Origin of the sequence: Pseudomonas anguilliseptica, assembly GCF_900105355.1 — a bacterium.
Classification (GTDB): Bacteria; Pseudomonadota; Gammaproteobacteria; order Pseudomonadales; family Pseudomonadaceae; genus Aquipseudomonas; species Aquipseudomonas anguilliseptica.
Genome location: NZ_FNSC01000001.1, coordinates 2222566 through 2335962 on the forward strand (window position 1 = coordinate 2222566; position 113397 = coordinate 2335962).

Genomic DNA, 113397 nt, shown 5'->3' on the forward strand with positions numbered 1-113397 from the left:
CCCGCAGGAGAGGGGGCAGGGCGGGTTACTTCAACAGCCACTCGTTGAATTTTTCACCGAGGGATTCGCCGTAGTCAGCCCAGAAGTCCGAACCGGCCTGGATGCCTTTGCTCAGGTGAGCAGTCGGCAGGTGCGGTGCGGCGCTCTGGTCAGCCAGTGGCATGGAGGATTTGCGGGTTGGGCCGTAGGCCACGTCCGGCATACCGGCCAGTGGAGTGGAGCCGGTGGCGTAGGCAATAAATTTCAGTGCCAGGTCCTTTTTCGGCGAGCCTTTGACGATGGCCCAGGCATCGAGATCGTAGACGTGGCCGTCCCAGACGATGACGAAGGGTTTTTTCTCCTGGCGGATGGCGTCATAGAAACGGCCATTGGCCGACTGCACCAGCACCGCGCCGCCATCGTTGAGCAGTTGTGGCGCCTGCGACCAGGAGTCGAACCAGACGATGTCCTGCTTGATGGTGTCCAGCTTGGCAAAGGCACGGGCCTGGCCTTCCGGGGTCGACCGCTCGTCATAGACTTCGCCCGGCGGCACGCCGTCAGCCAGCAAAGCCCATTCCATGTTCACCTGCGGACGTTTGCGCATGGCGCGCTTGCCGGGGATTTTGCTGGTGTCGAAGAAGTCAGCGATGCTCGCGGCTTTGGTGCCACCGATGGTTTTCTCGTTGTAGGCGAAGACCACCGACCAGACGATATTGCCGACTGCGCACTCGCTGGCTAGGGCTTCGGGAATAAAGTCTTTAGCGGCCGGAACGCCGTCGATACCGGCCGGCAGGATGTCGCGCGGGATGCTTTCCAGCAGACCTTCGGAGCAGGCGCGCTCAAGGTCGATCACCTCGAAGTCGACCACGTCCCACTGGATATTGCCAGACTCGACCTGGGCTTTGATCTCGGCCACACCGCCGGTGTAATCCTCGAACAGGACCTTGTTGCCGGTGTCTTTCATAAACGGGTCGATCACGTGTTTCTGCTGGGCTGCGCCGTAGGCACCGCCCCATGACACGACTGTCAGGGTTTCCTCGGCGCTGGCGGCGAAACTTGCTGTGCCTAGCGCGGCGGCGAGGGCGAAGGTGGAAAAGCGGGTGGTCAGTGTTCTAGCCATTGCTGTGCTCCATTGCTTCTGCTTCTAGTTATCAGGGTCAGGTTGGTGTGGCGACTGGGCGATCCAGTGCCTGGCTGTCTTGCGGCAGCCAGGCAAGGGCTACTTCTTCCTTGGCACTGAGTTGCGGGGCGCTGCTGTCATTCATGTTCTTCACCACCAGCTCGGTGCCGTCAGCGGTCTCGAAGTGGTAACGGATGTATTCGCCGACGTAATGCCGGGTGACGAAGCGCGCCATCACCTGATTGCCGGTGCTGCCAAGACGCTCGGTAAAACTGAGCTTTTCCGGGCGAATGGACACGGTGGTGGGCTGGCCGATCTCGGTGCAGTTGGCTTTCAGGGTGCTGACCAGGCCGCCATCCTCCAGGCGCACCTGCACGTTGTCCGCGCCAACGCTTTCGATCACGCCCTTGAGCTTGTTGCTCTCGCCGATAAAGTCGGCGACGAACAGGTTGGCCGGGCGCTCGTAGAGCACATGGGGCGGCGCGCATTGCTGGACGATGCCGTTGTTGAATACGGCGATGCGGTCGCTCATGGTCAGCGCTTCGGTCTGGTCGTGGGTCACGTAGATCACGGTAAAGCCGAGCTGCTCGTGCAGGCGCTTGATCTCGAACTGCATCTGCTCGCGCAGCTTCTTGTCGAGGGCGCCGAGGGGTTCATCCATCAGTACGATGTCGGGGGCGAAGATCAGCGCGCTGGCCAGGGAAGCGGTTGCCGAAATCCAGTAGCTCGACCAGTGACAGGTATTCGTCGACCTTGGCGCGAATCACCTCTTTGGGCTGTTTGCGGATCTTCAGCGGGTAGGCCAGGTTTTCGCGCAGGGTCATGTGCGGGAACAGCGCGTACTGCTGGAATACCATGCCGATATTGCGCTGGTAGGGGGCGATGCTGGTGACTGAGCGGCCGTTGATCAGGATCTCGCCGCTGGTCACGTCCTCGAACCCGGCGAGCATCATCAGGCAGGTGGTTTTACCCGAGCCGGACGGGCCGAGCAGGGTGATAAATTCGCCCTTGGCCACATCCAGGTTGAAATCCTTGACCACCAGATTCTTGTGGTCGTAAGTCTTCTTGACGTTGGTGAATTGCAGGAACGGTTTGTCCCCAGCCAGGTCAGCCATACCCCTCCCCAAATGTGCTCTGAACAGACAGCAGCTTGTGGCCGTTATCTGAATACTTGAATTCACGCGCCCGCTTCTATGCTGTAACGGGTACTTGTTTGAATGTTCAAGTTACGCAAGCACTGTGCCAGTCCGCTGTGGCTCATCGCGGGCGCGGCAGTGCTGGGGGTAAGCCTAGCCCAGGCGCGGGGTTGCGCCAGGCGGGTGTGGGGAGTGGTAACAGCGCGGGAGAGAAAGAAGCACCTGCCGACACGCACTCGGCAGGTGCAGGTGCTCAACTGTTGGGCAGCAAACGCACGGTCAGACTCTTGATATAGCGGGTTTCATTGATGGCCGGGTGTACTGGATGGTCCGGGCCCTGGGCCCCACGCTCGAGCATCTGAATATTGCGATCCAGATGGCGTGCGCTGGTCAACAGGATGTTCTGCAAGTTGTCTTCTTCCAGGTGCATGGAGCAACTGGCGCTGATCAGGATGCCGTCCTTGTTGAGCAGGCGCATGGCCTGCTCATTTAGGCGGCGGTAGGCACCTTCACCGTTTTTCAGGTCTTTCTTGCGTTTGATAAAGGCGGGAGGGTCGGCGACGATCACGTCGAAGCGTTCTTCGGCGGATTTCAGCTGTTTCAGCGCCTCGAACACATCACCTTCGACACAGGCCACCTTGTCGGTCAGGCCATTGAGGGCCGCGTTGCGCTCTACGCCGTCGAGGGCAAAGCCGGAAGCGTCCACGCACATCACGTCACTGGCGCCGAAGGCCGCAGCCTGCACACCCCAACCGCCGATGTAGCTGAACAGATCGAGTACGCGCTTGCCCTTGACGTAAGGCGCCAGGCGCGCACGGTTCATGCGGTGGTCGTAGAACCAGCCGGTTTTCTGGCCTTCGATCACCGGGGCTTCGAACTTCACCCCGTTTTCTTCCAGGGCGACCCACTCCGGCACCACGCCAAACGGGGTTTCCACATAACGTGCCAGGCCTTCGGCATCGCGGGCGGCGGAGTCGTTCTTGAGCAGGATGCCGCTGGGCTTGCACACCTGGATCAGCGCAGCGAGCACGTCATCCTTGTGCCGTTCCATGGTGGCGGAGGCCAGCTGCACCACCAGAATGTCGAAGAAACGGTCGACCACCAGCCCCGGCAGCAGGTCGGAATCGCCGTACACCAGGCGGTAGCAGGGCTTGTCGAACAGCCGCTCGCGCAGGCTCAGGGCGACGTTGAGCCGGTGTACCAGCAGCGACTTGTCCAGCACATGTTTGACGTCGCGCGACAGCAGGCGCGCGCAGATCAGGTTGTTCGGGCTCATCGCGACGACACCCAGCGGTTTGCCGCCGGCAGCTTCGAGCACCGCTTGATCGCCGGCAGCAAAACCACTCAACGGTGTGGCGGCCACGTCGATTTCGTTGCTGTAGACCCACAGGTGGCCGGCGCGCAAGCGTCGATCGGCATTGGCTTTCAGGCGCAGGCTGGGCAGGGACATGCTGGGGACTCCGAAAAAAGAGCGGAATTATAGCGGGTTCGCTGGCCTTGCGGCGGTTACAAAAGTCGCCTGTGGAAGTGCTGGTGGTTTAGCTAGACTGTGCATCACTTCTCACACCGGTTGTTCCCCTCATGTCCCAAGAGCTTTCCGCCGAATATATCCAGCAAGTGTTGCAGGGCATTAGCGTGCCGCCGCAGCCGCAGATCATGGTGGATTTGCAGATGGAACAGGTGATGCCGAACCCGGATCTGCGCGCCATCGCCAAGCTGATCGGTCAGGATCCTGGCCTGTCCGGCGCGCTGCTGAAACTGGTGAACTCCCCGTTCTTCGGCCTGACCAATCGCATCGCCTCGATCCAGCAGGCGGTCAACCTGTTGGGCTGCAATACGGTGATCAACCTGATCAATGCGCAGTCGATCCGCGGCGAGCTGACTGATGAGGCCATCGTCACCCTCAACCGCTTCTGGGACACCGCTCAGGATGTGGCGATGACCTGTCTGACCCTGGCCAAACGCATCGGTTATCACTCGCCGGACGAGGCCTACACCCTCGGTCTGTTCCACAATTGCGGCATTCCGCTGATGCTCAAGCGTTTCCCCAATTACATGACCGTGCTGGAAGAGGCCTACGCCAGCGCCACCGGCGAGCGCCGCGTGGTGGATACCGAGAATCGCCTGCTCAATACCAATCACGCGGTGGTCGGCTACTTCACTGCCAAGTCGTGGAATCTGCCGCTGCACCTGTGCGAAGCCATTGCCAGTCACCACAACGCCCTGGCGATTTTCACCGAGGACGCCAGCCGCGATGCACAGCTGAAAACCCTGCTGGCAATTCTGAAGATGGCCGAGCATATCTGTGAAAGTCATCTGGTGCTGGGTAATCAGCCGGACGACTATGAGTGGCAGAGCATCGAGCAGCTGGTGCTGGAGTATGTCGGGCTATCGGAGTATGACTTCGAAAACCTGCGCGAAAGCATCCGCGATATGGGGGCGAATTAGCAGCCTGCTGGCCTGTCTCGTCGCTCCGGGGGCATTCCTGCTAAGGTAGGCGCCCGCTCGGATTGCTCAGCTGATCACTTGCTATGCCAGAACTTCCTGAAGTAGAAACCACTCGCCGCGGCATCGCGCCATTTCTTGAAGGCCAGCGCGTCAGCCGGGTGATCGTGCGCGAACGCCGCCTGCGCTGGCCGATCCCCGAAGGCCTGGATATTCAGCTGTCCGGGCAGCGTATCGAATGTGTTGAACGGCGCGCCAAATACCTGCTGATCAAAGCCGAAACCGGAAGTCTGATCAGCCACCTGGGTATGTCCGGCAGTCTGCGACTGGTCGAAACGGGTTTGCCGGCGGCCAAGCATGAGCATGTGGATATCGAGCTGGAATCGGGGCTGGCCCTGCGCTACACCGATCCGCGGCGCTTCGGCGCGCTGCTGTGGAGCAGTGATCCGCTGAGCCATGTGTTGCTCAGCAAGCTGGGGCCGGAACCGTTGACCGATCTGTTTGACGGCGAGAGGCTGTTTCAACTGTCCCGTGGCCGGGCCATGGCGATCAAGCCCTTTATCATGGACAACGCCGTGGTGGTCGGTGTCGGTAATATCTACGCCAGCGAGGCGCTGTTTGCTGCAGGCATCGACCCGCGCCGTGAGGCCGGCTCGGTGTCGCGGGCGCGTTATCTGACTCTGGCGGATGAGATCAAGCGTATCCTCGCCCATGCCATCGAGCGTGGCGGCACCACCCTGCGTGACTTTGTCGGTGGCGATGGCCAGCCGGGTTATTTCCAGCAGGAACTGTTTGTCTATGGGCGCGGCGGTGAATTTTGCAAGCACTGTGGAAGCACCCTGCGTGAGGTCAAACTAGGCCAGCGCGCCAGCGTGTATTGTCCGCGCTGCCAACGCTAAGGATTTGTCGTCGGGCTAGATTTGCCCGTCATACGCTGATGACTGAACCGTTTACACAATAATAAGAACGACCGAGGTATTGATGTCCGGTAACTATCTGCCCCGCAATCCTCTGGCCGAGTGGGTTGGCCGCGTGGCGCTGAAACTGATGGGGTGGCGTATCGAGGGCGAGCTGCCGAAGCTCGACAAGTTCGTGGTAATCGGCGCGCACCACACGTCTAACTGGGACTTCGTAATCTTTATCGCAGTGAAGTTTGTACTGCGTCTGAATGCCCGTTGGTTTGGCAAGCACACGGTATTCAATTGGCCGTTTGGCGGACTGATGCGACTGTGGGGCGGCATTCCTATATACCGCGAGCGTCAGGGCAATACGGTTGAGCAGGCGGTGCAGGCCTTTAGGGATGGTCTGAAGTAGCCCTGTATTTCCGGTCAACTTCAGCCTCCGCTGATTTTGAAAGCGGAAAACTGATCAAAAACGATCAAGTCATCCGCTCATTTCGGTGTTTCTGGCCGCCGCGAGCACCTCGCAGCGGTCATTTCCCACATTACAGGCGCACCTCTCCTGCATTCGTCAGCAAATGTCGACGGGCCATCCACAGGTTCGACAGGGCGAACAGCGTTACCAGTTGTGCGGTGTTTTTGGCCAGGCCACGGAAGCGCGTCTTCACATAGCCGAACTGCCGCTTGATCACCCGAAACGGGTGCTCGACCTTGGCGCGCACCTGGGCTTTGGCCTTCTCGATCTTGCGCTTGGCTTTGTATAGCGCGCTGCGCTTACTCAACGTGTTGTACGTACTGCGGCGGGCTGCGATCTGCCAGATCACTTCACGGCCTTCATGTTCTGGCCGCTTCTCTACGCCGGTGTAACCCGCGTCGGCACCCACCATGTTTTCTTTGCCGTGTAGCAGCTTGTCGACCTGAGTAACGTCTGCAACATTGGCTGCCGTGCCGACCACGCTATGCACTAAACCCGACTCGTCATCGACGCCGATGTGCGCCTTCATGCCGAAGTAATACTGGTTTCCCTTCTTGGTCTGGTGCATTTCCGGGTCACGCTTACCGTCCTTGTTCTTGGTCGAACTCGGCGCATTGATCAGCGTGGCATCGACGATGGTGCCTTGGCGCAATGACAAACCGCGGTCACCCAAATAGCCATTGATGACGGCCAAGATGCCCGCAGCCAGTTCGTGTTTCTCCAGCAATCGGCGGAAGTTGAGGATGGTGGTTTCGTCGGGAATGCGCTCCAGGCTCAGACCCGCAAACTGGCGCAGGATGGTGGTCTCGTACAGAGCCTCCTCCATCGCCGGGTCGCTGTAGCCGAACCAGTTCTGCATCAAATGAACCCGTAACATCGCCATCAGCGGATAGGCTGGACGTCCGCCTTCACCCTTGGGGTAATGCGGTTCGATCAAGGCAATCAAACCCTTCCACGGCACAACCTGATCCATCTCGATCAGGAACAGCTCTTTGCGGGTTTGCTTGCGCTTGCCGGCGTACTCGGCGTCGGCGAAGGTCATCTGCTTCATCGGAAAACTCGGCGGGTGGAGTTCAGGTATTTTGCCAAATTCAGGAAGTCTTCTTCAGGGTTTCCCTAACGTGCGTATATGGACTCTCCCCACAAGTAGTGAGCAAAGCTTTGCTTTTGCACCTGTCGTCAGCGCGGTTGCATTCGTATATCCGGCCTGTTTTGGGCTCACCGCCCTGGCCACTCTGTAGTTCGCGCAGCGGGGGGCAAGCGTTCAATCGATCACGCGGATCATGATTGTTATCGGCCTTATTCCGCTGCAGGACTCGCCTGTTCCGACAGTGCTGCTGCTCACCACAACCACAAGAAAACCATCTCTCCCTTCTGATTACCCCGCCGTCAGGCGGGCTTTAGGGAAACTCTGAATAAGACTTCCTGATTTTGGCAAAATGCCCGGACGCCACCCGCCGAGTTTTCCGATGAAGCAAATGACCTTCGCCGATGCCGAGTACGCCGGCAAACGCAAGCAGACCCGCAAAGAGTTGTTCCTGATCGAGATGGATCGGGTGGTGCCGTGGAAGGGTTTGATCGCACTGATCGAACCGTATTACCCCAAGGGTGAAGGCGGTCGGCCGGCCTATCCGCTGATGGCGATGCTACGTGTGCACCTGATGCAGAACTGGTTCGGCTACAGCGACCCAGCGATGGAAGAAGCGCTGTACGAGACCACCATCCTGCGGCAGTTCGCCGGGCTGAGTCTGGAACGTATCCCCGACGAAACCACCATCCTCAACTTCCGTCGTCTGCTGGAGAAACATGAGTTGGCTGCCGGCATCCTGGCCGTCATCAATGGCTATCTTGGCGACCGTGGCCTGTCGTTGCGCCAAGGCACCATCGTCGATGCCACGCTGATCAATGCGCCGAGTTCGACCAAGAACAAGGACGGCAAACGCGACCCAGAGATGCACCAGGCCAAGAAGGGCAACCAATACTACTTCGGCATGAAGGCGCACATTGGCGTGGATGACGAGTCGGGGCTGGTACACAGCGTGGTAGGCACGGCGGCCAACGTGGCGGATGTCACTCAGGTCGACAAGTTGCTGCACGGCGAGGAAAACGTGGTGTGCGCCGATGCGGGTTATACCGGCGTCGAAAAGCGCCCCGAACATGATGGGCGCGAGGTGATCTGGCAGGTTGCTGCCCGCCGCAGCACCTATAAGAAGCTGGGTAAGAGCAGCCCGCTGTACAAAGCCAAACGCAAGATCGAGAAGGCCAAGGCCCAGGTGCGCGCCAAGGTTGAGCACCCGTTCCGGGTGATCAAGCGTCAGTTCAGTTATGTAAAGACACGCTTCCGTGGCTTGGCCAAGAACACGGCGCAACTGGTGACGCTGTTCGCGCTGTCGAACCTGTGGATGGCACGCCGACATTTACTGACCAATGCAGGAGAGGTGCGCCTGTAATGCGGGAAATGGCTGCCGCGAGCTACTCGCGGCGGCTAAAAACACAGAAATGAATGGGTAATCTGATCGTTTTTGATCGATTTGCCGCTTTCAAAATCGGCGGGGCTGAAGTCAGCCAGAAATACATGGCTACTTCAGACCATCCTTAGCGAACATCAGCAATTTATGCTGATCCTCTCGCCGGAAGGCACGCGCAAAAAGGTCGAACGTTGGAAAATGGGCTTCTATCACATCGCCCTCGGTGCAAACGTGCCGATTGTTCTGGGTGCGTTGGATTATCAGAACAAGCGGGTTTTTATCGGCCCGACCTTTATGCCTAGCGGGGATGAAACAGCCGATCTCAAGGAGATTCTGGCTTTTTATCGGCCCTTTATTCCGAAAAAACCTCAATACGCCTTTTATGGCGATTGACGGCCGTCACGCTGACAATTACCAATGCGCTGTTATAGTTAGTCTCACCGCCTCCTAATAGCTGAAGGATCGCCCCATGAAACTGTTCCGCTCAACCGCTGCTGCTCTGGCGCTGACCACTGGCCTGCTGGCACTGCCGGCTTATGCTGACGTAGCGCAGCAGAACACTAGCGGCGACCCTCTTTACACGGCTAACGCACCCAAAGCGTTTTCGATGATTGGCGATCTGCTGATTGCCCGGCCATTGCTGATTGGCGCAACTGCCATTGGTGCTGTGGCTTTCGTGGTGAGCCTGCCGTTCACGGCCGCCGGTGGCAATATTGGCGAAGCGGGCCATGCACTGGTCGTTGAGCCAGGCAAGGAAGCTTTTGTGCGCTGCTTGGGCTGCACCACCAGCGGCTATAAGCAGAACTGATTGTTTTATCTACTTCCGGGCTGCCGCGGTGTTTGCTTTGGCAGCCCTGAGAAGTTCTCGTCTGGCGCATCGGTGATCAGCATCATTGCGGTGCGACTGGTGTGACCACCGCAGTACCGATCCCGCGCGGATCGCTTGCCGCTTCAACTTTCCCGCCCTGCTTGTCCCACCGCAGCACCTGCTGATTGCCGTATTGCCTGCCTGTCGATTTCAATTTATGCCCGAGCGCTTCGAGCGTCGCGACTTCTGCTGGGCTCAATGTGTCCGGCTCATGCTCGATCAGATCCGGGCGGAACTGGTGGTGGTAGCGGCCGACGCTGGGCCAGCGCTCGATGGGCTGTTGATCCAGGTACTCCAGCATCGACAGCAGCACCATGCTGGGAATCCGGCTGCCGCCCGGCGTGCCGAAGCTGGCGAAGCCTTTAGCGCTTTCTATAAAGCTTGGGCTCATGCTCGATAGAGGCCGTTTGCCGGCGGCGATGCTATTGGCCTGGCTGCCGCTCAGGCCGTAGGCATTACTGCCATGTATGTCGGCGGCAAAGTCATCCATTTCATTGTTCAGCAGCACCCCGGTGCCGGGCGCAGTAAAGGCTGCACCGAACGGCAGGTTGACTGACAGGGTGGCTGCCACCGCATTGCCCTCGGTGTCGAGCACCGAGAAATGGGTGGTGTGGTCGCCTTCCTGCCAGGTTTTACTGGGCGGCAGACTGTCACTCGGCGTGGCGCGCTGCGGGTCGATACTGCCGGCCAGCTGTTTCAGGTAAGCGGGGGCCAGTAGTCGTTGCGCTGGATTGCGAACAAAGTCCGGGTCGCCTAATAGGCCGCGATCCCGGTAGGCGCGCCGCAAGGTTTCGACGACAAAATGAGTGCGCTGCACTCGGTTTGCTTGCTGCCAGGGCAGTTGCTGCAGGATCAGCAGGCTCTGCCCCAGGGCGATACCACCTGCGGATGGCGGGGGCGCGCTGATTAGTTCACGGTCCTGTTCCAGTGGCACGCGCAATGGCTGGCGTTCAACGATGCGGTAGTCGGCCAGATCCTTTAGGGTCCAGATGCCGCCTGCATCACGCACCGCCTTGACCAGTTGTTCGGCCACCGTTCCGGCGTAGAAGCCCTGGAGGCCCTTTGTGCCTAGTTGCTCCAGAGTGCGGGCCAGCTCCGGCTGGCGCAGCAGGCCAAACTCCTCGGATATTTCGCCTTTATCGAGGAAGATCCGTGCGGTTTCCGGGTCGTCGCGCATGGCCGCTAAGCGCCAACCCGCGCGTTCGCGGTAGACCCGGTCGATGCTCACGCCGCTGCTGGCCAGGCGGATTGCCGGAGCCAGTGAGTCGCGCAATGGCAGGCGGCCAAAGCGCTCGGCCAGCTCGACCAGCGCGGCCGGGAGGCCGGGAATGGCGGCGGCCAGCGCGCCATTCAGCGAAAGGTCTTTGCTGATGTCGCCGTCTACCCGGTACAGGTCGGCATGGGCGGCTTGCGGGGCGCGTTCGCGGGCATCGAGAAAGCGATAGGTCGGTGAGTCGCCGGCTTCGCGCAGCAGAAAGAAACCGCCACCGCCCAGGCCCGAGCCGTAAGGCTCGACCACCGCCAGCGCAGCACTGATGGCCACGGCCGCATCAAAGGCGTTGCCGCCCAGGGCCAGAGTTTCCTGCCCGGCTACGGTGGCGGCAGGGTGTGCGCTGGCAATGGCAATGCGTTCAGGTTGGACTGCGGCCTGCAGCTCAAGGGCACAGAGCAGGGCAAGCGCTCCGAGCAGGGGGCGCCAGAGGCGACGGCCGCGGATCAGGCGGCCGGTCTTCATGCTTTACCGGTAATGATCAGGTACTTCTGCATCAACTCATCCTTGCTCTCGACATTGTTTTCGTCGAGTGGAATGCAATCCACCGGGCAGACCTGCTGGCACTGCGGCTCGTCATAGTGGCCGACGCATTCGGTGCACAGGTTGGGGTCGATTTCGTAAATTTCTTCGCCCTGGGAAATCGCAGCATTAGGGCATTCGGGTTCGCAGACGTCGCAGTTGATGCAATCGTCAGTGATGATCAGGGACATGACAGAACCACTCCTGCTGCGACCCGCAGGTGCAGCCTAGATGTGTACATAAAGAACGCTAGGGCAAATTGTGCCGCATCAGGGCCGCGCATGCACGCGGCCCTGGTGAATGGCTTAGCGTTTGAAACGTTCGGTCAGCGCGGCGGCCACGGCTGGGTGCACGAAATTGGAGATGTCACCGCCCAGTGCGGCGATTTCGCGCACCAGCGTCGACGAGATAAATGAGTACTTCTCTGACGGGGTCAGGAACAGGCTTTCCACATCGGGAGCCAGCTGGCGGTTCATATTGGCCAGTTGGAATTCGTATTCAAAGTCGGAAACCGCGCGCAGACCACGCAGGAAGACATTGGCGCCCTGTTCCTTGGCGAAGTGTGCCAGCAGAGTAGAAAACCCTACGACCTCGACGTTCGGCAGGTGCTTGGTGACTTCACGGGCCAGCTCGACGCGTTGCTCCAGGCTGAACAGCGGGTTCTTCTTCGGGCTGGCAGCCACCGCAATGATCACGCTGTCGAACAGCCGTGCGGCGCGCTCGACCAGGTCGCCGTGCCCCTTGGTGATGGGGTCGAAGGTGCCTGGGTATAACACTCGATTCATCGTGACGTCCTGGCGGATCCGTTGGGGAGTCGGATGGTAGCGCAGCAAGGCACTGCGGCCAAGTCGGTGCGCTTGGCCTCAGGTTCTGTTGCGGGCCAGAAAAACCAGCAAGGCAGCGATCACCAGGCAGGTCAGCGCCACCCAGTCGGCGATTACTACCCGGCGTAGCGCCTCGTTGTAGCCGGGTGTACTCCCGGCCAAGTAAAGAAAGCTCAGCACGCTAAGCAGTCCGCCGATCAGGGCGATGGGCTGCAGTGCCGGGCGGAACGCAGCGTAGACCAGCAAGGCGCCGAGCAGGCCGAACAGTAAGGCGTGACTGCGCATCAGTAAAAGCAGGTTGGGCTCCTGGAAGGTCAGCCCGTAGAGTTGCGTCAGGCGTTCAGCTCCTAAGACGCCGCTGAGCGGCAGCAAGTGAATGATGCCGGCGATGATCAGCAGCACGGAAACCACTTTCTGCAGCATGGACAGGCTCCTGGGTGGTCTAGGCGTGCAGCCGCTCAGCCAATTGGCTGGCCAGCTTGGCCGTCAGCCCATAGATCGACAGCTGCGGGTTGGCGCCGATGCTGGTGGGGAACAGCGAGCCGTCATGGATCGACAGGTTGCTCAACTGGTGATGGCGGCCCAGGCTGTCGGTAACGGCCTGCTGCGGGTTTTCACCCATGGCGCAACCGCCCATGACGTGAGCACTGCCTAGGCGGGTGCGGTACAGCTCTAGGCTGAGGTTGTCGATCAGACTCTTGGCTTCAGCCAGGGTTTTCACATAACCGGCATCGGCATGCAGCGGCAGCACCGCCTTAGCCCCGGCGGCAAACTGAATCTCGGCCATGGTATGGAAGGCGCGGCGCACGCCGTCCCAGGTGTAGTCGGTCATCTGGTAGTCGAGCACCGGGCTGCCGTCGCTGCGCAGTTCCACCGTGCCTTCGGCGCTGTCCGGGTGGAAGCCGTCACGCAGCAGGGCGAGCATTACGTTGGTATTGGGCAGGTGCTCCATGCGCATGGCGTTGTCGATGCCGAAGCGGCCGAGCAGGGTGGCGGTCAGCGCCGGCTGCAGCGGCGGGACTTCGAGCTTGTAGGACAGGCGCCCAGCGGTGCCGTCATCCCACTGGAAATGGTCGGAGTAGATCGACTGCGGCGCGCCGTAGAAGGGGTTGATCACCTGATCGAACAAGGCCGCCGAGAAGTTCACCAGGTGCAAGAAGGTGCGCTTGCCGGTGCGCTGGTGCGGGTCCGGTGCATTCGAGCGCAGGAGAATTCCCGGTGTGTTGATGCCACCACCGGACAGTACGTAATGCTTGGCCTTGACCGTGATCTTGCGGCCATTGGGGGCGACGCTACGCTCATCCATGCCGAGGCATTCGATGCCCGTGACCTTGTCACCGTCGATTAACAGGCGTTCGGCGCGGGCCAGGTAGAGCAGCTCGCCGCCTTTATCCAGGGTGGCCGGGATTGTGGTGACCAGCATCGACTGCTTGGCGTTGGTCGGGCAGCCCATGCCGCAGTAACCGAGGTTCCAGCAGCCGCGCACGTTGCGCGGAATCGTCTGCCACTCGTAACCGAGCTTGTCGCAGCCGCGGCTGATTACCGCGTTATTGGCATTCGGCGGCACAACCCAAGGCGCGACGCCCAGGCGCTGTTCCATCTGTTCGAACCAGGGCGCCATTTCGTCAGGGCTGTTGCCTTTTACGCCATGCTCCTTGGCCCAGTGCTCCAGGGTTGGAGCAGGTGTGCGAAAGCTGGACGTCCAGTTGATCAGCGTGGTGCCGCCGACCGCGCGGCCCTGCATGATGGTGATCGCGCCATCCTTGCTCATGCGGCCGATGCCTTCCTGATAGAGGCTGGCGTAGGCCTTGTCTTCGAGCATCTTGAAATCGTCGCTGGTCTTCAGCGGGCCTTCCTCGATCAGCAGCACCTTGAAGCCGGCCGCGCTGAGGATTTCGGCGGTGGTGCCGCCGCCGGCGCCGCTGCCGACGATGGCCACGTCGGCTTCCAGCGTCAGGTCGCTGTCCAGTCGTGAGCTGTTGTAAGTCTTCCAGCCACGGGCCAGGCCTTCTTTGAAGCTGTCGGGTACAGGCATTTAAGGTGCTCTCAGGCGAATTCTTATTAGAGTTCAGTGGTTCCGCTAATTGACGATCTCGCGAGCTAGAGCTAGAGCTAGAGCTAGAGCTAGAGCTAGAGCTAGAGCTAGAGCCAGGCAAGGCAAAAATGTCCGAGGAGGCGGAATGTACTTTTGTACATGAGCACTACTCGTTTAACTCGCCCTTGCGGGCCGCCCTTCGGGCGTTCGGTGACAAGTCACCGTCCGAGGCCATTTTTAACGCGGCATGGCCGACGCGCAGCAGATCGTGGTCAAACAGTCGGAGGGCCGGGGTAGCCGCAATGCACCCAGGACTCTGCTCGGCTGTACCAGCTCATCATCACCAGTTGCAGCAGCGAGGCGTGGCCCATCTTCAGCAGGCCGATGGAGCTGTCTTGCCAGCGGTCGAGAAACGCCTGTACATCGGCGCTCGAAGCGTTTTCCCAGCTGCCCCAGACGCCAGTCAGCGGGCCTCGGGTGATTGGCATGGCCAACACGTCGAACAGCTGCACGGTCAGCTTGAGCAGCTCCGGTGACAGGTGGCTAAGGCTGTAATCGAGGTTGGCGAGGGTGCCCGCCACGGCTTGTGGCATCTTCTCGGCCGTGACCGCGCCAGCCAGCATCACCGGGATCAGGACATTGAGAAAGGCCAGGTCGGACTTGCGGATCACCGCAAAGCCGGCTTTCGGTGTGCTCGCCGAGCAGCCGCTGAGGCTGGCCGTCAGCCCGGCGGTGGCGAGAAATGCCGAGCCCATCAGGCCGATCTTGAGCAGGCCGCGCCGCGACAGGCCGGGGGCTGCGAGAGTGCTGTCGTGCATTGTTGTTATCACTCAAACAGGCTGATGCAGGAGCGGGTTAGCCCGCTCCTGCAGAGGAAGGGTTAGCGAACGAAGAGTTTGTACACCAGCTTCTGGATCGACTTGCCGTATGGCGGGTAGATCAGCTTGGCGGCGTTCAGGCGCTGCTTGATAAACACGCCCTTGGCCTTGCTGAAGGTCAGGAAGCCTTCGTGGCCATGGTAATGGCCCATGCCGGATGGGCCGACGCCGCCGAATGGCATGTCGTCCTGGGCCACGTGCAGCAGGGTGTCGTTAAGGCACACGCCGCCCGAATGAGTCTCGTGCAGCACGCGCTGCTGCTCACTCTTGTCGTAGCCGAAGTAATACAACGCCAGTGGCCGGTCGCGCTCGTTGATAAAGGCGAAGGCGTCTTCCAGCTTGTCGTAGGGGATGATCGGCAACAGCGGGCCGAAGATCTCGTCCTGCATCACCTTCATCTCATCCGTCACGTTCAGCAGCACGGCCTGCGGTATGCGCCGGCCTTGGGCTTCGGGGTACAGCGGAATGATGGTCGCGCCCTTGCTTTCGGCGTCCTGCAGGTAGCCAGTGAGGCGTTGCTGCTGACGCTCGTTGATGATCGCGGTGTAATCCGGATTGTCCTTGAGTTGCGGGTAGAAGCTCTGCACCGCGTTGCGATAAGCCTCGACAAAGCCCTCTACGCGGTCTTTCGGCACCAGCACGTAATCCGGTGCGACGCAGGTCTGGCCGGCGTTCATGGTCTTGCCGAAGGCAATGCGCTCGGCGGCGTCGCTCAGCGGTACGTCGGCACTGACAATGGCCGGCGACTTGCCGCCCAGCTCCAGGGTCACCGGGGTCAGGTTGTCGGCGGCGGCGCGCATCACGTGTTTGCCAATGCTGGTGGCGCCGGTGAACAGCAGGTGGTCGAACGGCAGTTTGGAGAAGGCCATGCCGACTTCCGCCTCGCCCAGCACCACGGTTACCAGATCCTCGGGGAAGACCTTGGCCAGCAGATCCTTGACCAGCTGTGAGGTGGCCGGGGTCGATTCGCTCATCTTGATCATCACCCGGTTGCCGGCAGACAGCGCGCCGACCAGCGGACCGATGGCGAGGAACAGCGGGTAGTTCCACGGCACGATCACCCCGACCACGCCCAGCGGCTGGTAGATCACCTTGGCCGAGGCTGGCATAAACTGCATGCCAACGCTGCGCCGCGAAGGTTTCATCCATTTCTTGATGCGTTTGCTCGCGTAATGGATGCCATGCAGGCTGGGCATCAGCTCGGCGAGCAGGGTTTCGTCGGCGCTGCGGTTGCTGAAATCCTGGGAGATCGCTTGGATCAGCTGCTCTTGAGAGTCGGTGAGTAGCTGGGTAAGTACTTTCAGCCACTGAATGCGCTGTTCCGCCGAAGGCATCGGGTTGGCCTTGAATGCCTGGCGCTGCCGGGCAAAGCTGCTCTCCAGCTGGCTGAGCTGCTGTTGGCTGCGTTGCAGGCTTTGTTCTAGGTAAGCGACGTCGGCGACCATGGTGTAACTCCTCGGCATTCCAGCAATGCAGTGCGTCAGCTGAGCTGAGGTCGCTGCAGAAAAGGTGTGCTGGATTTTTAGGGCAATTGCTCTAATCTGTCAAATAGCATGACGCTGTCAGCCGACGGATGCAGCCCAACGAAAAGTTAGCGCATGTTTCCGCGGCTTTTTCCGGTAACACTTCTGATCGTTCTGCCTGTACCTTTGCCGGGCTTTTGAGCCGAGATCGAGTTGCTATGTCAGCCCCACTGAAAACCCGCGAACGTATTATTCAGGAGAGCCTGGCGCTGTTTAACGCTCAGGGTGAGCGCAGTGTCACGACCAACCATATCGCCGCGCACCTGGGGATTTCACCGGGCAACCTGTACTACCACTTCCGTAACAAGCAGGCGATCATCGCCGAGCTGTTTAGCCTCTACGAAAGCCAGGTAGACACTTTTCTGCGTCGCCCCGAAGGCCGCGCGCTGACGGTGCAGGACAAGACCTTCTATCTGGAAGCGCTGCTCGCTGCCATGTGGCACTACCGCTTTCTGCACCGCGATCTGGAGCACCTGCTCGATAGCGACGCCGAGCTGGCTGAGCGCTACAAGCTGTTCTCGCAGCGCTGCCTACAGCGCGCGCAGGGCATTTATCAGGGCTTTGTCGAGGCCGGCATCCTGCTGATGAATGCGCCGCAGATCGAGGCGCTGACCCTCAACAGCTGGATCATCATGACCTCCTGGGTGCGCTTTCTCTGCACCACCCGCGGCAACCCCGGCGACCTCAGCCAAGAGATGCTGCGCCGTGGCATCTACCAGGTGCTGACGCTGGAGGGCGGCTATATCGCCCCGCAAGCGCGCGAGGCTGTAGAGGCGCTGTACGCCAAGCTGCATGTGCCGCTAGAGCAGGTGATCTGAGTCTAGAGGGGGTTGCCCGCCTGCTCGGCTAGCCACTGCGGAATGCGCCGCTCCAGGTAATAACCCGGTTTGCTCAGGCTGCCTTCGACAAAGCCGACATGGCCGCCGTGGGCGTGCAGCTCGAATTCGATGCTGGGTGATAGCTCGCTGGCTTCAGGCAGGCTGTGGGTAAAGACGAAGGGATCGTCGGCGGCCTGGATAATCAGCGTCGGCGTCTCGATCTGGCCGAGGAAGTAGCGGCTGGAGGCGCGCCGGTAGTAGTCATCGGCATCGGCGTAACCGTGCAGCGGCGCCGTGATGCGCCCGTCGAAATCCCAGAAGGTGCGCATATTGTCCAGCGGGCCGAGTTTCTCCAGGGTGGACAGCCGGTCTGCCATGCCCTGGTGAGCGAACAGGCGCTGCTTGTCTTTCACGTAAGCCACCATCTCGCGCATAAAGTGGCTCTGGTAGACCCTGGAAAAGCCCATGCCGATGCGGTCGGCGCACTGATCCAGACGAAACGGCACCGACACCGCCACCGCCCCCTGCAGCTGGCTGTCTGCGCCCGTCTCGCCGAGGTACTTGAGCAGCACATTGCCGCCGAGCGAATAGCCCGCGGCATACAGCGGCGCCATCGGTCGCTGAGCGCGCAGGTGGCGCACAGTTTCCGCCAGATCCTCGCTGGCCCCTGAGTGGTAACCGCGGGCGAGCAGGTTGGGCTCGCCGGAGCAGCCGCGCCAGTTCAGCGCCACGCTGGCCCAGCCCTGGGTTGCCAGTTGTTGCTGCAAACCCAGCACATACAGCGAGTTGGATGAGCCGGTCAGGCCGTGCAGCACCAACACCAGCGGGGTGCTGGCGTCATGCGGGCCGTGCCAGTCCAGATCAAGAAAGTCGCCATCTTCCAGCCACAACCGTTCGCGCGTGCGCTCAAGCTTCGCCGGCTGGCGACACATTGGGTTCCACAGGGTTTGCAGGTGCGGGCCGGGCAGCCACCAGGCGGGTTTGAAGGGCGTGGTCATGGACAGGTATCGCTTGGGAAAGCGCTCAGGCTAGGGCCTTGAGCGGTGAAACGGAAGCTATATGAGTGGGGCGAATAACAGAACCTGACCGAGGTTGGGCTTCACAGGGTGAAGCCCAAGGTTCCCCCTCAGGCTACGGCTGTGCGCTGCCACAGCGCGTAATGCACCTGTCCCGCCTTCTGCTCGCGGTGCAGGCGCCAGTTGCCGGGCAGGCCCAGGCTGGACGGTGAATTTTCGCTTTCGGTGTAGACCCAGGCATCGGCCGCCAGCCAGCCGTTGTTTTCTAAGGACTGGCAGGCTGGGAGTAATAGGTTCTGGTTGAACGGTGGGTCGAGAAACACCAGATCAAACGGCGTCGCCGCCGAGTTCTGCAGGTAGAGCAAGGCGTCGGTCTGCTGCAGCTGGCCGTTGTCGCAGTTCAGCGTTTGCAGGTGGCCGCGCAGGCTGGCGATGGCGGCAGGATTGAGGTCCAGGGCCAGGGCGCTGCCGGCACCGCGCGACAGTGCTTCAAGAAACAGCGCACCACTGCCAGCGAACAGGTCGAGCACTTTGGCGCCTTCGACGTAGGGCGCCAGCCAGTTGAACAGGGTTTCCCGTACGCGGTTTGGCGTTGGCCGCAAGCCGGCGGCCATGGGGAAGTTGAACTGGCGTGAGCGCCATTGCCCGCCGATGATCCGCAGCTGGCCATCGCCACTATGGGCGGGATTGGCTTTCGGCGGCTTGGGTCGCTTGCTCATCAGTGCTCCGGGACGCCAGAAGGTTGTTCGGCGGGGCGGTCGGTGGGTGGCGGCAGTTCTTTTTGCGCCACGCTCGGACCGGCGGTGACAATCACTAAGGCGTCGGGGTTGAGGTGCTTGGCCATGGCGGCCTTGACCTGTTCCACGCTCAGCGCTTCGACGTCACGCATAAAATCTTCCAGATAGCTCAGCGGCAGGTCATAGAAGCCCATGGAGCCGAGCTGTCCGACGATCGCGGCGTTGCTCGCGGTGGACAGCGGGAAGCTGCCGGCCAGCTCGCGCTTGGCGTTGTTCAGCTCATCACTAGTCGGGCCATCCTTGATGAAGTCCGCGAGCATGCTCTTGACCAGTTGCAGGGTGCCGTCACTGAGCTCCGCGCGGGTCTGCAGGTTGATCATAAAGGGGCCGCGCGCCTGCATGGCGCTGAAGCCGGAGTAGACGCCATAGGTCAGGCCGCGCTTCTCGCGTACTTCAGTCATCAGGCGGGTGCCGAAACCGCCGCCGCCGAATACCTGGTTGCCCAGGTAGAGTGCGGCATAGTCCGGGTCGCGGCGATCGATGCCGAGCTGGGCGATCATCAGGTGGGTCTGGTTCGACGGAAACTCGATGTGTTGCAGGCCGGGTTCGGGTGTTTCCGGCTGGGCGATGCGCGGCAGTGCCGGGCCTTGCGGCAGGGCAGCGGACGCCTGGTTGGCCAGCGCTTCGGCATCGCTGCGCGAGAGGTCGCCGACCAGGGCGATGATCGCATTGCTGGCGGTGTAGGCCTTGGCGTGGAAAGCCTGCAATTGCTCACGGGTGATTGCCGGAATCGACTCGGCATTGCCGTCGCTCGGGTGGGCGTACGGGTGCGTGCCGTACAGGCGCTCGAACAGCGCCAGGCTGGCCAGCTTGCCGGGGTTCTGCTTCTGGTACTCGAGGCCGGCCAGCAGCTGGTTCTTGATTCGCGCCAGGGCGTCTTCGGGGAAGGTCGGCTGGCCGAGCACCTGATTGAACAGCTGCAGAGCCGGCTCGCGTTTGTCCGCCGCACTGAGGCTGCGCAGGCTGGCGATGGCCATGTCGCGGTAGGCGCCGTTGCCGAAGTTGGCGCCGAGGTTTTCGAAGCCGGCGGCAATTGCACCGACATCCTTGCCCGGCACGCCTTCGTTGAGCATGGCGTTGGTCAGCATGGCCAAGCCGGCGGTGCCGTCGTCATGGCTGCTGCCGGCGGCAAAGGTCAGTTGCAGGTCGAACATCGGCAGTTCGCGGGCTTCGACGAACAGCACCTTGGCGCCTTCGGCGGTTTGCCAGGTCTGGATATTCAGGTCACGGCGACTCGGTGGCTGATCGCCAAGGGCCGCTAGGGATTCGATGCTGGTCGACTCGGCGGGAGTCGGGGTTGGGCTGCTAGTCGAGCGGTTGATCACCAGGGCCAGCAGCGCCAGCAATATCAGTAGCGCCAGGCCGAGCAGGCCGTAGCGCAGGCCATTGCGCTCACTCATTGCGCTTCTCCTCAGGCAGAACATGGGCGACGCTCAGGCGGTCGCGGGTAAAGAAGGTGCTGGCGGCTTGTTGGATATCGGCCGGGGTCACGGCCTCCAGTTCGGCCAGTTCCTGATCGATCAGCTTCCACGACAGACCGACGGTTTCCAGTTGGCCAATGGCGGTAGCCTGGCTGGTGATCGAATCACGCTCGTAGACCAGGCCGGCGATCACTTGCGCACGCACACGGGCCAGCTCTTCGGCGCTCGGCGGGGTGTTCTTCAAATCCTCCAGTTCGCGCCACAGGCCGGCTTCGACCTGCTCCAGGGTCTTGCCGGTCTGCACGTTGGGCGTGGCGGACAGGATAAACAGGCTGTCGCCACGGGAGAAGCCGTCGTACCAGGCAGATGCGCCGGACACCAGTTCCTCGCCACGTTCCAGGCGGGTCGGCAGGCGGGCGCTGTAGCCGCCATCGAGCAAGGCGGCTGCAAGGCGCAGCGCGTGCACCTGGCGCGGTTGTTCGGCGGTGGCCAGGCCTGGCACGTTGAAGCCCATCATCAGGCTTGGCAGCTGGGTTTTCAGGTGCAGGGTGATGCGTCGTTCGCCCGGTGCGGCCAGCTCACGCGGCGCTTTTGCCGTCGGTACCGTACGCTTGGGGATGGCGCCGAAGTAGCGCTCGGCGAGGATCTTCACCTCGGCGACGCTGACGTCGCCGACTACCACCAGGGTGGCGTTGTTCGGCGCGTACCAAGCCTCATACCAGGCGCGCAACTCCTCGACGGTCATGCGCTTAAGGTCGGCCATCCAGCCGATGGTCGGCGTGTGGTAACCGCTGGCGGGGTAGGCCATGGCCTTGAAGCGCTCGTAGGCCAGGCTCGACGGCTTGTCGTCGGTGCGCAGGCGGCGCTCTTCCTTGATCACCTCGATTTCCTTGGCGAACTCGTCGGCCGGAAGTTTGAGGCTGGCCAGACGGTCGGCTTCCAGTTCCAGGGCGGTGGCCAGGCGGTCACGGGCCAGCACCTGGTAGTAGGCGGTGTAATCGTCGCTGGTAAAGGCGTTTTCCTCGGCGCCCAACTCACGCAGGATGCGCGAGGCTTCGCCGGGGCCGAGCTTGCGGCTGCCCTTGAACATCATGTGTTCGAGGGCATGGGACAGGCCGGTCTGACCAGGCGTCTCGTAGCTGGAGCCGACCTTGTACCAGAGCTGGCTGACTACCACTGGCGCGCGGTGGTCTTCACGCACGATCACCTTGAGGCCATTGTCCAGGCTGAATTCGTGGGTCGGTTGGGTTTCCGCGGCCAGGGCCAGCAGCGGTGTAAAGAGCACGCCGAAACATAGGGCGGCGACACGATGGGCAAGCGTTGGCATGGGAATCTGTTCACCGTAAATGACATGTTGCCGTGGCGCGGAGGGCGACTCGGCACGCTGTGGAGCGCAGGTATGAGGTGTTGGGCAAACCTGCGGCAGAGTATGGCGTGTTGCGGCAGTCAATCCATAGAACCTGTTTCTGATCTGCATCGCCTCGGCTTTCGGGCGGCTCAGGCCAGGGGCGGATTCTAACGGCAAGCGGCGTGCAACAGAACTGTGAGACCTTGCCGCTGTGGGCCGGTTCCGCCTGCGCCGTAGCAATTGTTCAGGTATCGGTGGCGGGGTTGAGGCCCAACCCGCGGGCGTCGAGAAACGCTGCCAGGTAATCGATAAAGGCCTGCACCTTGCGCGTGGCGCGCCGATGGCTGGGGTATACGGCGAGGATCAGCGGGCCGAAGGCATCCGGGTCGAAGTCATATTCGCTCATCACTTGCACCAGTTGGCCGCTGTCCAGATAGGGCCGCACGCTCCAGGTCGGGCAGCCGTACAGGCCGGCGCCGCTGAGGGTGTTGGCTAACAATAAGTCGTAGTTGTCGCTTTCCAGGCGGGCATTCGGTACTGGGACGCGCAGGCGCACACCCTTTTGCGCCAGCCACCAGAAGTGCTGATCCAGCGATGGGTGGCGATAGAGCAGCCATTGGTGCTGGGCGAAGTGCTGCGGGTGCAATGGCGCTGGGGTGGCGGCCAGGTAGGCCGGGCTGGCGCACAGCACGATACGGTTGTGCCCCAGGGGTTTGGCGATCAGCCCCGGCAGGTCGCTGCGGCCCTCGCGCAGGGCCAGGTCATAACCGCCTTCGACCAGATCGACAAAGGCGTCGCACAAATCCACCCGCAGGCGAATCTGCGGGTTGGCGACGAGAAAGCCACCACACGCCTCATCGAGAAACGCCCGGCCAAAGCCCAGCGGCGCAGTCAGGCGCAGGTTGCCGTGCAGGCCGTGCTTGAGCTGGCCGATCTCCTCACCGGCATCGTGTAGGCGCTGCAGCACCTGGCGCGCGGTATCCAGGTAGAGCCGTCCGGCCTCGGTCAGTGCGGTACGGCGGGTGCTGCGCTCGAACAGCTGCGCGCCCAGCTCGGCTTCCAGATGGCTGATCGCCTTGGTCAGGGCCGAGGGGGTTTTACCCAACTGCTCGGCCGCGCGGCTAAAACTGCCGTGCTCGGCGGTGGCGACAAACATGCTCAGGGCGCTGAGCTTGTCCATGGATTTTTTCCTGTTTGGCAAAAGCTTTTTGCTTGGCGCTGCGGTTCTGTACCGCTGCGTCAGGCGCTAGTCTCGCGGCGAAACTAATAAGAACAAGAGGCTAAGGCAATGCAACGATTTATTCCAAGCCTGTTGGTCGCCGCCATGGCTTTTTCCTCGATGGAAGCCATGGCGGCCGCCGACCTGCTGCTATTTAACGGCAAGGTGTACACCGCAGAACCCGGCCAACCCCTGGCGCAGGCCGTCGCGGTGGCGGATGGCAAGATTCTCAAGGTAGGCACTGATGCCGAGATCAAGGCCCTGGCCGATGCCGATACGCAGCTGATCGACCTGGCGGGCAAGGTGCTTATGCCGGGCATGATCGACACCCACAGCCATCCGGTGGCGGCGGCCTACGACAGCATGGGCGCCAACCTGTATGACGAAGTCAAACCGCTGGTCGAGCTGGAGCAGTGGATCATCGCCCAGGGTCAGGCCGGAGTGGCGCGGGTGGGCGATATCATCGTCATCTCCGGCGCCAGCTCGGGCTATTGGGAGCAGAGCGCGGAGCAGCCGGTGGTGCTGAATGGCATCGACGGGCATACCGGCTGGGCCAACAACGCCATGCTCGCGCGGGTGAAGATCGATGCGGCGCTGGTGCAAAGCCTGCCGGAGAAGGAACGCAACTATATCGGCCATGGCGCCGACTTCACGCCCAGCGGCTACCTGGCGGAAAACGGCTGGGATCGGGTGCGCAGCCAACTGCCCGCGCCCACTGAAGAGGTGATGCTCAATGCTGCGCGTGAGGCGGTGAAGGTCAATAACCAGGTCGGCGTTACCGCCTGGATGGACGCCGCGGCCAATGCCGGCAGTGGCGATTCACTGTTCGAGCTGCGCCCCACCGAGCAGGATGTCGGCGTGCTGCCGCTGTACCGCAAGCTGGCTGAGAACGGCGAACTCAGCGCCCACGTTGCGGCGCTGCTGATTACTCACCCGCAGAGCAAACCGGCTGATCTCGAGGTGCTGGACAAGGTTATGCAGCAGTTTCAGGGCGTGCCGAACCTGACGTTCCCCGGGATCAAGATCTTCGCCGATGGCGTGATGGAGTTCCCAGGGCAGACCGCTGCGCTGCTCGACCCCTTCAAGAACAGCCTCAAGCGCGGAGAGCTGCTGATCGACCCGAAGAACTTCGGCCAATTGGCCGTGGCGGCGGAGCAGCGCGGCTGGATCATGCATGTGCATGCGGTCGGCGACCGCGCGGTGCGTGAAGCGCTAACGGCTTCGAGTACGCCCGCTCGCTCAAGCCGGCAGCGGTGCCGCACAGCATCAGCCACCTGCAGCTGGTCAATCCCAAGGAGTTTGCGCGGTTCAAGCAGCTCGGTGTGATCGCCTCGATGCAGTTGCTCTGGGCCACCGCCGAGACCTACACCGAGGAACTGGTCAAGCCCTACGTCAGCGCCGCCGCCTATCAGTACCAGTACCCGGCGCGTTCGCTGCACCAGGCCGGTGCGACCATTGCCGGGGCCAGCGATTGGCCGGTTTCCAGCCCCAACCCGTGGAATGCCATCGCCCAGGCCAGCACTCGCAAGGGGCCAATGGGCGTGCTGAATGCCAAGGAAAGTATCGACCGGCAGACCATGTTCCAGGCCTACACCCTGAATGCCGCCAAGGCCCTGCGCCTGGACAGCCAGATCGGCTCCCTGGTACCTGGCAAGCAGGCTGACCTGATCGTCCTCGACCGCGATGTGTTCAAGGTCAGCGATGAAGAGCTGTTCGACACCCAGGTGCTGCGCACCTTCTTCGCCGGCAAGCAGGTTTACGCCCCGGCTTCCTGACCCAGACTCCGCCCGCTCCGCCTTATCGGCACTGCTCCCCGCATGGGGCAGGGCGGGCGGAGCCTTGTCCAGCAGGCGTCACAGACCCATAACAATAAGGAAAAGCCAATGCGCGTATTAGCCATCCTCACCCTTACCAGCCTGGCGCTGCAGCCCCTCTGCAGCCAGGTAGTAGAACTGAATGATCAGTTTGCCCTGCTGATCACCCCCAAAGTGGTCAGCGACTACCGCTCCGACGGCGTCTCGCAAACCCTCGGAGACCCAGCCGCACAGCTCGATGTGATGCTCAGCCATGTCAGCGGTGCTTACCTTGGGGGCTGGACTAGCCATGTCAACTTTGGCTACGACTGGGAAAATGACGATAACTACGGCACCCGCCAGGAAGTCGACTACTACGCCGGCTACTACTGGCAGATCAACGACAACATCAGCCTGGATACGATGTAAAGCAAGTACACCTACCCAGGCGAAAGCCAGTTCAACAGCAGCGACATCATCGTCACCCTGGAGGCCTACGGCGCCTATGTAGGCGGCAAGTATTCGGTCGATACCGATGACGACAAGCTCAACGCGTATATCGGCTATCGCACCCTGTTGCCGTTGGACGTAGCCCTGGATGCCCGCTACGGCAACGTCGACTACAAGGACGATGTGCTCTGGAACGAAGACTTCAGCAAGTCGCGGCAGCGCTATGACTACTGGCAGGTCGACCTGACTCGCGATCTGATCGGCGTGACCTGGGGGCTGAGCTACATCGATACCGACCAGTCGAAAGCCGAGTGTTTGAACTTCAGCGGCTACGACGACCTGTGCGGGCCGACCGTCGTCGCCAGCGCCAGTAAGACCTTCTAGGGAGCAACACATGCCGTCGGACGCGCCCGCTTGGCCTTAGCGCCAGCGGGCGCGGAGGTGCTAGGATACGCATCCGTTTTACTGGCGGCCGTGTCTGCTGGGGCATCCGGGTATTACTGCGCACACTCTTCAACTCTGTTGCGCTGCGTGGGTAATACTTTCTGAGCCTTGTACCGGCGTGTCGCACCTTTCGAGATAGCCGTCCTCCATGTTTGGTTCCAACGACGACAAGAACACCCCCGCGCCTGCTGCGCCGCCCTCTGCCGAGAAGCCCGCAGAGAAGAAAGACCTGTTCGGCTGGCTGCGCAAGAAGCCGCAGGCGCCGAGCAGCCCTGAACCGCAGCCGGCGCCCGTCAGCGAGCAGCCTGCTGCTCCGGCTGTTGCCGAGACCGCACCTGCACCCGTTGCGCCGGTAAGCGAAGTCGCTGCGCCAGTTGAGTCGCTAGTCATTCCCGCAGAAGTCGTTGTCGAGCCACAGCCTACGTCAGTGGTCCCCGTTCCGGTTGAGCCGACTGTCGCTCCCGCGCTGCCTGAAGCCAGCGAAGCCAACCCACAGCCACGGCCGTCGCGTTTCCGTATCAATGCCGGCAGCGAAGTGCTGCATGCCCATATTGAACAGCCTGCGCTGGTTGAGCCGGTCGTCGCGCCGCCAGTGATCGAGCCTGCAGTCGTGCAACCTGTTGCCGCTCCGGCCAAAAACGCCGAAGAAACCCGCGCCGGCTTTCTCGAGCGCCTCAAGCAGGGGCTGTCGAAAACCAGCGCCAGCCTGGGCGAGGGTATGGCCAGCCTGTTTCTCGGCAAGAAAGCCATCGACGATGAGCTGCTCGAAGACCTGGAAACCCGCCTGCTGACCGCCGACGTTGGCGTCGAGGCCACCACTGCGATCATCGGCAACCTGACCAAGCGCGTGGCACGCAAGGAGCTGGCCGACAGCGGCGCGCTGTACAAGGCCCTGCAGGACGAGCTGACCGCGCTGCTCAAGCCGGTCGAGCAGCCGCTGAAAATCGACAGTAGCAAACAGCCCTATGTGATTCTGGTGGTCGGCGTGAACGGCGCCGGCAAGACCACCACCATCGGCAAACTGGCGAAAAAACTGCAGCAGGATGGCAAGAAAGTCATGCTCGCCGCCGGTGATACCTTCCGCGCCGCCGCCGTTGAGCAGCTGCAGGTGTGGGGCGAGCGCAACCAGATTGCGGTAATTGCCCAGCACGCCGGCGCCGACTCCGCATCGGTAATCTTCGATGCGGTGCAGGCGGCTAAATCGCGCGGCATGGACGTATTGATTGCAGACACTGCGGGGCGCCTGCATACCAAAGACAACCTGATGGAAGAACTGAAGAAGGTCCGCCGGGTAATCGGCAAGCTGGATGACACCGCGCCGCACGAAGTGCTGCTGGTGCTGGACGCCGGTACCGGGCAGAACGCCATCAATCAGGCCAAACAGTTCAATCAGACGGTCAACCTTACCGGCCTGGCGCTGACCAAGCTGGATGGCACCGCCAAGGGCGGGGTGATCTTTGCCCTGGCCAAGCAGTTTGCCTTGCCGATTCGTTATATCGGGGTGGGCGAGGGTATTGATGACTTGCGCACCTTTGAGGCCGATGCCTTCGTTCAGGCCCTGTTCGCGGAGAAATAGGATGATCAAATTCGAGCAGGTCGGTAAGCGCTACCCGAACGGCCACATCGGGCTGCACGAACTGAGCTTCCACGTACGCCGTGGTGAGTTCCTGTTCGTCACCGGGCACTCCGGTGCCGGCAAGAGCACCCTGTTGCGCCTGTTGCTGGCGATGGAACGGCCGAGTAGCGGCAAGCTGTTGCTGGCCGGGCAGGATCTGTCGCATATCACCAATGCACAGATTCCGTTTCTGCGTCGACAGATCGGCGTGGTGTTCCAGAACCACCAGCTGCTGTTCGACCGCAGCGTATTCGACAACGTGGCGCTGCCACTGCAGATTCTCGGCCTGTCCAAGGACGAAATCGGCACCTGCGTGCGCACCGCCCTGGAGCGCGTGTCCCTGGCCGACAAGGCCGGGCAGTTCCCGGGTGATCTGTCTACCGGTCAGCAGCAGCGCGTCGGTATTGCCCGCGCCGTTGTGCATCGCCCGGCATTGTTATTGGCGGATGAGCCCACCGGTAACCTCGACCCGCGCCTGGCGGCCGAGATCATGGGGGTGTTTGAAGACATCAACCGCCTCGGCACCACCGTGCTGATTGCCAGCCACGATTTGGCGCTGATCGCGCGCATGCGCCACCGCATGTTGACCCTGCAGCGCGGCCGCCTGATCGGCGACGGGGAGGCCGCATGAGCGCCACCCGTATGCCGCCTCCGCAACCGGCGCAGCGCGTCGGTGCTGCACCGAAGAAATCCGAAGCACCAACGCCGGGCGACGATGGCCCGAGCTTTACCCATCAGCTGCACGCCTGGCTGGAGAATCACCGCGCCAGCCTGGTCGACAGTCTGCGCCGGTTGGGCAAGCAGCCGATCGGCAGTTTTTTCACCTGTTTGGTGATGGCCGTGGCCCTGAGCCTGCCTATGGGCTTGGCGCTGCTGCTGGATAACGTCGAGCGCCTGGGCGTGTCCTGGCAGCGCGCGGCGCAGATTTCCCTATTTCTGCAAATTGACGCCACGGATGCCCAGGGCCAGGTGCTGCGTGAGCAGATCGCGGCAATGGATGATGTCGAAGAGGCCGAATGGATCAGCCGTGAACAGGCGCTGAACGAGTTCCAGCAGCAGTCGGGGCTGGGTGAAGCGCTCAAGGAGTTGCCGGATAACCCGTTGCCTGGGGTGATCGTGGTCACGCCGCAGCAGGGCGACAAGATTGCCCTGGAAGCCTTGCGCCTGCGCCTGGCCGAGTTGCCGCGGGTGCAGCAGGCGCAGCTGGATCTGCTCTGGGTCGAGCGCCTGAGCGCCATGCTCAAACTGGGTGAGCGCTTTGTCTTCGGCCTGACCCTGCTGCTGGTGATGGCGCTGCTGCTGGTGATCGGTAATACCATTCGTCTGCATATCGAGAACCGTCGCACCGAGATCGAGGTGATCAAGCTGGTCGGCGGTACCGACAGCTATGTGCGTCGTCCTTTCCTTTATATGGGCGCGCTGTACGGGATTGGCGCGGGCGTGTTTGCCTGGTTGCTGCTGGCCTTTGGCCTAGATTGGCTAAACGACGCCGTGGTGCGTCTGGCCGGTTTGTACGGCAGCGACTTCGCCCTGGATGGCGTGCCGATGGCCGATGGTCTATCCCTGCTGCTCGGCGCGGTGCTGTTGGGCTATATTGGCGCCTGGCTGGCGGTTGCTCGTCACCTGAACGAGCTGGCTCCAAGATAAGTTATTGTTTTGCTTGATATTGACTATGTGTAAGGGAGCTTGTACCGCGGTACAAAGTCCCATGGGGCAGTGCTAGACTGCTCCACGATTCGTAAGTCGGAGGATTCAAATGTCCACTTCTTTGCAACCTGTTCATGCTCTGGTTCCGGGTGCCAACCTGGAGGCATACGTGCATGCGGTAAACGGCATCCCGCTGTTGACCCCCGAGCAGGAGCGTGAACTGGCGGAAAGTCTCTTCTACAAACAAGACCTCGAAGCCGCCCGGCAAATGGTGCTGGCTCACCTGCGTTTTGTTGTGCATATCGCCCGCAGCTACTCCGGTTACGGTTTGGCCCAAGCCGACCTGATTCAGGAAGGCAACGTCGGCCTGATGAAAGCGGTCAAGCGTTTCAATCCGGAAATGGGTGTGCGCCTGGTGTCGTTCGCCGTGCACTGGATTCGCGCCGAAATTCACGAGTTCATTCTGAAGAACTGGCGCATCGTCAAAGTCGCCACCACCAAGGCGCAGCGCAAGCTGTTCTTCAACCTGCGCAGCCAGAAGAAGCGTTTGGCCTGGCTGAACAACGACGAAGTACATGCCGTTGCCGAAAGCTTGGGTGTTGAACCGCGTGAAGTGCGCGAGATGGAAAGCCGCCTGACTGGCCATGACATGGCCTTCGATCCGGCTGCCGAGGCGGACGACGAAAGCGCCTTCCAGTCGCCGGCGCATTACCTGGAAGACCACCGCTACGACCCTGCGCGCCAGTTGGAAGATTCCGACTGGAGTGACAGCTCCACCGCCAATCTGCACGAAGCGCTGGAAGGTCTGGATGAGCGCAGCCGTGACATCCTCTACCAGCGCTGGCTGGCTGAAGAGAAAGCCACGCTGCATGACCTGGCCGCCAAGTACAACGTATCGGCCGAGCGCATCCGTCAGCTGGAAAAGAACGCGATGAACAAGCTCAAGGGCTCAATCTCCGCGTAAATCGCGCTACTGTCAGAAGCCGCACCCAGGTGCGGCTTTTTTCTGCCCAAGGAAAAGCCCGTGAAATTTACGCCCATACGTCCGCAGCACTGGCTGATCTTTGCCGTAGTCGCTGCCTTGTTCTTTGCCTGGGGCGCTTGGCTGATGCGTCCGCAGCCGGACGCGCAACCCCTGCCTTGGCTGGCTGAATGGCAAACCAGGGTGCTTACGCCGCTGGCCGATGATCGGCTGAGCCTGGTCCACCTGAGCGATGCTCTGGAAGGCGAACTATGGCTGCAGCCGAACCTGGATGGCGCACGCCTGCTGTATCGCGGTGAGTTGCCGGACGGCGATGAAAAATGGTCGCTGGAAGCGGAAGTCGGTCTGGACAAGGCCGAGCGCGAAAGTTTGCTGGGCGCTGCAGGGTTAAAACCGACGGATAAGGAACAGCCGCTGAGCAGCCAGTTGCTGGTGCCATTGGCCAATCGCCCGATTATTGCGCTGACCTTGCTTCCGCCGGCGCCGCTGGATGTTGCGCGACTGGCCGCCAGCATCGGTCAGCCGCGTCTGACCCTGGAGTTGGTCGAGGGGCAGGCCTGGGTTTATCCCGAACTGGGCATGACCGCACACCTGCAGGATGACGAGCTGTACTTCCTTTATGCCGTGCCGCGGCATCTGCTGAAACAGCGCTGACTTAAACGCCCTTTAACCAGTCCGGCCACCAGTCGGGGCGGCTGGGTTGCAGGCGGTTGAGGTAGTGGCTGCCACCCAGTTGCCACATTTGCTGACGAATCCAGCCGGCCCGGCGGCTGATGTGCGCGCTCGGGCGGCTGGCACTCCACTCACGCGGGTTGGGCAGCACGGCGGCCAGCAGGCTGCTCTGCTGGCGTGACAGGTAGGGCGCGCCGACCTTGAAGTGATGCCGCGCCGCTGCTTCGGCACCGAACACGCCGTCACCCCACTCGACGCTGTTGAGGTACACCTCGAGAATCCGCTGCTTGGGCCAGAGCAGCTCGATCAAACCGGTAAACCACACCTCGATACCCTTGCGCAGCCAGCTGCGCCCAGACCAGAGAAACAGGTTCTTCGCCACCTGCTGGCTAAGGGTACTGGCGCCGCGCAGCGAGCCGCCTTGTTGGTTATGTTGCAGAGCTGCCTGGATAGCCGCGACATCGAAGCCCCAGTGTTCGGCGAACTTCTGGTCCTCGCCGGCAATCACTGCCATCTTCAGATCATCCGGCAGTTCGCTCCAGGGGCGCCAACTGCGCTGCAGGTCGATGGGCTGATCCATGATCCATGACTCGATCTTGCGCTCAACCATCAGTGCGCTGCCGGGTGGCGGCACCCAGCGCAGTAACAACACCAGCAAGACCGAGGCGAGCATCAGCCAAAGCAGGAGTTTGAGCAGTCGACGGACGAGGGATCGAAACATGCGTGCTTGGCCGGGATGAGTTTGCCGGCCATTATAGCTAGCCCTGTTTATATAGCTGGAGTGATGCATGGCTCGTCTGTGGTTATTGCTGTCCGCCTGTGCCGGTTTTACCGGTGTCGCTTTGGGCGCCTTTGCTGCGCATGGCCTGAAAAACCAGCTAACGCCGGCTTATCTCGCGGTGTTTCAAACCGGCACCCATTACCAGCTGATTCACGCCCTGGCGCTGTTCGGCGTTGGCCTGTTAGCCATCCTGCGCCCCGCGCCGCTGGTCAATTGTGCTGGCGCCCTGTTTGCCTTGGGGGTCGTGCTGTTCTCCGGTAGTTTGTATGTGCTGACCTTGAGCGGTATCAGTGCCCTGGGCGTGGTCACTCCCTTCGGTGGCCTGGCGTTTCTCGCCGGTTGGCTGTGCCTGGGCGTGGCGGCCTGGAAGCTGGGTGCGCGCAGTAACGCCTGACCCACAAGTCAGAAAGCAGGACGAGTGGTAGCCTTTAGCCTTGGTCGGCGCCCATGATCAGGCTAGAATGCAGGCCCTTTTCTCAGTTGTGACCGAGCCGTCATGCGTATTCAGTTAAACGGTGAAGCATTCGAATTGCCCGACGGGGAAACCGTCGCCGGGTTGATCGGGCGTCTGGACCTGACCGGACGGCGCGTGGCGGTCGAACTCAATCTGGATATCGTGCCGCGCAGCCAGCACGCCACCACCGCTTTGCGCGAGGGTGACCAGGTTGAAGTGGTCCACGCCATTGGCGGTGGTTGATCCCCGCTCATCGGTTTATCGCGTTCAGACAGCCGCCCACCTTCACGAGGATTACCCATGAGCCATGCGCCCAGCGACAAGCCCTTTACCCTGGCCGGTCGTACCTACCAGTCGCGTCTGCTGGTCGGTACCGGCAAGTACAAGGACCTTGAAGAAACCCGCCTGGCCATCGAGGCTTCGGGTGCCGAGATCGTTACCGTGGCGGTGCGCCGTACCAATATCGGGCAGAACCCGGGCGAGCCGAACCTGCTGGATGTGATTTCGCCGAACAAGTACACCATCCTGCCGAATACCGCCGGCTGCTACGACGCTGTCGAAGCGGTGCGTACCTGCCGTCTGGCCCGTGAGCTGCTCGATGGGCACAAGCTGGTCAAGCTGGAAGTGCTGGCTGATCAGAAGACCCTGTTCCCCAATGTGATCGAAACCCTCAAGGCCGCTGAGGTGCTGGTCAAGGACGGCTTCGACGTGATGGTGTACACCAGCGATGACCCGATCATTGCCCGCGAACTGGCCGCCATGGGCTGCATCGCGGTGATGCCTCTGGCCGGTCTGATTGGCACCGGGCTAGGCATATGCAACCCATACAACCTGCGCATCATCCTCGAAGAAGCGACCGTTCCCGTTCTGGTCGATGCCGGTGTCGGCACCGCGTCCGATGCGACGATTGCCATGGAACTGGGCTGCGAGGCGGTGCTGATGAACAGCGCAATTGCCCACGCGCAGACCCCGATTCTTATGGGCGAAGCGATGAAGCACGCGATCATCGCCGGGCGCATGGCCTACCTGGCCGGGCGCATGCCTAAGAAGCTTTATGCCAGCGCCTCGTCGCCGCTGGATGGTCTGATTAAGTAAAAGCACTTTAAGAGCACAGCATGACTGATTTGCCACAACAGCCTGAGCCGGCTGAAGACACTTCCAAGCACCGCGCGATCAAGAGTTTCGTGATGCGCGCCGGGCGCATGACCGAAGGCCAGCAACGTGGCCTCGATCAGGGCTGGCCGAAGTTTGGTCTGCAACTGGAGGATGGCCTGCGCGACTTCGACCAAGTGTTTGGTCGTACTGCGCCGCGCACCTTCGAAATCGGCTTCGGCATGGGCCACTCCACCCTGGAAATGGCCGCCGCTTCGCCCGAGCAGGACTTTATCGGGGTGGAAGTACATCGCCCGGGCGTTGGCGCCCTGCTCAACGGCCTGATGACGCAGAACCTCAGCAATATGCGTGTCTACAGCTGCGATGCGATGGACGTACTGCGCACCTGTGTGGCCGATGCCAGCCTGGATCGGGTGCTGCTATTTTTCCCGGATCCCTGGCATAAGGCCAAGCACAACAAGCGGCGTATCGTGCAGCCGGCGTTTGCCGAGCTGGTGCGGCAGAAGCTCAAGGTCGGCGGTGTGTTGCACATGGCCACCGATTGGCAGCCTTACGCCGAGTACATGCTGGAAGTGATGAATGTCGCGCCCGGTTACCAGAATCAGGCTGAGGACGGCCAGTATGTGCCGCGCCCAACGGAGCGTCCGACCACCAAGTTCGAGCGTCGCGGCGAGCGTCTGGGGCATGGCGTATGGGATCTGAAGTTCCAGCGCATCGACTGATTGATTCACGCGCTGAGGTATCGGCGCAGCAAGACCATAAGCACAGGGATGATTGCACAAGATCGGAATAATCCGACGCCCGCCAGGACGGCTCCTCACCAAGACGGCACATAAACCCGGGCAGCACTGCCCCGGTCATAAAAACAGCAGCCCTGCCTCAGGCCAGGCTGCGAGGAGATCGCTGTGTTGAGAACGCTTTCAATTCTGCTGCTGGCTACGTGCGCGCTACAGGCACAGGCCAAAGTCGACAGTGCCCATGCTGCGCGCCTGGGCCAGGACCTGACACCGCTGGGCGGTGAGCGTGCGGGCAATGCCGCCGGTACCATCCCCGCCTGGGATGGTGGCCTGGCACAACCGCCGGCCAACTACCAGTCGGGCATGCATCACCCTGACCCTTACAGCGCTGATGCGCCCTTGTACCAGGTCAACAGCCAGAACTTGGCGCAGTACCAGGCGCAGCTGCCGGCGGGCTTCAAGGCGTTGCTGGAAAAAAATCCCGATTACGCCCTGCGAGTATTCCCGACCCGTCGTAGCGCCGCAGCGCCGCAGCGCATCTATGACGCTACGCGCTTCAACGCGCAGACCGCCGAGCTGATTTCCGGCGGTAACGGCGTCGACGGTGCTGCCGCTGGTATCCCCTTCCCGCTGCCGAAAACCGGTCAGGAAACCATCTGGAACCACATCATGCGTTACCGTGGCGACAAGATCAGCTTCGTCACCAACCAGGCGGCGGTACTGAGCAACGGTGCCTATAACCTGCTCAAACTGGAACGTGACATCTACTTCCTCTACGGCCGTGAAGGTGTCAGCCCGCAGGACCTGGACAACACCCTGTTCTACTACAAGTACAAGGTGGTCGCCCCGGCCAAACTCTCCGGTTCGGCGTTGGTGGTGCAGGAAACCCTCGATCAGGTGCTGGCGATCCGCAAAGCCTGGCGCTTCAACCGCGGCGAGCGCCGCGTGCGCCGCCTGCCGATGCTGGCCTACGACACCCTGCAGCCGGACACCAACGGCATGGCTACCGCCGACGTGGTCGACTCCTACAACGGTGCGCCGGATCGTTACGACTGGAACCTGGTCGGCAAGCAGGAAATGCTGGTGCCGTACAACAGCTACGCCGTGCACCAGAAGGGCATCCCCTACGACAACATCCTGCGCAGCAATACCGTGAATCCGGAACTGCTGCGTTATGAGCTGCACCGCGTCTGGGTGGTCGATGCCACGCTGCGCAAGGGCTTTAGTCACCCTTATGCCAAGCGCCGCTTCTACATCGACGAGGACAGCTGGCAGATTCTCGCCGCCGATCTTTACGACAAGAACGGCGAGCTGAGCGGTGTGCAGGAAAGTCATCCGATCAGCTACTACGACGTGCCGATGTTCGGCAGCACCCTGGAGACCATCTACGACTTCAAGGGCAAGCGTTACTTTGTCGACGGCCTGGATAACAACGAGCCGATGTACAACTTCAACGCCAAGCTGACGCCGCGCGATTTCACCCCGCAGGCACTGCGCCGCGAAGGTAACTGAGCCTCGGTCGCACTGAAAGAACCGCCTCTTGCAGGCGGTTTTTTTATGCCTGTTGATCGCTTATCTGCGGCTCTGGGGCATTGCCCTGGCTGTGCCAGGCATTGATGCAGGACAAGATGCCGGGTAGTCACCCGACTACATTCAGGGCTCTGTGCTAGCGCATACAAGGAGCCTGACCATGAGCATGATGAAAGCAGCGGTGTTCATCGAGCCTGGACGCATCGAACTGGTGGGCAAGCCTATTCCTCCCGTGGGGCCCAATGATGCGTTGGTGCGGATTACCACCACGACCATCTGCGGCACCGATGTGCACATCCTCAAGGGTGAGTACCCGGTAGCCAAGGGGCTGACCATCGGCCACGAGCCGGTCGGCATCATCGAGAAGCTGGGCAGCAACGTGCAGGGTTACCAGGAAGGGCAGCGGGTGATTGCCGGGGCCATCTGTCCGAGTTTCAGCTCCTACGCCAGCCAGGACGGTCATTCCTCCCAGGATGGCGGCTGCAGCTGCCATGGCTACAAACCCATGGGCGGCTGGCGCTTTGGCAACAGCATCGACGGCACCCAGGCCGAATACGTGTTGGTGCCGGATGCTCAGGGAAATCTCGCCCCGGTGCCGGATGGCCTGGCTGACGAGCAGGTACTGATGTGCCCGGACATCATGTCCACCGGGTTTGCCGGTGCGGAGGCGGCCAATATCAAGATTGGTGATGTGGTGGCGGTGTTCGCCCAGGGGGCCAATTGGCCTGTGCGCCACGGCCGGGGCCAAGCTGCGCGGGGCGAGCAGCATCATCGTGGTCGATGGCGTCGAGCAGCGTTTGCAGATCGCGCGCAAGATGGGTGCGGACGTCACGCTGAATTTCAATCAGGTTGATGTGGTCGAGGAGATCCTGCGTCTGACCGGGGGCCGTGGTGTGGATGCGGCCATCGAGGCATTGGGCCTGCAATCCACCTTCGAAAGCGCACTGCGGGTGCTCAAGCCGGGTGGCACGTTGTCCAGTCTGGGGGTGTATTCAACGGATCTGCTGATTCCCCTGGCGGCGTTTCATGCCGGGCTGGGTGACCACAAGATCGTTACCTCACTGTGTCCGGGCGGCAAGGAACGCATGCGCCGGCTGATCAATGTGGTGGCCTCCGGGCGCGTCGATTTCGGCGCGCTGGTGACACACCAGTATTCGCTGGATGACATCGTCGCGGCCTATGATCTCTTTGCTCACCAGCGCGACGGCGTGCTCAAGGTGGCGATAAAACCCTTTCACTGAGGCCGATAGCGGCATGGCCAGGGAGGCGTAATGTGGCAACTGCATGGCTATCTGTTAGTGGTGGCGCTGCTGCTGACAGGTTGCAGCACCCAGAGTGAGCGCAGTATTCAGGAGGTGGCTGGCAGTTGGTCGATTCGCCAGTTCAATGAAAGCAGTTTTGCCCTGGGCAAGAGCAGCCATTACCGCGTTTATCATCGCGGCCAACTGGTGCGTCTGGCGCCGCCGCTGGTCGAGCGGGAAACCAGTGAGCTGCTGGCGGTAGGCCACTTCAACCCTGGGGTGTTTCCTTATCCGGACCTGGTCGTACTGATGCATGACCGCTTTACCAATGCGCAAGGCTATGGCGATGCCAGGCTGCGGGCATTTCAGCTGATCTCCAAGCAGGACAGGTTCGAGGTCGTGCCAGTCGAGATAGGCGCTGCCGGGTTTTAGTTGCGGCTGCTGGCCTGACTGAGCAATCCGCTAGCGATGGGGTTGGCTGCAGGTGTAAGCGGCTGGCTGGGTTTGTCCGGGAAGTGCAGGCTCTCGCGGCGACCGTGGCGCAGCAGGGTGGCATGCTGGCGCTGCACACTCTCAAGGGTGACGCCTGGGGCGATGGTGGCGCCGACCATAAAACGCTCAGGGACCTGGCCATCTCTGCCGATGATGGCGCTGGAGCGGCTGCTTTGTGGGTGATTGAAGGCAGCCATCAAGGTCAGTTGCAGGGCGGTGGCCGGAGCCGGGCCGCTACTGTCGAGTAGAGGGACACCGAACAATTTCGCCAACTGCTGCTGATCTATAACCGGTTGTACAGGGGCTTGCTGCACGGGCGTCAGGTTGATCGGGCTATGCAGTAAGCGCCAGAACGCCGCGCCCTGATAAGCCAGGCTGATACTGCCGGCCAGCAGAAGCAGCAGACACACGCCGGTGATCAAGTGTTCCGAGATAACTGGCTGGGCCGGTTGGCTGGGTTGCAACATAAAAATTCCTTAATGAAAAAGCCCATGGCTGCTAAGGCAGCCATGGGCTTGGGTACTACGGCTTCTTACAGCTTGCCGATGCTGACGTTGTCGATAAACAACGACTGTCCGCGTTGCGTGCCAAGGATCAGCAGATCGGCGCGGCGCAGGGTGCCGGCTGGCAGCTGTACTTCATGCTGCAACTTGCTCCAGCTGCCACCACGGGTGGTGCGCTGGCCAAGTGGCAGGTACTGGCCACGACCATTGCCATCTTCGACATACAGATAGGCATAGGCGATGGCGCTGACCGCACTGCTACGACCAATACTCAGATCGGCCGAGACGCGATAACGATTACCGGCCTGAACATTGCCGAGCAGGCTGACGCTTGCGCCAGAGCCTTCGTACTGACGCTGATAAGCTTCCAGAGCCTGGCGGCTGCCGTTGGCGAACGTGCTGGCGCGGGCCCTGCCATAGAAGCCAGACCAGCCACCAATGCCGTTCTCGAAGTTCCAGCCGAACTGGGTCGGTGCCGGCGGAGTTGGTGGCGCAGCGGCTTGGGCTTCCTGCAGCTCGACTTCATCGACCAGCAGGCTGCTGCCGCTGTCGCTCCAGATCGCCACATACAGATTGCGCACGTTGCTTGGGGCTGTGTAGGTGAAGGTCTTTTCCAGGCGGCTGAACTCGTTGCCGGTCACCGACAGGTTTGCTGTCTGCTCGACGCTGTAAGTAAAGCGGCCGTCAGTGCTTTCCCGGAGGATCGCCACGCGTACGTTCTCACGGCTGTCGCGGGCCTTGAGCATGGCTTTGGCTTTCAGGCGATATTTCGCGCCGGTAGTCAGGCCGGTGGCCGGTGTGGCCAGTACATCGAAGGCCTGTGCATCCATCTGCAGTGCGTTGTCGCGGCAGTTCAGTGCCACATTGACCAGGCTCAGCTGCGCCTGACCGAACAGGGCACGCCAGCCTTGGTTGCTGTTGAATTCGCCGTTGCTGATCAAACCCTTGAGTGCGGGTTTGCTGCACCAGGGCAGCTCGGCCGGTGGCGTGGTCGGGTTGCCGGTGCCGGGGTTGTTGGTGACTGGCACCTGGGTGGCGCGGAAGGCGGCGATCTGCGTGGCCATGACGTTCAGCGAGCGCACGGCATCGGAGCGATCGGGCATGCCGCAAGGCTGGTTGGCGCAGTCGGCGGCATTCAGGCGTGGGTTGGAAAATACCGGCGCCCGACTGCGCGCGCCGAAGACCTGCGGGTAGGCCATGATGGTGCTGAACTGACCCTGGACGCCGTAGCCACGGCTCCATTCGTGGGTGCCGTTGTGGCCGTTGGCGTTGTAGTAGCCTCCCTGCTGGTCCTGCTCGTAGGAGTGGCGCAGGCCCATATTGTGGCCAACTTCATGGGCGAAGGTGCTGAGGCTGCAGTCGACAGCGGTCAGGCCATAGGCCATTTCCTTGGCGCCGCTGTTGAAACGATCACTGTTCTTCGCGCCAGTACCCATCCAGGCGATACCGCAGACGCCATAACCCTGGCCCTGGGTGGTGCGGTTGATCAGATGTACCACGTCGGCGCCGTATTGCTCACGCAGGCGTTTTACCTGGGCGTCATCAGTGAATTTGTTGAGGTTGGCGCCGGACACATCGTAGTAGTTGGCCCAGTCAAGCAGCTGCTTGTGTACCAGGCGCAGGCGGATATTCACGCCGCTTTTGGCGTAGGCCGTGTTGGTGTATTCGATATAGCTGGCGATGCGTGCGTCGATATCGCGGCCGTTAGGCAGGCTTTGCGCGTCTTTGGTGTAGAGCACCATGATGTCGACGGTTTCCGGGTTGGCCTGAGCGCTATGGGCGGTCAGGGCCAGTGCGAGGGCGGAGAGCCATTGCACTTTTTTCATATCAGCATTCCTTGTGCGATGTGGGTAAGCGGTGATCAGCCCTGGGTGGGCGGTGGCAGCGGAGCCAGTTCTTTATGGTCGTAGTGCAGGCTGTCGTTGGGATCGGCCCGCATTACCAGCTGGTTTTCATCGGTGATCACCGTCTTGCCGGTGGCGTTATCGATGATGATCGACAGGCTGCCGTCGAGCGTGGCGACGGTGATATGGGTCTCCAGCGCGCCCTTCACCAGGGTCATGCTTTCCACCTCGTCGCCATCGATCAGGCTGCCTTGCCATACGGCGCTGCCGGCGGTGTTGCGGGTTTCGCCGAGGGTGGCGCGGGTTGGGCTGTTGCGCCCCGGCAGTGCCAGGGAAACCACCTGGCCGAGCGCAAGGTTGCTGAGTTGCTGTGGGTCGACCTGGGTCAGGTGCTGAGTGATGCCATTGCTTTCGGTTTCCTGCAGCGAGTCTGCGTCCCAGAGCGTGGCCTGTGCGGCGCTGCTAGTGGTCACGGGCGGTTTGGCCTGCAGGGTGGAGACGCCGCTGGCGCCTTGGCTGGCTGCCTGGCTCGCGGGCGCGGCTGTGCTCTGGCTGGGCGCGGACGATTTGCCGCCCTCGCTGTTGTTCGATGCTGCTTGGGTTGGCTTTGGCTGCTCAAGGTCAGCCGAGAGCACGACCCCCAAGACGCCGCCGACAATGGCGGTGGCGACTGCGGCTGTAATCCAGCGTTTTGACATGCGACTGCTCCATTAGTCTGGAAAGTTGAAGCTGCGCAGTCTAGGTAGAGCCTTTGCGGCTATTCGTTATGCAGTTCACAGGCAGAGGGTATGGGCAGGGCCAGCTTATTTAATTTGGACGCTGGTCTCATATGGAGAGTGTGCCACGTCTCGCTGGAAATGGGGCACAGTTCCAGTCAGCTCGGTTATGGCGTTGCTGCGCGGTGTCGCAACGCCTCTTTGCTTACTCGGGTTGGGCGCTAGCGCCGCGTCTGGGCAGCTGTTCAGGCAAAACGGCCAGGGCTTTGAGCGCTGTCTCGCGGTTCGGGTAGCTGCCATAGAGCACGGCGTAGCGGGTTTCCCCGGCCTGCGTGCTCTCGGCCAGACGCAGGGGCTGCTTGGGGTGGCGTTCAAGCAGGGCCTGCATAAATTCGCGGCTGCTGCCTTCGACCAGCTGGATGGTGTGGCGGCGCGCTGCAACCTTGGGTTTGCTTTCGCCGCCACGGCCATCGCCCAGGGTGGCCGGGTCGACAGGTTTTGGCGTTTCGATCAGGGTCTTGCTCGGTTTTGCCGGGATGGCTTTGGCCGGCTGGCGCAGGTCGGTTGCGGCTGCCTCAATGCCCTGGTCGAACAAGGCATGGGCCTGCTGCGGTAGATGGTCGTAACCGTTGGCCTGGCCGAGCAGGCGCAGGTCGCGGTATTTGCCCAGGCTCAGGTTGGCCAGGCCGACGCCGTCGCGTGCCACGGTCGGGCGCAGGAACACCATCAGGTTGCGTTTCTGCCGCGCTTCGCGGGTTGAGCGGAACAGCCGGCCGATCCCTGGGATATCGCCGAGCAGCGGCACCTTACTCTCGCTGCTGGTGATGTCGTCCTGAATCAGGCCGCCGAGCACGATCACCTGGCCATCATCGGCCAGCACGGTGCTCTTGATCGAGCGCTTGTTGGTCACCAGATCCACGGCCTGGGCATTGAGCCCGGTGCTCGGGGCAATGGAGGATATTTCTTGCTCGATCACCAGGCGCAGGGTGGCGCCTTCATTGATATGCGGGGTGACCTTGAGAGTAACGCCGATATCCTTGCGTTCGATGGTGGTAAAAGGGTTGCTCGAACCGGCGGCGTCGGTCGTGTAAGACCCTGTTTGGAACGGTACGTTTTGGCCGACCAAAATCTCGGCAGACTGGTTGTCCAGCGTTAGCAGAGTTGGGGTGGAGAGCAGGTTACTTTTGCCGGTCGACGACAGTGCCGTAATCAGTGCGCCAAAGTTATCGTTACCAACCCCGAAGATCGCCCCGTTGGGCAGTGTCTTAGCCAGATCGCCTGTCTCTTTGCTGGCGATGGCGCCGAGTAGGGTGCCGACGGATAGCCCGGTATTGCTGAAGTTGACCCCTCCTAGGCCACTGCCACCGCGGCCATCAATGGCCCACTGCACGCCGAGAGCGTCACTGATGTCACCGGACATCTCGACAATAGCGGCCTCCACCAGCACCTGGGCGCGGGGTATATCCAGCTGGCGCACCAGATCCTCGAACATATTGACGATATCGGCCTCGGCCATGATGACGATGGCGTTGAGGCTTTCGTCAGCGCGAATCATCAGCTTGAGCGGTGTGGCGTTTTCGTTGCCTTGACTCTGGCTCAGGTTGTCGCCGAAGTCACCGAGGGTCTTCGCCATCTCCTTGGCATCGCCATGGCGCAAACGGATAACCCGGGTATTGGTCGAGCGCGAGCTGGGCGTGTCGAGGCTCTGCGCCAGCTTCAATAGGCGCGCGCGGGCATCGCTGGGGCCGAGCAGCAGCAGACGGTTGGCGCGGGTATCGGCAATCACCTGGGCACCGCTGGCCTGGGCGTTTTTCAGCGAACTGTTGATCACCGCTGCCAGCTCATGAACCCAGGCATGGCGCAGGTCATAGACGCTGAAATCGTCCTGGTTCTGGCTGTCCAGCTGGCGGATGATCTCGTCGATGCGGGCGATATTGGCCGGGGTGTCGCTGATGATCAGGCTGTTGGAGGAGGGCACGGCGGCCAGATGACCATGGTTGGCGACCAGCGGGCGAATCAGCGGCAGCAGGTCGTTGGCGGCGCCGTGTTGTACCTGCAGTACACGAGTTTCCAGGTTGCCGTTGCTGCCTGCGGTGGTCTTGGCCTCGCTACTGGGAATGATGCTCAGCTGATTGCCCTGAGGCATCACGGCGAAACCATGGGTGCTCATCACCGAGAGGAACAGCTTGTAGACCTCGGCGATATTCATCGGCTGCTGGGCAATCACCGTGACCTGACCTTTTACCCGCGGGTCGATGATAAAGGTCTGCCCACTGATGCTGGATATCTGCTCGATAAAGTCGCGAATTTCCGCACTCTGCATATTGATCGTCCAGCTGTCCTCGCTCTGTGCAGGCGCTTCGGTCGACGCATTGGCCTGGCTGGCGATGCTCAGCAACAGGGCGGTGTGCAGCAGTAGCAGGCGGAAAAGTGGGCGCAGGGCAGGCGTGATCATGGCTAGGGCATCAGTAAGTGTGGCCGTAATGCACTGCCGCAGCCGACGCAAGGTCGGACAAGAAAAGGCTGGAGGCGCTGTTTGAATGAGCGAAAACGGCTGCAACCAGCACTGCGAGCAGTGTTGGGGGCGCAAGGCTAATGAAAAAAATCGGCAGTTGTTGAGGCGTGATGGCGATCTGCGATGATCGTCACAGTCGGTCGGCAATTTGTTGCCAGGGCGTGATGGGCGTCAGTTGGCGATTACGCCTGCAAGCGGGAGCCCTTGGTCAGGCTCCCGATCAGTTCGCCAGCAGCCTAGCTGCGGTCGGCGAGGATGCCGATGATAAAGAACACCAGAATCAGCACCGGAGCCAGGGTGAAGTTGTTGAAGAAGCCCAGGCCCTTGGCCAGGTAAGGTGTGGCGAAGACGATCAGCAGGCCGTAGCCCACCGCGCAGAGCAGCACGAAGATCAGTGTGCGAAAGATGAAGTTCATGCTGCTGGTGTTGCGCTGCACCCAGGCATTGATGCCGGGACCGAACAGCACCAGCAGGGTGGCCATGATCGCCAGGGAAATATCATAGAGGTGGCTGCGGCTCCAGCGCGACAGGGTGACGATCAGGTCGAGTAGCAGGTCCATCCGGTGTCCTTAGCCGTAGTGGCGTGTACGTCAGGGTAGAAAATACTGCAGCAGGTCGTTGAGAAACAGCTGGCCTTCGCGAGTGGCGCACAGGCGTGCCGGATCGCTGTACAGCAGGCCGCGCTTGTGCGCCTCGATGCGCGCGGCGGCGAGCTGGCTGAGCGGCAGGCCGGTGCGCTGAGTGAACAGTTCGCTGGCGACGCCGTCCGTGAGGCGCAGCACATTCATCAGAAATTCGAAGGGCAGCTCATCGGCGCCAAGGACGCGCTCGCCGGCGCTGAAGCGTTTGCTGGTGTCGAGGTAGTCCTTGGGCAGGCGGGTTTTCCAGCTGCGGCTGATGCGCCCGTCCGGCTGGCTGAGCTTGCCGTGGGCGCCGGCGCCAATGCCGAGAAAGTCGCCAAAGGTCCAGTAGTTCAGGTTGTGCCGCGCCGCCTTGCCAGGCTGGGCGTAGGCCGACACTTCGTACTGCGCGTAACCTTCAGCGGCCAGCAGGGCCTGTCCGGCTTCCTGAATGTCCCAGAGAATATCGTCTTCCGGCACTTCGGGCGGCTGGTTCCAGAACACCGTGTTTGGCTCCACCGTCAGCTGATACCAGGACAGGTGCGTCGGCCCCTGGGCAATGGCGGTGCGCAGATCGCTCAGGGCGTCCTCGATGGACTGGTTCGGCAGGCCGTGCATCAGGTCCAGGTTGAAATTATCGAAGCCGGCAGCGCGGGCCATATCGGCGGCGCGCACGGCTTCGTCGCCGTCGTGGATGCGCCCTAGGGCGATTAGCTTGGGTGCCTGGAAACTCTGCACACCGATCGACAAACGATTGATACCCAGGCGACGGTAGTCCTTGAACTTGGCCTGCTCAAAGGTGCCGGGGTTGGCTTCCAGGGTGATCTCGATATCGGCGGCAAACGGCACACGCCGCTCCACGCCTTCAAGCAGACGGCCGAGGGCCTTGGCCGAAAACAGGCTGGGGGTGCCGCCACCAAAGAAGATCGAGCTCAGCGGGCGGTTATGCACCTGCGTCAGATCGGCATCCAGATCCGCCAGCAGAGCGTCGACATACGCTTCTTCCGGCAGATTGGGCCCGGCGGTGTGGGAGTTGAAGTCGCAATACGGGCACTTCTTCACGCACCAGGGGATGTGCACATAGAGTGCAAGTGGCGGCAGCGCGAAGCCGCCGCCGGACGCCATGGTCATGCCAGGCCCAGCCGCTGTTTCAGCAGGGCCATGGCGCGGGCGCGGTGGCTGATCTGGTTTTTCTCGGCTGCCGGCAGTTCGGCGCTGGAGCAATCACGCTCGGGCACCCAGAACAGCGGGTCATAGCCGAAGCCTTTCACGCCTTGTGCGGCGTGCAGGATGCGCCCGTGCCAGAGGCCTTCGCAGATGATTGGCAGCGGGTCGTCGGCATGCCGCACCAGTGCCAGGCAGCAGACGAACTGAGCGCCGCGCTCGGCGTCCGGCATATCTTTCAGGGCGTCGAGCAGTTTGGTGTTGTTCGCCGCGTCACCCTGGCCATCGGCATAGCGCGCCGAGTAGATGCCCGGTGCGCCGCCGAGAAAGTCCACCGCCAGGCCCGAGTCGTCGGCCAGCGCCGGCAGGCCGGACAATCGGGCGGCATTGCGTGCCTTGAGAATGGCATTCTCGATAAATGACAGGCCGGTTTCTTCCGGCTCGACCATCGAGAATTCGCCGACTGAGCGCACGCGCACGCTGCTGCCGAGCATGGCTTGCAGCTCCTTGAGTTTGCCGGCGTTATGACTGGCGAGTACAAGCTCGTTGAAGTGCATCATTCGTCTGGGAAGAATTCCTGGTTGAAGTCGAAACTGTGCGCCACGCCATCGGCCGCGCGCACGTTGATGGTGAAACGCAGCATTTCACGCTGGCTGAAGTTGAATTGCGCCAGGTAATAAATGGCCTCACCTTCGTTGACCTGCTTGAAGGTCAGCGGCTGGCTGCGGCCGACCAGATCCTTCACTTCGCCACTGACGCTGGCGCTGCTGGCCTTGCCGGCCTTGAGCACGGAAATGTTCACCACGCCCTGGGTCTTGCTGCGCACCAGGCCGTTGGCGGCGGCGATATCCGGCTGCAGAAAACCGGAATTGAAGGCGATGTAGTGCACGTCGAGATCGCCGAAGGTCTGCTTGCGTTCAGCCAGCGCCGGCAGGCTCAGGCACAGGGCGATAAACAGTAGTGCGATGCGACGCATAAGGGTTCTCCTAGTAGCTAATCGTGCAGTGCAGCCGCCTAGTTGGCGATCTGCACGTCTTCGGCCGTAGGCCCGCTGATCCGGTAAATGCCGATTTCACCTAACAGATTAGGCCAGATTCGACTGGCCCAGCCGTGCCGGTGGTCGCGGTCCACGGCCAGGCGGTCCATGACTTTCGCGCCCTGATCGTGGCACAGCTTTTCGAAGTCTTCGAAGGTGCAGAAGTGGATGTTCGGCGTGTTGAACCAGGTGTACGGCAGAAAATCCGACACTGGCATGCGGCCCTTGGTGGTGAGGTACCAGCGGCAGTGCCAGTGGCCGAAGTTGGGGAAGGTGATGATGCAGCTCTTGCCAACCCGGAGCATTTCCGCCAGCACCTTGTCCGGGTAGTGCAGGGCCTGCAGCGACTGGGTCATGACCACCACATCGAAGCTGTTGCTGGCGAAGTTGCCCAGCCCCTGGTCAAGGTTCTGCTCAATCACGTTGACGCCCTTGCTGACGCACTGGGCGATATTGTCCGCATCGATTTCCAGGCCGTAGCCGGACACCTGCTTGTGTTCAGCCAGCCAGGCGAGCAACTCGCCATTGCCGCACCCCAGGTCGAGTACACGACTGCCGGCGGGAATCCACTCTTGGATGATTTCGAGATCCGCGCGCATGACTACACCTTGATCCGTTTCATATAGCTTTCGAATGCCTGCAGGTAACGCGGGATTGGCATCAGGAAAGCGTCGTGGCCCTGGGGCGCATCGATTTCCAGGTAGCAGACGTTTTTCCGCGCTGCGGTCAGCGCATCGACGATTTCCCGCGAACGCGCCGGCGAGAAACGCCAGTCGGTGGTGAAAGACATCACGCAGAAGTCAGCGCTGACGTGGGCCAGGGTCTTGGCCAGGTCGCCGTCGAAGGCCGCCGCCGGATCGAAGTAGTCCAGTGCCTTGGTCATCAGCAGGTAGGTGTTGGCGTCAAAGCGCCCGGAGAACTCTTCGCCCTGATAGCGCAGGTAGCTTTCCACCTGAAACTCGACGCTGTGGAAGTCGTAGTTGAGCTTTTCGCTTTTCAGGCCACGGCCGAATTTCTCGCCCATGGCGTCATCCGACAGGTAGGTGATGTGGCCGACCATGCGCGCCAGCATCAGCCCGCGCTTGGGGATTACGCCCTGCTCCTGAAAGTGTCCGCCGTGGAATTGCGGGTCAGTCAGGATCGCCTGGCGCGCCACTTCGTTGAAGGCGATGTTTTGCGCCGACAGCTTGGGGGCCGAGGCAATCGCCAGGCAGTGACGCACGCGCTCGGGGTAGCTGATGGTCCACTGCATGGCCTGCATACCGCCCAGGCTGCCACCGATCACCGCGGCCCACTGCTGGATGCCGAGGTTGTCGGCCAGCCGCGCCTGGCTGTGCACCCAGTCTTCCACGGTCATCACCGGGAAGTCTGCGCCGAAGGGTTTGCCGGTAGCCGGGTTGACGCTGCTGGGGCCGGTGGAGCCGTTGCAGCCGCCGAGGTTGTTCAGGCTGACGACGAAGAACTTGTTGGTGTCGATGGGCTTGCCGGGGCCGATGCAGCTGTCCCACCAACCCGGCTTGCGGTCATCCACGCTGTGATAGCCGGCGGCATGGTGATGGCCGGACAGGGCGTGGCAGATCAGCACGGCGTTGCTCGCCGTTGCATTCAGCTCGCCATAGGTTTCGACGATCAGTTGGTAGTCGGCCAGGCTGCGTCCACAGGCGAGCGCCAACGGCTCGGCGAAGTGCATCACTTGGGGCGTAACCAAGCCAACAGAGTCTTGAGGAAAGGCAGTCGACATCAACCCTGCTCGCAATATAGGAAGAGCCGCAGTCTAAAGAGCACCGCCCCAGGCGGCAAGCGCATGGGGCGGCTGGGGTGCGGCGGGTGTTGCGGCGCTGAAGTCGAGGGTTATTCGCCAATGCTGTGCGGGCGCGCAGCCCCAGGCAGGTTTACCACCTTGCCCTGGCGCTGCACCGGGGCAGGACGGCGCAGAATGCGCAGCATGTCGTTGGCCTGCGCCAGTTGCTGCTCCAGTTCGCCGCTGTAACGTGCCAGTTGCTGGCCGCGCTGGCGCGACTGCTGGGTTTCCTGAGCCAGGGCCTTGAGCCTCAGCATATGGGTTTCCAGTAGCTGCTTATGTTCCAGGGTGTGCTGCATCAGTGGCATTAGCGCATCGCTGGCCCACTGTTCGGCTTCCTGGCGCATGCGCTGGTGCAGGCCGATTACTTCCTGCACCAGGGTGGCGAAGAAGCGTCTGGTCAGGCTGCGCTGTTCGGTCAGCAGGGTTTTCAGCTGCAGGCGGAACTGGTCGGCCTTGGTCTGCTGTTGCTTGAGCTCACGCAGGTAGCGATTGACGTTGAACTGCGGCGCGTCAACGCCGTGCAGCGGGTTCTCTTCGTTGTGCCGACGGTAGATGGCCGCAACCATCTTGTTGGCCATCTCGGCTTCCTGCGACAGGTTGTGCAGGTCCTGCTCCACGCTGCGGAAGAAATGCAGGATGGCCTGGTTAATACCCAGCGTGGTCCAGCTGCCGGTAAGGTTCTTGCGCACCTTGTTCAGGTGTTCGTCCAAGCGTTCACTGCGTGATGCGTGACGCAGCAGATCGCCCTGACGCTTGAGCAGGCGTTGGTTGGTTTTCAGGCCAAGCAGGCGCTTGTGGTGCTGGTTGTGGTCTTCCTTGGTCTTGGCGGTCAGCTCGAAGAGCATCTGGCCGTTGTCATGCTGATGGTTGCTCAGCAGCGCTTGCTGTTCGTTGACCTTTTCCAGGCGCAAGTTGAGCACGTGCTGACTGTTCTGCAGAAGAGCCAGCACCTGATTGACCACGCGGTCTTCGAGCAGCCGTTCCTTCTGCGCAATGATGCGCTCGCAGAGCAGATTTTCCAGGTTGCTCATCTGGCTGCGGGCCAGCAGTTCGGGGTCTTTGCGTACCTTGGCCAGCATTGCCTGCTTGGCCGACAGCGGCAGCACGTCCTCGACGCGGATGCCCAGTTGGCGTGCGGTGCTGCTCTGGATCTGGCGGATGGCGTTCTGCACAAAGGCTTCGCCGGCCAGGTCATCCCACAGCACGTCGATCTTGTTCAGCACGGCAAACAGGCTGGTCTGGGTGTCTTCATCAAGCTGGCGGATATGCTGTTGCCACACGGCCATGTCGCTGGCGGTCACGCCGGTATCGGCGGACAGCAAGAAGATGATCGCCTGGGCGCTGGGCAGCATCGACAGAGTCAGTTCTGGCTCGCTACCAAGGGCGTTCAGGCCGGGGGTGTCGAGGATACGTAGACCCTGGCGCAGCAGCGGGTGGTCGAAGTTGACCATGGCGTGACGCCAGGCCGGTACCAGCACTTCGCCGGGTTTATTGGTGCTTTCCAGCATGTCTGGGTGAAAGCCCAGGGCAATTGCCTGTTCGACCGGCATGGGTTTGGTCCGCGCGACCTGGACAAAGGCCTGGACCATGTTGTCCGGGTCGCTGAGGTCCAGCGGGATATTTGCCCAGTGCCGTGGAATACGTTTGAACTGCGCCACACTGGCCTCGGACACGCGAGTCTCGATCGGCAGCAGGCGGATATAGGAGCGCTCCGAGCGTGGGTCGAAGAATAGCTCGGTCGGACACATGGTGGTGCGTCCGGCCTGGGACGGCAGCATGCGTTGGCCGTAAGAAGAGAAGAACAGGCTGTTGATCAGCTCGGTCTTGCCGCGCGAGAACTCACCGACAAAGGCCAGGGTGATGTGATCCGTGCGCAGCAGCTTCAGCGCGCGTTCAAGCTTGGCTTCCACGGCCTCGGAGTTCAGCCGATTGGTCACCAGCCAGCTGCGATAGCGGGTGATTTCGCGCATCAGCTCGCGCTTCCAGATGACGTAAGCATCGACCTGCTGACTGAGACGTTCCATGCTCATCCTGGGCTTTCCTCCGGTTGGCGCATCCATTTTGGGGCGACTGGGGCTATACGGCACCCAGGTTGAGTCGGGCACACATTGAACGATGCCGCGCAGCAAGCTGATGCGGCAGGTAACGCTTTAAAGCCTGTGGAATTACGCCAGATCCACGACGTTCGTGGATTGACCTGCTTGGCATTATGCGGGTCGTAGCTATGGCGTCAATTGCATGTCGTCGTACGCCCGCCTTATGGTCGGTCAGGGTGATCGAGCGGTCAGTGCAAGTTCGTCGGGCAGCCGTTGCGGTTGTTTGATGCGCACGCGCTTTTGCCGGCTTTGCAGGCCGCTCTCCAGGCTGACCTGGCTCTTGCTGACGGCGAAGACGCTGGCCAGAAAGGCCGGCAGCTGGGCATTGGCCTTGCCATCCACGGGCGGCGCGGTGAGGCGGATTTTCAGCCGCTCACCGTGCAACCCGGCGAACGCATCCTTGCTCGCCTTGGGCTGCAGGTGGCACTCGAGAATCAGATCGGCGCCGTCCCAGCGAAAGTGGCTCATCCGACGCTCGCGCTCAAATCGCCAAACTGAGGCCTTTGTACATGCCGGTCATGATCGCCAGGTTGCGGATCACCAGCATGTCGATCAGGTTGAGCAGCAGAAACGCCACGATGGGCGACAGGTCCAGCCCGCCCATGCTCGGCAGGATGCGGCGGATCGGCGACAGCAGTGGCTCGCAGATCTGGTTGATCAGCATGGCTGTGGGGTTATGGCTGCCCTGGGCGACCCAGGACAGAATCACGCTGATGATCAGGGCAAAGAAGAACACCTTGAGGAACAGCGCGGTGACGCCAATGATCGACCACACCAGCAGCTGCAGCGGGTTGTCCAGACCATAGCCGAGCAGCATCAGGGTCAGCGCCATCAGTACCAGCTGCACCACGATTGCCAGCACCAGCGAGGCCAGATCGAGCCCGGCCAGGCTGGGGATGATCTTGCGCAGCGGTTTCAGCAGTGGGTGAGTGGCGCGCACGATGAACTGGCTGACCGGGTTGTAGAAGTCTGCCCGCACCAATTGCAGGATAAAGCGCAGCAGCACGATCAGCAGGTACAGGCTGCCAATGGTCTGCAGGATATAAACGGCGGCGGTGTTGAGTCCGATCATTTTCGTTCCTTATTGACCGAGTTGTTCGGCCAGCTCGGCAGAGCGGTGGGCGGCGGCATTCAGGGCTTTTTCGACCAGAGCTTCGAAGCCGTCGGCCTGGAAAGTCTTGATCGCCGCTTCGGTGGTGCCGGCCGGTGAGGTTACACGGCGGCGCAGCTCGCTAGCGTCGACATCGCTGGCTACGGCCATACGGGCAGCGCCGAGGGCGGTGTGCAGGGTCAGCTGGGCAGCGGTCTCGCGTGGCAGGCCGAGTTTTTCGCCAGCGGCGGTCATGGCTTCGATTAGCAGGAAGAAGTACGCCGGGCCGCTGCCGGAGACGGCGGTGACGGCATCGATCTGCGTTTCCTGATCCAGCCACAGCGCCAGGCCGACGGCGCTGAGCAGCTGTTCAGCCTGCTGGCGCTGGGCCGGCGAAACCTGAGCATTGGCATACAGACCGCTGACGCCCTGGCGCAACAGTGCCGGGGTGTTGGGCATGCAGCGCACAATCGCACGCGGGCCAAGCCAGCTTTCCAGGCTGGCGCAGCTGATGCCGGCGGCAATCGACACCACCAGCTGCTGCTCGCCGATATGCGCGGCGAGATCCAGGCAGACTTCTTTCATCACCTGCGGCTTGATCGACAGCACGATCACGTCCGCACCCTGAATTGCTTCGGCGTTGCTGGCAAAGGTTTCGATGCCGTGCTCGGCGCTGATCTTGCTGCGCTGTTCGGCACCGCGGTCGCTGGCGCGAATGGCGCTGGCGTCAATGCCCTGGGCACGCAGGCCGCCGATCAGGCTGGCGGCCATATTGCCGGCGCCGATAAAGGCAATGCGGGGAGTGGTCATAACGGGCTTCCTTAATAAGGCTGAAGGCAAACTCAATCAATTGCTGCTGTAGTCGCGCGCGCCGAACAAGGCGGTACCGATGCGTACCCAGGTTGCACCTTCGGCAATCGCTGCTTCCAGGTCATGGCTCATGCCCATGGACAAGGTGTCGAGGTCCAGGTTCAGATCCTGCTGCAGCTCGCGCAGGCGGGCGAAGGCGGCGCGTTGCTTGCTGGAGTCATCGGTGGGCTCAGGGATTGTCATCAATCCGCGCAGGCGCAGGTTGGGCAGTTGTGTAACCGCTTGTGCCAGGGCCGGCAGTTCGTCCGGGTTGCAGCCCGACTTGCTGGCCTCGCCGCTGACATTCACCTGCAGGCAGATATTCAACGGCGGCAGAAGCGCCGGACGTTGATCAGACAGGCGCTGGGCGATTTTCAAGCGGTCCACCGAATGCACCCAGGCAAAGTGCTCAGCGATGGGTTTGGTCTTGTTCGATTGGATCGGGCCGATAAAGTGCCAGGTCAGCGGCAGATCGCTCAATTCGACCTGCTTTTCCAGGGCTTCCTGCAGGTAGTTCTCTCCGAAGTCGCGGGTGCCTGCGGCAAATGCCTGGCGAATCGCTTCGGCGGGTTTGGTTTTGCTCACCGCGAGCAGGCCAGCGGTCGCACAATCTCGCTGCGAGGCTTGCGCCGCCTCACGGATGCGCACTCCGACCTTTGCAATATTCTCTGCTATCGTGGACATTACTTGCGCCCGCCGCCTGGGTTTCGCGGCATTCTACCTGCTTGTCTGTCATTAGGGAGTCCCATGGATATCACTGAATTGCTGGCCTTCAGCGCCAAGCAAGGTGCATCGGACCTGCATCTCTCCGCTGGCCTGCCTCCGATGATTCGGGTCGACGGTGATGTTCGCCGGATCAACCTGCCTGCGCTGGACCATAAACAGGTGCACGCACTGATTTACGACATCATGAACGACAAGCAGCGCAAGGATTTCGAGGAATTCCTCGAGACCGACTTCTCCTTCGAAGTCCCCGGCGTGGCGCGTTTCCGGGTTAACGCCTTCAACCAGAATCGCGGCTCTGGCGCAGTATTCCGGACCATTCCGTCGAAAGTACTGAGCATGGAAGACCTCGGTATGGGCGAGATCTTCCGCAAGATTTCCGATGTGCCGCGCGGCTTGGTGCTGGTGACAGGACCGACCGGTTCGGGCAAGTCGACCACCCTGGCGGCGATGCTCGACTACATCAACAGCAACAAGTATCACCACATCCTGACGGTCGAAGACCCGATCGAGTTCGTGCACGAGTCGAAGAAGTGCCTGGTCAACCAACGGGAAGTGCACCGTGACACTCTCGGCTTCACCGAAGCCCTGCGCTCTGCGTTGCGCGAAGACCCGGACATCATCCTGGTCGGTGAGATGCGTGACCTGGAAACCATCCGCCTGGCTCTGACCGCAGCGGAAACCGGTCACCTGGTATTCGGCACCCTGCACACCACCTCGGCGGCCAAGACCATCGACCGCGTGGTTGACGTATTCCCAGCCGAAGAGAAGTCCATGGTTCGCTCCATGCTCTCCGAATCTCTGCAATCGGTGATCTCGCAGACCCTGCTGAAGAAGATCGGCGGCGGTCGTGTGGCGGCCCATGAAATCATGATTGGCACTCCAGCCATTCGTAACCTGATCCGCGAGGACAAGGTGGCGCAGATGTACTCTGCAATCCAGACTGGTGGCTCGCTGGGCATGCAGACCCTAGACTCCTGCCTGAAAACTCTGGTGACCAAGGGCATTGTCAGTCGCGAAGCGGCTCGCGAGAAAGCCAAAACGCCAGAAAATTTCTAAATCGACAGTATCCGGCAGGCAATTGCCTGTCGGGTTCAGCCTAGCGGCAATACACGCGCCTGCCGCTGGCCTTGCATAACCGCGTGATGCACATGGGCGAACAACGATGGAATTCGAAAAACTGCTGCGCCTGATGGTGGAAAAGGGCGGCTCCGACCTGTTTATTACCGCTGGCGTACCGCCGTCGATGAAGGTCAACGGCAAGATCATGCCGATCACCAAAACGCCCATGTCGCCTGAGCAGACCCGGGAAACCGTGCATTCGGTCATGAACGAGCAGCAGCGCCGCGACTTTGCCGAAAACCACGAATGCAACTTCGCCATCAGCGCCCGTGGTGTCGGTCGTTTCCGCGTCAGTGCGTTCTATCAGCGCAACCTGGCCGGTATGGTGTTGCGTCGCATCGAGACCAATATCCCGACGCTGGACGAGCTGAAATTGCCGGAAGTACTGAAGAAACTTGCCCTGACCAAACGCGGTCTGGTGCTGTTCGTCGGTGCGACCGGTACCGGTAAGTCGACTTCCCTGGCGGCGATGATCGGCTACCGCAACAAGAACAGCAGCGGCCACATCATCTCCATCGAAGACCCAATCGAATACATCCACCAGCACCAGAGCTGCATCGTCACCCAGCGTGAAGTGGGCGTCGACACCGAGTCCTTCGAAGTGGCGCTGAAGAACACCCTGCGCCAGGCGCCGGACGTGATTCTGATCGGTGAGGTGCGTACCCGCGAAACCATGGACCACGCAGTGGCCTTCGCCGAAACCGGTCACCTGTGCCTGGCTACGCTGCACGCCAACAACGCCAACCAAGCGCTGGACCGCATCATCAACTTCTTCCCGGCGGATCGGCAGAACCAGGTGTGGATGGATCTGTCGCTCAACCTCAAGGCCATCGTCGCCCAGCAACTGATTCCGACTCCCGACGGCAAGGGGCGTCGCGCCGTAATCGAAGTGCTGATCAACACCCCGCTGGCCGCTGACCTGATCCGCAAGGGCGAGGTGCACGAGCTCAAGGCGCTGATGAAGCGTTCTACCGAGCAGGGCATGCAGACCTTCGACCAGGCGCTGTACAACCTCTACAGCCAGGGCGAAATCACTTACGAAGACGCGCTGCTGTATGCGGATTCGGCCAACGACCTGCGCCTGATGATCAAGCTTGGTTCGGAAACCGATGGCGATCACCTGAGCAGTATGGCCCAGGGCTTGTCGCTTGAAATTAGCGAAGAGGATCCGGGTCGGCGCTTCCGCTGACTGCTGGCGGTTGCGCGTTGGCGCGGCGAATGCGTTTGCCGCCCTGGCGCGAAACCGCTTCCGCTTGGCCATCGCGTTGCGCGCCAGCGCGGGCCTGGCTCATCAGTTGTGGGATTAGCGGGGCTTCCGGCAGGTTTCTCCAGAAACGCACGGGCATGCTGGTTTCCAGGGCGCTGCGATTCAGGCGCGCCGGATTGAAGGTGCTGCCGTAATAGGCCAGCCACAGCGCTTCTCCCTCATCCTCGGGCGCTTGCGCCAGGCGTTGCCACTCACCCGGGCAAGGCCGCTGGTAGTGCAGGCGCTGGCCATCCCAATACACGCCGTCATCCGGTGTGGCAATCAGCCAGGTACTGCGCCCCAGGCGTTCGGCGAAGTGTCCGCTGGCACTGGCCAGAATGTCGTGGGCAGGCTCATACCAGGCCACCAGTTGTGGCCCTTCGGTGCTTTTCGGCCGCGGATGAAAGCGCAGAAAGGCATGCAGATGATGGGACTCGCGGCCTATCGCCTTGAGCCGTTTATGCAGCTGGCTGCCGTCAATGTCCCCGGGCAACATGGCGGCGCGATCGCCCTGAGCGACGCGCCAGAGAATTCGATAGAGCAGGCTCCAGCGATCCTCGACGCGAAAGCGTGCGGCGTTCTGCAGCAGTTCCAGCAGCTGCTTGGGGATACGCAGTGGCGGTGTCGTTGCTGGTGGGCTGCTGGGTGCTGGAGTGTGGTCGAACAGCCCGCCATTGTCGCCGTCAGTCAGCCAAGTGATCTGATGCGGTGGCAGGCCTTGCTGCAACAGGCTTCTGGCGACCTCACGCCAGCCGGCAAAGCTGCCATCGAATTGCACGCTGTGCATTACCACAGCGCCATCTGCGCGGGCGTTTCGCTGAGTTGCTGGCGCAGCAGCAGGGATTCGCGGCTAGCCTGCAGGGGGCGATAGTCCTGGGTGACGATAAAGGGCTTGGCCTTTTCCAGGGCGCAGCGCAGGCGCGTCAGGTCGTCGAAACGAATGCGTTTCTGCCGGCGCAGGGCGACCAGCCGCTTGGCGCTGAGCACACCGATACCCGGTACGCGGGCGATCATTGCGGGGTCGGCGCGATTGAGGTCGACGGGGAAGTGCTCACGGTTGTTCAGCGCCCAGGCCAGTTTCGGGTCGATGTCCAGCGCCAGGTTGCCGGGGCCGCTGAGCAACTCGCCCACCTCGAAGCCGTAGCCGCGCATCAGGAAATCGGCCTGATACAGGCGGTGCTCGCGTAGCAAGGACGGTGCTTCAAAGGGCACGGTATTCGGGCTCTTCGGGATCGGGCTGAACGCCGAATAATAAACCCGGCGCAGGCGGTAGTTGCCGTAGAGCGAGGCGGCGGTGTGCAGAATGGTGCTGTCATCGGTGGCGTCGGCGCCGATGATCATCTGCGTGCTCTGGCCCGCCGGGGCGAAACGCGGTCCACGTATTTCTGCGCGGGCTTCGCTTTCGCCCTGATGGATCGAGTGCATGGCCTGCTTGATGGTGAGCACCTTTTTCTCCGGAGCCAGGCGGATCAGGCTGCTTTCGGTGGGCAGTTCGATATTTACGCTAAGGCGGTCGGCGTAACGTCCTGCTTCGGCAATCAATAGCCGGTCGGCGTCGGGAATGGTCTTGAGGTGGATATAGCCGCGGAACTCGTGCTCTTCGCGCAGCAGTTTGGCCACGCGAATCAACTGCTCCATGGTGTAGTCGGCTGAGCGGATAATCCCCGAGCTGAGAAACAACCCGCTAATGCAGTTGCGTTTGTAGAAGTCTAGGGTCAAGGCCACTACTTCTTCCGGAGTAAAGCGCGCACGCGGCACGTCACTGGAGCGGCGGTTGACGCAGTACTGGCAGTCATACAGGCAAAAGTTGGTCAGCAGGATTTTCAGCAGTGCCACGCAGCGTCCGTCTGGGGTAAAGCTGTGACAAATACCCATGCCGTTGGTCGAGCCGATGCCGCTCTTGCCTTTGGAGCTGCGGTTGGGCGCGCCGCTGCTGGCGCAGGAGGCGTCGTATTTGGCGGCGTCGGCTAGGACGGTGAGTTTCTCGATCAGTTGCATGGTGCTGTTCGCATAACTGGTTATGAATACAGTATTTAGCAATCACCGGCAGGCATCAAGCGTTGGGATGACTGAACGTGTCGCGGATTTCCCCAGGCGGCGAACCTTGCGTAGAGTGTGGCGTCAAAGCGTTATCAGCCATCAGGAGGCACACCTATGCAGCGACAGGACACGCACAGCAAACTTATCGGTTACCTGCTGTGGATTTTCGGTTTTCTCGGCGCGCACCGTTTCTATTACGGTAAACCGGTGACCGGAACCATCTGGTTCTTCGTAAGCGCTCCATAAACCTCATCTACAAATGATCCGCAGGCCAGCCAATGCTGAGCTCCAATTTCTTTCTGGAGCCAGCCGTCATGATGCGCCCCGACGCCAAAGTCGAAAAAGTCTATCTATACCCCAAGCCGGTGGATTTCCGAAAATCCATCGATGGCCTGGCCGCCCTGGTCGAGCTGGATATCAAGGTGGCGGTGTTCGACCCGGTGCTGTTCGTCTTCCTCAACCGCGCGCGCAGCCGGGTGAAGATTTTGTATTGGGAGCGCAACGGCTTTTGCCTGTGGCTCAAGCGATTGGAGGCTGAACGCTTCAAGTCGCATCCGGAACCTGGCGAAGATGCGATCGTGCTGACGGCCCAGGAGTTGAACTGGTTGTTGGACGGTATCGACCTGTGGCGCAACCGGCCGCACCAGGTTTTGACCCCTAGGTTCGTCACCTGAGCCGGTATAATCCACGGCATGATTTCTGTGCCCGAAACCCTTCCTGATGACCCCGCCGCGCTCAAGCAATTGCTCGCTGAGGTGTTGTCGTCGGCGCAGGAATTGGCCAAGGACAAGGATGGGCAGATCGAGCGCCTGCGCGAACAAAACGCGCTGTTGATCCAGCGCCTGTTCGGCCGTAAATCCGAGCAGAGCAGCGACCCGGATTCACCGCAGCTAGAGATGTTCAACGAAGCGGAAAGCCTGGCCGAAGCGGCGGCTGAAGCTCCGGCCGCTGAGGTCGAGGAAGAAGTCGTTGCGCCGACCAAGCGCCGCGGCAAGCGCAAGCCGTTACCGGCCGAACTACCGCGTGTCGAGGTCATCCACGAACTGCCCGAACACGAACTGACCTGCGAATGCGGTTGCCGCAAGCAGGCCATCGGCGAAGAAACCAGCGAGCAGCTGGAAATCATCCCGATGCAGGTTCAGGTGATCCGCCACATTCGCAAGACCTATGCCTGCAAGGCCTGCGAAAGCGCGCCGGTCACCGCTGACAAGCCGGCCCAACTGATCGAGAAAAGCCTGGCCAGCCCGAGCGTGCTGGCGATGCTGCTGACCAGCAAATACGCCGACGGCATCCCACTGTATCGCTTCGAAAAGATGCTCAGTCGCCATGGCATCGACATCCCCCGGCAGACCCTGGCGCGCTGGGTGATCCAGTGCGGCGAACTGCTACAACCGTTGCTCAACCTGATGCGCGACAGGCTGCTGGACAGTCCGGTGATCCACTGCGATGAAACCCGCGTGCAGGTGCTCAAGGAGCCTGGGCGCGATCCGAGCAGCCACTCCTGGATGTGGGTGCAGACCGGTGGCCCGCCTGGCAAACCGGTGATCCTCTTCGACTACACAACCAGCCGCGCGCAGGAGGTGCCGCTGCGCCTGCTCGACGGTTATCGCGGCTACCTGATGACCGACGATTACGCCGGCTACAACGCCGTGGCCGCACAACAAGGTGTTGAGCGCCTGGCCTGCTGGGCGCATGCGCGGCGCAAGTTCGTCGAAGCGCAAAAGGTGCAACCGAAGGGCAAAACCGGGCGTGCCGACATCGCGTTGGGGATGATCAACAAGCTCTACGGCATCGAGCGCGAACTTAAGGATGCCAGCGATGAACAGCGCTACCGGGGCCGCCAGCAGCACAGCCTACCGCTCCTCGATCAGCTCAAGACCTGGCTGGAGAAAACCCAGCCGCAGGTCACGGCGCAGAATGCCCTGGGCAAAGCAGTGAACTACCTGGCGAGCAACTGGAGCCGACTCGAACGCTACATCGAGGCTGGCCACCTGCCGATCGATAACAACGCTGCCGAGCGCGCGATCCGGCCCTTCGTCATAGGTCGCAAGAACTGGCTGTTCAGCGACACGCCGAAAGGCGCGACCGCCAGCGCCCAACTCTACAGCCTGGTGGAAACCGCCAAGACCAATGGCCAGGAGCCCTACGCCTGGCTGCGCCATGTCCTCGAACGCCTGCCGCTGGCCAACAGCGTTGAAGCCTACGAAGCGCTGCTGCCTTGGAACTGCCAACCAACGACGCCACTGTAAAACGCAAAACCTCTCCAGAGGGAGGTGGGGTCTATGGGGCGCTTACGGTTCTTCACCTTCGGTCTGCTGTTTATCGGCTGGATCGTCGACCTGTTCCTGATCCCGGCGATGGATCGCGAAGCCGATCTGCGCTTTACCGCCGGCGATACCGATTACAACGTGGCCTGGATCCTGCTGACCTTCCTCGGTATTTTCGGTGTGCACCGCATGTACCAGGGTAAGTGGATCACCGGGATCATCTACCTGTTTACCGGTGGTCTGTTCCTGCTCGGGGTGCTGTATGACTTCTGGACGCTGAACACTCAGGTGTCGATCAAGAACGCTGAGCGCAGCTAAGGCTCAGGCAAGAAAAAGCCCGCCTATTGGCGGGCTTTTTTGTGGCGCGAGGCATCACGCCTGGTAGCTGATATGTCCATCCACCAAGGTGTAACGCACGGCGCCCGGCAGGCAGTGGCCGATAAATGGGCAGTTGGCACCTTTCGAATACCAGGTTTCGCCGGCCAGGGTCGAGGCTTGTGGGTCAAACAGCAGCAGATCGGCGGGTGCGCCCACGCTCAGTTTGCCAGCCGGCAGGCGCAGCGCCTGCGCTGGGCCTGCACTCAGACGAGCGAGCAGGGTCGGCAGGTCGAGCAGACCGTCCTGCACCAGGCTCAGGGCCAGCGGTAGCAGCAGTTGTACGCTGCTGATGCCCGGTTCGGTGGCGCCGAAGGGCGCCAGCTTGGCGTCGCGCTCATGCGGCTGGTGGTGGCTGGAAATGGCCGAGATCACCCCGCTTTTCACGGCGGCACGCAGGCCGCCGCGGTCATCAGTTGTGCGCAGCGGCGGTTGTACGTGGTACAGGCTGGAGAAGTCGCTCAGCGCCTCATCGGTGAGGATCAGCTGGTACAGCGCCACATCAGCCGTGACTGGCAGGCCACGGGCCTGAGCATCGGCGACCAGCTGGGCGCCGCGAGCGCTGGTCAGCTGGCTGAAGTGCGCACGCACGCCGGTCTGCTCAACCAACAGCAGGTCGCGGGCCAGGGCCACCGTCTCGGCCGTTTCGGGAATGCCCGGCAGGCCGAGGAAACTCGCCGTTGCACCTTCGTGGGCCAGGCCGCCCTCGGCCAGGTCATGGTCCTGGGAGTGGAAGATCACCGTCAGGTCGAAAGTCGCAGCATATTCCAGGGCGCGGCGCAGGGTGCGATTGTTACGGAAGCTGTTCAGGCCGTTGCCGAAAGCCACGCAACCGGCGTCGCGCAGCGCGACCAGTTCGGCCAGCTGCTCGCCTTCCAGGCCTTTGCTCAGGGCTCCAATCGGGAACACCTTGGTGTGTCCGGCCTCGCGGGCGCGGTCGAGAATCAGTTCGGCCACGGTCGGAGTATCCAGCACCGGTTTGGTAAAGGGTGGGCAGCACAGGCTGGTCACACCGCCGGCGGCCGCCGCCAGGGTTTCCGTGGCGATGCTGCCTTTGCGGCTGTAACCCGGCTCGCGCAGGGCGACGTTAAGGTCGACCAGGCCAGGCGCGGCAACAAGGCCCTGGGCTTCGATGCTCTGTTCGGCGACGAAACCGGTCGGAGCCTGGCCGATGGCGATGATTTTGCCGCCTTCGATGTACAGATCAGTCTGCTGATCGAAGCCGCTGCTGGGGTCGATCACCCGGGCCTCGAGGATACGCATACGCATCAGTTCTGCTCCTCGGCATCTTGATTGAGTTGGCGCTGCGCGGTCTGCCCGCTCATGGCCATGGACAGCACGGCCATGCGCACGGCGATGCCGTAGGTGACCTGGTTGAGAATCACCGACTGCGGGCCGTCGGCCACCGCCGATTCGATTTCCACGCCGCGGTTGATCGGGCCCGGATGCATCACCAGGGCATCCGGTTTGGCCAGCTTGAGGCGCTCCTCAGTCAGGCCGAACAGGCGGTAAAACTCGCCTTCACTGGGCAGTAGGCCGCCGGTCATGCGCTCACGCTGCAGGCGCAGCATGATCACCACGTCGACGTCCTTGAGGCCAGCGGTCATGTCGCTGTAGACGGTCACTCCGTATTGCTCGATGCCAACCGGCAGCAGGGTTTTCGGCGCGATCACGCGAATGTCCGGGCAGCCAAGGGTCTTCAGCGCCAGCATGTTCGAGCGGGCTACCCGCGAGTGCAGGATGTCGCCGACGATGGCTACCGAGAGGTTCTCGAAACCGCCCTTGTGCCGCCGAATCGTCAGCATGTCGAGCATGCCCTGGGTCGGGTGGGCGTGACGGCCGTCGCCGCCGTTGATGATCGCCAGGTTGGGGCACACGTGCTCGGCGATAAAGTGTGCGGCACCGGAGTCGGCGTGGCGCACGACGAAGATGTCGGCAGCCATGGCTTCCAGATTGCGCAGGGTGTCGAACAGGGTTTCGCCCTTGCTGGTCGAACTGGTCGATACATTGAGGCTGATCACGTCGGCTGACAGGCGCTGGGCCGCCAGCTCGAAGGTGGTGCGGGTGCGTGTGGAGTTCTCGAAGAACACGTTGCACACGGTCTTGCCGCGCAGCAGCGGGACTTTCTTCACCGCGCGGGCGCCGACTTCGAGGAAGGAGTCGGCGGTGTCGAGGATCTCCGTCAGCAGCTCGCGTGGCAGGCCGTCGAGGGACAGGAAGTGGCGGAGTTGGCCTTGGTCATTCAGCTGCAGCGGGCGCTTGGCGGCTATGGTCGTCATCTGGCGAGTCTCAGTGGGCAAGCGTCTGGAGTTCGAGGGTCAGCGGCGTGGGGCCGGACAATTTTACCCGCTGATCCGCTGCCAGCGACAGCGTGGCACCGACCACATCCGGGCGAATCGGCAGCTCGCGGGCATTCAGGTCAAGCAGGCTGACCAGGGTCACGCTGGCCGGGCGGCCGTAATCGAACAGCTCGTTGAGCGCGGCGCGGATGGTACGGCCACTCATCAGCACGTCATCGATCAGCACTAGGTGCTGGCCTTCGATCTCGAACGGCAGCTCGGACGGCTGCACCTGCGGATGCAGGCCATTCTGGGTGAAGTCGTCACGGTAGAAGGACACATCGAGGATGCCCAGCGCGTCGTCGCGGCCTAGGGCTTCCAGCAGCGCCTGGGCAACCCAGACGCCGCCGGTGCGGATGCCAATAAAGCGCGGTTCGCTGATCTGCCGCTGATTCAGGTGGCCGGTCAGGGCCGCGGCCATTTGCGGTAGCAGTTCGGCCGGGTTGGGTAAGCTCATGGCAACACTCCAGATGCAATCTTAGTAGGCGTCAGCCCAGGCAATTTTCTTCAAGCCAACCTTGCAGGAGTAAGGCGGCGGCCAGTGCGTCGACCGGGCGTTCGCGGTAGCCGCTGTTCTGTCCCTGTTGCAAGCGCTGGCCCTTGGCCTCGTAGGTGGTCAGGCGTTCGTCGTGGGTGTGCACGGGCAGGTTGAAGCGGCCGTTAAGGCGGCGGGCGAATTTCTCGGCGCGGTCGCTCATCTCGCTTTTCGTGCCATCCATGTTCAGCGGCAGGCCGACGACTATGGCGTCCGGCTGCCATTCCTTGATCAGCGCCTCGACTTTCTGCCAGTCCGGCACGCCGTTCTGCGCCTTGAGGATGCACAGCCCGCGGGCCTGGCCGGTGATCACCTGGCCGACGGCAACGCCGATCTGTTTGCTGCCGTAATCGAAGCCCAGCAGCAGGCGCAGCGGTTTTGGATTCGCCTCGGCCATCAAGCGTGTCCGGCTTGTGAGGTAAGCAGGCTGAGGTTGACGCCCAGGCGCGCAGCCGCGGCGTTAAGACGCTGGTCGAAAGGCAGGTCGAAGAGGATGGCGTGGTCAGCCGGGCAGGTCAGCCAGGCGTTGTCGGTCAGCTCGGCTTCCAGCTGCCCGGCCTCCCAGCCGGCATAGCCGAGGGTGATCAGATATTTCTCCGGGCCTGTGCCATCGGCAATGGCGAACAGCACGTCTTGAGAGGTCGACAGGCCCAGTTCGCCCAGCTCCAGAGTGGCCTGAAACTGCGGGCCGCTGGGGTGCAGGACAAAGCCGCGATCGGTTTGTACCGGGCCGCCGGTGAAGATCGGTAAGCTCTGGCAAAGCACGGGCGGCTCGTCATCCGGACGCAATTGTTCGAGTACGTCAGCCAGGTTGAGGCCGTTGGGTTTGTTGATCACCAGGCCCATGGCCCCGTGTTCGTTGTGATCAATCAGGTAGGTGACGGTCTGCGCAAAATGCGGATCGGCCATGTGCGGCATGGCAATCAGGAAGTGGTGCTTGAGGTAGCTGGGGCTGGCGTCTTTCATGGCGTTAGTTTGGAGCTTCGAGCGGCAAGCCTCAAGCGCCGTGCGCAGATTCAGTTGCTCGACAGACGGTCGCCGCGCTCGAAACGCCAGGTTCGGATGATTTCCAGGCGGTCGACATCGGCCAGGTCGGCGGTAAACGGGGCGAACGGCGCGGCCAGGCGCACGATGCGCAGGGCGGCCTGATCGAGCAGGCGCTGGCCGGAGGATTCCAGCACCTGCACTTCGTACAGGGTGCCGTCGCGGTTGATCGACACCAGCAGGCGCAGGCTGCCGTAGATGCCCTGGCGGCGTGCTTCATCGGGGTAATTCAGGTTGCCGACCCGCTCGACCTTCTTGCGCCATTCGTCTTTGTACCAGGCGCCTTTGTCGCGCATGGTTGAGGCAGCGTTGAGGCGGTGAATCTTCGGGCGCTTGGCGTATTGCTGAACTTCCTGAGCCAGCTCGGCCTCCAGGCTGGCGATCTCCGACGACAACTGAGCGCTGTCGAACACCGGTGCCGGTCGGGCCTGCGGCGTTGGCTTGGCTTCTTCGCGCTTTACCGGGGTTTTCTGCTGCTGTGGGGCGCGGGTGGCGACGGCGGCTTTCGGTGCTTGCTGGCGTACTGCTGGCTGTTGCGGCGAGGTCGGCGGGGTGATGCGCTTGACTTCGCTGTCCTGAAACAGTGCCTGCTCGGTGGTTTTCGGTGCGGCCTTATGTTCCAGAGTGCCACTGCCTTGTTGGTTGTCTTGGGCGAGGAAATCGGCCTCTTTGGGCTTTTCTTCGCTCTTGAAGGTGGACAGGGTGATTTCCAGGGTTTTGCTGATCTGGCTCGGCTCGGCCAGGGTAAAGCCCAGGCCGAGGATCAGTGCAGCGTGCAGCACCGCAGCGAGAAACAGGGTAAAGCCCAGGCGGTCAGCCGGCTGTACGCCGGCGCTGGAAAGTTCAGGGAGTTGGGCTGCTGCGTTCATCGCATATCGGGTCTGCTCAGGTTGCCGCGCAGTCTGCCGAGGGCGCATGGAAAAGTCTATGAAGCACTGCGCGCATTGAGCTTCTCGGCAATCTTGTTCATCAGCTGCTCGCCGATACGTGTATCGAAAGCAGCGTCGATCTCGCGGATGCAGGTCGGGCTGGTCACGTTGATCTCGGTCAGGTGCTCACCGATCACGTCCAGGCCGACAAACAGCAGGCCTTTCTCACGCAGGGTTGGGCCGACTGCGGCCGCGATTTCACGGTCGCGCTCGCTCAGCGGTCGGGCTTCGCCGCGGCCGCCGGCGGCAAGGTTGCCGCGGGTTTCGCCTGCCGCTGGAATGCGTGCCAGGCAATAAGGCACCGGCTCGCCGTCGATCATCAGGATGCGCTTGTCACCATCCTTGATTTCGGGCAGGTAACCTTGGGCCATGATCTGCTGCTGGCCATGGTTGGTCAGGGTCTCGAGAATCACGGAAAGGTTTGGATCGCCTTCGCGGTGACGAAATATCATCGATCCGCCCATTCCATCGAGGGGTTTGAGAATGATGTCACGCTGCTCTTTGGCAAACTCGCGCAGAATGTCGGCCCTACGGCTGACCACGGTCGGCGGAGTGTATTGGCTGAACTGGGTGGCAAAGTACTTTTCATTGCAGTCGCGCAGACTTTGCGGGCGGTTGACCACCAGAACGCCCGCTTGCTCGGCTTGTTCCAGCAAGTAGGTGGAGTAGACAAACTCGTTATCGAAGGGCGGATCCTTGCGCATCAGGATCACGTCCAGCTCGCTTAATGCGATATCGTGCTCGTTACCCAGTTCGAACCAGCGCTGAGGGTCGTTGTATACGCTAAGCTCTGAAAGTCGAGCGCGTGCTTCGCCCTTGGTTTGGTAAAGATCTTTCTGCTCCATATAGAAGAGGGTCCAGCCGCGCGCTTGGGCGGTCAGCAACATGGCCAGCGAACTGTCCTTCTTGAATGCGATCTGGGCGATGGGGTCCATGACAATGCCGAGGCGGACGCTCATGGCGGTGTTCTCCGTAAAATGGCAGCGATTAAAGTGTGCTAAGACGTGATGTGGCGTCAGAGTGGCGCTGACAAGTCGGGTGGTCAAGGAAAAAACTTGGCCCCGCGCGGCTTATAGATTGCATCTGGAGAGTGTGCTAAAAAGGCCCGACGATTGGGTTTTAGCCCGTCGGTGGCAGGGCCTCAGGCGCACTGATATAACGCAAAAATAACGACTCACCGAGGCGATGGTAGGGCAAACATGGAACAGCATTCCGAGGGTTTGAGGGTGATGGTGATCGACGATTCGAAAACGATTCGTCGTACCGCGGAAACCCTGCTGAAAAAGGTGGGCTGCGAGGTGATTACTGCAGTTGACGGCTTCGATGCTTTGGCAAAGATCGCCGATACCCATCCGAGCATCATCTTTGTCGACATTATGATGCCGCGGCTCGATGGCTATCAGACCTGTGTCTTGATCAAGAACAACAGCGCTTTCAAATCCACTCCGGTGATCATGCTGTCTTCCAAAGACGGTCTGTTCGACAAAGCCAAAGGGCGCATTGTCGGTTCCGATCAATACCTGACCAAACCCTTCAGTAAAGAAGAGCTGCTCGGTGCGATCAAAGCCCATGTGCCTGACTTTGTACCGGTGGAACAAGCGTCCTGACGCCTGGCTGAACAGCTGAGCGCCTTTTTAAAGTATTGGGAAACACCATGGCTCGAATTCTGATTGTTGATGACTCGCCGACTGAAATGTACAAACTGACCGCCATGCTGGAAAAGCACGGCCATCAGGTACTCAAGGCGGAAAATGGTGCCGACGGCGTTGCTCTGGCTCGCCAGGAAAAGCCCGACGCCGTGCTGATGGATATCGTCATGCCGGGCCTCAATGGCTTCCAGGCGACCCGTCAGCTGACCAAGGATGCGGACACCAGCCACATTCCGGTGATTATCGTCACCACCAAGGATCAGGAAACCGACAGGGTTTGGGGTAAGCGCCAGGGTGCGAAGGATTACCTGACCAAGCCGGTTGATGAAGAAACCCTGGTTAAAACCTTGAATGCGGTATTGGCCGGTTAATACCAGGTCAGTCCGCAATTAAAAAGAATAAGGCCGCAGCTGGCATGTCGGACGCGCAAACACCTTTTCAAACCCTCCAGGATATCGACAGGCTCTGTCGTTCACTGGCTGCTGGCTTGCCTTCGCAGCAAGCGGTTGTGCAGACCTGGAGCGGCATCGGTTTTCGTATGGGCGAGCGTTTTTTTGTCGCGCCCATGGGCGAAGTTGGCGAGGTGTTGCATGAGCCGCGCCATACCCTGTTGCCTGGTGTGAAAAACTGGGTCAAAGGCGTGGCCAACGTGCGTGGTCGCCTACTGCCGGTGATGGACCTGTGTGGGTTCTTCGGCAATGAGCTGTCGCCACTGCGCAAGAAGCGCCGAGTGCTGGTGGTCGACCACCAAGAAGTCTTTGCCGGCCTTGCGGTCGATGAAGTATTTGGCATGCAGCATTTTCCTGTGGATACCTTCTCCGAGCAGTTGCCACCGCTCGAGGCGTCCATAGCACCTTTTATCCACGGAGTATTTCAACGTGAACAGCCCTGGTTGGTGTTCAGCCCACACGCGCTGGCCCAGAACCCGGGTTTTCTCGACGTGGCGTATTAACAGTTTATCGGTGGGGTCGGCTTTGTCGGCCTTTTGGCATTACATGGGAACCGTAGTGCGGTCGGTCAAGGCGGGGGCCAGTAAATGAAAAAACTAAATGCAGGTAATTTGTTAGCAGGTGCGCGCAGTAGCACATTGATCGCAGGGCTGTTTATTGTCCTGATTGTCTCGATCGTGCTGTTGTTCGCCAACTTCGCCTACATCAACACCCAATCCAACTACGACACGGAGTACATCGGCCACGCCGGTGAGCTGCGCGTACTCTCCCAGCGTATCGCGAAGAACTCCACGGAAGCGGCGGCCGGTACGGCCGAAGCGTTCGCCTTGCTGCGCGATGCGCGTAACGACTTCCAGACTCGCTGGGGTTATCTGACCGATGGTAACGAGGAAACTGGGCTGCCCGCAGCGCCGGAATCCCTGCAGCCACAGATTGCTGTAGTACAGCAGGACTGGGGTACGCTGCGGCAGAACACCGACGCCATCTTGGCCAACGAACAGACCGTATTGTCGCTGCATCAGGTAGCTGCCACCCTGGCAGAAACCATTCCGCAGCTGCAGGTCGAGTACGAAGAAGTGGTCGACATCCTGCTGGAAAGCGGTGCGCCGGCAGCTCAGGTTTCGGTAGCTCAGCGTCAATCCTTGCTGGCAGAACGTATTCTGGGTTCGGTAAACAAGGTACTGGCCGGTGACCAGGACTCGGTACAGGCCGCTGACATGTTCGGTCGTGATGCCAGCCTCTTCGGTCGGGTATTGAGTGCGATGCTTGAAGGCAACGCCGCCATGGAAATCACCCAGGTAGGCGACGAGGAAGCCCTCGAGCGTCTGGCGGAAATTTCCGAACTGTTCGAATTCGTATCCGGTTCGGTGGACGAGATTCTCGAAACCTCGCCTGAACTGTTCCGGGTGCGTGAATCGGCCAACGTGATCTTCAGTGTTTCGCAGACCCTGTTGGACAAAGCTTCTGAGCTGGCTGTCGGTTTTGATGACCTGGCCACCGGCCGTGCTATCAACACCCTGATTGGTTATGTGCTTGGCGCTCTGGCGCTTGGTTCGATCATCCTGATCGGCCTGGTGATGGTGCGGGAAACCAACCGTCGTCTGGCGTCTACCGCTGAGAAGAACGAACGTAACCAGGCGGCGATTCTGCGACTGCTCGACGAAATCGCCGACCTTGCAGGCGGTGACTTGACCGTGGCCGCGACGGTAACCGAAGACTTTACCGGTGCCATCGCTGACTCTATCAACTACTCCATCGACCAGCTGCGTGACCTGGTAGCAACGATTAACCTGGCCGCCGTTCAGGTAGCCGGTGCGGCCCAGGAAACCCAGGCCACGGCGATGCGCCTGGCCGAAGCTTCCGAGCACCAGGCCCAGGAAATTGCCGGTGCTTCTGCCGCGATCAACGAAATGGCCGTGTCGATTGACCAGGTATCGGCGAACGCCTCGGAGTCCTCCGCGGTAGCGGAACGTTCCGTAGCCATCGCCAACAAGGGCAACGAAGTGGTGCACAACACCATCACCGGCATGGATAACATCCGTGAGCAGATCCAGGACACCTCCAAGCGTATTAAGCGCCTCGGTGAGTCGTCCCAGGAGATCGGTGACATCGTTAGCCTGATTAACGACATTGCTGACCAGACCAACATCCTCGCACTGAACGCCGCGATCCAGGCCTCCATGGCCGGTGACGCGGGTCGAGGCTTCGCCGTGGTAGCGGACGAAGTACAACGCCTCGCAGAACGTTCCTCTGCTGCAACCAAGCAGATCGAGGCGCTGGTTAAGACGATTCAGACCGACACCAACGAAGCCGTTATCTCGATGGAGCAAACGACTTCCGAAGTGGTGCGCGGTGCTCGTCTGGCGCAGGACGCCGGGGTCGCGCTGGAAGAGATCGAGAAGGTATCCAAGACCCTCGCGGCCTTGATTCAGAACATCTCCAACGCTGCCCGCCAGCAGGCATCGTCGGCGGGCCACATTTCCAACACGATGAACGTGATCCAGGAGATCACCTCGCAAACGTCCTCCGGTACCACTGCCACCGCCAAGAGCATTGGTAACCTGGCCAAGATGGCCAGTGAGATGCGTAAGTCGGTATCCGGCTTTACCTTGCCGGGTGGGGAACAGGCTTAATCAGGTGCTGCGCGGCAGGCTGAAAAGCCTGTCGCACAAGGACTATGGCCGTGAGCGAGGGGTACGACATGCAGTCAGGCGTCTGGGCCTTGCAGCCTCTGGCAGATATGACAGTCACGGAATTTCGTGACTGGCAGACGCTGCTTGAGGAGCGTACCGGGGTTGTTCTCAATGAACGGCGCCGGGCGTTTCTGCAAACCAATCTGAGTGCGCGGATGCGCGAGCTGGGCGTGATGGATTACGCCACGTACTACCGGCAGGTAACCGACGGCCCCCGCGGTGCGGTGGAGTGGTCGACCCTGCTGGATCGGCTGACTGTGCAGGAAACCCGTTTCTTTCGTCATCGCCCTTCCTTTGAGGTGCTCGAAAGCTATTTGCGCGAACGTTTGCAGCAGGGCTTGACGCAGCCATGGGAGCTGTGGAGCGTTGGCTGTGCCAGCGGCGAAGAGCCTTATTCGCTGGCCATCAGCGCGTCCGAGGTCCTGCGTGAAAGTGAACACCCGGATCATTTCGGGGTAACAGGCACCGATATCAGCCTGAATGCCTTGAGCAAGGCGCGTGATGGCCAGTACGGCGCGCGCCGTCTGGAGCAGTTGGATGACGATCTGTGCCAGCGTTACTTCCTGGCCCAGGACGATGGACGTTTCAAAGTGGTGCCGAATCTGGCCGCGCGCGTGTGTTGCGCCCGGCTCAATGTGCTGGAGCTGGCTAAGGCACCGATGTCCGGTATGGACGTTATTTTTTGTCAGAACTTGTTGATCTATTTTCGTCGCTGGCGTCGCCGCGAGATCCTCAACCGCCTGGCTGAGCGCCTGGTGCCTGGAGGACTACTGGTGGTGGGAGTGGGCGAAGTGGCAGGTTGGCAGCATCCGGAGTTGATCCCGGTAGCCGACGAGCGAGTTCTGGCGTTTACCCGCAAGGGATAACAGGCTGTTGAAAAACGTAAGCGAGGCAGCCAGTGCAAGGCAAGAGCAGGCGAGAACGCGGAGTTTACGAGCTGTAAATGAGCAGTTCGACTGGGCTCGCATTCGAGCCTGCTTTTAAGGCAGCAATGGCAACGCAGGTAGTTTTTCAGCAGCTTGATAAGGCAGAAGAGCCAAGTATATGAGTGGAGTGGCTATGGGTGATCGGCACGATTATGTCGCCCTGGAATGGGTTAAGGGCGAGATCGCGGAAACCCTGAAGCAGGCGCGTCAGGCGCTGGAGGCGTTCGTCGAGAACCCCCAGGACGCTACGCGTATGCGTTTCTGCCAGACCTATGTGCATCAGGTGCTCGGCACCTTGCAGATGGTCGAGTTTTTCGGCGCGGCGCTGCTGGCTGAGGAAATGGAGCAGCTGGCCGGTGCCCTGATCGACGGCCGCGTGACCAACCAGGGCGAAGCTCTGGAAGTGCTGATGCAGTCGATTCTGCAGCTGCCGGTGTACCTTGACCGTATCCAGACTGCCCGCCGCGACCTGCCGATGGTCGTGCTGCCTCTGCTCAACGACCTGCGCGCTGCGCGTGGGGAAAAACTGCTGTCGGAAACCAGCCTGTTTGCCCCGGATATGTCCGGCCGCACGCCAGCGCTGCCCCATGAAACCATTGACCAGCTGCGCACCGCTGAACTACCGGTGTTGCTGCGCAAGCTGCGGCAAATGCTGCAAATGGTCCTGGTCGGGGTCATTCGCAGCCAGGACTTGCCGACCAATTTGGGTTATATGGCACGGGTTTTCGCACGCCTGGAAAACCTATGCAAGGACTCACCGCTCGGCCCGCTGTGGCAGATCGCCTCGGGCGTGGTCGAAGGACTGGCCAATGGCAGCGTGGCTAATGGCTCCTCGATTCGTACTCTGTTGCGTCAGGTCGATAAGGAACTCAAGCGCCTGCTCGAACAGGGCGCTGATGGCCTTAACCAGGCCGCTCCCGACGAGCTGAGCAAGAACCTGCTGTTTTATGTGGCCAAGTCGTCGGCGCAGTCGCCGCGCGTGCGCAACCTCAAAGAGCAATATCGTCTCGACGATGCGCTGCCGGACAACGATGTTGTCGACGAAGAGCGGGCTCGCCTGGCTGGTCCGGACCGTGACGCCATGCGTTCGGTGGTAGCGGCGCTGTGTGAAGAGCTGGTGCGGGTTAAGGACAGCCTCGATCTGTTCGTGCGCAGTGACCGTACCCAGGTCGCTGATCTGGATGCGCTTGCCGCACCCCTCAAGCAGATTGCCGACACCCTTGCGGTGTTGGGTTTCGGCCAGCCGCGCAAAGTTATTGTCGATCAGCTCGATGTAGTTAACGGTCTGTCCAAGGGCCAGGGCCAGGGCCAGGGCGAGCCGAGCGATGCGGTGCTGATGGATGTTGCCGGCGCTTTGCTCTATGTCGAAGCCACCCTGGCCGGCATGGTCGGCCCTGCACAGGACGGCGGACGTGAAGAAAGCCATCTGCCGACCACCGACGTTGCGCAGATTCACCAGCTGGTGATCAAGGAAGCGCGTAACGGTCTGGAACAGGCCAAAGACGCGATCATCGAATTTATCGCCTCGCAGTGGAATCACGAGCACCTGGCCCGTGTTCCCGATTTGCTGACTCAAGTGCGTGGCGGTCTGGCAATGATCCCGCTGCAGCGTGCCGCTGACCTGCTGAATGCCTGCAATCGCTATATTCAGGAGCAGCTGCTAGCGCGCAAGGCCGTGCCCAACTGGCAGAACCTCGACACCCTGGCGGATGCCATCACCAGTGTCGAGTACTACCTCGAGCGTTTGGCTGAAGACCATGCGACCCAAGGCGACCTGATTCTCGATGTGGCAGAAGAAAGCCTGGAAAGCCTGGGTTATCCGTTGAAAGAAAAGCCTTCGATTCTCGATCGTGTCGAGCCGCCAGTAGAGTCCATCGCGCCATTGGCTGATCCACTGGACGATATGGAAGTGCTCAGTGCCGAGGCGGAGCCAACAGCCGAGGTCGAGCCGAGCCTTGAGTCGGTTGTCGAAGAGCCCTTGTCCCTGGATCTGACTGATGATTTCAGTGCCGAGTTTGCCGATCTGGACTCGACAACGATTGAGGCGCCATCCGGTGAGGCTGAGTGGGCTAACGAAGCGCCGCCGGCTGATCTTGAACTGATTGATTTCAGTATCGACCTGCCTGATGCCGAGCCTCTGCCGCTCGCTGACACTCAGCAAGAACAGCTGTTCATCGGTGAAGAGCTGCAACTCGGCAGCTTTGAGCTTGATGAAAGTGACAGCCCGGCCAAGTGGAATGAAGCTGAACTGGCCGCCCTTGAGTTGCCAGAGGTCGAGCTGCCCAGTGCTCCGCTGAGCGAAGAGCCCGAGCAGGCTGTTGCCGAGAAAGCGTTGTCGATGGCGGATGTGATGGCCGCTCCGGTGCAGGCGATTAACCCGCCTGCCCACGATGTACCGCCAAGCCTACTGCCGCCCCCGGCTGATGAAGAACCGATCGATGAAGAGCTGCTGGAAGTCTTTATCGAAGAAGTGGGTGAGGTATTGGAAACCATTGGCGAGTACTTCCCGCAGTGGTGCGCCGACCTTGACAACAAGGATGCGCTGACCGAAATCCGCCGCGCCTTCCACACCCTCAAGGGCAGTGGGCGCATGGTCCGTGCTCTGGTGATTGGCGAGCTGGGCTGGTCGATTGAGAACCTGCTCAACCGCGTGCTCGACCGCAGTATTCAACCTGGGGCTGAGGTTCAGCAGGTGATCGCCGATGTGGTCGCGCTGATGCCGGCCCAGGTCGATGAATTTGCCAATAAAACGCAACGTCAGCGTGACGATGTTGATCATCTGGGCGCGACGGCGCACGCCTTGGCTAAAGGCCGAAGCCTCCCAAAACCTCAAGCCCCGGTTGAGCTGGTAGCGGAGACCGAGGGCAGTCCAGTTGCTACCGACGAAGTTGTTGAGGATGAAGACGGGCTAGATCCGCAGTTGCTGGAGATTTTCCGCAACGAAGCGGAAATGCACCTCGACACCCTGGTTGGCTTCCTGGCTGACTGTGCCCAGGAATTGCCGCAGCCGGTCACTGATGATCTGCAGCGTGCCCTGCACACCCTCAAGGGCAGTGCCTCGATGGCCGGTATTCAGCCGATGGCCGAGATTGCTTCGCCGCTGGAAAAGCTGGTCAAGGAATTCAAGACCAACCTGATCCCGATGGATCTGGCAGAAGCCGAACTGCTCAGCAGTGCCGAAAAACTCTTCCGTCTGGGTCTTGAGCAGCTGGAAAGCCAGCCGCTGGCCGTTTTACCGGGTGCTGCCGAGTTCCTTGAGCGCGTGCAGAAGCTGCACAGTGACCGCCTTGAGCATGCCGAAAACAGCCGCCAAAGTGATCAGGGTGATAAGCGCGATCCGCAGATGATCAGCATCTTCCTCGCCGAAGGCATGGATATCCTGCTGGATGCCGAGGATCTGCTGCGAAAATGGCGCGAGCACCCGGCCGAGCGTCAGGAACTGAGTTCCCTGCTGGACGAGCTGACCACCTTGGGCCGTGGCGCTGAGATGGCCGAATTACCGCAGATTGATGAACTCTGCGAGGCCCTGCTCGACCTCTATGGTGCGGTTGAAGACGGCCGCCTGGCGGTCAGCGAGCGCTTCTTCAGCGAAGCCGAACAGGCACATGAAACCCTGATCGGCATGATGGATCAGGTTGCTGCCGGGCTGCAGGTGAGTGCCGCTCCTGAGCGCGTGACCGCCCTGCGCAACTTGCTGATGGAGGCGCTGGTTCCAGACACCCTGGCGTTACTGTCGAACAACGGCGACGGCGGTATCGAGATTGTTGAGCTGGCTGATGCCACTGCCGCGCTGGAAGAGCTCAGCCCGGTTGAGCCAGATGAGCTGATTGAACCGCTTGAGCTCGACGCACCCTACGTTGAAGAACTGCCTGCGCCTGCTGAGGCCGAGAGTGAAGCGCTGGCCGAACCGTCGGCAGCTTCGCTTTACGACGCGCTTGACGAAGAAATGGTGTCGATCTTCCTCGAAGAAGCGGTCGATATCCTGGAGAGCGCCGGCCAGGCGCTGGAGCGCTGGTTGGCCGACACGGACAACAAGGCGGCGCTGTCCTCGCTGCAACGTGACCTGCATACCCTCAAGGGTGGTGCACGCATGGCCGAGATTCGCCCGATTGGCGATCTCGCTCATGAACTCGAATCCTTGTACGAAGGCCTGGTCGATCGCCGCTACAGCTTCTCGCAGCCACTGGCGAATCTGCTGCAGCAGAGCCATGACTCTCTGGCGCAACTGCTGGAGCAGCTGCAGGTGCGCGCCGCCATGCATTCGCCGCAGGAATTGATCGAAGCCATTCGCAGTTTCCGCCAGAGTGGCGGGCAAAGCTTGCCTGTGAGCCCGGCTATCTCCGAGCCTGTTGCCGAAGCCGAAGCCGAAGCCGAAGCCGAAGCCGAAGCCGAAGCCGAAGCCGAAGCCGAAGCCGTGCCGATGATCGAGTCGTTTGATCTGACAGAGCCTGAGCCTGCTGAGCTGCCAGAGATTGAAGATGAGATCGACTTTGGCAGCCTGGCCGATGCACCGCAGGAGCCAATGGATAGCGAGCCGGTGGTAACCGAAACGCCGGAAATCGACGAGTTCGAGTTACCCGCTGTAGAACTCGATGAGCCGCCATTGGTCGACTTTGCTGTTGAAAATGAAGTCGAGTCAGCTGAGCTCCCTGACACTGAGCCAGAGCCAGAGCCAGAGCCAGAGCCAGAGCCAGAGCCAGAGCCAGAGCCCGAACCGGTTGCGGTCGCTGCTGCGCCTGCCGTCTTTGATGACGAGCGTGATCCAGAGTTGGTGGAAATCTTCCTTGAGGAAGGTTTCGACATCATCGACAGCGCCGGTGCTGCGTTGCAACGCTGGATGGGCGACGTCAACAACAGCCTGGAGCTGGAGTCGCTGCAGCGTGATTTGCACACCCTCAAGGGTGGTGCACGTATGGCCGAAATCCGCGAGATTGGTGACCTGGCCCACGAGCTGGAATTCCTCTATGAAGGCCTTGGCCAAGGGCGTTTATGCGCCAGCCAGGACCTGTTTACTCTGCTTCAGGCGTGTCACGACAGCCTGGCCGAGATGCTCGAAGCGGTACGTGGCAAGCGCGGCGTGCCGAGTGGCGAGACGCTGATCGAAACCATCAAGCGCTTCCGTGCCAACCCGGATGAGCAACTGAGCATGCCGTCTGCGGTTGCTCTCAAGGCCGCCGAAACCCAGCAGGATGACGATGCCGAGTCGGACATCCTCGATATCTTCCTCGAGGAAGGTGATGACCTGCTGGAAGCCATGGAAGTCGCCATCGGTCGTTGGGAGGCTGACCGTGAGGACGGTGCCGCCATCGACGATATGCTGCGCATCCTGCATACCCTCAAAGGTGGTGCGCGTCTGACTGGGCAGAAGCGCCTGGGCGATTTGACCCACAGCCTCGAGCAGCACCTGACCGAAGCGCAAGCCCAGGGCGCGCCTTGGCCGCAGAGCCTGTTTGTCGACGTACAGTCAGGCTTCGAAGGCTTGCAGCAGGAGCTCGACGCGCTGCGTCAGCGTCTGAATGGCAGCCTGGTGGCCGATACGGCAAGCCAGCAAGCGCCTGCACCAGTGGCCGAGCAAGCCCCGCGCCTGGCGGAGCTGAGCCCCCCGATTGTTGCAGCCAGTGCCATGCCGGCGCAGGAGTTGGTGGCCAAGGTATTGCCGTTCGTCCGGCGTGCCGAAGAAGCTGCGCAGGAAGCTGCTTCGCGGCGTGCGCCGCAGGAGCTGGTCAAGGTGCCGGCCGAATTGCTTGAAGGTCTGGTCAACCTGGCCGGTGAGACCTCGATTTTCCGCGGACGGGTCGAGCAGCAGGTGAGTGACTTCGGTTTCACCCTGAGTGAGATGGAAGCCACCATCGACCGCGTGCGCGATCAGTTGCGTCGCCTCGATACCGAAACCCAGGCGCAGATCCTCAGCCGTATTGAGGCTGAGGCCGAGCGTATGGGCTACGAGGATTTCGACCCGCTGGAAATGGACCGTCACTCGCAGTTGCAGCAGCTTTCGCGTGCATTGTTCGAGTCCGCTTCCGACTTGCTCGACCTGAAAGAAACCCTGGCCGCGCGTAACCGCGATGCGGAAACCCTGCTGCTGCAACAAGCGCGGGTCAACTCCGAACTGCAGGAAGGCCTGATGCGCACGCGCATGGTGCCCTTCGACCGTCTGGTGCCGCGTCTGCGCCGTATCGTGCGGCAGGTTTCCGGTGAGTTGGGCAAACAAGTCGAGTTTGTCGTCGGCAACGCCGAAGGGGAGATGGACCGTACCGTACTCGAACGCATCGTCGCGCCGCTGGAACACATGCTGCGTAACGCGGTCGACCACGGCATCGAAGCTGCCGACGTGCGTCGTGCTGCCGGCAAGCCGGAGCAGGGCACCATTCGCCTGGCGCTGGGTCGTGAGGGCGGCGATATCGTTCTGACCCTGGCCGATGACGGCGGCGGTATTCGCCTGGAAGCGGTGCGGCGCAAGGCCATCGAGCGCGGCTTGATGGACGCCGACTCGGATCTGACCGACTACGAAGTGCTGCAGTTTATCCTTGAGGCCGGTTTCTCTACCGCCGAGAAAGTGACGCAGATATCCGGCCGTGGCTTGGGCATGGACGTGGTCCACTCCGAGGTCAAGCAGCTCGGCGGTTCGATGAGCATCGAGTCGATCCCGGGCACCGGCACCACCTTCACCATTCGCCTGCCGTTTACCGTGTCGGTCAACCGCGCGCTGATGGTGCTGTCGGGTGAAGACCTCTACGCCATTCCGCTGAACACCATCGAAGGTATCGTGCGGGTGTCGCCGTACGAGCTGGAAGCCTATTACGCTCCCGATGCGCCGCGCTTCGAGTACGCCGGGCAGAGCTATGAACTGCGTTACCTGGGCGACCTGCTGAACAATGGTCAGCAGCCCAAGCTGGTGGGCCAGAGCCTGCCGCTGCCGGTGATTCTGGTGCGCTCCAAGGAGCATGCCGTAGCTGTGCAGGTCGACTCCCTGGCTGGCTCGCGGGAAATCGTGGTGAAGAGCCTTGGCCCGCAGTTCGCCGGCGTTCACGGGATTTCCGGTGCGACCATCCTCGGTGACGGTCGTGTGGTGGTGATTCTTGACCTGCTGGCGACCATCCGTGTGCTGCATGCACATTTGCTTACCCAACAGACACCGCGTCTGCTCAAGCAGTCGGCAACGGCGGCGGAGATCGAAGCGGATCGGCCGACCCTGGTCATGGTGGTCGACGACTCGGTTACCGTACGCAAGGTCACCAGTCGTCTGCTCGAGCGTAACGGCATGAACGTGCTGACCGCCAAGGACGGAGTCGATGCCATCTCGCAGCTGCAGGAGCGCAAACCCGACATCATGCTGTTGGACATCGAAATGCCACGCATGGACGGCTTCGAAGTGGCAACCCTGGTACGCCATGATGAAGGCCTGAAAGACCTGCCGATCATCATGATTACCTCGCGTACCGGTGAAAAACACCGTGAGCGGGCCATGAGCATTGGCGTCAACGAGTACCTTGGTAAGCCTTACCAAGAGTCCTTGTTGCTTGAAACCATTCAGCAACTAGTGGGCCGCCACCCGGTAAACCGCAATGAGTGAGAAAACTGCAGCCCGCATCGCGGTGATCGCCGATACTTCGCTGCAGCGCCATGTGCTGGAGCAGGCGTTGACCGGCAGTGGCTATCAGGTGGTGATGAATAGTGACCCGGCGCGCCTTGATCAGGAAACTTTGAACGCCTGCGAAACTGACCTGTGGCTGGTTGACCTGGCACAGTCGGAAGACTTGCCGCTGGTCGACAGCCTGATGGAAAGCGCCTCGGCTCCGGTGCTGTTTGGCGAAGGCCACGCACCTGAGCGTCACTCGGAAAATTACCCGCGCTGGGAGCGGCGTCTGTTTGGCAAACTGAAGAAGCTGGTCGGCGATCCTTCTCAGGCCGTCGGCCCTAGCCTGGAAGCCTTGCTGGCTGAAGCGCAGCGGCCGTCGCTTCTGGATCTTCCGGCCGCGCTGGCGGATACCCCGCTGGTAGCCGGCGAGCCGGCGCGTCAGGTGTGGTTGCTGGCGGCCTCCCTGGGTGGCCCAGCTGCTGTAAAAGCCTTTCTCGATGCCTTGCCGGGCGGTCTGCCGGTGGGCTTTGTCTATGCCCAGCATATCGATGCAAGTTTCGAGAGCGCGCTGCCGCAAGCAGTGGGACGCCACAGCCAGTGGCATGTGAATCCGGCGCGGCATGGCGACCCGGTGCGTTGCGGTGAAGTAGTCGTAGTGCCGATCAGTCATGAACTGGGTTTCAGTGATGATGGCCAGATGCAGATTTCCGAGCGCGGCTGGCCTGAACCCTATAGTCCTTCGATCGATCAGATGATGCTTAATCTGGCCCAGCATTTTGGTGCGCTGAGCGGTGTAATCGCCTTCAGTGGCATGGGCAGCGACGGCAGTGCCGCAGCCGCCTATGTACGTCGCCAGGGCAGCGTGATCTGGACGCAGCGCGCGGACAGCTGCGCCAGCCCGAGTATGCCGGACAGCCTGCGTGAAGGCGGCTACAGCAGCTTCAGTGGTGATCCACGCGAGCTGGCCGAAGCGCTGGTCAATCACCTGGCCGAGCAGTGCCGATAATCCGGGGCTGTGCCCTGTACAGGAAATTTCCATGAGCCAAGCCGTCGCCACGCAGAACAGCGCCAACAGCCTTGCCGGTCTGTTGATGCCGCTGACTGACCGTACTCTGCTGCTGCCCAACGTGGCGGTGGCCGAGCTGATCCCTTATCGCGCGCCACAGGTTAGTGAAGGCATGCCCAGCTGGTTCCTCGGGCAGATTGCCTGGCGTGATCTACGCCTGCCGCTGCTGTCGTTCGAAGCGGCATCGGATGGCCAGGTCAGCGTCAGCCCAGGCTCACGAGTGGCGGTGATCAACGCCCTCGGCGGCCGCCCAGCGGTTAAGTTTGTTGCCGTGCTGGTACAGGGCATTCCGCGCTCGATCAAGGTCGGTGCCGAGCTGGAGCGCGCCGATGTTGCCCTGTCGCCGTTGGAGCTGGATGCGGTGCAATTTGGCGAGGCGGTGCTGAGGATTCCGGACCTGGTTGGTCTGGAGCAGAAGCTGGCGGATGCCGGATTGATCTGACCGATGACAAACTAAAAAGCCCGCGTTAGCGGGCTTTTTTATGGCGCTGAAGTGGGCCTAGAAATCGCCCCACAACTGCTGCGCCACGCTTAGCGCCACTACCGGCGTGGTCTCCGTGCGCAGTACCCGGGGGCCGAGGCGCGCGGCGTGAAAACCCTGAGCTTTCGCCTGGCTTACTTCGTTGTCACTCAGGCCGCCTTCCGGGCCAATCAGAAAGGCCAGTGACTTAGGCTGCGGATGGCTGGCCCAGGGCTCGGCGACCGGGTGCAACACCAGCTTGAGGTCAGCTGAAACCTGCGTCAGCCAATCTGTAAGGCTGATGGGCGGGTGAATGATCGGCAGCACCGAGCGGCCGCATTGCTCGCAGGCGCTGATTGCCACTTGCCGCCAGTGCGCCATGCGCTTGTCGGCGCGTTCATCCTTGAGGCGCACTTCGCAGCGCTCACTGACAATAAGGCTGATTTCGTTGGCACCCAGTTCGGTGGCTTTCTGAATTGCCCAATCCATGCGTTCGCCGCGCGACAGGCCCTGGCCCAAATGAGTATGCAGCGGTGATTCGATCTGGCCGGCAAAGGCTTCGCGCAACTCGACACGTACGCTTTTCTTGCCCACTTCGATCAGCTCGCCGCGGTACTCCTGGCCGCTGCCATCGAACAGCTGCACCGCATCGCCCACGACATGCCGCAGCACGCGGCCGATGTAGTGGGCCTGGGCTTCCGGCAGCTCGTGCTGGCCGAGGGCGAGGGGGGCATCGATAAAGAAACGGGATAGGCGCATAAGAGGTGAACCTAGAATAAAGGCGCGAATTTTAGCCTTAGGGTGCGCCGTGCGCATGGATATCCGTAGGGTGGATGACGCTCTTTTCATCCACCGTAATATCGCAATGGTGGATGGATAAAGCGTCATCCACCCTACGGCTGTATTTAGCCCGGATCGCGAAAGCCGGGGTAGTTGGCATTGCCTTGCGCCACCCTGACCGAGGTGCGGGTGGCGATATCGATACCCTCGCTGGCCACCTCGGCGAGGAAGTCGATCTGCTCAGGGGTGATCACGTACGGTGGCAGGAAATACACCACGCTGCCCAGTGGCCGCAACAGTGCACCACGTTCCAGCGCATGCTGGAACACCTTGAGGCCGCGACGTTCCTGCCAGGGGTAGGCGGTCTTGCTGGGTTTGTCCTGAACCATCTCGATAGCCAGGGCCATACCGGTTTGCCGCACTTCGGCGACATGCGGATGGTCGGCCAGGTGCGCGGTGGCGCTGGCCATTCGCGCGGCCAGGGCCTTGTTGGCCTCGATTACATTGTCCTGTTCGAAGATGTCCAGGGTCGCCAGAGCCGCGGCACAGGCCAGCGGGTTGCCGGTGTAGCTGTGCGAGTGGAGGAAGGCGCGCAGGGTCGAGTAGTCGTCGTAGAACGCCTGGTACACCGCATCGGTGGTCAAACAGGCGGCCAGCGGCAGATAGCCGCCGGTGAGGGCTTTGGACAGGCAGAGGAAATCCGGACGGATACCCGCCTGTTCGCAGGCGAACATCGTCCCGGCGCGGCCGAAGCCGACGGCGATCTCGTCATGAATCAGGTGCACGCCATAGCGATCGCAGGCCTCGCGCAGCAACTTGAGATAGATCGGGTGATACATGCGCATGCCACCTGCGCCCTGGATCAGCGGCTCGACAATCACCGCCGCGACTTCATGGCTATGTTCGGCCAGGGTCTGTTCCATGGCCAGGAACATATTGCGCGAATGCTCTTCCCAACTCATGCCCTCGGGGCGGTGGTAGCAATCCGGGCTGGGCACCTTGATGGTGTCGAGCAGCAGCGCCTTGTAGGTGTCGGTAAACAGCGCCACATCGCCTACCGACATCGCCGCGATGGTTTCGCCGTGGTAGCTGTTGGAGAGGGTAACGAAGCGCTTCTTCGCCGGTTGGCCGACATTGAGCCAGTAGTGAAAGCTCATTTTCAGTGCAACTTCGATGCAGGATGAGCCGTTGTCGGCGTAGAACACCCGGTTCAGGCCTGCGGGCGTCATCTTGACCAGGCGCTCGGACAGTTCGATCACCGGTTGATGGCTGAAGCCGGCGAGGATCACGTGTTCCAGCTGATCGACCTGATCCTTGATGCGCTGATTGATCCGCGGGTTGGCGTGGCCAAACACGTTGACCCACCAGGAGCTGACAGCGTCGAGGTAGCGTTTGCCGTCGAAGTCCTCGAGCCACACGCCTTCGCCACGTTTGATCGGCACCAGCGGCAACTGCTCATGGTCCTTCATTTGCGTGCAGGGGTGCCAAAGCACGTTCAGGTCACGCTGCATCCACTGGTCATTCAGGCTCATCGCTCTACTTCTTCCTCGGCTCGCAATCATCTGCACCAAGCCTATCAGAAGCACCGCAGCGGATGGACGGCACAACCAAGCTGATTACCCGCCGTCCGCTGATCCGCTCTATCGTGCCGTTTATAGCCTGGCGGCTGAACTTTGTCGGGTGTCGCGAGACTAATTTGCGCTGAGTTTGAGGAGTCAGCGACGCATCGTATTTCTCGATATTTCAAAGCGAAAAATTCCGCTTTTAGTCGATAGGTTTGTTGCTAGTCTTGCTCCACTCGCGGTTCTGGTTCTTCCTTCGGAAAGTTTTCAATGCAATGGCGCAATAGTTCTTCTCACTACGGCCTGGTCAGCATCCTGCTGCACTGGCTGGTGGCGGTGGCCGTGTTCGGCCTGTTTGGCCTGGGTTACTGGATGGTCGGTCTGGATTACTACAGCAGCTGGCGCCAGACCGCACCTGATCTGCACAAGAGCATCGGCCTGGTGCTGTTTGCCGTGATGCTGGGGCGGGTGATTTGGCGCTGGTTCAGCCCGCCCCCGGCGAGTTTGCCCAACCACGGACGGATGACCCGTCTGGGCAGCAAGCTGGGCCACAGCTTTCTCTACCTGGGGCTGTTTGTGCTGATGATTTCCGGCTACCTGATCTCTACGGCTGACGGTCGCGGTATTCCGGTATTCGGTTTATTTGAAGTGCCGGCCAGCCTGACAAGCATTCCTGATCAGGAAGATGTTGCCGGGCTGGTGCATGAATACCTGGCGTGGGCGCTGGTGATCTTTGCTGGCGTTCATGCCCTGGCTGCGTTGAAACACTACTTTATTGATCGCGACCGTACGCTGACGCGGATGTTCGGTCGCTAGTTACCTTTGTTGTTTCCGGGGCTGGACTGGCCCTATCCCACACTCACAAGGAGCATGCCCATGTTGAAGAAAACCCTCGTAGCCCTGGCGCTTGGTGGCGTATTGACCGGCGCTGGTCAGGCGATGGCGGCTGATTACGCCATCGACAAGCAAGGCCAGCACGCCTTCGTCAATTTCAAGATCAGCCATCTGGGCTACAGCTGGTTGTACGGTACGTTCAAGGACTTCGACGGCAGCTTCAGCTTCGACGCCGCCAAGCCGCAGGACAGCAAGGTCAATGTCACCCTGAACACCACCAGCGTCGACACCAACCACGCTGAGCGTGACAAGCACATCCGCAGCGGTGACTTCCTCAACGTCAGCAAACACCCGACGGCGACCTTCGCCTCCACATCGGTCAAATCCACCGGTGAAGGCACTGCCGATATCACTGGCGACCTGACCCTTAACGGCGTGACCAAGCCGGTGGTGATTGCCGCCAAGTTTATCGGCGAAGGCAAGGACCCATGGGGCGGCTACCGTGCCGGCTTCGAAGGCAGTACCAAGCTGAAGCTGAAAGACTTCGATATCCAGAAAGACCTCGGCCCGGCTTCTCAAGACGTTGAACTGATCATCTCGGTTGAAGGCGTACGCAAGTAAGCCAGCCAGGCGGGACATAACCCGCCTGTTCAGACCTGCCAACAAAAACGCCGCCCAATGGGCGGCGTTTTCGTGTACGGCTAGCTGACTATGACTCTTCGCGGTTGCGCGTGAGCAGGGCCGGCTTTTCGCCACGCGGACGTGCACTCGCCAATTCGTCGAGCTGCTCCGGCGTCGGGAAGCGGTCCAGGCGCGAGCCCTTGTGCACAATCACCGGTTGCTTGTCGCGCGGGCTTTTCACCGCCGCTTCCTGGCGTGGTAGCTCGTCACGGTTTAGCGAGGTGGTGCGGGTGTCGCGTGGTGGCCGTGCACGGCCGGAACCATTACGGCCCTGACCACCTTGGCCGCCAGCCCCAGCGCCCTGACGACGGCCTTGACCGCCAGCATTGGCGCCACCGCCATTGCTACGCGGCGGTTTGGCTGGGCGAGCGCCATTGCTAGCGCTCGGGCCTGAAGCAGGCGCACCGGGCCGACGGCCACGGTTCTGCTGCTTGTTCTGATTTGGGCTGACGTAGTCGACCCGGTTACCGAAGTTGTCGATCTCATCGTCGCGGAACTCGTCCGGCGCGCGGTCCGGAGGCAATGTGGGCACGGCTGGCGCGCTGGCGCGAGCTGAGTTGCGTGGCTGTTGCGAGCGGCCACCCTGTGGCTTGCGGTTGTTGTCGCGTCCGCTGTCCTTGCCTTTGTCCTTGCGCCCGCCGCCATGGCGTTCGCCCTCCGGCTTGGCGCCGCGTGGTTGGCGCGGTTTCTGCGGCTCGCGCACTTCCGGGCGCTCGGCCTCGACGGTGCTGGCATCGAAACCCAGCAAATCGCCATCCGGGATTTTCTGCTTGGTCATTCGTTCGATGCCCTTGAGCAGCTTCTCCTCGTCCGGAGCAACCAGCGAGATCGCCTCACCGCTACGGCCGGCACGTCCGGTACGGCCGATACGGTGCACGTAGTCTTCTTCAACGTTGGGCAACTCGAAGTTGACCACGTGTGGCAGCTGGTCGATATCCAGGCCGCGAGCGGCGATATCGGTGGCGACCAGGATGCGCACCTTGTTCGCCTTGAAGTCGGCCAGGGCTTTGGTGCGGGCGTTCTGGCTCTTGTTGCCGTGAATCGCCACAGCCGGCAGGCCGTGTTTGTCCAGGTACTCGGCCAGGCGGTTGGCGCCGTGTTTGGTGCGGGTAAACACCAGTACTTGCTCCCATGCACCCTGAGTGATCAGGTGGGCGAGCAGGGCGCGTTTGTGGCTGGCAGCCAGGCGGAATACGCGCTGTTCGATGCGCTCGACCGTGGTGTTCGGCGGCGTGACTTCGATGCGCTCCGGGTTGTGCAGCAGCTTGCCGGCCAGGTCGGTGATGTCCTTGGAGAAGGTCGCCGAGAACAGCAGGTTCTGCCGCTGTGCGGGTAGCTTGGCGAGGACCTTCTTCACGTCATGGATAAAACCCATGTCGAGCATGCGGTCGGCTTCGTCGAGCACGAGGATTTCCACGTGCGACAGGTCGATGGCGCGCTGGTTGGCCAGGTCGAGCAGACGGCCGGGGCAGGCCACCAGCACGTCGACGCCTTTGGCCAGGGCCTGGATCTGCGGGTTCATGCCAACGCCGCCGAAGATGCAGGCGCTGACGAATTTCAAATCGCGGGCATACAGCTTGAAGCTGTCATGCACCTGGGCGGCCAGTTCGCGGGTCGGGGTCAATACCAGGACGCGCGGTTGTTTTGGGCCGTGACGCTGTTCGCGATCCGGGTGACCGTTGGGGAACAGTCGCTCGAGGATCGGCAGGGCAAAACCGCCTGTCTTACCTGTACCCGTCTGGGCCGCCACCATAAGGTCGCGACCTTGCAACGCGGCGGGGATGGCCCGCTGTTGCACCGGAGTGGGTTGGGTGTAGCCGGCGGATTCGACCGCACGGACTAAAGCCTCGGAGAGACCGAGGGAGGCAAAGGACATGTGTAATCCTGTCTAGTGAGGGCGTAGCCCTATGGGGTGTATTGCCTGGCTTGAATCACGCTTGGGGGCGCAATCCCGTCCGGTACTACTGGCCTCTGGGGGCTAGCATCCGGGCGCAAGCCTGGCGGGAAGGCCCGAGTATAACAGAGCGGCCGGTCTGTGCGAGCGTCTGCCTGCTCGGTGGTCACGCGCCGTTGCCATGCCAGCAACGGCGCGCGTTTCACCGGTTCAGCTGGTCAATTTGTAGCAGGGTACATAGGCGCTGTTGCCGGGTAGTTTCATTCGGTGCTGATCGACGAAGGCCTGCAGCAACTGGTCGAGCTGGAGCATGATGTCGCGCTCCCCGGTGATCTCGTAAGGGCCGTGCTGCTCGATCAGGCGGATGCCCTTGTCCTTGACGTTACCCGAAACAATCCCGGAAAACGCCCGACGCAGGTTGGCGGCCAGCTCATGTACCGGTTGTTCGCGCGTCAGCTTGAGGCTGGCCATGTTGGCGTGGGTTGGTTCGAACGGGTGCTGGAAGCTCTCATCGATCTTCAGCAGCCAGTTGAAGTGGAAGGCGTCGTTGTGTTCGCGGCGGAACTGTTTGACGGCCTTGATCCCTTCAGCCATTTCCCGGGCGACCTGCTCGGGGTTGTCGATGATGATGCGATAGCGCTGCTGCGCCGCCTCACCCAGGGTTGCACCGATAAATTCATGCAGCTGCTCCAGGTACGCTGCGGCGCTGCGTGGCCCGGTCATGATCAGCGGGAAGGGTATGTTCTGGTTATCCGGGTGCATGAGGATACCGAGGAAATACAGCAGCTCCTCCGCTGTGCCCGCGCCGCCGGGGAAGATGATGATGCCGTGCCCAACGCGGACGAAGGCCTCCAGGCGCTTCTCGATATCCGGCAGGATCACCAGCTCGTTAACGATCGGGTTGGGTGCTTCGGCGGCGATGATCCCGGGTTCGGTCAGCCCCAGATAACGGCCATGCACGTTGCGTTGTTTGGCGTGTGAGATGGTCGCGCCCTTCATCGGACCCTTCATTACGCCAGGGCCGCAACCGGTGCAGATATCCAGGCCGTGCAGGCCCAGCTCGTGGCCGACTTTCTTGGTGTATTTGTATTCTTCGGTACTGATCGAGTGGCCGCCCCAGCACACCACAATCTTCGGCTCGACGCCGGCGCGCAGGGTGTGGGCGTTGCGTAGCAGGTGGAAAACGTAATCGGTGATGCCCTGAGAGCTGCCAAAATCGATGCGCTGATTTTCCAGCTCGCTCTGCGTGTAGACGATGTCGCGCAGAGCGCTGAACAGCATTTCGCGGGTGCTGGCGATCATCTCTCCATCGACAAAGGCATCAGCCGGAGCGTTGAACAGCTCCAGGCGGATGCCGCGGTCCTGCTGCAGGATATTGATCTCGAAGTCTGGGTAGGCTTCCAGAATGGTCTTGGCGTTGTCGCTGTGCGAGCCGGTGTTGAGGATGGCCAGGGCGCATTGACGGAACAGCGCGTAGACGCTGCCGGAGCCGGTCTCGCGCAGTTGTTGCACTTCCCGCTGCGAGAGGGTTTCCAGGCTGCCTTTAGGGGTGACTGAGGCGTTGATGGTTTTTCTGCTGACCATTGAGCAACTCCATGGAGGTCTTGAGCTTCAAGCTATGCAGGGTTGACCTTGAGGTCAAGGTCGTCGTCGGTGTCGAGTCGCTGCAGGATATGTCTGAGGCAGGTCGCTCTGTTGAAGCCACAGAGGCGGAAAGATGATGTCGTCCATGGCACCAGCGGTACCATGGACGGGGTTGTGTGCCTCAGCGTGGCAGCTTGAGGTTGTTCCAGATCGCCAGGCTCGGTTCGGCCTGGTTCATGCTGTAGAAGTGCAAACCTGGGGCGCAGCCTTGCAGCAGACGCTCGCACATTTCAGTGATGACCTGCTCGCCATACGCCTGGATGCTGTCGGTATCGTCACCGTACGCTTCCAGTTGCTTGCGCACCCAGCGCGGAATTTCCGCACCGCAGGCGTCGGAGAAGCGCGCCAGCTTGCTGTAGTTGGTGATGGGCATAATGCCCGGCACCACTGGGATATCCACACCTAGCTTGCGCACACGCTCGACAAAGTAGAAATAGCAGTCGGCGTTGAAGAAGTACTGGGTGATCGCGCTGTCGGCGCCGGCCTTGGCCTTGCGCACGAAGTTGGCGATATCGTCCTCGAAGTTGCGTGCCTGCGGGTGCATTTCCGGGTAGGCGGCCACTTCGATATGAAAGTGGTCACCGGTTTCTTCGCGGATAAAGCTGACCAGCTCGTTGGCGTAGCGCAGCTCGCCGCTGGCCATGCCCATACCGGATGGCAGGTCACCGCGCAGGGCAACGATGCGCTTGATGCCGGCGTTCTTGTACAGGGTCAGCAGTTCACTTAGCTCGGCCTTGCTGTCACCGACGCAGGACAGGTGCGGCGCGGCCGGCACTTTGATCTCGCCATCGAGTTGCCGCACGGTGTTCAGCGTGCGGTCGCGGGTGGAGCCACCGGCACCGTAGGTGCAGGAGAAGAAATCGGGGTTGTAGGTCGCCAGTTGGCGCGCCACATTCATCAGTTTTTCGTGCCCGGCTTCGGTCTTGGTGGGGAAGAACTCGAAGCTGTAACGGCGTTCTTGGCTCATGGGGGGGGCTAGCCTTGCAGACGTAGGGTGGATGGCGTTTTTCCATCCACCTTGCGGGAAGTCGGCGGTGGATAAGCCATGTGCTTATCAACCCTACGCATTAGTAGCGATAGGCTTCTGGCTTGAATGGGCCTTCAGCGTTAACACCGATGTAGTCGGCCTGGGTTTTGGTCAGGCGGGTGACAACACCACCGAAGCCTTTAACCATTTCCAGCGCAACTTCCTCGTCGAGTTTCTTGGGCAGCACTTCCACGGTCAGGCGCTCGGCTTTCTGGGCTGGCGACAGGTCGGCGTACTTCTGGCCGAACAGGAAGATCTGCGCCAGTACCTGGTTGGCGAAGGAGCCGTCCATGATGCGGCTTGGGTGACCAGTGGCGTTGCCCAGGTTCACCAGACGGCCTTCGGCCAGCAGGATCAGGTAGTCATCGTTGTGCGGATCGAAGCTGCCAGCGCCGGTGCGGTGGATCTTGTGCACCTGTGGCTTCACTTCTTCCCAGGCCCAGTTCTTGCGCATGAAAGCGGTGTCGATTTCATTGTCGAAGTGACCGATGTTGCACACCACGGCACGCTTTTTCAGGGCCTTGAGCATGTTGGCGTCGCAGACGTTGACGTTACCGGTGGTGGTGACGATCAGGTCGATCTTGCCCAGCAGCTGGGCGTCGATGCTGGCGGCGGTGCCGTCATTGATGCCGTCCTTGAACGGCGAAACCACTTCGTAGCCGTCCATGCAGGCTTGCATGGCGCAGATCGGGTCCACTTCAGTCACGCGCACGATCATGCCTTCCTGACGCAGCGACTGCGCCGAGCCCTTGCCCACGTCGCCGTAGCCGATAACCAGCGCTTGCTTGCCGGACAGCAGGTGGTCGGTGCCGCGCTTGATGGCGTCGTTGAGGCTGTGGCGGCAGCCGTACTTGTTGTCGTTTTTGCTCTTGGTCACCGAGTCGTTGACGTTGATTGCCGGGATCTTCAGCTCGCCCTTGGCCAGCATGTCCAGCAGGCGGTGTACGCCAGTGGTGGTTTCTTCGGTGACGCCGTGGATGCGCTCAAGCATCTGCGGGTATTTCTTGTGCAGGATCTCGGTCAGGTCGCCGCCATCGTCGAGGATCATGTTGGCATCCCATGGCTTACCGTCCTTGAGGATGGTCTGCTCGATGCACCACTCGTACTCTTCTTCGGTCTCGCCTTTCCAGGCGAATACCGGGATACCGGCGGCAGCGATGGCAGCAGCGGCCTGGTCCTGGGTGGAGAAGATGTTGCACGACGACCAGCGTACTTCGGCGCCCAGTGCAGTCAGGGTTTCGATCAGCACGGCAGTCTGGATGGTCATGTGGATGCAGCCGATGATCTTCGCGCCTTTCAGCGGCTGCTCGCCGGCGTATTTGCGACGCAGGCCCATCAGGGCTGGCATTTCTGATTCGGCGATGATGGTTTCACGACGGCCCCAGGCAGCCAGGGACATGTCGGCGACTTTAAAATCGGTAAAAGTGGCGCTCATATAGCACTCCATTCGTTGTCTGCGAATGGGCGCCGTTGATGCGTATGGTTAACGCCCCATCCGAGCCTGACAAAGCCCTGTTTAACAGGGTTTGCTGCAGCGCCCCTCGGACAGGTGGCGGGAGCAACCGAAGCGGTGCCGATTGCGTGAAGCGGGTGTGATTATAGCCATGCTAAAGATTTAGCCAAAGGCTTTCCGTCGTATCGTTTAAACGCGGTTGCCGCCACCGTGTAACTTGACTTGCTGAATCAGCGCATTGGCCACTTTATTGAGCGGCAGAATGTCTTCTGCCGCGCCCAGCAGCATCGCCTCGCGTGGCATGCCGTACACCACGCAACTGGCTTCGTCCTGAGCCGCGGTGTAGCCACCGGCCTCACGAATACTCTTCAGACCAAAGGCACCATCTTTGCCCATGCCGGTCAGCAAAACGGCGATTGCGTTTCGACCTGCCGAGTGCGCCACCGACTCAAACATTGGGTCAACGGCGGGGCGGTGGCGATACACAGGCGGTCCCTCCGAGAGTCGCGTGATGTAATTGGCACCGCTGCGTTCAACCAACAAGTGATGATCGCCAGGAGCTACAAACGCATGGCCGGGCAGAATGCGTTCACCGCCTTGGGCTTCGATTACGTGCAAGCGACTGATTCGATTCAGGCGTTCGGCGAATGTGCGGGTGAAACCGGCCGGCATGTGCTGCGTGATGACGATTCCCGGGCTGTCGGCGGGCATGTCGAGTAGCACATCTTTGATCGCTTCCGTTCCGCCGGTTGATGCACCTATGGCGATGATCTTTTCGGTGCCAATGATGGGTGCCCGCCTTAAGGCCGGTGCCTTGTCACGGTTGCTGACGGGTTCAGCGACTGCGCGGGGTTTGTGCAGGCGTGCGCGGCTGGCCGCTTTGATTTTGTCGCGTATGTCGTCGGCATACGCCTCCATGCCTTCGCGAATGCCCAGTTTGGGTTTGGCAACGAAGTCCACTGCACCCAACTCCAAGGCGCGAAAGGTGGCCTCAGAACCACTTTCGGTTAGCGATGAAATCATGATCACGGGGGTGGGGCGCGCATTCATCAGCTTTTCCAGAAAGCTCAAGCCGTCCATGCGCGGCATTTCGATGTCGAGGGTAATGACGTCGGGGTTGAATTGCTTAACCAGGTCGCGCGCCACGTAGGCATCGGGTGCCTGGCCAATCAACAGCAATTCTGGGTCCTGCTGAATGATTTCCTTAAGTACCGCGCGAATCAGTGCGGAGTCGTCAACAACCAAAACCTTGATCGGCATGAGTGCTCCTAAAAGAGGACAATTTCGCCGCAGACTGGAGTTTTCTTGATACGCAGGCTGTATTCCATCTCCCGGTCAAGCAGCGTTGTGTTGTGCAGGGATTTGAGCTTCTTAAGCATCACCTTGCCTGAACTGGGGAAGAAATAAACCTTGCGTGGATAGGTGTCGAGCAGATCCTGCGCCACCACTGGTATGCCTTCGGTATGCAGGTAGTCGAGCACAAATTCGGCGTTGCGGTTGCCCACATTATTGGTGCCGAAGCCACGAAGGACACTGGCACCACCAAATACCTTGGCCTCGAAGTGGCGGCGCTGGGCACCCAGTGTCAGTAAGTGATTAATGAGGATTTCGATGGCGTAGACGCCATAGCGTGCTGAGGTTGAGAGGAGGTGGCCGCCTTCGTCACTCGTGCCTGGCAGCATAAAGTGATTCATGCCGCCAATACCCGAGGTGCGGTCACGTAAACAGACGGAGACACAGGATCCGAGAACCGTGACGATCACGATGTCGCGCGGGGTGACGTAGTATTCACCGGGCAGAATTTTGACCGCATCGATCATAAAGTGAGGATCAAAATAAGTGCCTGGTGCCAGTTCATTGCTGAAGTCGAACATCATGCCGGGTCACCTTCATGCGACACCGGGCGGTAGACGGTATGGCCGATCAGGCGCACCAAATGTGTGGCATGGACAAAACTTTCCGAGTGCCCGGCAAAGAACAAGCCGTCTTGCCGAAGCAATTTGACCATCCGCGTGAGCAGGTGCTGTTGCGTCGGTTTATCAAAGTAGATCATTACGTTGCGGCAGAAGATGATATCCAGGCCGGGTCTGATCGGCCATTGCTGGCCGAGCAAGTTGATCTGCTGAAATTCGATCAGTTCGCGCAGTTCACTGCGAACGCGCACCAGCCCGGCTTGGGTGCCGGTACCGCGCATGAAAAAGGTCTTTTTCCGCGCATCTGACAACTGTTCAACGCGGCTGAAGGGATAGATGCCCTCGCGGGCGGTATCCAGCACGCTGGTATCAATGTCGGAGGCGAGGATCTGCACGGGAGGGTGCAGGCTGTTGAAGGCTTCCATCGCTGTGATGGCCAATGAGTAGGGTTCTTCACCCGTGCTGGCGGCTGAGCACCAGATACGCACAGGCGCAGTGCGTTTCGGCAAGTGCCGGAGGTAGCTGGTCAGCGCATCAAAATGGTGATTTTCGCGGAAGAAAGAGGTTAGGTTAGTGGTCAGGGCATTGACGAACTCCTGCCATTCGCCTTCATGCTGATTGAGGTAGCCGAAGTAATCAGTGAAGCTGTTCAGGTCAAGTTGTCTTAGACGCCTCGCCAGACGGCTGTACACCATCTGGCTTTTACTTTCTGACAGGCTGATACCGCTGCGCTTGTGAAGCAGGCTGCGTACTTTCTGAAAGTCGTCAGCGCGGTAATGAAACTCGCGCATTGGTTCGCTCATGCTCCTTTTCCCCTATGCGCCATACCTGACTGCACAGGCATCGTCTTAGCGCGATGCCTGGCCTGGATCGTTAAAATTGCTCCCACTCGTCGCTGTTGTTGATGTTGGTGTTGGTGTTGGCGCGAGGCTGCAGCGTACGTTGCACGTGAACTGTGCGCGCCGTCGATGCGATTGCTTCCTTGGATGCGGCTAGCGGTGCGCTGAGGTTTGGTCGCTGGTTGGTTTGTTCAAATTTGAATATCGCTACGGCCTCGGTCATGGATGTCGCTTGCTCAAGCAGGGATTCAGCGGCCGCCGCCGCCTCTTCAACCAGTGCGGCATTCTGCTGGGTCATTTCATCCATCTGGCTGACCGCGCCACTTACTCCTTCGATGCCCGTGCTTTGCTCCGCAGAGGCCGCCGCAATTTCAGCCATGATGTCGGTGACGCGTTTGATCGCCGTGACGATCTCGTTCATGGTCTTGCCGGCTTGGGCGACCAAGGTATTGCCGGTTTCCACTTTGTCCACCGAGTCGGAAATCAGGGTTTTGATCTCTTTGGCGGCGGCTGCCGAACGTTGTGCCAAGTTGCGAACTTCTGCGGCCACTACGGCGAAACCACGCCCCTGTTCACCGGCACGGGCGGCCTCCACCGCTGCGTTGAGGGCCAGAATGTTGGTTTAATCACACCGATAATGTCGGAAATCTTGCGGGAAGAGTCGTTGATCGACGACATGGTCTGCACCACGCGCTCAACCAGTTGGCCACCATCGCTGGCCACTTCAGACGCGTTCATGGCCAAAGAATTAGCCTGCCGGGCGTTGTCAGCGTTGAGTTTTACCGTGCTGGTCAATTCCTCCATGCTGGACGCCGTTTCCTCAAGGCTTGAGGCCTGCTCCTCGGTCCGTGAGGACAGGTCGGTGTTGCCGACGGAGATCTCGTTGGCGGCGGTATAGATGGTATCGGCGCTCTCGCGAATCTGCCCGAGCATCCGCGTTAGGCTCACAGCGGTCTCATTGGAGTAATCTTTGAGCTGGCCGAAGGTGCCTTGATATTGATCAGTGATGCGTTGGGTCAGATCACCCTGAGCCAGCGCGCTGAGCATGCGCACGACATCCTGCAAGCCTCTGTCAGCCGTCTCGACTAGTTGGTTGAGGCCAGTGGCCAGGTTGAGCAGAAAGCCGCTTTTGTTGCCCATCTCAAGCCGGCGAGTGAAGTCGCCGTCAGCCGCAGCATTGACCAGGTCTGCAACCTCGCGCTCCACTGCCACTTCAATTGTGCGGTCATTCCATTCCACCACCGCGCCCAGGCGCTCACCGCTGTCGCTGAATACAGGGTTGGCGATCAGTGCGAAGGTGCGGCCCCCCACCTCGATTTGTGTATTGAAGGTGCTGGTAAAGGTCGCCAGTAAGTGTTTTTGGTGCTCGGGTTTTTTATGAAACTGATCAATCGAACCGCCGAGCAGGCGTTTGGCCTCAAAGGTTGGCAGCGCCTTTCGAAGATCACTTTCAGCGTTCTGCATCATCGCCGTCACGGTGCGGTTCATGTAAATGATGTTGCGTTCGTTGTCGGCAATCATTACGTTGCTACTGACGTTGTCCAGTGCGGACTTGATGCGGGCATTGCTCTGCGCTGCAGTGGCAGAAGCCTGCAAGGACTCCAGCATGCTCTTGAGTGAATGCATGACGCTACCCGGCAAGGCGGTGGGAACCTCCAGTTGCAGTTGGCCCGCCGCGATGCTGTTGGTGATGTGCGCCAGCGCCAGCGGGTCAGCGCCCAGTTGGCGTTTGACACTGCGGACTAGCAGGACGACAAGTAAGGCAGACAGTACAAATGCAGCCAAGCCGATACTCAACAGTAGAGTGCGGGTGTCAGCAGCCAGGTCCTCGGCTTTTTCCCCCAACTCCACGACACCTTTGTTTTCGATGCCGATGAGCTGACTGGTCTGCTCCAGTGCCTCATACTGCGCCTCACGCAAGTCTTTCAAAAGGTACTCGCGGGCCATTAGTAGGTTGCCCTCTTCATATAACGCCAAATAGCGCGTCAGGCGCTTATCGAAGTTATTCAGGGTCAAGCCCAACGCTTGCAGATGCTCGCGTTCTTCAGCGGTGTTACCCGCCGCGTTGAGCTTGTCTATGTTGCTCTGAATGCCCAGAGTGGCGGCATCAATAATCTTGCGTTGTGAGTCTGCTAGGCGTTGATCATCCTCGGCAATCAGCAGCGTACGGACGGCCCGCGCAATGGCATTAGTTTCGTCGATGACGTTATTGGCCAGCACTGTTTTGGGAAAACTCTCGTGCACCATATGGTCAATCTTGCCTTGCAATTTGTCGATTTGTATCAGGCTGATCGCCAGAATAATGGCCAGCAGGGATAACAACGCGGCAAAACACAACGACAGCCGCTGGATCATTGAAAGGTGCTTCAGGTTCATGGGAACGCTCCTTGCGGTTGTCGGCGATTCACTCACTCGATGGGGTATCCATCAAAGCCAGTTCACTGCTGCTCATCAGTTTTTCGATATCGACCAGAATCAACATGCGTTCGGCCACTGTGGCCAAGCCCATGAGGTATTCGCTGTTAAAGCCCCCGCCAAATTCTGGAGGCGGTTTTATTTCATCATCTGTTAGGGATCCTCTGAAGTAGCCATGCATTTCTGGCTGACGTCAGCCTCTGCTGATTTCGAAAGTGATAAATCGATCAAAAACGATCAGATTACCGGCTCATTTCTGTGTTTTTAGCCGCCGCGAGCACCTCGCGGCAGCCATTTCCAGCATTACGGGCGCACCTCTCCTGCATTCGTCAGTAAATGTCGGCGCGCCATCCACAGATTTGACAGCGCGAATAAAGTCACCAGTTGCGCCGTGTTTTTGACCAGGCCACGGAAGCGCGTCTTCACATAACCGAACTGACGCTTGATCACCCGAAACGGATGCTCGACCTTGGCTCGCACTTGGGCCTTGGCCTTCTCGATTTTGCGCTTGGCTTTGTACAGCGCGCTGCGCTTACCGAGTTTCTTGTAAGTGCTACGCCGTGCTGCAACCTGCCAGATCACTTGACGGCCCTCATGCTCGGGGCGCTTCTCGACACCGGTATATCCGGCATCGGCCCCCACCATGTTTTCCTCGCCGTGCAGCAGCTTATCGACCTGGGTGACATCCGCCACGTTGGCGGCAGTACCCACCACGCTGTGCACCAAGCCAGACTCGTCATCCACCCCGATGTGCGCCTTCATGCCGAAGTAATACTGATTGCCTTTCTTGGTTGAGTGCATCTCAGGGTCACGCTTACCGTTCTTGTTCTTGGTTGAACTCGGCGCGTTGATCAGCGTGGCATCGACGATGGTGCCTTGGCGCAGCGACAAACCACGGTCACCCAGGTAGCCATTGATCACGGCCAGGATGCCGGCAGCCAGTTCGTGTTTTTCCAGCAAGCGGCGGAAGTTGAGGATGGTGGTTTCGTCAGGAATGCGCTCCAGAGTCAGCCCGGCAAACTGGCGTAGGATGGTGGTCTCGTACAGCGCCTCTTCCATCGCCGGATCGCTGTAACCGAACCAGTTTTGCATCAGATGCACTCGCAGCATCGCCATCAGCGGATAGGACGGTCGGCCGCCTTCACCCTTTGGATAATGCGGCTCGATCAAAGCGATCAACCCTTTCCATGGCACTACCCGATCCATCTCGATCAGGAACAATTCTTTGCGGGTCTGCTTGCGCTTGCCGGCGTACTCGGCGTCGGCGAAGGTCATCTGCTTCATCGGAAAACTCGGCGGGTGGAGTGCGGATATTTTGCCAAAATCAGGAAGTCTTTTTCAGACCATCCTTGACGACTTGAGCGGGCTGATTCGGTGCGCCTGGCTGGTCATCGAAGAAGCCGAATTCGTCATCCTCTGGCACGCTGGTGCTGGCAGCGCTGTGCTGATCAGGCGGAGCTATAGTGCTTTGTGATTCGGCAGGGCTGGCATCGAAAAGCCCGTAGGCATCCTCTATCGCTGAAGGCTGAGGAGGCTGGGTAGAGGACTCGCTGTCGATCAGTGCTTGCAAGCGCGTGGCCGTGGCCGCAACTGGAATGCTAGGGTCGGCGCTGGCGTGTTTGTGGCAGGCAAGCAACTGGCCTAAAACGTCGCGTGATTGCAGGAACACATCAACCATCTCAACGCGCAGAGCAATTTTGCCGCCCCGTATTTTGTCCAGCAGTGTTTCAAGAACATGGGTAACGGCCGTCAGGTCGTCAAAACCAAACATGCCGCTCGAGCCTTTGATCGAATGCGCGGCCCGGAAAATTCCATCCAGGGCTTCTCGATCAGGTGCGGCGATATCCAGTGTAAGTAGCAGGTGTTCAAGGTTAGCCAAGTGTTCCTCAGCTTCCTCGAAAAACACCTCCAGAAATTGCTCCATGCCAGCATTAATAATGATCTGCCTGCGCGTCACTGCGTTCTAGGGGAGCACCTTTTGGGTCACTTCCAGCAGTTTTGGCGGATCAAAAGGCTTTACCAGCCAGCCTGTTGCGCCGGCGGCGCGGCCTTGTTGCTTCATGGTGTCGCTGGACTCAGTCGTGAGCATCAGCACGGGAATGGTGCGGTAGTTGGGTAGCCCACGCAGGCTTTTTATCAGCGTCAGGCCATCCATGTTGGGCATGTTTTGGTCGGTAAACACCAGTTGGTAGGCCTTGCGCTGGGCCTTGCCCAGCCCATCTTTGCCGTCTACCGCTTCGTCAACCTCATAGCCAGCGGAACGCAAGGTAAAGGCCAGCATCTGCCGGATTGAGGCAGAATCATCGACTATCAGGATGTTTTTACTCATAGGGTCCTTCCTCTTCGCACACTGGTTAATAGGCCTGTGCCCGGTTGCGGCGGGTTGTGACCGCGGCCGGGGTGTCAGGGTGAGTCTGAGAGCTGCCACCCCAGCGTAGTTCTGCTTTGACACTATTACCTGGCGGATAAAATTCCAGGTGTTGGCACAGGTTGCGTACCAGCTCTAGACCGCGGCCGTGGTAGTGCTCGGTTTGATTGGATGTGGGTAGTGTGGGCAAGAGACTGGTGTCGAAACCGTTGCCGCTGTCGGTGATTTGCACCGTCAGGTTGTTGCCCTGCGGGAGGCCATGCTGGCAGATATCAATGTTGATCTCCGCGTCGGTCAGTGCCGCTAGGCGCTGGCCGCGGGTTGCAAAGTACGCCTCGAAACCCTCGGGTTGGTTTTTCAAACTAGAGTCGAGGGTTAGGATGCCGTGGTCCAAGGCGTTGGTTAGCAGTTCATTGAGAATCAATGACAGCACCCCTTGCCGGTCTGGCTCTAAGCCTAGGGTGCTGCACAAGCTGGTGACCCATGGCACTAAGTCCATGCGCCGCAATTGCGTCGCACTGAGGGTGAGCTGTACACGCCAGTCCTCTGCTAGTTCAGGGGGGGCGGTGGGGGAATGAGGTGCGATGGTGTCGTCTGCTGTGCATTCGAGTAGCAAGCAAGACAGGTCGTCATGGGGGGCATTCGCCTAGGTGCGCCTGGAGTGCGGCCTGCAATCCCTCTAGCAGGTTTGCATCGCTTGACTGTTCAAGGTTGCGCTCAAGGTGCTCGTAACCGAACAGTTCACCTCGTACATTTTCTGCCTCGACCAAACCGTCTGAGTAAAGCAGCAGACGCTGCCCAGGGCGGACTGTCATGCTCTCGCACTCGCTGTCGAATTCGTTGTCACTGGCGACACCGAGTGGAAGGTTGAGTGATTTAAAACGGCGAATGACCTGCCCTTGATCATTTAATAGTAAGGCAGGCGGAATTCCGCCGTTCCATACCGTTAGCACGTTTTCGCGTGGGGAAAAAACCGCGATCAGAGCCGCAACGAAGCGGTCGGTGGGTGAGTAGGCGCGGTTGCAGCGGTTCATCTCACGGGCGATGCTGTTGAGGTTAAAGCCTTTGCCCGCCATGGAGTAGAAGGTTTGTGTCAGAGGGATCAGCGTTAATGCCGCAGGCAGGCCATGGCCGGTCGCATCCGCAAGCATCACATAGATATCGCCATTGTTGGCCGGGCATGCCAGCAACAGGTCGCCGGAGATGTCGGCGGCGGGGTGTAGCAGGTAGCTGACATTAGGGCGGTCGAGCAGGTCGCGGCGCATCAGCCTGTTCATCAGAAAGCTGCTGATGCGTCGTTCTTCGGCTTCGGCATAGTGGTAATGCAGCAACTGCTGGTGTTGTTCGGCGACTCGCTGCTGTAAGGAGGCAATGCGCTGGAATGAGTTGATTTTGGCGGCGAGTAAGCCGAAGTTGACAGGCTTGGCGAGAAAATCGTCGCAGCCGGCGTTGAGCGACGATACCTGATCGTCGGTTTGGTCCATGCTAGAGAGCATGATGATCGGCCGCCAGCCGCTGTTCTTTTGTAACTCGCGAAGTGCCACTGTGGTAGCAATACCATCCATGCCGGGCATGAGTTGGTCGACCAGTACTAGGTCGAATTGTTCTTTCTGGTACTGCTCGATAGCTTGCATCCCATCGGCAACTGGCGTGCATTGGTGCCCCAAGGAGCGGATGAGTGCCTTGAGCATCATCCGCAGCGTAGGGTCATCATCAACGCTGAGTATCTTCAATGGCTGCATGGTCTGGCTCAGCTGATTTTGAATAGTTTGGGATGGTCTGAAGTAGCCATGTATTTCTGGCTGACTTCAGCCCCGCCGATTTTGAAAGCGGCAAATCGATCAAAAACGATCAGATTACCCATTCATTTCTGTGTTTTTAGCCGCCGCGAGTAGCTCGCGGCAGCCATTTCCCGCATTACAGGCGCACCTCTCCTGCATTGGTCAGTAAATGTCGGCGTGCCATCCACAGGTTCGACAGCGCGAACAGCGTCACCAGTTGCGCCGTGTTCTTGGCCAAGCCACGGAAGCGTGTCTTTACATAACTGAACTGACGCTTGATCACCCGGAACGGGTGCTCAACCTTGGCGCGCACCTGGGCCTTGGCCTTCTCGATCTTGCGTTTGGCTTTGTACAGCGGGCTGCTCTTACCCAGCTTCTTATAGGTGCTGCGGCGGGCAGCAACCTGCCAGATCACCTCGCGCCCATCATGTTCGGGGCGCTTTTCGACGCCGGTATAACCCGCATCGGCGCACACCACGTTTTCCTCGTCGTGCAGCAACTTGTCGACCTGAGTGACATCCGCCACGTTGGCCGCCGTGCCTACCACGCTGTGTACCAGCCCCGACTCGTCATCCACGCCAATGTGCGCCTTCATGCCGAAGTAGTATTGGTTGCCCTTCTTGGCCTGGTGCATCTCTGGGTCGCGTTTGCCGTCCTTGTTCTTGGTCGAACTCGGCGCATTGATCAGCGTGGCATCGACGATGGTGCCTTGGCGCAACGACAGGCCACGGTCGCCAAGATAGCCATTGATGACGGCCAGGATGCCGGCAGCCAACTCATGTTTCTCCAGCAGACGACGGAAGTTGAGGATGGTGGTTTCGTCGGGGATACGTTCCAGACTCAGCCCGGCGAACTGCCGCAGGATAGTGGTCTCGTACAGCGCTTCTTCCATCGCCGGGTCGCTGTAGCCGAACCAGTTCTGCATCAGGTGCACACGTAGCATCGCCATCAGCGGATAGGCCGGCCGACCGCCTTCACCCTTGGGGTAATACGGTTCGATCAGTGCGATCAAACCCTTCCACGGCACCACCCGATCCATCTCGATCAGGAACAACTCTTTGCGGGTCTGCTTGCGTTTGCCGGCGTACTCGGCATCGGCGAAGGTCATTTGCTTCATCGGAAAACTCGGCGGGTGGCGTCCGGGCATTTTGCCAAAATCAGGAAGTCTTATTCAGAGTTTCCCTTGCTAAAATTGGCGATCTCTAGCACGTCCTTTGCTACGCCATGGAGGTTGCGTATTTCCACGGTTTTGTTTTGGGCCTGTGCCTTGTCGCGTAGTAGCAAGAGAATGCCTAGGGCGGCCGAGTCGATGTACTGCACTTCTTGCAGGTCGATCACCAGGCAGTGCACGGAGGATTTCGCCAGTTCCAGCTCATAAGCATCACGGAAGGCGCGATACGCATGAAAATCAAAACGTTTGTTAGGGCGAAGGATGGCAGTGCTCGCATCGCTCATAGCAATAATTCCTTTCCTTAGAAGAGGTCGATTTCTCCAGCGCTCATGGAGGACTGACTAACGGGGTTATGCAATGTTCTATCAAGTGGCTGATGGCTCTGCCGGTTGGAGGATTTGTCCTCGTCCAGCCCTTCGAGGCTCACCGAAAAGTGTTCGAGCTTGTCTGAGTGCTTACGTATCTGCGTCAGCAACTGGCTGCTCAGGTCCTGGAACTGTAAGGCGGTGATGGCTGTATTTACGTCGTTATGCACCGCCTGGGAAACCTGTTGTAGTTCTTCCACTGCGAGTACGGTTTTGCCGTTCATCAGCGCTAAGTCGCTGAGCATTTCGTTGACCTGTTTCTTTGACGTCATGGCGAAGCTCATGTCCTTGGCTGCCAGCCGGCTGACGGCAGCGTCGGCTTGCTGCAGCTCTTCGTGTACGACTCTAATGTGGGTACGAATAGCGTCAGAGAACACAGTGGAGCGGGTGGATAGTGCGCGCACTTCGTCAGCCACCACGGCGAAACCGCGGCCCGCTTCGCCTGCACGTGCAGCCTCTATGGCCGCGTTGAGTGCGAGCAGGTTGGTTTGCTTGGCGATGGCGTCCATATCTGCCGTGGATTTCACGACGTCGCCGATTTTATGGGTGATGCGGTCGATGCGGTCGATGCGGTCGACCAGTTCCATCGAGGTGCGACTGGTTTCAATGATGGACTCGACGAACAGGCTGAGGGTTTCCTGAGTGGTGCTGGTGAACTGTTGGAAAGTGATGCTGCTGTCTTCAGCGTCAGTACCGCTGTAGCGATCAGTCAAGGTTCCGGCGATGCAGAGTTGTCGCTCTATCAGGCTGTTGAGGCTGCTGAAGCTGTGGGTCAGCCTATCGATGGCCGTGCTCAGCAGCCCGTCGATTTGCACGCTGTGCTGGTTAATTTGCTGGGCATGCAGAGCCACGGATTGGCGCAGAGGCTCGATTCCCCTGTCGGTATCAGAATCGGTTGGGCAATTAGTCTGGGCGGCTTGATCGGGTTCGCGGCGTGCTAGATAGAACAGGCTGCCCAGGCTTGCAAGGCAGCCTAGAGCCAACACTGGCATGGGCGTTAGGCCGATCAGTAGAAGTATCAGGCTAAGCAGCCACGGGAATAGCAGTAGGCCGCTGAGTTGCAGCTTAGTAGGGCCGGATGTGTTGGTGCTGAGCATCGTACATCCCTGTATGTGGGTGCAGAGCACCGATCCATTTCAGTGCAGAGCACATTGTTATCCATCTCTTTATTAAACCTTAGGGGTCGAGTTGTTATTGTCAAGGCGGTGGCCGCAGTCGCGAGGTATCGAAACTGGTGAGTTGGCTGGCTAGGCAGATGTAGTGTGCGACTCGTTATTTAGGCCTGCAGGCTTATCTGTGCGCTTTTTGTCGCCTGCGGCAAAACACCACGCTTGGCCGGTGGTTAATGGGTGGTGATACTGTCGCCCGTTATCCACCCGGTTGTTGGCATTGAAGGTGTTATGAAGCTTAAAACCCTGTTCCTGGTTGTATTGGTGCTGGCTGTGAGTGGCTGCGGCGGTGTCGATCCCAATTCGCCACAAGGCCAACGTCAGAGCATTTTCAAGCAGATGCTCAAGGTCAGCGAAGACCTCGGTGGCATGCTGCGCGGGCGGCTGGCATTCAAGGAACAGGCATTTATTGAGGGTGCGGCCAAACTCGATCAACTGACCCGTACGCCCTGGCAGCACTTCTCGCAGGTGCGTGAAGACGGTGAGGAGAGCCGCGCCAAGGATGACGTCTGGCAGCGCCAGGCGCGTTTTCAGGAGTTGGCCCAGGCTATGGAAGCCAGCACCGCGGCGTTGATGGCCGCCACGACTGCGCAACCGTTAACGCCTGAGGCGTTAACAACGCCGATGCAGCGTGTTGAGGACAGCTGCAAGGCTTGTCATGAAGAGTTTCGCGCCTTCTGATGATCACTCAGAACCCCGCGATCTGCGCCTCGCGCAGTTGTGCGCGCAAGGCCTGTACTTCCGGGTGTTGAAAGAAGGCGCGCAATTGCTCCGCGCGCTGCGGGCCGATGCCGGGTTGGCGTTGCCAGTCGGCTACGCTGCGTTGCGCCAGGGTCTCCCAGTCGGCGTCCAGCGCCAGATTGCCATTGTCTGGCAGGCCGAGCGCGCGTAGCCAGTCCTGCATGGGGCGTTCGCGGGCCAGACGAAAACTCTGTTGCAGTGCGGCGGAGCTGCGTGGGCCGAGGCCGGGAACGCTGCTGAGCTGTTCGTTTGAGAGGTGCAGCCAGTCGAGCAGGCTGTCGAGTTGTTGCGCGTGCAGCAGTTTTTCCCAGGTGCCGGGGCCCACGCCCGGCAATGCCAGGCCCTATTTGCCGCTGAGCCATGCCAGGCGTGCGCGGAACTGGCTGGCGCAGGCTGGTGTGGCACGCCAGCAGCTTAGTGGGTGGTAGGCCGCAGGGTCAGGCACCTGCAGGGCGGCGCGTTGTTGGGTGCGCCAGAGCACGCTGTCCAGCGCGGGAATGGTCAGGCCGGAGAGGCGGATCACCACCTGGTCACCCGGGCGGATGTCCAAGGCTTGCCAGCGTTGCAGCGAGCCTGCGCTGACATACTCGATGCGTCGATCATCCAGCTTTAGCGGTTGTACGCGCAGCACCGGGGTGATGCGACCGCTGCGGCCGATGCGAAAGTCCACCGCTTGTACCACGGCCAAGGCCTGGTTCACCGGGTATTTCCAGGCCACGGCCCAGTGCGGCGGTTCGGCTTGCCAGCGCGCCGCCGCCGGACGTTGCCCTTGGCGCAGAACCACGCCATCGGTGGCAAAGGGCAGGGGGCTGTTGTACCAGCGTTCGCGCCAATTGGCGGCTTGTTCCAGGTTGCGGATCGGCTGACTGAAGTGCTGGCTGTCGGCAAAGCCCAACTCCGCCAGCTGCTGCAGGCGCTGAGGCATCAGTGCTGGGCCATCGGGCCAATCCCAGACAAACAGGCCAATGCTCGCGCCTTCCTCGGTGCTTAGCATCTGCCGGTTCATCAGGCCGGCCACCTTGCTGCGTGCGCCGAGGCCGCCGGATGTGTGCTGGATATGACCCGGTAAACGCCAGTACAGCTCGCCCTGCAGAACCAGGCTGAGCGGCTTGGGCAGTCGTGCGGGAAGCGCCGGCAGGTGGCGCGCGTGGGCGCTCCAGTCCTGGCCGATGCGACCGTCGCCGCGACTGATCAGCTGCTGCAATTGGCCGTCGCGGTAGACCAGGCTGACGGCAACCCCGTCGACCTTGGGCTGAATCCACAAATCTTCACGATTGGCGATCCAGGCGCCTGCGGCGTGGCTATCGGTCAACTTGCGCAATCCGGTATGGGCGGCTGGATGGTGATAACGGCCGTTGCTGGTGCTGAGTGGATCGCTCGTGGCGACTGCGGTTTCAGGGAAGCAGGCCCGCCAGCGCTGCAGGTTGGCGCTGGCCTGGTCATAGAGTTCGTCCGCCACAAGTGATTGGCCTTGACGATGGTAGGCATCGTCCCAGGCCGCCAGTTGCTGGCTCAGTGCAGCGATTTCCAGTTCCGCGCGTTGCCCCGGCCAGTCCGGGCAGAGGGCGGCCCAAGTGTTGAAGGTTAAGGCTGTGAGTAACAGCGCGAGAGCGGCTTTCATGCTGAGCATCCTTGCTCGGGAGCGGTTTATCCAGCGTAGCAGCTATGCTTGATGGATCAGCCTTAGCGAGTGTTTGGGGGTGGTTTTCGTTATGCCAATGGGTTTGCAGCGGTTTAGTCGGGTGTGTTTATGCATCTGTGCCATGGGTTTTGCGCCTTTTGGCGTGGTGCGTGCCGCTGATGATGTGGTGTCGCCGTGGCGGTTTGTGCACAACGCACCGGAGACGGAGGGTGACCAGCGTTATGCCTATCACTGGCGTGTATTGCGTGCGGCGCTGGAGGTGACTCGCAACAAGTATGGCGACTATCGGCTTGAGCCCGGCCCGCCGATGAGCGAGAAGCTGCAGGTGGTTGAGATGCAGCGCGCGCATGGTGGACTCAATACCCTGGTGCTGGATGCCACGCAGACTCTGGAGCAGGCCCTGCAACCGGTGAAAATTCCGGTCGATAAGGGGTTGCTCGGTTATCGGGTCTTTCTGATTCAGGCCGAGGATCAGCCGCGTTTTGCCGGTGTGCGGTCACTTGAACAGCTTCGCCAGCTGCGCTTTGGCCAGCAGCGTGAATGGTCCGATGTGGCGGTGTACCAGGCGGCTGGTCTACCGGTGGTCATTGGCAGCAGCTATGAAGGCCTGTTCCATATGCTGATGCTGCGGCGTTTCGATGCCTTTGGTCGGGGTGTCAGTGAGGTTGGTGGTGAGCTGGCACATTGGCGCAAGCAATACCCGCAGATGGCCATCGAACGCGAGCTGCTGCTGTATTACCCGTTGCCGGTGTACTTCTGGTTTGCCCGCACCGATGAGGGACGGTTGCGCGCGCAGCGTGTCGAGGAGGGCATGCTTGCGCTGATTGCCGATGGCACCCTGGATCGGCTGTTTACCGAGGAATATGCGACCACCATCCAGCAGCTTGGTCTGGATCGTCGGCGCACATTGAGAATTGCCAATCCCCATCTCTCCTCGAACCATCCTTTCGACAAGGCCACCTATTGGTTTACGCCGATGCCCTAGTGTGGAGAACCGAGAGTTGAGCGCAATAAAAAAACCGCCGTAGCGGGTTTTTTATGCAACCAAGGCTGGGCTTACAGGCCGGCGGCAGCGCGCAGGTCGGCGACCTTGTCGGCCTTTTCCCAGGTGAAGGTGCTGAAGGTGTCGTCACCGACAGTCTTCTGCTGCGGGGTACGGCCGAAGTGGCCGTAGGCTGCGGTTTCCTGGTACATCGGGTGCAGCAGGTCGAGCATCTTGGTGATGGCGTACGGACGCAGGTCGAACACTTCGCGCACCAGCTTGATGATCTTGTCTTCGGCGATCTTGTGGGTGCCGAAGGTGTTGATCGAGATCGAGGTTGGCAGGGCCACGCCGATGGCGTAGGACACCTGGATCTCGCAGCGGTCGGCCAGGCCGGCAGCAACGATGTTCTTCGCCACGTAACGACCGGCGTAGGCCGCCGAGCGGTCAACCTTGGATGGATCCTTGCCGGAGAACGCGCCACCGCCGTGACGGGCCATGCCGCCGTAGCTGTCGACGATGATCTTGCGCCCGGTCAGGCCGCAGTCGCCCACCGGCCCGCCGATCACGAAGTTGCCGGTTGGGTTGATATGGAACTGGGTGTCCTTGTGCAGCAGTTCGGCTGGCAGGGCGTGCTTGATGATCAGCTCCATCACGCCTTCACGCAGATCGCTCAGCGACACTTCCGGGTTGTGCTGAGTGGACAGCACCACGGCGTCGATGCCGACCACCTTGCCGTTTTCGTACTGGCAGGTGACCTGGCTCTTGGCGTCCGGGCGCAGCCACGGCAGCAGGCCGGACTTGCGCGCTTCGGCCTGGCGCTGCACCAGCGCGTGGGAGAAGCGGATCGGTGCGGGCATCAGCACGTCGGTTTCGTTGCTGGCGTAGCCGAACATCAGGCCCTGGTCGCCGGCACCCTGATCTTCCGGCTTGGCGCGGTCGACGCCCTGGTTGATGTCCGGGGACTGCTTGCCAATGATGTTCATCACGCCACAGGTGGCACCGTCGAAGCCGACGTCGGAGCTGGTGTAGCCGATGTCGCAGATCACGTCACGGACGATCTGCTCCAGGTCAACCCAGGCGCTGGTGGTGACTTCGCCGGCGACGATGGCCACACCGGTCTTGACTAGGGTTTCAACGGCCACGCGGGCGTGTTTGTCCTGGGTAATGATGGCGTCCAGCACCGCGTCGGAAATCTGGTCGGCGATTTTGTCGGGATGGCCTTCGGAGACGGACTCGGAGGTAAAGAGGGAGTATTCGCTCATCGTGCGGGTTCCTGTTGGTGACCGGTAATTGCAGCCCGGAGGCCATGAGTTATTGAGGGTTTGGCGAAGTGCCGCACCTGAATCTGGAAGCCGTTGCGCAAGCCCACATAGAGGCTTTCGCAGGTGTTGAGACCGGCCGCGCTGGCCCAGCTCTGGTTGTGGCTGCACAGTTCGGTGATCAGCAGGCTACCGCCGGGTTTCACGCGTTGCGCCAGCTGCTTGAGCGCCTCGGCCGGGACGGCGAAGTGGTGCAGCACCATGTTCAGCACCAGGCAGTCGGCGGCTGGGTAGTCGTCCTGCAGGGCGTCGGCCAGTTGCAACTGAACATTGTGCAGACTCTCCTCGGTGCAGCGTTGACGGGCCAGTTCAAGCATCGCCGCGCTGTTATCCAGTGCTAGCACCTGCTGGAAGCGCTGCGCCAATTCCGGGAGAAAGCCACCATCGCCAGGGCCGATCTCCACCGCGCAGGCTGCGTCGACAAACTCCAGAGAGTCGAGCAGGGCCAGCACACTGTCGCGGTATTGTGGCAGGCCGGCGATCAGATCCTGCTGAGCCTGGAAGCTCGCTGCCGTGCGGGCGAAGAATTCCTGGCTGGCGGCGGCGCGTTGGCCATGCACCTCGGCAATCCGTCCTTGCACCTCGGCCGGCAATTGCAGGCTGTCGATTTCTTCGAGCAGAGCATTGTGCAGGCGGCTGCCGAGCTGTTCGCTCTGCGCCAGGGCGCGGCGGTAGAAGATCGCATTGCCTTCGCGGCGGGTGACCACCAACCCTGCCTGGGCCAGCACCTTGAGGTGATGGCTGATGCCGGATTGACCGGTGGCGAAAATCTGTGCCAGCTCCAGGACGCCGAACGAATCGTTGGCCAGGGCGCGCAGAATGTTCAGGCGCAGCGCATCACCACTGGCCTTGCACAGGGCAGCGAGGGCATCGACAGGCTCGAAGGCCAGATGGGCGGCGCGCATATTCATAGGCTGGGCAGTCTAGTCGGTCACTTTTTATCCAGCAAGGGATGGTCTGAAGTAGCCCTGTATTTCCGGTCAACTTCAGCCTCCGCTGATTTTGAAAGCGGAAAACTGATCAAAAACGATCAAGTCATCCGCTCATTTCGGTGTTTCTGGCCGCCGCGAGCACCTCGCAGCGGTCATTTCCCACATTACAGGCGCACCTCTCCTGCATTCGTCAGCAAATGTCGACGGGCCATCCACAGGTTCGACAGGGCGAACAGCGTTACCAGTTGTGCGGTGTTTTTGGCCAGGCCACGGAAACGCGTCTTCACATAACCGAACTGACGCTTGATCACCCGGAACGGGTGCTCGACCTTGGCGCGAACTTGCGCCTTGGCCTTCTCGATCTTGCGCTTGGCTTTGTACAGCGCGCTGCGCTTACTCAACGTGTTGTACGTACTGCGGCGGGCTGCGATCTGCCAGATCACTTCACGGCCTTCATGTTCTGGCCGCTTCTCTACGCCGGTGTAACCCGCGTCGGCACCCACCATGTTTTCTTTGCCGTGTAGCAGCTTGTCGACCTGAGTAACGTCTGCAACATTGGCTGCCGTGCCGACCACGCTATGCACTAAACCCGACTCGTCATCGACGCCGATGTGCGCCTTCATGCCGAAGTAATACTGGTTTCCCTTCTTGGTCTGGTGCATTTCCGGGTCACGCTTACCGTCCTTGTTCTTGGTCGAACTCGGCGCATTGATCAGCGTGGCATCGACGATGGTGCCTTGGCGCAATGACAAACCGCGGTCACCCAAATAGCCATTGATGACGGCCAAGATGCCCGCAGCCAGTTCGTGTTTCTCCAGCAATCGGCGGAAGTTGAGGATGGTGGTTTCGTCGGGAATGCGCTCCAGGCTCAGACCCGCAAACTGGCGCAGGATGGTGGTCTCGTACAGAGCCTCCTCCATCGCCGGGTCGCTGTAGCCGAACCAGTTCTGCATCAAATGAACCCGTAACATCGCCATCAGCGGATAGGCTGGACGTCCGCCTTCACCCTTGGGGTAATGCGGTTCGATCAAGGCAATCAAACCCTTCCACGGCACAACCTGATCCATCTCGATCAGGAACAGCTCTTTGCGGGTTTGCTTGCGCTTGCCGGCGTACTCGGCGTCGGCGAAGGTCATCTGCTTCATCGGAAAACTCGGCGGGTGGAGTTCAGGTATTTTGCCAAATTCAGGAAGTCTTCTTCAGGGTTTCCTTAGTGCCTGTTCGACCTGTTCCAGCAGTGCGTTCGCTGAGGGACTCAGGCTGTGTTCGCGGCGCCAGATGGCATGCAGATCGCGGCTGATCTGTAAGTCGCGGACGGGCAGATGGCACAGCTGTCCGCTGCGCAACTCCTCCTGCACCGCCAGTCCGGAAATCCAGGCCACGGTCTGGCCGGCCAGCAGGCTGCGTTTCAGCGCCTCACTGTTGCCCAGGGCCATGGCGATACGCGGTTGCAGGCCGAGTGCCTGGTAAGCCTGCTCCAGGGTGGCGCGGGTGCCGGACCCCTGTTCACGGATCAGCAGGGCGGCGTCGGCCAGCTCAACCGGGCTGACGCTCGCCTGCTTGGCCAGCGGATGCTTGGGGCTGGCGACGGGCAGCAACGCATCCGTGCCCAGGTGGCGGTGATTGAACTGCTCCGCGGTGAATGGCCCTTCGATAAAGGCCAGGGTGATGGCGTTGTCTTCCAGTTGTTGCAGGCAGGCTGCGGTGTTGTCGATCTGCAGGCTCAGCTGCAGGTCGGGGTACTGCTGATGAAAGGCCGCGATCAGCGTTGGCAGCAGGTAGCTGCCGAGGGTGGCGCTGGCGCCCAGGTGCAACTCGCCGCAGCCGAGGTTGGCGAAGGCTTGCAGGTCGCGCTCGGCGGCCTGCTCCAGGGCAAAGATGCGCTCGGCATAGGGCAGCAGGCGTTGCCCGGCGGCGGTCAGGGTGACGCCACGGCTTTGTCGGTCGAACAGTGGCAAGCGCAGGCGGGCTTCCAGCTCGCGTATCTCGCGGGTCACCGCCGGCTGACTGATAAACAGGCGGGCGGCTCCCGCGCTGATGCTGCCGGTCTGGGCGATGGCGAGAAAGACCTTGAGGTGGTGCAGGTTCATAAATAGAAGGTATGCCTTGTATCTTTTATATGTATTTTACCTATAGCACGCGTCTGCCTAATCTCCCAGTCATGGATCGCCAGTAGCGATTGTCTGTGAGGAATGCCGTGATGTTGCGCCCCTTTACCCGTTTGCATGAGCCGCTGGCTTTTGTTCGTCAATTCACCCCCAGCTGGTTTGCCATGACCATGGGCACCGGCGTGCTGGCTCAGGTGGTGGCCAAGTTGCCGCTGTCTTTCCCGGGGCAGATGCTGCTGGCCGAAGGCCTGTGGTGGCTTACGGTGTTGCTGTTTGGTCTGTTCAGTGTGCTGTTTGCCGCGCGCCTGCTGCTGTTTCGCGACACTCTGTGGCCGATGCTCGATCACCCGGTGCAGTCGATGTTTCTCGGCGCGATCCCCATGGGGCTGGTGCAGGTGATCAACGGCTTGCTGCTGTTTGTCGTGCCGCTGCATGGCGCCGCCCTCGTGACGCTGGCTCATGGCTTGTGGTGGCTGGCGCTGGTCTTGGCCCTGGGCGCTGCGCTTGGCGTGCCCTATTTGATGTTCACCCGGCAGAAGCATGTGCTGGAAACCCTGACCGGGGTCTGGCTGCTGCCGATTGTCGCACCCGAAGTGGTGGCCAGCGGCGCGGCGGCACTGGCACCGCACCTAGCGGCGGAGCCGGCGCAATTGCTGCTCAGTCTGGGCTATGTGTTGTGGGGCTTGTCGCTGAGCCTGGCATTTGCCCTGATCGCTCTGGTGCTGCTGCGCTTGGCTCTGCACAAGTTGCCGGATATGGATTTTGCTGCCAGCAGCTGGTTGCCACTGGGGCCGCTGGCCACCGGTTGCCTGGGCTTGATCAACCTGGGGCAGGCGGCGCCGCAGGCCTGGCAGGGGACGGCCTTGCAGGGTGCGGCCGAGATGGCGCAGCAGCTGGGCCTGGTCGGTGGGTTGGCGCTGTGGGGTGCAGGGCTGTGGTGGCTGGTGGCGGCCAGTCTGTTTACCCAGCACTACCTGCGCCGTGAGCTGCCCTTTAACCTGGGCTGGTGGGGGTTCACCTTCCCGCTGGGGGTGTTCACCCTGGCCACCGTTGCCCTGCAGCAGATGACCGGCCTGGCTTTCTTCACCTGGGTGGGCCTGCTGCTGGCAGCCAAGCTGGTGCTGGTCTGGGTGCTGGTGATGCGCCGTACGCTGCACGGTTTGTGGCACGGTGAGCTGTTTCGCGCCCCCTGTCTGGCCACGCAAGCATCGATTTGAGGCGGCTGGCCGGGGGGCTAATCGCTGATTGTCTGGGGTTAACGACCATCTGTGATTGCCCCCATGGCGCCGCTGGGCGAAAATAGCCGCCTTTTTCGACCCTCAGTTGCCCAAGCAGCCCCCGCAGGAGATTCAGTGATGCCCAGCCGTCGTGAGCGAGCCAATGCCATTCGTGCCCTCAGCATGGATGCCGTGCAGAAAGCCAACAGCGGCCACCCCGGTGCCCCGATGGGCATGGCGGATATCGCCGAAGTGCTGTGGCGTGACTTCCTTAAGCACAACCCGAGCAACCCGAACTTCGCCGACCGTGACCGCTTTGTGCTGTCCAACGGCCACGGCTCGATGTTGATCTACTCGCTACTGCACCTGACCGGCTACGACCTGGGCATCGAAGACCTGAAAAACTTCCGCCAGCTGCACAGCCGCACCCCGGGGCACCCGGAATACGGCTACACCCCAGGCGTGGAAACCACCACTGGCCCGCTGGGTCAGGGTATTGCCAATGCCGTCGGTTTCGCCATTGCCGAGAAGGTACTGGGCGCGCAGTTTAACCGTGACGGCCACCAGATCGTTGGCCACTTCACCTACGCCTTCCTCGGCGACGGCTGCATGATGGAAGGCATCAGCCACGAAGTCTGCTCCTTGGCCGGCACCCTGGGCCTGGGCAAGCTGGTGGCGTTCTATGACGACAACGGCATCTCCATCGACGGCGAAGTCGAAGGCTGGTTCACCGACGACACCCCGGCGCGTTTCGAAGCCTACGGCTGGCAGGTGATCCGCAATGTCGACGGCCACGACGCCGACGAAATCAAGATGGCCATCGAGACCGCACGCAAGACCAGCGACCGTCCGACCCTGATCTGCTGCAAGACCACTATCGGCTTCGGTTCGCCGAACAAGCAGGGCAAGGAAGAGTGCCACGGCGCACCGCTGGGCAACGATGAAATCGCCCTGACCCGCGCCACCCTGGGCTGGAACCATGGCCCGTTCGAAATCCCGGCGGATATCTACGCCGAGTGGGATGCCAAACAAGCCGGTGCCGCTGCCGAAGCGGCCTGGAACGACAAGTTCGCTGCTTACGCCGCCGCCTACCCGGAGCTGGCCAGCGAGTTCAAACGCCGTATCAGCGGTGAGCTGCCGGCTGATTTCGCCGAGAAAGCCGCTGCCTATATCAAGGACGTCGCCGAGAAGGGCGAAACCATTGCCAGCCGCAAGGCCAGCCAGAACACCCTGAATGCCTTTGGCCCATTGCTGCCGGAATTCCTCGGTGGCTCGGCGGACCTGGCCGGCTCCAACCTGACCCTGTGGAAAGGCTGCAAGGGTGTGTCGGCAGACGACGCGTCTGGCAACTACATGTTCTACGGCGTGCGCGAGTTCGGCATGAGCTCGATCATGAACGGCGTGGCCCTGCACGGTGGCTTCGTGCCCTACGGCGCGACCTTCCTGATCTTTATGGAATACGCGCGCAACGCGGTGCGCATGTCGGCGCTGATGAAACAGCGTGTGCTCTATGTGTTCACCCACGACTCCATTGGTCTGGGCGAAGACGGCCCGACTCACCAGCCAATCGAGCAGCTGGCCAGCCTGCGCGGCACGCCGAACCTCGACACCTGGCGCCCATGCGACGCCGTTGAGTCTGCCGTGGCGTGGAAATACGCCATTGAGCGCAACGACGGCCCGAGCGCGCTGATCTTCAGTCGGCAGAACCTGCCGCACCAGAGCCGCGATGCTCAGCAGCTGGCGGATGTCGCCCGCGGTGGTTATGTGCTGAAAGACTGCGCCGGCGAGCCGGAGCTGATCCTGATCGCCACCGGTTCGGAAGTCGGTCTGGCCATGCAGGCGGCGGCCAAGCTGGAAGAGCAGGGCCGCAAGGTGCGCGTCGTGTCGATGCCATCGACCAGCGTGTTCGACCAGCAGGACGCCGGCTACAAGCAGGCCGTACTGCCGCTGCAGGTCAGCGCGCGTATCGCCATCGAAGCCTCGCATGCCGACTACTGGTACAAGTACGTGGGTCTGGAGGGTCGCATCATCGGCATGACCACCTTCGGTGAGTCGGCCCCGGCGCCGGCGCTGTTCGAGGAGTTCGGCTTTACCGTCGAAAACATCCTGGAAACCGCCGCCGAGCTGCTCGACGCCTGAGTGAGAACGACGCAGTAGGGTGGATGACGCTCTTTTCATCCACCGTCACCCAGGCGGTGGATCGATAAAGCGCGATCCTCCCTACGGCTCATCCGAGACCTCCTATGTCCAAGCGCCCCTATCGAATTGCCCTCAACGGTTACGGCCGTATTGGCCGCTGCGTGCTGCGCGCGTTGCATGAGCGCGGTGCGGGAGCGCAGTTGGAAATCGTCGCGCTGAATGATCTTGCCGAACAGGCCAGCATCGAATACCTGACCCGTTTCGACTCCACTCATGGGCGTTTCCCCGGTGAGGTGAAGGTCGACGGCGATTGCCTGCATATCAACGGCGACTGCGTAAAAGTACTGCGTCAGGCCAGCCCGGAAGCCATCGACTGGGCAGCGCTGGATATCGACCTGCTGCTCGAATGCTCCGGTCAATACACCAGCCGCAGCGAAGCGCAGCGCTTTATTGAGGCTGGCGCGCCGCGCGTGCTGCTGTCACAACCGATGGCCAGTGAAGCCGATATCGACGCCACGGTGGTCTACGGGGTCAATCAGGATTGCCTGAGCGGCGCCGAGCTACTGGTGTCCAACGCCTCCTGCACCACCAACTGCGGCGTACCGCTGCTCAAGCTGCTGAATGAGACGGTGGGCATCGACTATGTGTCGATCACCACCATCCACTCGGCGATGAACGACCAGCCGGTAATCGACGCCTACCACCACGAAGACCTGCGCCGCACGCGCTCGGCCTTTCAGTCGGTGATTCCGGTGTCTACTGGCCTGGCCCGTGGTGTCGAGCGCCTGCTGCCGGAACTCAGCGGGCGTATCCAGGCCAAAGCCATTCGTGTGCCGACGGTGAATGTCTCGTGCTTGGACATCACCCTGCAGACCGCGCGTGACACCTCCACCGAGGAGATCAACCGCGTGTTGCGCCAGGCCGCGGAAAGCGGCCCGCTCAAGGGCTTGCTGGCCTACACCGAACTGCCGCACGCCAGTTGCGACTTCAACCATGACCCGCACTCGGCCATCGTCGATGGCAGCCAGACCCGCGTCTCCGGGCCGCGTCTGGTCAACCTGCTGGCCTGGTTCGACAACGAGTGGGGGTTTGCCAACCGCATGCTCGATGTCGCCGAACACTTTCTCTCCCTGACTACTCCAGCCCCCGTGAAGGACTGAACTATGACCGTTCTGAAGATGACCGACCTCGACCTCGCCGGTAAGCGCGTGCTGATCCGCGAAGACCTCAACGTGCCGGTAAAAGACGGCGCGGTGAAGAGCGCCGCGCGCATCCTCGCCTCCCTGCCGACCATCAAACTGGCATTGGAGAAGGGCGCAGCGGTCATGGTCTGCTCGCACCTGGGGCGTCCGACCGAGGGCGAATTCAGCGAAGAGAACAGCCTGGCGCCGGTCGCGGCCTACCTGAGCAAGGCCTTGGGCCGCGACGTACCGCTGGTAAAAGATTACCTCGGCGGCGTTGAGCTCAAGGCGGGCGAGATCGTGTTGTTCGAGAACGTGCGCTTCAACAAGGGCGAGAAAAAGAACGCCGATGAACTGGCCCAGCAGTACGCAGCGCTGTGCGACGTGTTCGTCATGGACGCCTTCGGTACCGCTCACCGCGCTGAGGGTTCGACCCATGGTGTGGCCAAGTTCGCCAAGGTCGCCTGCGCCGGCCCGCTGCTGGCGGCCGAGCTGGAAGCCCTGGGCAAGGCGCTGGGTAACCCGGCCAAGCCAATGGCCGCGATC

Annotated in this window: 99 protein-coding genes, 10 pseudogenes and 1 riboswitch (1 of these 110 only partly in view); of the genes and pseudogenes, 44 read left to right on the forward strand and 65 right to left on the reverse strand. The window is 60.9% G+C overall.

Annotated features, from left to right (window positions below; all coding sequences use genetic code 11):
• Positions 1-25 precede the first annotated feature (25 nt).
• From BLW24_RS10730 to BLW24_RS10740, 3 genes and pseudogenes are all read right to left on the reverse strand, one after another.
• Complete coding sequence (locus BLW24_RS10730) at positions 26-1099, reverse strand: ABC transporter substrate-binding protein (protein WP_090380242.1); 1074 nt, start codon at positions 1097-1099, stop codon at positions 26-28.
• 37 nt (positions 1100-1136) lie between these two features.
• Positions 1137-2214, reverse strand: a pseudogene (locus BLW24_RS10735) (ABC transporter ATP-binding protein).
• A gap of 274 nt (positions 2215-2488) precedes the next feature.
• Positions 2489-3685, reverse strand: a complete 1197-nt coding sequence (locus tag BLW24_RS10740; RefSeq protein WP_090380245.1) for a class I SAM-dependent rRNA methyltransferase — start codon at positions 3683-3685, stop codon at positions 2489-2491.
• A gap of 185 nt (positions 3686-3870) precedes the next feature.
• On the opposite strand from BLW24_RS10740, the gene BLW24_RS10745 reads away from it, so the two are divergent.
• The 3 genes and pseudogenes from BLW24_RS10745 to BLW24_RS10755 all read left to right on the forward strand — a co-directional run.
• Positions 3871-4683, forward strand: coding sequence for an HDOD domain-containing protein (locus BLW24_RS10745; RefSeq protein ID WP_167360446.1), 813 nt, complete (start codon positions 3871-3873; stop codon positions 4681-4683).
• An 83-nt stretch (positions 4684-4766) separates the two neighbouring features.
• Entirely contained in the window at positions 4767-5579 is an 813-nt protein-coding gene (mutM, locus tag BLW24_RS10750) for a bifunctional DNA-formamidopyrimidine glycosylase/DNA-(apurinic or apyrimidinic site) lyase (RefSeq protein WP_090380252.1), read from the forward strand.
• An 82-nt stretch (positions 5580-5661) separates the two neighbouring features.
• A pseudogene (locus BLW24_RS10755) lies at positions 5662-5982 on the forward strand (1-acyl-sn-glycerol-3-phosphate acyltransferase); the annotation flags it as partial.
• Positions 5983-6124: 142 nt separating this feature from the next.
• Here BLW24_RS10755 and BLW24_RS10760 read toward each other — a convergent pair.
• A complete protein-coding gene (locus BLW24_RS10760) occupies positions 6125-7105 on the reverse strand; it encodes an IS5 family transposase (protein WP_090375775.1) in 981 nt (326 codons plus the stop codon).
• Positions 7106-7523: 418 nt separating this feature from the next.
• On the opposite strand from BLW24_RS10760, the gene BLW24_RS10765 reads away from it, so the two are divergent.
• The 3 genes and pseudogenes from BLW24_RS10765 (at position 7524) to BLW24_RS10775 (ending at position 9330) form a co-directional block, all read left to right on the forward strand.
• Positions 7524-8504: an IS5 family transposase gene (locus BLW24_RS10765; RefSeq protein ID WP_090375425.1), complete on the forward strand. Its 981-nt coding sequence runs from the start codon at positions 7524-7526 to the stop codon at positions 8502-8504.
• A 150-nt stretch (positions 8505-8654) separates the two neighbouring features.
• Positions 8655-8915 (forward strand): annotated as a pseudogene (locus tag BLW24_RS10770) (lysophospholipid acyltransferase family protein); the annotation flags it as partial.
• A gap of 76 nt (positions 8916-8991) precedes the next feature.
• Positions 8992-9330: a multidrug transporter gene (locus BLW24_RS10775; protein ID WP_090380255.1), complete on the forward strand. Its 339-nt coding sequence runs from the start codon at positions 8992-8994 to the stop codon at positions 9328-9330.
• Positions 9331-9412: 82 nt separating this feature from the next.
• On the opposite strand, the gene ggt is transcribed toward BLW24_RS10775, so the two are convergent.
• The 7 genes from ggt to BLW24_RS10810 all read right to left on the reverse strand — a co-directional run bounded on the left by ggt (position 9413) and on the right by BLW24_RS10810 (position 16364).
• Complete coding sequence (gene ggt / locus BLW24_RS10780; RefSeq protein WP_090380258.1) at positions 9413-11125, reverse strand: gamma-glutamyltransferase; 1713 nt, start codon at positions 11123-11125, stop codon at positions 9413-9415.
• Positions 11122-11373 (reverse strand): YfhL family 4Fe-4S dicluster ferredoxin, encoded by a 252-nt coding sequence (locus BLW24_RS10785; protein ID WP_090250215.1) that lies wholly within the window; start codon positions 11371-11373, stop codon positions 11122-11124. The genes ggt and BLW24_RS10785 overlap by 4 nt, the downstream gene beginning before the upstream one ends.
• Positions 11374-11487: 114 nt before the next feature.
• Positions 11488-11967 (reverse strand): pantetheine-phosphate adenylyltransferase, encoded by a 480-nt coding sequence (gene coaD / locus BLW24_RS10790; RefSeq protein WP_090380261.1) that lies wholly within the window; start codon positions 11965-11967, stop codon positions 11488-11490.
• 78 nt (positions 11968-12045) lie between these two features.
• Complete coding sequence (locus BLW24_RS10795; protein ID WP_244161143.1) at positions 12046-12429, reverse strand: phosphopantetheine adenylyltransferase; 384 nt, start codon at positions 12427-12429, stop codon at positions 12046-12048.
• Between the two features lie 19 nt (positions 12430-12448).
• Positions 12449-14041 carry a GMC family oxidoreductase gene (locus BLW24_RS10800; RefSeq protein ID WP_090380264.1) on the reverse strand — a complete coding sequence of 531 codons (1593 nt, stop codon included), beginning with the start codon at positions 14039-14041 and terminating at the stop codon, positions 12449-12451.
• A gap of 272 nt (positions 14042-14313) precedes the next feature.
• Positions 14314-14859 (reverse strand): twin-arginine translocation pathway signal protein, encoded by a 546-nt coding sequence (locus BLW24_RS10805; protein ID WP_090380267.1) that lies wholly within the window; start codon positions 14857-14859, stop codon positions 14314-14316.
• A 62-nt stretch (positions 14860-14921) separates the two neighbouring features.
• On the reverse strand, positions 14922-16364 hold the full coding sequence (locus tag BLW24_RS10810; RefSeq protein ID WP_090380270.1) for a coniferyl aldehyde dehydrogenase: 1443 nt from the start codon (positions 16362-16364) through the stop codon (positions 14922-14924).
• 236 nt (positions 16365-16600) lie between these two features.
• Between BLW24_RS10810 and BLW24_RS10815 the strand changes: the two genes are divergently transcribed.
• The gene (locus BLW24_RS10815; RefSeq protein ID WP_090380273.1) at positions 16601-17260 is read left to right on the forward strand and encodes a TetR/AcrR family transcriptional regulator; all 660 of its coding nucleotides are present in this window, start codon (positions 16601-16603) and stop codon (positions 17258-17260) included.
• Positions 17261-17262: 2 nt separating this feature from the next.
• On the opposite strand, the gene BLW24_RS10820 is transcribed toward BLW24_RS10815, so the two are convergent.
• The 5 genes from BLW24_RS10820 to BLW24_RS10840 form a co-directional block, all read right to left on the reverse strand.
• Positions 17263-18258: a hydrolase gene (locus tag BLW24_RS10820; protein ID WP_090380276.1), complete on the reverse strand. Its 996-nt coding sequence runs from the start codon at positions 18256-18258 to the stop codon at positions 17263-17265.
• A gap of 128 nt (positions 18259-18386) precedes the next feature.
• Positions 18387-18995 (reverse strand): 16S rRNA (guanine(966)-N(2))-methyltransferase RsmD, encoded by a 609-nt coding sequence (gene rsmD, locus BLW24_RS10825; protein ID WP_090380279.1) that lies wholly within the window; start codon positions 18993-18995, stop codon positions 18387-18389.
• The gene (locus tag BLW24_RS10830) at positions 18995-20473 is read right to left on the reverse strand and encodes a M16 family metallopeptidase (protein ID WP_090380282.1); all 1479 of its coding nucleotides are present in this window, start codon (positions 20471-20473) and stop codon (positions 18995-18997) included. Before BLW24_RS10830 ends, rsmD begins: the two co-directional genes overlap by 1 nt.
• The gene (locus BLW24_RS10835; RefSeq protein WP_090380284.1) at positions 20466-21821 is read right to left on the reverse strand and encodes a M16 family metallopeptidase; all 1356 of its coding nucleotides are present in this window, start codon (positions 21819-21821) and stop codon (positions 20466-20468) included. Before BLW24_RS10835 ends, BLW24_RS10830 begins: the two co-directional genes overlap by 8 nt.
• 265 nt (positions 21822-22086) lie before the next feature.
• Positions 22087-23022, reverse strand: a complete 936-nt coding sequence (locus BLW24_RS10840; protein WP_090380287.1) for a LysR family transcriptional regulator — start codon at positions 23020-23022, stop codon at positions 22087-22089.
• A gap of 108 nt (positions 23023-23130) precedes the next feature.
• Here BLW24_RS10840 and BLW24_RS10845 point away from each other — a divergent pair.
• The 8 genes and pseudogenes from BLW24_RS10845 (at position 23131) to BLW24_RS10875 (ending at position 30646) form a co-directional block, all read left to right on the forward strand.
• Positions 23131-24836 (forward strand): annotated as a pseudogene (locus tag BLW24_RS10845) (amidohydrolase).
• A gap of 108 nt (positions 24837-24944) precedes the next feature.
• The gene (locus BLW24_RS26980; RefSeq protein ID WP_338062062.1) at positions 24945-25283 is read left to right on the forward strand and encodes a TorF family putative porin; all 339 of its coding nucleotides are present in this window, start codon (positions 24945-24947) and stop codon (positions 25281-25283) included.
• Positions 25284-25430: 147 nt separating this feature from the next.
• Complete coding sequence (locus BLW24_RS26985; RefSeq protein WP_338062063.1) at positions 25431-25688, forward strand: TorF family putative porin; 258 nt, start codon at positions 25431-25433, stop codon at positions 25686-25688.
• Positions 25689-25896: 208 nt separating this feature from the next.
• Entirely contained in the window at positions 25897-27324 is a 1428-nt protein-coding gene (gene ftsY / locus BLW24_RS10855; protein ID WP_090380290.1) for a signal recognition particle-docking protein FtsY, read from the forward strand.
• A 1-nt stretch (position 27325) separates the two neighbouring features.
• Positions 27326-27994: a cell division ATP-binding protein FtsE gene (gene ftsE / locus BLW24_RS10860; RefSeq protein ID WP_090380293.1), complete on the forward strand. Its 669-nt coding sequence runs from the start codon at positions 27326-27328 to the stop codon at positions 27992-27994.
• On the forward strand, positions 27991-29010 hold the full coding sequence (gene ftsX / locus BLW24_RS10865; RefSeq protein ID WP_090380296.1) for a permease-like cell division protein FtsX: 1020 nt from the start codon (positions 27991-27993) through the stop codon (positions 29008-29010). The genes ftsE and ftsX overlap by 4 nt, the downstream gene beginning before the upstream one ends.
• Before the next feature lie 109 nt (positions 29011-29119).
• Positions 29120-29974, forward strand: coding sequence for an RNA polymerase sigma factor RpoH (gene rpoH, locus BLW24_RS10870; RefSeq protein WP_090380299.1), 855 nt, complete (start codon positions 29120-29122; stop codon positions 29972-29974).
• A gap of 60 nt (positions 29975-30034) precedes the next feature.
• A complete protein-coding gene (locus BLW24_RS10875) occupies positions 30035-30646 on the forward strand; it encodes a hypothetical protein (protein WP_090380302.1) in 612 nt (203 codons plus the stop codon).
• 1 nt (position 30647) lies between these two features.
• Here the strand turns inward: BLW24_RS10875 and mtgA are convergent, their stop codons facing one another.
• Positions 30648-31385: a monofunctional biosynthetic peptidoglycan transglycosylase gene (gene mtgA, locus BLW24_RS10880; RefSeq protein WP_090380306.1), complete on the reverse strand. Its 738-nt coding sequence runs from the start codon at positions 31383-31385 to the stop codon at positions 30648-30650.
• 67 nt (positions 31386-31452) lie between these two features.
• On the opposite strand from mtgA, the gene BLW24_RS10885 reads away from it, so the two are divergent.
• From BLW24_RS10885 to BLW24_RS10915, 7 genes and pseudogenes are all read left to right on the forward strand, one after another.
• A complete protein-coding gene (locus tag BLW24_RS10885; protein WP_090380310.1) occupies positions 31453-31839 on the forward strand; it encodes a DUF423 domain-containing protein in 387 nt (128 codons plus the stop codon).
• 102 nt (positions 31840-31941) lie between these two features.
• Positions 31942-32142, forward strand: a complete 201-nt coding sequence (gene thiS, locus BLW24_RS10890; protein WP_090380313.1) for a sulfur carrier protein ThiS — start codon at positions 31942-31944, stop codon at positions 32140-32142.
• Positions 32143-32199: 57 nt separating this feature from the next.
• Positions 32200-32994 (forward strand): thiazole synthase, encoded by a 795-nt coding sequence (locus tag BLW24_RS10895; protein WP_090380316.1) that lies wholly within the window; start codon positions 32200-32202, stop codon positions 32992-32994.
• 20 nt (positions 32995-33014) lie between these two features.
• Positions 33015-33734, forward strand: coding sequence for a tRNA (guanosine(46)-N7)-methyltransferase TrmB (gene trmB, locus BLW24_RS10900; protein ID WP_090380319.1), 720 nt, complete (start codon positions 33015-33017; stop codon positions 33732-33734).
• 183 nt (positions 33735-33917) lie between these two features.
• Positions 33918-35261, forward strand: coding sequence for a DUF1329 domain-containing protein (locus tag BLW24_RS10905; RefSeq protein WP_090380322.1), 1344 nt, complete (start codon positions 33918-33920; stop codon positions 35259-35261).
• 178 nt (positions 35262-35439) lie between these two features.
• Positions 35440-36520: pseudogene (locus BLW24_RS10910) on the forward strand (NAD(P)-dependent alcohol dehydrogenase).
• Positions 36521-36550: 30 nt separating this feature from the next.
• Entirely contained in the window at positions 36551-36952 is a 402-nt protein-coding gene (locus BLW24_RS10915; protein WP_090380325.1) for a hypothetical protein, read from the forward strand.
• Here the strand turns inward: BLW24_RS10915 and BLW24_RS10920 are convergent.
• The 15 genes from BLW24_RS10920 to BLW24_RS10990 all read right to left on the reverse strand — a co-directional run bounded on the left by BLW24_RS10920 (position 36949) and on the right by BLW24_RS10990 (position 51933).
• Positions 36949-37479 (reverse strand): type II secretion system protein N, encoded by a 531-nt coding sequence (locus BLW24_RS10920; protein ID WP_090380328.1) that lies wholly within the window; start codon positions 37477-37479, stop codon positions 36949-36951. The two genes, BLW24_RS10915 and BLW24_RS10920, sit on opposite strands and share 4 nt — an antisense overlap.
• Before the next feature lie 65 nt (positions 37480-37544).
• The gene (mep72, locus tag BLW24_RS10925; protein ID WP_090380331.1) at positions 37545-39341 is read right to left on the reverse strand and encodes a biofilm-associated metzincin protease Mep72; all 1797 of its coding nucleotides are present in this window, start codon (positions 39339-39341) and stop codon (positions 37545-37547) included.
• Between the two features lie 35 nt (positions 39342-39376).
• A complete protein-coding gene (gene bamI / locus BLW24_RS10930) occupies positions 39377-40057 on the reverse strand; it encodes a biofilm-associated metzincin protease inhibitor BamI (protein ID WP_090380334.1) in 681 nt (226 codons plus the stop codon).
• Positions 40058-40280: 223 nt separating this feature from the next.
• Entirely contained in the window at positions 40281-42530 is a 2250-nt protein-coding gene (gene gspD, locus BLW24_RS10935; protein ID WP_090380337.1) for a type II secretion system secretin GspD, read from the reverse strand.
• Between the two features lie 296 nt (positions 42531-42826).
• Complete coding sequence (locus BLW24_RS10940; RefSeq protein ID WP_090380340.1) at positions 42827-43150, reverse strand: DUF3392 domain-containing protein; 324 nt, start codon at positions 43148-43150, stop codon at positions 42827-42829.
• A gap of 30 nt (positions 43151-43180) precedes the next feature.
• Positions 43181-44335 (reverse strand): radical SAM family heme chaperone HemW, encoded by a 1155-nt coding sequence (gene hemW / locus BLW24_RS10945; RefSeq protein ID WP_208600229.1) that lies wholly within the window; start codon positions 44333-44335, stop codon positions 43181-43183.
• A gap of 2 nt (positions 44336-44337) precedes the next feature.
• A complete protein-coding gene (rdgB, locus tag BLW24_RS10950; protein WP_090380346.1) occupies positions 44338-44934 on the reverse strand; it encodes an RdgB/HAM1 family non-canonical purine NTP pyrophosphatase in 597 nt (198 codons plus the stop codon).
• Positions 44931-45350 (reverse strand): DUF4426 domain-containing protein, encoded by a 420-nt coding sequence (locus tag BLW24_RS10955; RefSeq protein WP_090380349.1) that lies wholly within the window; start codon positions 45348-45350, stop codon positions 44931-44933. Before BLW24_RS10955 ends, rdgB begins: the two co-directional genes overlap by 4 nt.
• 38 nt (positions 45351-45388) lie before the next feature.
• Positions 45389-46009 carry a methionine biosynthesis protein MetW gene (gene metW, locus BLW24_RS10960; protein WP_090380352.1) on the reverse strand — a complete coding sequence of 207 codons (621 nt, stop codon included), beginning with the start codon at positions 46007-46009 and terminating at the stop codon, positions 45389-45391.
• A 2-nt stretch (positions 46010-46011) separates the two neighbouring features.
• Positions 46012-47151, reverse strand: a complete 1140-nt coding sequence (gene metX, locus BLW24_RS10965; protein WP_090380355.1) for a homoserine O-succinyltransferase MetX — start codon at positions 47149-47151, stop codon at positions 46012-46014.
• A 110-nt stretch (positions 47152-47261) separates the two neighbouring features.
• Entirely contained in the window at positions 47262-49244 is a 1983-nt protein-coding gene (locus tag BLW24_RS10970; protein ID WP_090380357.1) for a dynamin-like GTPase family protein, read from the reverse strand.
• A gap of 237 nt (positions 49245-49481) precedes the next feature.
• On the reverse strand, positions 49482-49778 hold the full coding sequence (locus BLW24_RS10975) for a DUF167 family protein (RefSeq protein WP_090380360.1): 297 nt from the start codon (positions 49776-49778) through the stop codon (positions 49482-49484).
• 13 nt (positions 49779-49791) lie between these two features.
• Complete coding sequence (locus tag BLW24_RS10980) at positions 49792-50382, reverse strand: YggT family protein (RefSeq protein ID WP_090380362.1); 591 nt, start codon at positions 50380-50382, stop codon at positions 49792-49794.
• 9 nt (positions 50383-50391) lie between these two features.
• Positions 50392-51210 carry a pyrroline-5-carboxylate reductase gene (gene proC, locus BLW24_RS10985; protein WP_090380365.1) on the reverse strand — a complete coding sequence of 273 codons (819 nt, stop codon included), beginning with the start codon at positions 51208-51210 and terminating at the stop codon, positions 50392-50394.
• Between the two features lie 36 nt (positions 51211-51246).
• The gene (locus tag BLW24_RS10990; protein ID WP_090380368.1) at positions 51247-51933 is read right to left on the reverse strand and encodes a YggS family pyridoxal phosphate-dependent enzyme; all 687 of its coding nucleotides are present in this window, start codon (positions 51931-51933) and stop codon (positions 51247-51249) included.
• 63 nt (positions 51934-51996) lie between these two features.
• On the opposite strand from BLW24_RS10990, the gene BLW24_RS10995 reads away from it, so the two are divergent.
• Entirely contained in the window at positions 51997-53031 is a 1035-nt protein-coding gene (locus tag BLW24_RS10995) for a type IV pilus twitching motility protein PilT (protein WP_090380371.1), read from the forward strand.
• Between the two features lie 106 nt (positions 53032-53137).
• The gene (locus BLW24_RS11000; protein ID WP_090380374.1) at positions 53138-54283 is read left to right on the forward strand and encodes a PilT/PilU family type 4a pilus ATPase; all 1146 of its coding nucleotides are present in this window, start codon (positions 53138-53140) and stop codon (positions 54281-54283) included.
• On the opposite strand, the gene BLW24_RS11005 is transcribed toward BLW24_RS11000, so the two are convergent.
• On the reverse strand, positions 54249-55127 hold the full coding sequence (locus tag BLW24_RS11005) for a TIGR03915 family putative DNA repair protein (RefSeq protein ID WP_090380376.1): 879 nt from the start codon (positions 55125-55127) through the stop codon (positions 54249-54251). The genes BLW24_RS11000 and BLW24_RS11005 overlap by 35 nt on opposite strands.
• Positions 55127-56338, reverse strand: a complete 1212-nt coding sequence (locus BLW24_RS11010; RefSeq protein ID WP_090380379.1) for a putative DNA modification/repair radical SAM protein — start codon at positions 56336-56338, stop codon at positions 55127-55129. The genes BLW24_RS11005 and BLW24_RS11010 overlap by 1 nt, the downstream gene beginning before the upstream one ends.
• A gap of 156 nt (positions 56339-56494) precedes the next feature.
• Between BLW24_RS11010 and BLW24_RS11015 the strand changes: the two are divergent.
• From BLW24_RS11015 to BLW24_RS11030, 4 genes and pseudogenes are all read left to right on the forward strand, one after another.
• Positions 56495-56611, forward strand: a pseudogene (locus tag BLW24_RS11015) (NINE protein); the annotation flags it as partial.
• Between the two features lie 47 nt (positions 56612-56658).
• Positions 56659-57054: an IS66 family insertion sequence element accessory protein TnpB gene (gene tnpB / locus BLW24_RS11020; RefSeq protein WP_244161054.1), complete on the forward strand. Its 396-nt coding sequence runs from the start codon at positions 56659-56661 to the stop codon at positions 57052-57054.
• A gap of 18 nt (positions 57055-57072) precedes the next feature.
• Complete coding sequence (tnpC, locus tag BLW24_RS11025; RefSeq protein ID WP_090375474.1) at positions 57073-58629, forward strand: IS66 family transposase; 1557 nt, start codon at positions 57073-57075, stop codon at positions 58627-58629.
• A 36-nt stretch (positions 58630-58665) separates the two neighbouring features.
• A pseudogene (locus BLW24_RS11030) lies at positions 58666-58965 on the forward strand (TM2 domain-containing protein); the annotation flags it as partial.
• A 54-nt stretch (positions 58966-59019) separates the two neighbouring features.
• Here BLW24_RS11030 and BLW24_RS11035 read toward each other — a convergent pair.
• The 7 genes from BLW24_RS11035 to gshB are packed head-to-tail and all read right to left on the reverse strand — an operon-like array spanning position 59020 to position 64828.
• Entirely contained in the window at positions 59020-60291 is a 1272-nt protein-coding gene (locus BLW24_RS11035) for a dihydroorotase (protein ID WP_090380382.1), read from the reverse strand.
• Complete coding sequence (locus BLW24_RS11040; protein WP_090380385.1) at positions 60291-61301, reverse strand: aspartate carbamoyltransferase catalytic subunit; 1011 nt, start codon at positions 61299-61301, stop codon at positions 60291-60293. The genes BLW24_RS11035 and BLW24_RS11040 overlap by 1 nt, the downstream gene beginning before the upstream one ends.
• 10 nt (positions 61302-61311) lie before the next feature.
• Positions 61312-61818 (reverse strand): bifunctional pyr operon transcriptional regulator/uracil phosphoribosyltransferase PyrR, encoded by a 507-nt coding sequence (gene pyrR, locus BLW24_RS11045; protein ID WP_090380387.1) that lies wholly within the window; start codon positions 61816-61818, stop codon positions 61312-61314.
• 31 nt (positions 61819-61849) lie between these two features.
• Positions 61850-62293 (reverse strand): Holliday junction resolvase RuvX, encoded by a 444-nt coding sequence (gene ruvX, locus BLW24_RS11050; RefSeq protein ID WP_090380391.1) that lies wholly within the window; start codon positions 62291-62293, stop codon positions 61850-61852.
• Complete coding sequence (locus tag BLW24_RS11055) at positions 62293-62862, reverse strand: YqgE/AlgH family protein (protein WP_090380395.1); 570 nt, start codon at positions 62860-62862, stop codon at positions 62293-62295. The genes ruvX and BLW24_RS11055 overlap by 1 nt, the downstream gene beginning before the upstream one ends.
• 50 nt (positions 62863-62912) lie before the next feature.
• Complete coding sequence (locus tag BLW24_RS11060; RefSeq protein ID WP_090380398.1) at positions 62913-63809, reverse strand: energy transducer TonB; 897 nt, start codon at positions 63807-63809, stop codon at positions 62913-62915.
• A 56-nt stretch (positions 63810-63865) separates the two neighbouring features.
• Positions 63866-64828 (reverse strand): glutathione synthase, encoded by a 963-nt coding sequence (gene gshB, locus BLW24_RS11065; protein WP_090380401.1) that lies wholly within the window; start codon positions 64826-64828, stop codon positions 63866-63868.
• Between the two features lie 240 nt (positions 64829-65068).
• Here gshB and pilG point away from each other — a divergent pair, with 240 nt between their 5' ends.
• From pilG to BLW24_RS11105, 8 genes are all read left to right on the forward strand, one after another.
• A complete protein-coding gene (pilG, locus tag BLW24_RS11070; RefSeq protein ID WP_090380404.1) occupies positions 65069-65476 on the forward strand; it encodes a twitching motility response regulator PilG in 408 nt (135 codons plus the stop codon).
• A gap of 47 nt (positions 65477-65523) precedes the next feature.
• Complete coding sequence (pilH, locus tag BLW24_RS11075; protein WP_090380407.1) at positions 65524-65889, forward strand: twitching motility response regulator PilH; 366 nt, start codon at positions 65524-65526, stop codon at positions 65887-65889.
• A gap of 44 nt (positions 65890-65933) precedes the next feature.
• Positions 65934-66470 carry a chemotaxis protein CheW gene (locus BLW24_RS11080; RefSeq protein ID WP_090380410.1) on the forward strand — a complete coding sequence of 179 codons (537 nt, stop codon included), beginning with the start codon at positions 65934-65936 and terminating at the stop codon, positions 66468-66470.
• 84 nt (positions 66471-66554) lie between these two features.
• Positions 66555-68600: a methyl-accepting chemotaxis protein gene (locus tag BLW24_RS11085; RefSeq protein ID WP_090380413.1), complete on the forward strand. Its 2046-nt coding sequence runs from the start codon at positions 66555-66557 to the stop codon at positions 68598-68600.
• A gap of 68 nt (positions 68601-68668) precedes the next feature.
• Entirely contained in the window at positions 68669-69526 is an 858-nt protein-coding gene (locus tag BLW24_RS11090; protein ID WP_090387699.1) for a protein-glutamate O-methyltransferase, read from the forward strand.
• 193 nt (positions 69527-69719) lie between these two features.
• Complete coding sequence (locus BLW24_RS11095) at positions 69720-77159, forward strand: Hpt domain-containing protein (RefSeq protein ID WP_090380416.1); 7440 nt, start codon at positions 69720-69722, stop codon at positions 77157-77159.
• Positions 77152-78171 (forward strand): chemotaxis protein CheB, encoded by a 1020-nt coding sequence (locus BLW24_RS11100; protein WP_090380419.1) that lies wholly within the window; start codon positions 77152-77154, stop codon positions 78169-78171. The genes BLW24_RS11095 and BLW24_RS11100 overlap by 8 nt, the downstream gene beginning before the upstream one ends.
• 31 nt (positions 78172-78202) lie before the next feature.
• Positions 78203-78673 carry a chemotaxis protein CheW gene (locus BLW24_RS11105; protein WP_090380420.1) on the forward strand — a complete coding sequence of 157 codons (471 nt, stop codon included), beginning with the start codon at positions 78203-78205 and terminating at the stop codon, positions 78671-78673.
• 57 nt (positions 78674-78730) lie between these two features.
• Here BLW24_RS11105 and BLW24_RS11110 read toward each other — a convergent pair whose 3' ends face one another.
• Positions 78731-79450, reverse strand: coding sequence for a 16S rRNA (uracil(1498)-N(3))-methyltransferase (locus BLW24_RS11110; RefSeq protein WP_090380424.1), 720 nt, complete (start codon positions 79448-79450; stop codon positions 78731-78733).
• Positions 79451-79596: 146 nt separating this feature from the next.
• Positions 79597-81003, reverse strand: a complete 1407-nt coding sequence (locus BLW24_RS11115) for an adenosylmethionine--8-amino-7-oxononanoate transaminase (protein ID WP_090380427.1) — start codon at positions 81001-81003, stop codon at positions 79597-79599.
• Positions 81004-81303: 300 nt separating this feature from the next.
• On the opposite strand from BLW24_RS11115, the gene BLW24_RS11120 reads away from it, so the two are divergent.
• Together BLW24_RS11120 and BLW24_RS11125 are read left to right on the forward strand one after the other, a co-directional pair.
• The gene (locus BLW24_RS11120; RefSeq protein ID WP_090380430.1) at positions 81304-81849 is read left to right on the forward strand and encodes a cytochrome b; all 546 of its coding nucleotides are present in this window, start codon (positions 81304-81306) and stop codon (positions 81847-81849) included.
• A gap of 60 nt (positions 81850-81909) precedes the next feature.
• A complete protein-coding gene (locus BLW24_RS11125; RefSeq protein WP_090380433.1) occupies positions 81910-82488 on the forward strand; it encodes a YceI family protein in 579 nt (192 codons plus the stop codon).
• An 88-nt stretch (positions 82489-82576) separates the two neighbouring features.
• Here BLW24_RS11125 and BLW24_RS11130 read toward each other — a convergent pair whose 3' ends face one another.
• The 17 genes and pseudogenes from BLW24_RS11130 to BLW24_RS26490 form a co-directional block, all read right to left on the reverse strand.
• Positions 82577-84424 (reverse strand): RNA helicase RhlE2, encoded by a 1848-nt coding sequence (locus BLW24_RS11130; protein WP_090380436.1) that lies wholly within the window; start codon positions 84422-84424, stop codon positions 82577-82579.
• A gap of 228 nt (positions 84425-84652) precedes the next feature.
• Positions 84653-86026 carry a nucleotide 5'-monophosphate nucleosidase PpnN gene (ppnN, locus tag BLW24_RS11135; protein ID WP_090380438.1) on the reverse strand — a complete coding sequence of 458 codons (1374 nt, stop codon included), beginning with the start codon at positions 86024-86026 and terminating at the stop codon, positions 84653-84655.
• Positions 86027-86207: 181 nt separating this feature from the next.
• Positions 86208-87053, reverse strand: coding sequence for a methylenetetrahydrofolate reductase [NAD(P)H] (gene metF, locus BLW24_RS11140; RefSeq protein ID WP_090380441.1), 846 nt, complete (start codon positions 87051-87053; stop codon positions 86208-86210).
• 100 nt (positions 87054-87153) lie between these two features.
• Positions 87154-88548 carry an adenosylhomocysteinase gene (ahcY, locus tag BLW24_RS11145; RefSeq protein ID WP_420874987.1) on the reverse strand — a complete coding sequence of 465 codons (1395 nt, stop codon included), beginning with the start codon at positions 88546-88548 and terminating at the stop codon, positions 87154-87156.
• Between the two features lie 20 nt (positions 88549-88568).
• Positions 88569-88662, reverse strand: a riboswitch (S-adenosyl-L-homocysteine riboswitch).
• A gap of 93 nt (positions 88663-88755) precedes the next feature.
• Positions 88756-89826, reverse strand: a complete 1071-nt coding sequence (locus tag BLW24_RS11150) for a protein-glutamate methylesterase/protein-glutamine glutaminase (RefSeq protein ID WP_090380449.1) — start codon at positions 89824-89826, stop codon at positions 88756-88758.
• Positions 89827-89834: 8 nt separating this feature from the next.
• Complete coding sequence (gene cheD / locus BLW24_RS11155; protein ID WP_208600168.1) at positions 89835-90443, reverse strand: chemoreceptor glutamine deamidase CheD; 609 nt, start codon at positions 90441-90443, stop codon at positions 89835-89837.
• The gene (locus BLW24_RS11160) at positions 90440-91282 is read right to left on the reverse strand and encodes a CheR family methyltransferase (protein ID WP_090380453.1); all 843 of its coding nucleotides are present in this window, start codon (positions 91280-91282) and stop codon (positions 90440-90442) included. The genes cheD and BLW24_RS11160 overlap by 4 nt, the downstream gene beginning before the upstream one ends.
• Before the next feature lie 70 nt (positions 91283-91352).
• Positions 91353-93694: pseudogene (locus BLW24_RS11165) on the reverse strand (methyl-accepting chemotaxis protein).
• Between the two features lie 28 nt (positions 93695-93722).
• Positions 93723-93893 (reverse strand): annotated as a pseudogene (locus BLW24_RS26990) (chemotaxis protein CheW); the annotation flags it as partial.
• A gap of 143 nt (positions 93894-94036) precedes the next feature.
• Positions 94037-95017 carry an IS5 family transposase gene (locus BLW24_RS11175; RefSeq protein WP_090375326.1) on the reverse strand — a complete coding sequence of 327 codons (981 nt, stop codon included), beginning with the start codon at positions 95015-95017 and terminating at the stop codon, positions 94037-94039.
• Between the two features lie 40 nt (positions 95018-95057).
• On the reverse strand, positions 95058-95657 hold the full coding sequence (locus BLW24_RS11180) for an Hpt domain-containing protein (RefSeq protein ID WP_244161144.1): 600 nt from the start codon (positions 95655-95657) through the stop codon (positions 95058-95060).
• A 39-nt stretch (positions 95658-95696) separates the two neighbouring features.
• The gene (locus BLW24_RS11185) at positions 95697-96062 is read right to left on the reverse strand and encodes a response regulator (RefSeq protein ID WP_090380456.1); all 366 of its coding nucleotides are present in this window, start codon (positions 96060-96062) and stop codon (positions 95697-95699) included.
• Between the two features lie 25 nt (positions 96063-96087).
• Entirely contained in the window at positions 96088-96600 is a 513-nt protein-coding gene (locus BLW24_RS11190; RefSeq protein WP_090380459.1) for an ATP-binding protein, read from the reverse strand.
• Positions 96601-96730: 130 nt separating this feature from the next.
• The gene (locus BLW24_RS11195) at positions 96731-97843 is read right to left on the reverse strand and encodes a PP2C family protein-serine/threonine phosphatase (protein ID WP_090380462.1); all 1113 of its coding nucleotides are present in this window, start codon (positions 97841-97843) and stop codon (positions 96731-96733) included.
• A 175-nt stretch (positions 97844-98018) separates the two neighbouring features.
• Positions 98019-98999 carry an IS5 family transposase gene (locus BLW24_RS11200; protein WP_090380465.1) on the reverse strand — a complete coding sequence of 327 codons (981 nt, stop codon included), beginning with the start codon at positions 98997-98999 and terminating at the stop codon, positions 98019-98021.
• 50 nt (positions 99000-99049) lie between these two features.
• Positions 99050-99337 (reverse strand): STAS domain-containing protein, encoded by a 288-nt coding sequence (locus BLW24_RS11205; protein ID WP_090380471.1) that lies wholly within the window; start codon positions 99335-99337, stop codon positions 99050-99052.
• Between the two features lie 17 nt (positions 99338-99354).
• Positions 99355-100515 carry a methyl-accepting chemotaxis protein gene (locus tag BLW24_RS26490; RefSeq protein WP_090380474.1) on the reverse strand — a complete coding sequence of 387 codons (1161 nt, stop codon included), beginning with the start codon at positions 100513-100515 and terminating at the stop codon, positions 99355-99357.
• 303 nt (positions 100516-100818) lie between these two features.
• Here BLW24_RS26490 and BLW24_RS11215 point away from each other — a divergent pair, with 303 nt between their 5' ends.
• Entirely contained in the window at positions 100819-101268 is a 450-nt protein-coding gene (locus BLW24_RS11215; RefSeq protein ID WP_090380477.1) for a c-type cytochrome, read from the forward strand.
• A 7-nt stretch (positions 101269-101275) separates the two neighbouring features.
• On the opposite strand, the pseudogene ligB reads toward BLW24_RS11215, so the two are convergent.
• Positions 101276-102958 (reverse strand): annotated as a pseudogene (gene ligB / locus BLW24_RS11220) (NAD-dependent DNA ligase LigB).
• Between the two features lie 133 nt (positions 102959-103091).
• Here ligB and BLW24_RS11225 point away from each other — a divergent pair.
• On the forward strand, positions 103092-103955 hold the full coding sequence (locus BLW24_RS11225) for an ABC transporter substrate-binding protein (protein ID WP_208600169.1): 864 nt from the start codon (positions 103092-103094) through the stop codon (positions 103953-103955).
• Positions 103956-104026: 71 nt separating this feature from the next.
• Here the strand turns inward: BLW24_RS11225 and metK are convergent, their stop codons facing one another.
• The 4 genes from metK to BLW24_RS11245 form a co-directional block, all read right to left on the reverse strand.
• Entirely contained in the window at positions 104027-105217 is a 1191-nt protein-coding gene (gene metK / locus BLW24_RS11230) for a methionine adenosyltransferase (RefSeq protein WP_090380482.1), read from the reverse strand.
• Positions 105214-106185 (reverse strand): ArsR/SmtB family transcription factor, encoded by a 972-nt coding sequence (locus BLW24_RS11235; protein ID WP_090380485.1) that lies wholly within the window; start codon positions 106183-106185, stop codon positions 105214-105216. The genes metK and BLW24_RS11235 overlap by 4 nt, the downstream gene beginning before the upstream one ends.
• Positions 106186-106370: 185 nt before the next feature.
• The gene (locus tag BLW24_RS11240) at positions 106371-107351 is read right to left on the reverse strand and encodes an IS5 family transposase (RefSeq protein WP_090375775.1); all 981 of its coding nucleotides are present in this window, start codon (positions 107349-107351) and stop codon (positions 106371-106373) included.
• A gap of 54 nt (positions 107352-107405) precedes the next feature.
• Entirely contained in the window at positions 107406-108296 is an 891-nt protein-coding gene (locus BLW24_RS11245; RefSeq protein WP_090380488.1) for a LysR family transcriptional regulator, read from the reverse strand.
• A 110-nt stretch (positions 108297-108406) separates the two neighbouring features.
• Between BLW24_RS11245 and BLW24_RS11250 the strand changes: the two genes are divergently transcribed.
• From BLW24_RS11250 to BLW24_RS11265, 4 genes are all read left to right on the forward strand, one after another.
• The gene (locus BLW24_RS11250) at positions 108407-109531 is read left to right on the forward strand and encodes a TDT family transporter (protein WP_090380491.1); all 1125 of its coding nucleotides are present in this window, start codon (positions 108407-108409) and stop codon (positions 109529-109531) included.
• A gap of 138 nt (positions 109532-109669) precedes the next feature.
• The gene (gene tkt, locus BLW24_RS11255) at positions 109670-111670 is read left to right on the forward strand and encodes a transketolase (protein ID WP_090380494.1); all 2001 of its coding nucleotides are present in this window, start codon (positions 109670-109672) and stop codon (positions 111668-111670) included.
• 104 nt (positions 111671-111774) lie between these two features.
• The gene (gene epd, locus BLW24_RS11260) at positions 111775-112830 is read left to right on the forward strand and encodes an erythrose-4-phosphate dehydrogenase (protein ID WP_090380497.1); all 1056 of its coding nucleotides are present in this window, start codon (positions 111775-111777) and stop codon (positions 112828-112830) included.
• 3 nt (positions 112831-112833) lie between these two features.
• Positions 112834-113397, forward strand: the 5' end (the start) of a protein-coding gene (locus tag BLW24_RS11265) for a phosphoglycerate kinase (protein WP_090380500.1). The gene runs 600 nt beyond the window's last position; 564 of the gene's 1164 nt are visible here — the first part of the coding sequence; the start codon lies at positions 112834-112836; the stop codon falls past the right edge of the window.

Coding starts and splice junctions, on each gene's coding strand:
- BLW24_RS10730 (WP_090380242.1), bottom strand. CDS start 1,099: ATGGCTAGAACACTGACCACCCGCTTTTCCACCTTCGCCCTCGCCGCC.
- BLW24_RS10740 (WP_090380245.1), bottom strand. CDS start 3,685: ATGTCCCTGCCCAGCCTGCGCCTGAAAGCCAATGCCGATCGACGCTTG.
- mutM (WP_090380252.1), top strand. CDS start 4,767: ATGCCAGAACTTCCTGAAGTAGAAACCACTCGCCGCGGCATCGCGCCA.
- BLW24_RS10760 (WP_090375775.1), bottom strand. CDS start 7,105: ATGAAGCAGATGACCTTCGCCGACGCCGAGTACGCCGGCAAGCGCAAG.
- BLW24_RS10765 (WP_090375425.1), top strand. CDS start 7,524: ATGAAGCAAATGACCTTCGCCGATGCCGAGTACGCCGGCAAACGCAAG.
- BLW24_RS10775 (WP_090380255.1), top strand. CDS start 8,992: ATGAAACTGTTCCGCTCAACCGCTGCTGCTCTGGCGCTGACCACTGGC.
- ggt (WP_090380258.1), bottom strand. CDS start 11,125: ATGAAGACCGGCCGCCTGATCCGCGGCCGTCGCCTCTGGCGCCCCCTG.
- BLW24_RS10785 (WP_090250215.1), bottom strand. CDS start 11,373: ATGTCCCTGATCATCACTGACGATTGCATCAACTGCGACGTCTGCGAA.
- coaD (WP_090380261.1), bottom strand. CDS start 11,967: ATGAATCGAGTGTTATACCCAGGCACCTTCGACCCCATCACCAAGGGG.
- BLW24_RS10795 (WP_244161143.1), bottom strand. CDS start 12,429: ATGCTGCAGAAAGTGGTTTCCGTGCTGCTGATCATCGCCGGCATCATT.
- BLW24_RS10800 (WP_090380264.1), bottom strand. CDS start 14,041: ATGCCTGTACCCGACAGCTTCAAAGAAGGCCTGGCCCGTGGCTGGAAG.
- BLW24_RS10805 (WP_090380267.1), bottom strand. CDS start 14,859: ATGCACGACAGCACTCTCGCAGCCCCCGGCCTGTCGCGGCGCGGCCTG.
- BLW24_RS10810 (WP_090380270.1), bottom strand. CDS start 16,364: ATGGTCGCCGACGTCGCTTACCTAGAACAAAGCCTGCAACGCAGCCAA.
- BLW24_RS10815 (WP_090380273.1), top strand. CDS start 16,601: ATGTCAGCCCCACTGAAAACCCGCGAACGTATTATTCAGGAGAGCCTG.
- BLW24_RS10820 (WP_090380276.1), bottom strand. CDS start 18,258: ATGACCACGCCCTTCAAACCCGCCTGGTGGCTGCCCGGCCCGCACCTG.
- rsmD (WP_090380279.1), bottom strand. CDS start 18,995: ATGAGCAAGCGACCCAAGCCGCCGAAAGCCAATCCCGCCCATAGTGGC.
- BLW24_RS10830 (WP_090380282.1), bottom strand. CDS start 20,473: ATGAGTGAGCGCAATGGCCTGCGCTACGGCCTGCTCGGCCTGGCGCTA.
- BLW24_RS10835 (WP_090380284.1), bottom strand. CDS start 21,821: ATGCCAACGCTTGCCCATCGTGTCGCCGCCCTATGTTTCGGCGTGCTC.
- BLW24_RS10840 (WP_090380287.1), bottom strand. CDS start 23,022: ATGGACAAGCTCAGCGCCCTGAGCATGTTTGTCGCCACCGCCGAGCAC.
- BLW24_RS26980 (WP_338062062.1), top strand. CDS start 24,945: ATGCGCGTATTAGCCATCCTCACCCTTACCAGCCTGGCGCTGCAGCCC.
- ftsY (WP_090380290.1), top strand. CDS start 25,897: ATGTTTGGTTCCAACGACGACAAGAACACCCCCGCGCCTGCTGCGCCG.
- ftsE (WP_090380293.1), top strand. CDS start 27,326: ATGATCAAATTCGAGCAGGTCGGTAAGCGCTACCCGAACGGCCACATC.
- ftsX (WP_090380296.1), top strand. CDS start 27,991: ATGAGCGCCACCCGTATGCCGCCTCCGCAACCGGCGCAGCGCGTCGGT.
- rpoH (WP_090380299.1), top strand. CDS start 29,120: ATGTCCACTTCTTTGCAACCTGTTCATGCTCTGGTTCCGGGTGCCAAC.
- mtgA (WP_090380306.1), bottom strand. CDS start 31,385: ATGTTTCGATCCCTCGTCCGTCGACTGCTCAAACTCCTGCTTTGGCTG.
- BLW24_RS10885 (WP_090380310.1), top strand. CDS start 31,453: ATGGCTCGTCTGTGGTTATTGCTGTCCGCCTGTGCCGGTTTTACCGGT.
- thiS (WP_090380313.1), top strand. CDS start 31,942: ATGCGTATTCAGTTAAACGGTGAAGCATTCGAATTGCCCGACGGGGAA.
- BLW24_RS10895 (WP_090380316.1), top strand. CDS start 32,200: ATGAGCCATGCGCCCAGCGACAAGCCCTTTACCCTGGCCGGTCGTACC.
- trmB (WP_090380319.1), top strand. CDS start 33,015: ATGACTGATTTGCCACAACAGCCTGAGCCGGCTGAAGACACTTCCAAG.
- BLW24_RS10915 (WP_090380325.1), top strand. CDS start 36,551: ATGTGGCAACTGCATGGCTATCTGTTAGTGGTGGCGCTGCTGCTGACA.
- BLW24_RS10920 (WP_090380328.1), bottom strand. CDS start 37,479: ATGTTGCAACCCAGCCAACCGGCCCAGCCAGTTATCTCGGAACACTTG.
- mep72 (WP_090380331.1), bottom strand. CDS start 39,341: ATGAAAAAAGTGCAATGGCTCTCCGCCCTCGCACTGGCCCTGACCGCC.
- bamI (WP_090380334.1), bottom strand. CDS start 40,057: ATGTCAAAACGCTGGATTACAGCCGCAGTCGCCACCGCCATTGTCGGC.
- gspD (WP_090380337.1), bottom strand. CDS start 42,530: ATGATCACGCCTGCCCTGCGCCCACTTTTCCGCCTGCTACTGCTGCAC.
- BLW24_RS10940 (WP_090380340.1), bottom strand. CDS start 43,150: ATGGACCTGCTACTCGACCTGATCGTCACCCTGTCGCGCTGGAGCCGC.
- hemW (WP_208600229.1), bottom strand. CDS start 44,335: ATGGCGTCCGGCGGCGGCTTCGCGCTGCCGCCACTTGCACTCTATGTG.
- rdgB (WP_090380346.1), bottom strand. CDS start 44,934: ATGATGCACTTCAACGAGCTTGTACTCGCCAGTCATAACGCCGGCAAA.
- BLW24_RS10955 (WP_090380349.1), bottom strand. CDS start 45,350: ATGCGTCGCATCGCACTACTGTTTATCGCCCTGTGCCTGAGCCTGCCG.
- metW (WP_090380352.1), bottom strand. CDS start 46,009: ATGCGCGCGGATCTCGAAATCATCCAAGAGTGGATTCCCGCCGGCAGT.
- metX (WP_090380355.1), bottom strand. CDS start 47,151: ATGTCGACTGCCTTTCCTCAAGACTCTGTTGGCTTGGTTACGCCCCAA.
- BLW24_RS10970 (WP_090380357.1), bottom strand. CDS start 49,244: ATGAGCATGGAACGTCTCAGTCAGCAGGTCGATGCTTACGTCATCTGG.
- BLW24_RS10975 (WP_090380360.1), bottom strand. CDS start 49,778: ATGAGCCACTTTCGCTGGGACGGCGCCGATCTGATTCTCGAGTGCCAC.
- BLW24_RS10980 (WP_090380362.1), bottom strand. CDS start 50,382: ATGATCGGACTCAACACCGCCGCCGTTTATATCCTGCAGACCATTGGC.
- proC (WP_090380365.1), bottom strand. CDS start 51,210: ATGACCACTCCCCGCATTGCCTTTATCGGCGCCGGCAATATGGCCGCC.
- BLW24_RS10990 (WP_090380368.1), bottom strand. CDS start 51,933: ATGTCCACGATAGCAGAGAATATTGCAAAGGTCGGAGTGCGCATCCGT.
- BLW24_RS10995 (WP_090380371.1), top strand. CDS start 51,997: ATGGATATCACTGAATTGCTGGCCTTCAGCGCCAAGCAAGGTGCATCG.
- BLW24_RS11000 (WP_090380374.1), top strand. CDS start 53,138: ATGGAATTCGAAAAACTGCTGCGCCTGATGGTGGAAAAGGGCGGCTCC.
- BLW24_RS11005 (WP_090380376.1), bottom strand. CDS start 55,127: ATGCACAGCGTGCAATTCGATGGCAGCTTTGCCGGCTGGCGTGAGGTC.
- BLW24_RS11010 (WP_090380379.1), bottom strand. CDS start 56,338: ATGCAACTGATCGAGAAACTCACCGTCCTAGCCGACGCCGCCAAATAC.
- tnpB (WP_244161054.1), top strand. CDS start 56,659: ATGCTGAGCTCCAATTTCTTTCTGGAGCCAGCCGTCATGATGCGCCCC.
- tnpC (WP_090375474.1), top strand. CDS start 57,073: ATGATTTCTGTGCCCGAAACCCTTCCTGATGACCCCGCCGCGCTCAAG.
- BLW24_RS11035 (WP_090380382.1), bottom strand. CDS start 60,291: ATGCGTATGCGTATCCTCGAGGCCCGGGTGATCGACCCCAGCAGCGGC.
- BLW24_RS11040 (WP_090380385.1), bottom strand. CDS start 61,301: ATGACGACCATAGCCGCCAAGCGCCCGCTGCAGCTGAATGACCAAGGC.
- pyrR (WP_090380387.1), bottom strand. CDS start 61,818: ATGAGCTTACCCAACCCGGCCGAACTGCTACCGCAAATGGCCGCGGCC.
- ruvX (WP_090380391.1), bottom strand. CDS start 62,293: ATGGCCGAGGCGAATCCAAAACCGCTGCGCCTGCTGCTGGGCTTCGAT.
- BLW24_RS11055 (WP_090380395.1), bottom strand. CDS start 62,862: ATGAAAGACGCCAGCCCCAGCTACCTCAAGCACCACTTCCTGATTGCC.
- BLW24_RS11060 (WP_090380398.1), bottom strand. CDS start 63,809: ATGAACGCAGCAGCCCAACTCCCTGAACTTTCCAGCGCCGGCGTACAG.
- gshB (WP_090380401.1), bottom strand. CDS start 64,828: ATGAGCGTCCGCCTCGGCATTGTCATGGACCCCATCGCCCAGATCGCA.
- pilG (WP_090380404.1), top strand. CDS start 65,069: ATGGAACAGCATTCCGAGGGTTTGAGGGTGATGGTGATCGACGATTCG.
- pilH (WP_090380407.1), top strand. CDS start 65,524: ATGGCTCGAATTCTGATTGTTGATGACTCGCCGACTGAAATGTACAAA.
- BLW24_RS11080 (WP_090380410.1), top strand. CDS start 65,934: ATGTCGGACGCGCAAACACCTTTTCAAACCCTCCAGGATATCGACAGG.
- BLW24_RS11085 (WP_090380413.1), top strand. CDS start 66,555: ATGAAAAAACTAAATGCAGGTAATTTGTTAGCAGGTGCGCGCAGTAGC.
- BLW24_RS11090 (WP_090387699.1), top strand. CDS start 68,669: ATGCAGTCAGGCGTCTGGGCCTTGCAGCCTCTGGCAGATATGACAGTC.
- BLW24_RS11095 (WP_090380416.1), top strand. CDS start 69,720: ATGGGTGATCGGCACGATTATGTCGCCCTGGAATGGGTTAAGGGCGAG.
- BLW24_RS11100 (WP_090380419.1), top strand. CDS start 77,152: ATGAGTGAGAAAACTGCAGCCCGCATCGCGGTGATCGCCGATACTTCG.
- BLW24_RS11105 (WP_090380420.1), top strand. CDS start 78,203: ATGAGCCAAGCCGTCGCCACGCAGAACAGCGCCAACAGCCTTGCCGGT.
- BLW24_RS11110 (WP_090380424.1), bottom strand. CDS start 79,450: ATGCGCCTATCCCGTTTCTTTATCGATGCCCCCCTCGCCCTCGGCCAG.
- BLW24_RS11115 (WP_090380427.1), bottom strand. CDS start 81,003: ATGAGCCTGAATGACCAGTGGATGCAGCGTGACCTGAACGTGCTTTGG.
- BLW24_RS11120 (WP_090380430.1), top strand. CDS start 81,304: ATGCAATGGCGCAATAGTTCTTCTCACTACGGCCTGGTCAGCATCCTG.
- BLW24_RS11125 (WP_090380433.1), top strand. CDS start 81,910: ATGTTGAAGAAAACCCTCGTAGCCCTGGCGCTTGGTGGCGTATTGACC.
- BLW24_RS11130 (WP_090380436.1), bottom strand. CDS start 84,424: ATGTCCTTTGCCTCCCTCGGTCTCTCCGAGGCTTTAGTCCGTGCGGTC.
- ppnN (WP_090380438.1), bottom strand. CDS start 86,026: ATGGTCAGCAGAAAAACCATCAACGCCTCAGTCACCCCTAAAGGCAGC.
- metF (WP_090380441.1), bottom strand. CDS start 87,053: ATGAGCCAAGAACGCCGTTACAGCTTCGAGTTCTTCCCCACCAAGACC.
- ahcY (WP_420874987.1), bottom strand. CDS start 88,548: ATGAGCGCCACTTTTACCGATTTTAAAGTCGCCGACATGTCCCTGGCT.
- BLW24_RS11150 (WP_090380449.1), bottom strand. CDS start 89,826: ATGCCGATCAAGGTTTTGGTTGTTGACGACTCCGCACTGATTCGCGCG.
- cheD (WP_208600168.1), bottom strand. CDS start 90,443: ATGATGTTCGACTTCAGCAATGAACTGGCACCAGGCACTTATTTTGAT.
- BLW24_RS11160 (WP_090380453.1), bottom strand. CDS start 91,282: ATGAGCGAACCAATGCGCGAGTTTCATTACCGCGCTGACGACTTTCAG.
- BLW24_RS11175 (WP_090375326.1), bottom strand. CDS start 95,017: ATGAAGCAGATGACCTTCGCCGACGCCGAGTACGCCGGCAAGCGCAAG.
- BLW24_RS11180 (WP_244161144.1), bottom strand. CDS start 95,657: ATGGAGCAATTTCTGGAGGTGTTTTTCGAGGAAGCTGAGGAACACTTG.
- BLW24_RS11185 (WP_090380456.1), bottom strand. CDS start 96,062: ATGAGTAAAAACATCCTGATAGTCGATGATTCTGCCTCAATCCGGCAG.
- BLW24_RS11190 (WP_090380459.1), bottom strand. CDS start 96,600: ATGGACTTAGTGCCATGGGTCACCAGCTTGTGCAGCACCCTAGGCTTA.
- BLW24_RS11195 (WP_090380462.1), bottom strand. CDS start 97,843: ATGCAGCCATTGAAGATACTCAGCGTTGATGATGACCCTACGCTGCGG.
- BLW24_RS11200 (WP_090380465.1), bottom strand. CDS start 98,999: ATGAAGCAAATGACCTTCGCCGATGCCGAGTACGCCGGCAAACGCAAG.
- BLW24_RS11205 (WP_090380471.1), bottom strand. CDS start 99,337: ATGAGCGATGCGAGCACTGCCATCCTTCGCCCTAACAAACGTTTTGAT.
- BLW24_RS26490 (WP_090380474.1), bottom strand. CDS start 100,515: ATGCTCAGCACCAACACATCCGGCCCTACTAAGCTGCAACTCAGCGGC.
- BLW24_RS11215 (WP_090380477.1), top strand. CDS start 100,819: ATGAAGCTTAAAACCCTGTTCCTGGTTGTATTGGTGCTGGCTGTGAGT.
- BLW24_RS11225 (WP_208600169.1), top strand. CDS start 103,092: ATGGGTTTTGCGCCTTTTGGCGTGGTGCGTGCCGCTGATGATGTGGTG.
- metK (WP_090380482.1), bottom strand. CDS start 105,217: ATGAGCGAATACTCCCTCTTTACCTCCGAGTCCGTCTCCGAAGGCCAT.
- BLW24_RS11235 (WP_090380485.1), bottom strand. CDS start 106,185: ATGAATATGCGCGCCGCCCATCTGGCCTTCGAGCCTGTCGATGCCCTC.
- BLW24_RS11240 (WP_090375775.1), bottom strand. CDS start 107,351: ATGAAGCAGATGACCTTCGCCGACGCCGAGTACGCCGGCAAGCGCAAG.
- BLW24_RS11245 (WP_090380488.1), bottom strand. CDS start 108,296: ATGAACCTGCACCACCTCAAGGTCTTTCTCGCCATCGCCCAGACCGGC.
- BLW24_RS11250 (WP_090380491.1), top strand. CDS start 108,407: ATGTTGCGCCCCTTTACCCGTTTGCATGAGCCGCTGGCTTTTGTTCGT.
- tkt (WP_090380494.1), top strand. CDS start 109,670: ATGCCCAGCCGTCGTGAGCGAGCCAATGCCATTCGTGCCCTCAGCATG.
- epd (WP_090380497.1), top strand. CDS start 111,775: ATGTCCAAGCGCCCCTATCGAATTGCCCTCAACGGTTACGGCCGTATT.